Source organism: Sphingobacterium sp. lm-10, assembly GCF_023554555.1.
In the GTDB taxonomy this organism is placed as follows: Bacteria; Bacteroidota; Bacteroidia; order Sphingobacteriales; family Sphingobacteriaceae; genus Sphingobacterium.
Genome location: NZ_JAMJWC010000001.1, coordinates 1,095,760 through 1,211,102, shown reverse-complemented (window position 1 = coordinate 1,211,102; position 115,343 = coordinate 1,095,760). Strand labels below are relative to the sequence as shown.

General features: G+C 42.1%; 92 protein-coding genes, 2 tRNA genes and 1 pseudogene (2 of these 95 only partly in view). 43 read left to right on the top strand and 52 right to left on the bottom strand.

All coding sequences use genetic code 11. From position 1 onward, the window contains the following. The 4 genes from M8998_RS04755 to M8998_RS04740 all read left to right on the top strand — a co-directional run. On the top strand, positions 1-2,080 hold the 3' portion of the coding sequence (locus M8998_RS04755) for a SusC/RagA family TonB-linked outer membrane protein (RefSeq protein WP_249990980.1). The gene continues 1,124 nt to the left of window position 1, outside the view; only the last 2,080 of its 3,204 coding nucleotides appear in the window; its start codon lies beyond the left edge, outside the window; the stop codon is at positions 2,078-2,080. Positions 2,081-2,093: 13 nt separating this feature from the next. After that, on the top strand, positions 2,094-3,548 hold the full coding sequence (locus M8998_RS04750) for a RagB/SusD family nutrient uptake outer membrane protein (protein ID WP_249990979.1): 1,455 nt from the start codon (positions 2,094-2,096) through the stop codon (positions 3,546-3,548). 192 nt (positions 3,549-3,740) lie between these two features. Beyond that, on the top strand, positions 3,741-5,963 hold the full coding sequence (locus M8998_RS04745) for a redoxin domain-containing protein (protein WP_249990978.1): 2,223 nt from the start codon (positions 3,741-3,743) through the stop codon (positions 5,961-5,963). Between the two features lie 9 nt (positions 5,964-5,972). Next, positions 5,973-8,162 carry an alpha/beta hydrolase family protein gene (locus tag M8998_RS04740; RefSeq protein ID WP_249990977.1) on the top strand — a complete coding sequence of 730 codons (2,190 nt, stop codon included), beginning with the start codon at positions 5,973-5,975 and terminating at the stop codon, positions 8,160-8,162. Here the strand turns inward: M8998_RS04740 and bioB are convergent. Then, on the bottom strand, positions 8,159-9,157 hold the full coding sequence (bioB, locus tag M8998_RS04735) for a biotin synthase BioB (protein WP_249992424.1): 999 nt from the start codon (positions 9,155-9,157) through the stop codon (positions 8,159-8,161). The two genes, M8998_RS04740 and bioB, sit on opposite strands and share 4 nt — an antisense overlap. Before the next feature lie 153 nt (positions 9,158-9,310). Continuing rightward, positions 9,311-11,785 (bottom strand): AfsR/SARP family transcriptional regulator, encoded by a 2,475-nt coding sequence (locus M8998_RS04730; RefSeq protein ID WP_249990976.1) that lies wholly within the window; start codon positions 11,783-11,785, stop codon positions 9,311-9,313. Between the two features lie 366 nt (positions 11,786-12,151). Here M8998_RS04730 and M8998_RS04725 point away from each other — a divergent pair, with 366 nt between their 5' ends. From M8998_RS04725 to M8998_RS04705, 5 genes are all read left to right on the top strand, one after another. Continuing rightward, entirely contained in the window at positions 12,152-13,639 is a 1,488-nt protein-coding gene (locus M8998_RS04725) for a glycoside hydrolase family 76 protein (protein ID WP_249990975.1), read from the top strand. A 61-nt stretch (positions 13,640-13,700) separates the two neighbouring features. Then, entirely contained in the window at positions 13,701-16,877 is a 3,177-nt protein-coding gene (locus tag M8998_RS04720) for a SusC/RagA family TonB-linked outer membrane protein (RefSeq protein WP_249990974.1), read from the top strand. Positions 16,878-16,904: 27 nt separating this feature from the next. Continuing rightward, positions 16,905-18,971, top strand: a complete 2,067-nt coding sequence (locus M8998_RS04715) for a RagB/SusD family nutrient uptake outer membrane protein (RefSeq protein WP_249990973.1) — start codon at positions 16,905-16,907, stop codon at positions 18,969-18,971. Positions 18,972-18,975: 4 nt separating this feature from the next. Continuing rightward, on the top strand, positions 18,976-19,806 hold the full coding sequence (locus tag M8998_RS04710) for a DUF3823 domain-containing protein (protein ID WP_249990972.1): 831 nt from the start codon (positions 18,976-18,978) through the stop codon (positions 19,804-19,806). 11 nt (positions 19,807-19,817) lie between these two features. Next, a complete protein-coding gene (locus M8998_RS04705; protein ID WP_249990971.1) occupies positions 19,818-22,028 on the top strand; it encodes a hypothetical protein in 2,211 nt (736 codons plus the stop codon). Between the two features lie 73 nt (positions 22,029-22,101). On the opposite strand, the gene mgtA is transcribed toward M8998_RS04705, so the two are convergent. The 4 genes from mgtA to M8998_RS04685 all read right to left on the bottom strand — a co-directional run bounded on the left by mgtA (position 22,102) and on the right by M8998_RS04685 (position 27,873). Then, positions 22,102-24,804, bottom strand: a complete 2,703-nt coding sequence (mgtA, locus tag M8998_RS04700; RefSeq protein ID WP_249990970.1) for a magnesium-translocating P-type ATPase — start codon at positions 24,802-24,804, stop codon at positions 22,102-22,104. A gap of 55 nt (positions 24,805-24,859) precedes the next feature. Continuing rightward, positions 24,860-25,525 carry an MgtC/SapB family protein gene (locus M8998_RS04695; protein WP_249992423.1) on the bottom strand — a complete coding sequence of 222 codons (666 nt, stop codon included), beginning with the start codon at positions 25,523-25,525 and terminating at the stop codon, positions 24,860-24,862. A gap of 297 nt (positions 25,526-25,822) precedes the next feature. Next, complete coding sequence (locus M8998_RS04690; RefSeq protein WP_249990969.1) at positions 25,823-27,193, bottom strand: sensor histidine kinase; 1,371 nt, start codon at positions 27,191-27,193, stop codon at positions 25,823-25,825. Next, positions 27,193-27,873, bottom strand: a complete 681-nt coding sequence (locus M8998_RS04685) for a response regulator transcription factor (RefSeq protein ID WP_249990968.1) — start codon at positions 27,871-27,873, stop codon at positions 27,193-27,195. The genes M8998_RS04690 and M8998_RS04685 overlap by 1 nt, the downstream gene beginning before the upstream one ends. A gap of 205 nt (positions 27,874-28,078) precedes the next feature. Between M8998_RS04685 and M8998_RS04680 the strand changes: the two genes are divergently transcribed. Beyond that, entirely contained in the window at positions 28,079-29,119 is a 1,041-nt protein-coding gene (locus M8998_RS04680) for a S41 family peptidase (RefSeq protein ID WP_249990967.1), read from the top strand. A gap of 73 nt (positions 29,120-29,192) precedes the next feature. On the opposite strand, the gene M8998_RS04675 is transcribed toward M8998_RS04680, so the two are convergent. From M8998_RS04675 to M8998_RS04660, 4 genes are all read right to left on the bottom strand, one after another. Continuing rightward, on the bottom strand, positions 29,193-30,266 hold the full coding sequence (locus tag M8998_RS04675) for a phytase (protein ID WP_249990966.1): 1,074 nt from the start codon (positions 30,264-30,266) through the stop codon (positions 29,193-29,195). Positions 30,267-30,287: 21 nt separating this feature from the next. Beyond that, positions 30,288-31,379, bottom strand: coding sequence for a metallophosphoesterase (locus M8998_RS04670; RefSeq protein ID WP_249990965.1), 1,092 nt, complete (start codon positions 31,377-31,379; stop codon positions 30,288-30,290). 121 nt (positions 31,380-31,500) lie between these two features. Then, positions 31,501-34,302, bottom strand: coding sequence for a TonB-dependent receptor (locus M8998_RS04665; RefSeq protein ID WP_249990964.1), 2,802 nt, complete (start codon positions 34,300-34,302; stop codon positions 31,501-31,503). A 140-nt stretch (positions 34,303-34,442) separates the two neighbouring features. Next, positions 34,443-36,059, bottom strand: a complete 1,617-nt coding sequence (locus tag M8998_RS04660) for an AMP-binding protein (RefSeq protein WP_249990963.1) — start codon at positions 36,057-36,059, stop codon at positions 34,443-34,445. A gap of 391 nt (positions 36,060-36,450) precedes the next feature. On the opposite strand from M8998_RS04660, the gene M8998_RS04655 reads away from it, so the two are divergent. Both M8998_RS04655 and M8998_RS04650 read left to right on the top strand, forming a co-directional pair. Further along, positions 36,451-37,197 carry a dienelactone hydrolase family protein gene (locus M8998_RS04655; RefSeq protein WP_249990962.1) on the top strand — a complete coding sequence of 249 codons (747 nt, stop codon included), beginning with the start codon at positions 36,451-36,453 and terminating at the stop codon, positions 37,195-37,197. A gap of 1 nt (position 37,198) precedes the next feature. Then, positions 37,199-38,290, top strand: a complete 1,092-nt coding sequence (locus M8998_RS04650) for an L-dopachrome tautomerase-related protein (RefSeq protein ID WP_249990961.1) — start codon at positions 37,199-37,201, stop codon at positions 38,288-38,290. A 151-nt stretch (positions 38,291-38,441) separates the two neighbouring features. On the opposite strand, the gene M8998_RS04645 is transcribed toward M8998_RS04650, so the two are convergent. The 3 genes from M8998_RS04645 to M8998_RS04635 all read right to left on the bottom strand — a co-directional run bounded on the left by M8998_RS04645 (position 38,442) and on the right by M8998_RS04635 (position 39,460). Next, positions 38,442-38,526, bottom strand: a tRNA-Leu gene (locus tag M8998_RS04645). A gap of 8 nt (positions 38,527-38,534) precedes the next feature. Further along, positions 38,535-38,607, bottom strand: a tRNA-Gly gene (locus tag M8998_RS04640). A gap of 106 nt (positions 38,608-38,713) precedes the next feature. Beyond that, complete coding sequence (locus tag M8998_RS04635; RefSeq protein ID WP_249990960.1) at positions 38,714-39,460, bottom strand: DUF6733 family protein; 747 nt, start codon at positions 39,458-39,460, stop codon at positions 38,714-38,716. A gap of 375 nt (positions 39,461-39,835) precedes the next feature. Here M8998_RS04635 and M8998_RS04630 point away from each other — a divergent pair, with 375 nt between their 5' ends. Genes M8998_RS04630 through M8998_RS04620 form a run of 3 tightly spaced genes read left to right on the top strand, consistent with a single transcriptional unit; the run spans position 39,836 to position 43,478 of the window. Next, the gene (locus tag M8998_RS04630; protein ID WP_249990959.1) at positions 39,836-42,268 is read left to right on the top strand and encodes a bifunctional UDP-N-acetylmuramoyl-tripeptide:D-alanyl-D-alanine ligase/alanine racemase; all 2,433 of its coding nucleotides are present in this window, start codon (positions 39,836-39,838) and stop codon (positions 42,266-42,268) included. A 2-nt stretch (positions 42,269-42,270) separates the two neighbouring features. Then, complete coding sequence (locus M8998_RS04625; protein ID WP_249990958.1) at positions 42,271-42,864, top strand: DUF502 domain-containing protein; 594 nt, start codon at positions 42,271-42,273, stop codon at positions 42,862-42,864. 20 nt (positions 42,865-42,884) lie between these two features. Further along, a complete protein-coding gene (locus M8998_RS04620) occupies positions 42,885-43,478 on the top strand; it encodes a LytS family sensor histidine kinase (RefSeq protein WP_249990957.1) in 594 nt (197 codons plus the stop codon). Positions 43,479-43,484: 6 nt separating this feature from the next. Here M8998_RS04620 and M8998_RS04615 read toward each other — a convergent pair whose 3' ends face one another. Continuing rightward, positions 43,485-44,330 carry a universal stress protein gene (locus tag M8998_RS04615; RefSeq protein WP_249990956.1) on the bottom strand — a complete coding sequence of 282 codons (846 nt, stop codon included), beginning with the start codon at positions 44,328-44,330 and terminating at the stop codon, positions 43,485-43,487. 240 nt (positions 44,331-44,570) lie between these two features. Between M8998_RS04615 and M8998_RS04610 the strand changes: the two genes are divergently transcribed. Together M8998_RS04610 and M8998_RS04605 are read left to right on the top strand one after the other, a co-directional pair. Beyond that, positions 44,571-45,155: an RNA polymerase sigma factor gene (locus tag M8998_RS04610; RefSeq protein ID WP_249990955.1), complete on the top strand. Its 585-nt coding sequence runs from the start codon at positions 44,571-44,573 to the stop codon at positions 45,153-45,155. Positions 45,156-45,168: 13 nt separating this feature from the next. Next, entirely contained in the window at positions 45,169-46,491 is a 1,323-nt protein-coding gene (locus tag M8998_RS04605; protein ID WP_249990954.1) for a hypothetical protein, read from the top strand. A 31-nt stretch (positions 46,492-46,522) separates the two neighbouring features. Here the strand turns inward: M8998_RS04605 and M8998_RS04600 are convergent, their stop codons facing one another. Both M8998_RS04600 and M8998_RS04595 read right to left on the bottom strand, forming a co-directional pair. Continuing rightward, positions 46,523-47,128, bottom strand: a complete 606-nt coding sequence (locus M8998_RS04600) for an HAD family hydrolase (RefSeq protein ID WP_249990953.1) — start codon at positions 47,126-47,128, stop codon at positions 46,523-46,525. 10 nt (positions 47,129-47,138) lie between these two features. Then, positions 47,139-48,326 carry a proline dehydrogenase family protein gene (locus M8998_RS04595; protein ID WP_249990952.1) on the bottom strand — a complete coding sequence of 396 codons (1,188 nt, stop codon included), beginning with the start codon at positions 48,324-48,326 and terminating at the stop codon, positions 47,139-47,141. An 86-nt stretch (positions 48,327-48,412) separates the two neighbouring features. Here M8998_RS04595 and M8998_RS04590 point away from each other — a divergent pair, with 86 nt between their 5' ends. Both M8998_RS04590 and aroB read left to right on the top strand, forming a co-directional pair. Next, the gene (locus tag M8998_RS04590) at positions 48,413-48,619 is read left to right on the top strand and encodes an RNA-binding S4 domain-containing protein (protein WP_249990951.1); all 207 of its coding nucleotides are present in this window, start codon (positions 48,413-48,415) and stop codon (positions 48,617-48,619) included. A 23-nt stretch (positions 48,620-48,642) separates the two neighbouring features. Beyond that, on the top strand, positions 48,643-49,710 hold the full coding sequence (gene aroB, locus M8998_RS04585) for a 3-dehydroquinate synthase (protein ID WP_249990950.1): 1,068 nt from the start codon (positions 48,643-48,645) through the stop codon (positions 49,708-49,710). A 163-nt stretch (positions 49,711-49,873) separates the two neighbouring features. Here the strand turns inward: aroB and M8998_RS04580 are convergent, their stop codons facing one another. Further along, on the bottom strand, positions 49,874-50,464 hold the full coding sequence (locus M8998_RS04580) for a suppressor of fused domain protein (protein WP_249990949.1): 591 nt from the start codon (positions 50,462-50,464) through the stop codon (positions 49,874-49,876). A 213-nt stretch (positions 50,465-50,677) separates the two neighbouring features. Between M8998_RS04580 and htpG the strand changes: the two genes are divergently transcribed. Together htpG and M8998_RS04570 are read left to right on the top strand one after the other, a co-directional pair. Beyond that, positions 50,678-52,567, top strand: coding sequence for a molecular chaperone HtpG (htpG, locus tag M8998_RS04575; RefSeq protein ID WP_249990948.1), 1,890 nt, complete (start codon positions 50,678-50,680; stop codon positions 52,565-52,567). Between the two features lie 183 nt (positions 52,568-52,750). Continuing rightward, on the top strand, positions 52,751-53,506 hold the full coding sequence (locus M8998_RS04570; RefSeq protein ID WP_249990947.1) for an isocitrate lyase/PEP mutase family protein: 756 nt from the start codon (positions 52,751-52,753) through the stop codon (positions 53,504-53,506). Positions 53,507-53,688: 182 nt separating this feature from the next. On the opposite strand, the gene M8998_RS04565 is transcribed toward M8998_RS04570, so the two are convergent. The 4 genes from M8998_RS04565 to M8998_RS04550 all read right to left on the bottom strand — a co-directional run bounded on the left by M8998_RS04565 (position 53,689) and on the right by M8998_RS04550 (position 60,462). After that, on the bottom strand, positions 53,689-54,795 hold the full coding sequence (locus M8998_RS04565) for a mechanosensitive ion channel family protein (RefSeq protein WP_249990946.1): 1,107 nt from the start codon (positions 54,793-54,795) through the stop codon (positions 53,689-53,691). Positions 54,796-54,913: 118 nt separating this feature from the next. Further along, entirely contained in the window at positions 54,914-58,258 is a 3,345-nt protein-coding gene (locus M8998_RS04560) for a DEAD/DEAH box helicase (RefSeq protein ID WP_249990945.1), read from the bottom strand. Between the two features lie 15 nt (positions 58,259-58,273). Beyond that, the gene (locus M8998_RS04555) at positions 58,274-58,969 is read right to left on the bottom strand and encodes an ATP-binding cassette domain-containing protein (RefSeq protein ID WP_249990944.1); all 696 of its coding nucleotides are present in this window, start codon (positions 58,967-58,969) and stop codon (positions 58,274-58,276) included. A gap of 17 nt (positions 58,970-58,986) precedes the next feature. Next, on the bottom strand, positions 58,987-60,462 hold the full coding sequence (locus tag M8998_RS04550) for a DUF5687 family protein (protein WP_249990943.1): 1,476 nt from the start codon (positions 60,460-60,462) through the stop codon (positions 58,987-58,989). A gap of 188 nt (positions 60,463-60,650) precedes the next feature. Between M8998_RS04550 and M8998_RS04545 the strand changes: the two genes are divergently transcribed. Then, the gene (locus tag M8998_RS04545; protein WP_249990942.1) at positions 60,651-62,168 is read left to right on the top strand and encodes a GH3 family acyl-acid amido synthetase; all 1,518 of its coding nucleotides are present in this window, start codon (positions 60,651-60,653) and stop codon (positions 62,166-62,168) included. 21 nt (positions 62,169-62,189) lie between these two features. On the opposite strand, the gene M8998_RS04540 is transcribed toward M8998_RS04545, so the two are convergent. Beyond that, complete coding sequence (locus M8998_RS04540) at positions 62,190-62,825, bottom strand: hypothetical protein (protein ID WP_249990941.1); 636 nt, start codon at positions 62,823-62,825, stop codon at positions 62,190-62,192. 138 nt (positions 62,826-62,963) lie between these two features. Between M8998_RS04540 and M8998_RS04535 the strand changes: the two genes are divergently transcribed. Then, positions 62,964-63,194: a hypothetical protein gene (locus M8998_RS04535; RefSeq protein ID WP_249990940.1), complete on the top strand. Its 231-nt coding sequence runs from the start codon at positions 62,964-62,966 to the stop codon at positions 63,192-63,194. A 178-nt stretch (positions 63,195-63,372) separates the two neighbouring features. On the opposite strand, the gene M8998_RS04530 is transcribed toward M8998_RS04535, so the two are convergent. The 3 genes from M8998_RS04530 to ychF form a co-directional block, all read right to left on the bottom strand. Continuing rightward, positions 63,373-63,666 carry a hypothetical protein gene (locus M8998_RS04530; protein ID WP_249990939.1) on the bottom strand — a complete coding sequence of 98 codons (294 nt, stop codon included), beginning with the start codon at positions 63,664-63,666 and terminating at the stop codon, positions 63,373-63,375. Between the two features lie 50 nt (positions 63,667-63,716). Then, positions 63,717-64,670, bottom strand: coding sequence for an acetyl-CoA carboxylase carboxyltransferase subunit alpha (locus M8998_RS04525; RefSeq protein WP_249990938.1), 954 nt, complete (start codon positions 64,668-64,670; stop codon positions 63,717-63,719). Between the two features lie 65 nt (positions 64,671-64,735). Continuing rightward, entirely contained in the window at positions 64,736-65,836 is a 1,101-nt protein-coding gene (gene ychF / locus M8998_RS04520; RefSeq protein WP_249990937.1) for a redox-regulated ATPase YchF, read from the bottom strand. Positions 65,837-66,264: 428 nt separating this feature from the next. On the opposite strand from ychF, the gene M8998_RS04515 reads away from it, so the two are divergent. Next, positions 66,265-66,966, top strand: coding sequence for a polysaccharide deacetylase family protein (locus M8998_RS04515; protein WP_249990936.1), 702 nt, complete (start codon positions 66,265-66,267; stop codon positions 66,964-66,966). Between the two features lie 84 nt (positions 66,967-67,050). After that, positions 67,051-67,776, top strand: a complete 726-nt coding sequence (locus tag M8998_RS04510) for a DUF4625 domain-containing protein (protein ID WP_249990935.1) — start codon at positions 67,051-67,053, stop codon at positions 67,774-67,776. A 17-nt stretch (positions 67,777-67,793) separates the two neighbouring features. Here M8998_RS04510 and M8998_RS04505 read toward each other — a convergent pair whose 3' ends face one another. Then, positions 67,794-70,838 (bottom strand): AAA family ATPase, encoded by a 3,045-nt coding sequence (locus tag M8998_RS04505; protein ID WP_249990934.1) that lies wholly within the window; start codon positions 70,836-70,838, stop codon positions 67,794-67,796. Between the two features lie 20 nt (positions 70,839-70,858). Further along, the gene (locus tag M8998_RS04500; protein ID WP_249990933.1) at positions 70,859-72,094 is read right to left on the bottom strand and encodes a metallophosphoesterase family protein; all 1,236 of its coding nucleotides are present in this window, start codon (positions 72,092-72,094) and stop codon (positions 70,859-70,861) included. 105 nt (positions 72,095-72,199) lie between these two features. Here M8998_RS04500 and M8998_RS04495 point away from each other — a divergent pair, with 105 nt between their 5' ends. Beyond that, positions 72,200-72,880 (top strand): carboxylesterase family protein, encoded by a 681-nt coding sequence (locus M8998_RS04495; RefSeq protein ID WP_249990932.1) that lies wholly within the window; start codon positions 72,200-72,202, stop codon positions 72,878-72,880. Between the two features lie 9 nt (positions 72,881-72,889). Here the strand turns inward: M8998_RS04495 and M8998_RS04490 are convergent, their stop codons facing one another. Both M8998_RS04490 and M8998_RS04485 read right to left on the bottom strand, forming a co-directional pair. Then, complete coding sequence (locus M8998_RS04490; RefSeq protein WP_249990931.1) at positions 72,890-73,270, bottom strand: hypothetical protein; 381 nt, start codon at positions 73,268-73,270, stop codon at positions 72,890-72,892. A gap of 73 nt (positions 73,271-73,343) precedes the next feature. After that, positions 73,344-74,219, bottom strand: coding sequence for a PPK2 family polyphosphate kinase (locus tag M8998_RS04485; protein WP_249990930.1), 876 nt, complete (start codon positions 74,217-74,219; stop codon positions 73,344-73,346). 214 nt (positions 74,220-74,433) lie between these two features. On the opposite strand from M8998_RS04485, the gene M8998_RS04480 reads away from it, so the two are divergent. From M8998_RS04480 to M8998_RS04470, 3 genes are all read left to right on the top strand, one after another. Beyond that, positions 74,434-75,027 carry a SatD family protein gene (locus tag M8998_RS04480; RefSeq protein WP_249990929.1) on the top strand — a complete coding sequence of 198 codons (594 nt, stop codon included), beginning with the start codon at positions 74,434-74,436 and terminating at the stop codon, positions 75,025-75,027. After that, complete coding sequence (locus M8998_RS04475; protein WP_249990928.1) at positions 75,024-75,755, top strand: DUF3307 domain-containing protein; 732 nt, start codon at positions 75,024-75,026, stop codon at positions 75,753-75,755. The genes M8998_RS04480 and M8998_RS04475 overlap by 4 nt, the downstream gene beginning before the upstream one ends. 108 nt (positions 75,756-75,863) lie before the next feature. Beyond that, positions 75,864-76,361, top strand: coding sequence for a hypothetical protein (locus M8998_RS04470; RefSeq protein ID WP_249990927.1), 498 nt, complete (start codon positions 75,864-75,866; stop codon positions 76,359-76,361). Positions 76,362-76,379: 18 nt separating this feature from the next. Here M8998_RS04470 and M8998_RS04465 read toward each other — a convergent pair whose 3' ends face one another. Next, a complete protein-coding gene (locus tag M8998_RS04465) occupies positions 76,380-76,670 on the bottom strand; it encodes a carboxypeptidase-like regulatory domain-containing protein (RefSeq protein ID WP_249990926.1) in 291 nt (96 codons plus the stop codon). 158 nt (positions 76,671-76,828) lie between these two features. Between M8998_RS04465 and rplU the strand changes: the two genes are divergently transcribed. Continuing rightward, on the top strand, positions 76,829-77,140 hold the full coding sequence (rplU, locus tag M8998_RS04460) for a 50S ribosomal protein L21 (RefSeq protein WP_249990925.1): 312 nt from the start codon (positions 76,829-76,831) through the stop codon (positions 77,138-77,140). Between the two features lie 75 nt (positions 77,141-77,215). Beyond that, a complete protein-coding gene (rpmA, locus tag M8998_RS04455; protein WP_249990924.1) occupies positions 77,216-77,482 on the top strand; it encodes a 50S ribosomal protein L27 in 267 nt (88 codons plus the stop codon). A 71-nt stretch (positions 77,483-77,553) separates the two neighbouring features. Here the strand turns inward: rpmA and M8998_RS04450 are convergent, their stop codons facing one another. Both M8998_RS04450 and M8998_RS04445 read right to left on the bottom strand, forming a co-directional pair. Further along, positions 77,554-78,405, bottom strand: coding sequence for a prephenate dehydrogenase (locus M8998_RS04450; RefSeq protein ID WP_249990923.1), 852 nt, complete (start codon positions 78,403-78,405; stop codon positions 77,554-77,556). A 12-nt stretch (positions 78,406-78,417) separates the two neighbouring features. After that, positions 78,418-79,587, bottom strand: coding sequence for a pyridoxal phosphate-dependent aminotransferase (locus M8998_RS04445; protein WP_249990922.1), 1,170 nt, complete (start codon positions 79,585-79,587; stop codon positions 78,418-78,420). A 230-nt stretch (positions 79,588-79,817) separates the two neighbouring features. On the opposite strand from M8998_RS04445, the gene M8998_RS04440 reads away from it, so the two are divergent. The 3 genes from M8998_RS04440 to mqnE all read left to right on the top strand — a co-directional run bounded on the left by M8998_RS04440 (position 79,818) and on the right by mqnE (position 83,878). Next, positions 79,818-81,653, top strand: a complete 1,836-nt coding sequence (locus M8998_RS04440; RefSeq protein WP_249990921.1) for an ABC transporter ATP-binding protein — start codon at positions 79,818-79,820, stop codon at positions 81,651-81,653. Positions 81,654-81,661: 8 nt separating this feature from the next. Beyond that, positions 81,662-82,564 (top strand): transglutaminase-like domain-containing protein, encoded by a 903-nt coding sequence (locus M8998_RS04435; RefSeq protein ID WP_249990920.1) that lies wholly within the window; start codon positions 81,662-81,664, stop codon positions 82,562-82,564. A gap of 120 nt (positions 82,565-82,684) precedes the next feature. Further along, complete coding sequence (mqnE, locus tag M8998_RS04430) at positions 82,685-83,878, top strand: aminofutalosine synthase MqnE (RefSeq protein WP_249990919.1); 1,194 nt, start codon at positions 82,685-82,687, stop codon at positions 83,876-83,878. On the opposite strand, the gene M8998_RS04425 is transcribed toward mqnE, so the two are convergent. The 7 genes from M8998_RS04425 to M8998_RS04395 form a co-directional block, all read right to left on the bottom strand. Then, entirely contained in the window at positions 83,875-84,117 is a 243-nt protein-coding gene (locus tag M8998_RS04425) for a hypothetical protein (protein WP_249990918.1), read from the bottom strand. The genes mqnE and M8998_RS04425 overlap by 4 nt on opposite strands. A 63-nt stretch (positions 84,118-84,180) precedes the next feature. Beyond that, positions 84,181-86,382, bottom strand: a complete 2,202-nt coding sequence (locus M8998_RS04420; protein ID WP_249990917.1) for a peptidase domain-containing ABC transporter — start codon at positions 86,380-86,382, stop codon at positions 84,181-84,183. A 2-nt stretch (positions 86,383-86,384) separates the two neighbouring features. Continuing rightward, positions 86,385-87,623: a lanthionine synthetase LanC family protein gene (locus M8998_RS04415; protein WP_249990916.1), complete on the bottom strand. Its 1,239-nt coding sequence runs from the start codon at positions 87,621-87,623 to the stop codon at positions 86,385-86,387. Next, on the bottom strand, positions 87,607-90,699 hold the full coding sequence (locus tag M8998_RS04410; protein ID WP_249990915.1) for a lantibiotic dehydratase: 3,093 nt from the start codon (positions 90,697-90,699) through the stop codon (positions 87,607-87,609). The genes M8998_RS04415 and M8998_RS04410 overlap by 17 nt, the downstream gene beginning before the upstream one ends. 138 nt (positions 90,700-90,837) lie before the next feature. Next, the gene (locus M8998_RS04405; RefSeq protein WP_249990914.1) at positions 90,838-91,023 is read right to left on the bottom strand and encodes a class I lanthipeptide; all 186 of its coding nucleotides are present in this window, start codon (positions 91,021-91,023) and stop codon (positions 90,838-90,840) included. An 85-nt stretch (positions 91,024-91,108) separates the two neighbouring features. Beyond that, a complete protein-coding gene (locus M8998_RS04400; protein WP_249990913.1) occupies positions 91,109-93,487 on the bottom strand; it encodes an outer membrane beta-barrel family protein in 2,379 nt (792 codons plus the stop codon). Positions 93,488-94,623: 1,136 nt separating this feature from the next. Continuing rightward, positions 94,624-94,869 carry an ATP-binding protein gene (locus M8998_RS04395; protein WP_249990912.1) on the bottom strand — a complete coding sequence of 82 codons (246 nt, stop codon included), beginning with the start codon at positions 94,867-94,869 and terminating at the stop codon, positions 94,624-94,626. Between the two features lie 205 nt (positions 94,870-95,074). Here M8998_RS04395 and M8998_RS16340 point away from each other — a divergent pair. The 3 genes and pseudogenes from M8998_RS16340 to M8998_RS04385 form a co-directional block, all read left to right on the top strand. Further along, positions 95,075-95,344, top strand: a pseudogene (locus tag M8998_RS16340) (IS30 family transposase); the annotation flags it as partial. A 14-nt stretch (positions 95,345-95,358) separates the two neighbouring features. After that, on the top strand, positions 95,359-95,988 hold the full coding sequence (locus tag M8998_RS04390; RefSeq protein ID WP_249990911.1) for a histidine phosphatase family protein: 630 nt from the start codon (positions 95,359-95,361) through the stop codon (positions 95,986-95,988). Then, entirely contained in the window at positions 95,981-96,706 is a 726-nt protein-coding gene (locus tag M8998_RS04385; protein ID WP_249990910.1) for a menaquinone biosynthetic enzyme MqnA/MqnD family protein, read from the top strand. The genes M8998_RS04390 and M8998_RS04385 overlap by 8 nt, the downstream gene beginning before the upstream one ends. 16 nt (positions 96,707-96,722) lie before the next feature. Here the strand turns inward: M8998_RS04385 and M8998_RS04380 are convergent, their stop codons facing one another. The 6 genes from M8998_RS04380 to M8998_RS04355 form a co-directional block, all read right to left on the bottom strand. After that, positions 96,723-97,100: a DUF423 domain-containing protein gene (locus M8998_RS04380; protein WP_249990909.1), complete on the bottom strand. Its 378-nt coding sequence runs from the start codon at positions 97,098-97,100 to the stop codon at positions 96,723-96,725. A gap of 294 nt (positions 97,101-97,394) precedes the next feature. Next, the gene (locus M8998_RS04375; RefSeq protein WP_249990908.1) at positions 97,395-98,684 is read right to left on the bottom strand and encodes a TolC family protein; all 1,290 of its coding nucleotides are present in this window, start codon (positions 98,682-98,684) and stop codon (positions 97,395-97,397) included. A gap of 10 nt (positions 98,685-98,694) precedes the next feature. Next, positions 98,695-101,796, bottom strand: a complete 3,102-nt coding sequence (locus M8998_RS04370) for an efflux RND transporter permease subunit (protein ID WP_249990907.1) — start codon at positions 101,794-101,796, stop codon at positions 98,695-98,697. Positions 101,797-101,833: 37 nt separating this feature from the next. After that, the gene (locus M8998_RS04365; protein ID WP_249990906.1) at positions 101,834-103,021 is read right to left on the bottom strand and encodes an efflux RND transporter periplasmic adaptor subunit; all 1,188 of its coding nucleotides are present in this window, start codon (positions 103,019-103,021) and stop codon (positions 101,834-101,836) included. Positions 103,022-103,241: 220 nt separating this feature from the next. Further along, positions 103,242-104,495 carry a PQQ-dependent sugar dehydrogenase gene (locus tag M8998_RS04360; RefSeq protein ID WP_249990905.1) on the bottom strand — a complete coding sequence of 418 codons (1,254 nt, stop codon included), beginning with the start codon at positions 104,493-104,495 and terminating at the stop codon, positions 103,242-103,244. 24 nt (positions 104,496-104,519) lie between these two features. Next, the gene (locus M8998_RS04355) at positions 104,520-105,086 is read right to left on the bottom strand and encodes a YqgE/AlgH family protein (protein ID WP_249990904.1); all 567 of its coding nucleotides are present in this window, start codon (positions 105,084-105,086) and stop codon (positions 104,520-104,522) included. Positions 105,087-105,220: 134 nt separating this feature from the next. Here M8998_RS04355 and pdxH point away from each other — a divergent pair, with 134 nt between their 5' ends. From pdxH to M8998_RS04325, 6 genes are all read left to right on the top strand, one after another. Further along, complete coding sequence (gene pdxH / locus M8998_RS04350; RefSeq protein ID WP_249990903.1) at positions 105,221-105,874, top strand: pyridoxamine 5'-phosphate oxidase; 654 nt, start codon at positions 105,221-105,223, stop codon at positions 105,872-105,874. A 5-nt stretch (positions 105,875-105,879) separates the two neighbouring features. Continuing rightward, positions 105,880-106,383, top strand: coding sequence for an NADH-quinone oxidoreductase subunit C (locus tag M8998_RS04345; protein ID WP_249990902.1), 504 nt, complete (start codon positions 105,880-105,882; stop codon positions 106,381-106,383). Between the two features lie 2 nt (positions 106,384-106,385). Continuing rightward, positions 106,386-107,576, top strand: coding sequence for an NADH-quinone oxidoreductase subunit D (locus M8998_RS04340; RefSeq protein WP_249990901.1), 1,191 nt, complete (start codon positions 106,386-106,388; stop codon positions 107,574-107,576). A 25-nt stretch (positions 107,577-107,601) separates the two neighbouring features. Continuing rightward, positions 107,602-108,399 (top strand): 4-(cytidine 5'-diphospho)-2-C-methyl-D-erythritol kinase, encoded by a 798-nt coding sequence (gene ispE / locus M8998_RS04335; RefSeq protein WP_249990900.1) that lies wholly within the window; start codon positions 107,602-107,604, stop codon positions 108,397-108,399. 57 nt (positions 108,400-108,456) lie between these two features. Next, on the top strand, positions 108,457-108,753 hold the full coding sequence (locus M8998_RS04330) for a YgaP family membrane protein (protein WP_249990899.1): 297 nt from the start codon (positions 108,457-108,459) through the stop codon (positions 108,751-108,753). 78 nt (positions 108,754-108,831) lie between these two features. After that, positions 108,832-109,515 (top strand): SIR2 family NAD-dependent protein deacylase, encoded by a 684-nt coding sequence (locus M8998_RS04325; protein WP_249990898.1) that lies wholly within the window; start codon positions 108,832-108,834, stop codon positions 109,513-109,515. Between the two features lie 187 nt (positions 109,516-109,702). Here the strand turns inward: M8998_RS04325 and M8998_RS04320 are convergent, their stop codons facing one another. The 7 genes from M8998_RS04320 to M8998_RS04290 form a co-directional block, all read right to left on the bottom strand. Next, positions 109,703-109,948, bottom strand: a complete 246-nt coding sequence (locus tag M8998_RS04320; protein WP_249990897.1) for a hypothetical protein — start codon at positions 109,946-109,948, stop codon at positions 109,703-109,705. A 1-nt stretch (position 109,949) separates the two neighbouring features. Next, complete coding sequence (locus M8998_RS04315; protein ID WP_249990896.1) at positions 109,950-110,954, bottom strand: LLM class flavin-dependent oxidoreductase; 1,005 nt, start codon at positions 110,952-110,954, stop codon at positions 109,950-109,952. Between the two features lie 106 nt (positions 110,955-111,060). Continuing rightward, positions 111,061-111,723 carry a DUF1349 domain-containing protein gene (locus tag M8998_RS04310; protein WP_249990895.1) on the bottom strand — a complete coding sequence of 221 codons (663 nt, stop codon included), beginning with the start codon at positions 111,721-111,723 and terminating at the stop codon, positions 111,061-111,063. Positions 111,724-111,954: 231 nt separating this feature from the next. Continuing rightward, positions 111,955-113,136: a class I SAM-dependent methyltransferase gene (locus M8998_RS04305; protein ID WP_249990894.1), complete on the bottom strand. Its 1,182-nt coding sequence runs from the start codon at positions 113,134-113,136 to the stop codon at positions 111,955-111,957. Continuing rightward, a complete protein-coding gene (locus M8998_RS04300; protein WP_249990893.1) occupies positions 113,129-114,397 on the bottom strand; it encodes an aspartate kinase in 1,269 nt (422 codons plus the stop codon). Before M8998_RS04300 ends, M8998_RS04305 begins: the two co-directional genes overlap by 8 nt. Before the next feature lie 14 nt (positions 114,398-114,411). Beyond that, entirely contained in the window at positions 114,412-115,242 is an 831-nt protein-coding gene (locus M8998_RS04295) for an RsiV family protein (protein ID WP_249990892.1), read from the bottom strand. A gap of 2 nt (positions 115,243-115,244) precedes the next feature. Beyond that, a protein-coding gene (locus M8998_RS04290; protein WP_249990891.1) for a YggS family pyridoxal phosphate-dependent enzyme crosses the window boundary here: on the bottom strand, positions 115,245-115,343 show its end. Its footprint extends 591 nt past the window's final position; 99 of the gene's 690 nt are visible here — the last part of the coding sequence; its start codon lies beyond the right edge, outside the window — the gene reads right to left on this strand; it ends in the stop codon at positions 115,245-115,247.

Below are 115,343 nucleotides of genomic sequence, written 5' to 3'. Positions count from 1 at the left end.
GGGAATACGTTTCAATATTGAGCATAAGGTAAATGACTGGTTTAGCGTAGGGAGTAACTTGAATTATAACAAGACCTTTAACGATGCACAGAACTCCGGATCATTACCGGGTAGCCAGCTATTTTTGATCGGTGGCGCGAGGTTGGCTACGGCGCTTCCACCAAACGTGGCCGCCTACAACCCAGATGGGTCTTATAACCTGAGCGGTACGGGATTGCTAGGGCCTGGAGCCAACCGATTTACGAATACCTTGTATAATCCGGCCGCCTTATTTGACTATAGCAGTTACACGACAGGGAACGATCACATTCTAGGTAATATCCATGCGCAGTTGCAACTCGCTCCAGGTCTAAAATTTACCAGTACGTATGCAGTCGATAGAAACCTGACGACGACCAAGACTTATCTCAGTCCGAACTTGGGATCGTCAGGCTTTTCCAACGGTGGTGCAGTCACCAACCTGAGTGCCCTGCGCAACAACTGGAACTTTATCAATACCCTGAATTACGACCGCACCTTTGGCGAGAAACACGATATCGGCCTCTTGTTGGGCTATGATATACAGCAATATGATAACGATATCTGGAGTGCTTCGCAGAACAACGCTGCCGACCCATTTTTCGAGAACTTTCAAGGAAGCTGGGCGACCATTTCTGCAGCGGGGGGTACGCTGAACGAGCAGTTCTTCCGTTCGACCTTCTTTCGCGGATCCTATAATTATGATCGCCGCTATTTTCTGACAGCTAATTTCCGACGTGATGGTAACTCCGCATTAGGAGCAAATAATAAGTATGGCGACTTTGGAGGTGTTTCTGCCGGATGGTCTATCTTCGAGGAGGCATTTTACAGCGAAGGCCTATCCAACGCCTTAGGCGATTTGCGTGTACGCGCCAGCTGGGGTAAAGTGGGGAATGGAAATCTTTCCGCATTTCAGTCGCTGAACCTATACAGTTCCGCCTTGTACGGTGGCGTGTCTACCTGGAACCTCTCGCAGGCTGGTAACCCGAATCTGGGTTGGGAAACTTCCGAGCAAACCAACGTCGGGTTGACCTTCGGCCTGTTGCGCAACAAGCTCCATGTGGATGTCGACTATTTCCGGAATAATGTAAACGGATTGATCCTGAATGCACCACAATCTCCTTCCAAAGGAATCCCGGGCAATAGCATTGCCACTAATGTGGGTAGCATGTATAACCGTGGCTTGGAGGTGGCTATTCATGGCGACCTGATTCGTACGGAAAATTTCTCCTGGAATGCGGGGTTGAACATTACGCATGTAAAAAACCGGGTTACGGCATTAGCCGAAGGCAATAGCGATATTATTGGTTACACCCACACGACCACCGAAGCGAATAACATCACGCGGGTGGGCTATTCCGTAGGTAGTCTTTATGGCGCATTAACGGATGGGGTAAATCCAGAAAATGGACAGCGTATCTTCATCAACCGGGATGGGGAACGCGTTCAATATAGCGCGGTAGTGGCGTCCGGGCAGAGCAATTGGACGTACCTCGACGGTACCACCGCTGCACCGATCACGGTGGCTGATTATCAGGTCTTAGGCAATGCCTTGCCCACCTACTACGGCGGCTTTAACAATAACTTCCGTTACAAGGATTTTGACGCGACGGTGAACTTCACCTTTGCCGGAGGCAACAAAATCATGAACGGTACCCGAGGTACCTTATTGGATCAACGATTCTATAATAATGCAACCGAAGTGTTGAATAGATGGACCGCGCCGGGTCAGGAAACGGACATTCCACGTTTGGTATACAACGATGTGATTTCGAATGGGTCTGCTGGATTTTCTATTTCCGACAATGCCGAGAAGGCGGATTTTCTACGCCTGCAACAAGTAGTTTTAGGCTATACCTTCCGTCCGGCAGCATTTGCTCGGCTGGGGCTGTCCAGCATTCGGGTTTACGGACAGGCTTCCAATTTATTTCTGCTCACCGGTTATACCGGAGCGGACCCCGAATCGTCCTCCAATGGAAACTCTGCGACATCCATGGGTGTCGAGAAAAACTCCATCGGACTGGGACGCACCTGGAGTGCAGGCTTAAATGTTTCATTTTAATTTTTTGGAAAACATGCAAAATTATATCCATAAACACCTTAAAAAATACCTGGCATGGGGTCTGCTTCCCCTTACGCTATCACAGGCCTGCAAAAGCGAATCGGGATTGTATCCCGTGCCGGAAACCAGTATTTCCGACCAGAATGTCTTCGACACGCCCGCGCGGATAGAAGGCCTGGTGAATGGCATGTACCGTAGTCTTAAAGCTGCCAGCTTATATGGAGGGCGCTATCTCCTGTATCAGGACGTGCGCGGAGAAGACTTTATCAACTTGACGGCGAATAGCTATACCGCCTTTGAAAGCTGGAACAACTCTTACAGTTCAGGTTCTAACGATGTCAATAATTTGTGGTCCGCAGCCTATGCTACGATCAATAGTGCGAACATCGTCATTCAGGGACTGAATACTACTCAGGTTATTCCGGAAGCGGCCGCAGCGGCCTATATCGGCGAAGCGAAGTTTCTGCGGGCGCTATCGTATTTTAGCTTAATTACGGTTTTTGCGCAACCCTATAACCGTGATCAGGGCGCTTCTCCGGGTATTCTTTTGCGGCTGCAAGCGGAAACAGGAACCGCTAACAATGACCTGGCACGCAGTACGGTAGCAGAGGTTTACACGCAGATTATACAGGATTTGGAAGAAGCCGAACAAGTATTGCCCGAAACCTATACGACCGCACTGCTAAACACCACGCGTGCGCATAAAAACACGGCTATCGCTTTGAAAACACGGGTATATCTAACAATTCGTAATTACGCCAAGGTGCTCGAAGAATCGGCCAAGATCGTTCCTCAGACTACCGCGCCTTTTGCTGCTCAACGGGGTGTTGCGCATCAGCTTCAATCTGATATCCAAGTGGTATTCGGAGGCAACTACACCACGACGGAATCAATCCTGAGTATGCCAATGACACCGACCGATGCGCTTTCTGGACAATCTGCGCTGGGATACGTATATTTGGTTAACCGGGAGTATTATTTGAATCCTACGGGTATTTTAGGCAATACACAATGGACAGCCGGTGATCGTCGACGTGGGTTTCTGCAAGCAAATGGTGGGCGACAGTATTTGAGGAAATATGCGAAAGCTTCTCCTTATGTAGACTACATCCCTGTTATCCGCTATGCCGAAGTGTTGCTCAATTACGCCGAGGCTGCCGCTGAATCCGGACAATTGTCCTTGGCTGCTGCCTTACTGCAAGGGGTGCACCACCGTTCTGACGCGAGTTACAACTTTCCGGCCGAGACGATCGCCAATCCATCTGCTTTGCTTGATGCCATTGCGCAGGAACGGCGGATCGAGTTATTAGGAGAAGGCTTCGGAGGACATGACTTACTGCGCCGATTGCAGCCACTTCCCGCGAAAGGGGATGCGAATATCCAGACGCCGCGCGTAGAGACGAGCGCACAGAACTATATTTTTCCACCGCCAAATACAGAATTGGCGACGAATACATTATTTAGATAAAAAACACCGCATGAAATATTCATGTTCTCCCAACACAAACTCTATTGAAGGTAGAAGTGAGAAATTAAAAATTAAAAAAATATTTATTTAAAGCCTTTAAGGTCAGTTTTTTTGTGAAAAAACCATTCGTGGCTCACGCGACAAAAAACCTGGAATATTCCATATGGACTTTAAAAGACAAGCTATACACATATGAAGACAACGACATATTTAATTACTATAGGGCTGCTGTCCAGCCTGAGCATCACGCCCGGGAAAGCGCAGCAACAGACTACAAACCTTAGTTTGAAAGGTACAGTGGCCAATACTGATAGCGACCATGTATACTTGCACCGCTTTGAAAACAAAACATTTACCCTTATCGATTCGGCTAAGGTGGGCAAAAGAGGTTTTTCTTTTACTACGCGCTTACCTTTGCCGGAATTATACGGCGTATCCCTTACCAAGGAAGATGCCCCATCGTATGTCTTTTTAGATAAAGGGAAAAATACCATTCGATTGGATGGTGCTTCTTCGGATGGTCTGGAGGTAAAGGGATCTTCCGCGCATGCGCTGTTCGAAAATTACCGAAAAGCCAGGCATACCGATGTCGCGGATTTTATCCGTCAGCATCCCGATAATATCGTATCCAGTTATGTGCTATACAGAGATTGGTCGTATCGGCTTTCGCCAGAGGAATTGGAGCAAAATATTGCATTATTAACTCCGGCACAGCAGCAATCCCGTTACACGAAAGATCTGCGCAGCATTATTGACGTGGTACGGGAGGTAGCCGTTGGTAAGAAAGCACCGGCAATTGTGGCGGCTGATCCCGATGGAAAAGAAGTGGCTCTGTACGATAATCTGGGAAAATACACACTGATCGATTTTTGGGCTTCCTGGTGTCCGCCATGTCGCCGGGAAAACCCAAATATCGTGGCAAACTATCAAAAATACAGCGATCAGGGATTCCAGATTTATGCCGTTTCCTTGGATAAAACAAAGGACGCCTGGGTGAAAGGAATTGAAGATGATAAATTGACCTGGTTGCATGTCTCTGAACTGCAATATTGGAATAGTGACATTGCGGCAGCCTATGCGGTGCGCGCCATTCCGGCCAATTTTTTGGTCGATGACCAAGGCGTTATTGTCGCTAAAAATGTAAAAGGCGAACGTTTGGGCCAGGTATTAGACAGTTTGTTTAACGGTCATCAAGTCGCAAAAGGCGGTTCGAAAGTGGGTCTGGGTTGGGTAAATAACACGTTTAAAGGACAAGAGCCTATTGCTTATGAGTCGACGGAAGACCAACCTACAGAGAAGCAAGTCAAAAAAAGGTATAGCGCAGATAATCGGGTGTTTTTTAGCAACGAATCCGATGGCGCGCGGCTAAATGATCTCACTAAAACGCCTGAAGGCACGTATCAGGTATTCATTTCGCCGGAGAAGACACCCATTAATCAAAGTCCGTGGTATGGCTTTGAGGTATGGGCAGAAAAAGATACGACGATCACGATACAAATTACCTACGCCCCGGGCTTTTACCACCGTTATGATCCGAAAGTGAGTCGAGGAGATAATCATTGGGAAAAATTATCAGACGTAACCTATGGAATCGAAGGCGATCGAAAAAAATCCGCTGCCTTTAGCCTGCCGGTAGGACCGAATAAAGTCTGGGTCACTGCGCAGGAAAACATTCCTTCCAAAAAAGCATATGCTTGGTTGGAACAGTTAAGTGCAGACATTGAAAAAGTAGAAGTAGGTAAAACAGCGCTCCATGCGCCGCTTTACGTATACGGTGTGGGCAACCCAAAAAGTAAAAAACGCATCCTCGTAATGGGCCGTCAGCATCCGCCCGAGATTACCGGACATTATGCCTATGCAGGTTTTGTCGAATATTTGTTGGGCAATACGTCAGACGCCAAAGCTTTTCGCGACGAATACTATGTATACCTGATTCCGGTAGGCAATCCTGATGGCGTAGATGGTGGCCATTGGCGCGCGAATGCGCATGGGGTTGACCTGAACCGCGACTGGGATGCATTCCACCAGCCCGAGACCCGCGCTTTTCGCGATTATTTCCAGAAAGAGATCAAAGAGCAGGATCGCGAACTCATTTTCGCCATCGATTTTCACTCTACCGCACAGGATATCCATTACACCGTGGACCCTTCGTTACCCAGTCGCTTCCCCGGCTTTGTGCCAGATTGGATAGCGGGATTGAAAAAAGCGATACCAGGATACGATCCGCATATCAAACCTTTGTATTTTGAAGGCCCAACTTTCACCGCATATAGCTATTTTTATAAAAATTACGATGCAGAAGCCTTGGTGTACGAAATTGGAGACGATACCGAGCCTAGGTTTATTGACCAGAAAGCGCGCTTGTCTGCGCAACACCTGATCGAAAAGTTAATCGCCGTCGATACGGCTCAATAACCATAAAGTATGAAGATAAAAAGCATTTTTTTAGCCGTAACCGGTCTTATTATTCTCCACCCACTGCTTGCGCAGGAAAATAAAATTAAAGTCAGTGATCTGACGAAGATCAAGCAGATCACCGATCTAAAGGCACACCCGAATGGGTCTGAAGTAGCCTACGCAGTGAAAGCAGTCGTCGCAGATACCACGGTTACCGGTGGGTATACCTACAAAACCCAGTGGTTCACACATCAGGTGCCCGATAGTAGATCTATTCGCAAACATCGTGGCGCCGATCACACCGCCGCGTGGAGAGATACCGCCGGACTTGATGATCGGATTCAACAGATCTATTATGGTCCAGACGGTAGACGATGGACTTTGGTGAAAGGAAAGGGGAAGGAACAACAGTTACATGCCTATAATCAGGGTGTAGACAGTCTGCCATTTTATCCAGCTGTGCCTTATCCGGTACAGCAGGCACGCTTCAGTGCCGATGGACAGCAAGCCTTGCTGTCCGTGCGATTGACCTTATCCGACCTGGTAGAAAGTGCCGACTTTAATCCCCAAGGTCTCCTGCCGGAATGGCCGTATGAAAGTCCCGGGGATGCCCAAAATGCCTCTTTGAAAAAGTCTACGGCTACGCCTGATCCAGATGGCGATGCCGCGCAAATTGCGGCATACTTGCAACAGAATGAAGAGAAGACTTTGGCGAAGCGGACTAATAAATTGCAATTTCAAACAGAAAGTTCTACCACCGGTACGCTTTATTTCACACACTGGTATCGCGTTGATTTGAAGGAAGGTAGTAAAGCGACGCCGCTTACTTCCGGCTTCCGGTCGTATCCCCGTGCGGAGTTTTTGTCGGATCATCAGGTGATTACAGCGGTGGATCGGGATACATTGGCTCATCCCGACCGAATCAATACATCCGATATCGTGTTGATCGATGTTGACAAAGGCACGTCGCAGCGGATCATAGGCGATGGGCAGTATCGCTATCAGTTGGAGGCCGTTTCTTCATCCGGGAAAAAAGTCGCGATCAGCAGATCGTTGCCCCATACGCTCACTCAGGGAGATTTGTGGGTTTACGACACAAAGGATTGGATCAAAACGCCTATAAAGTACGATAGATCTGTAGGGCAGGTGCAATTTGGTACAGACGATGCTGATCTTTATTTTATTGCGCCAAGCAACGGCGGTAAAGTGCTCAACCACGTAGCATTATCCTCCGGGAAAGTGTCTTCACTTACCTCAGTAGATGAAGGTATAAACGACTACTGGGTGGGTAAAGGGAAAGCATTATTCTCCAAAACCACCTATGCCAATCCTTCGGAACTATTTGTCGCTGAAGCGGACTTTGACAAAGCACAGCCCCTTACGGCGATCAATACATCCTGGTTGGAAGGGAAAACCATCGCTAAACCTGAAAAATTCACCTTCACCAATGAGCTCGGTTTGGAAGTAGAGTACTGGTTGTTGAAACCAGCTTCTGCCAGTGCGAAACAGCAAAGCCCATTATTGGTGCAAATTCATGGTGGCCCTGCATCCATGTTTGGCCCGGGTGATGCCGGTATGTGGCACGAATATCAATACTTTCTGGCGAAAGGCTATGGCGTTTTATACGGTAACCCACGCGGTTCCAATGGGTATGGAGAAGCTTTTTTACAAGCCAACTACCGGGATTGGGGTAAAGGTCCTTCATCAGACGTGTTTGCCGCCGTGGATAAGGTCGTCGCTCAGGGTTGGGTAGATACGAAGAACTTGTATGTTACAGGAGGTTCATATGGCGCATTTCTCACGGCTTGGATCATTGCGCATGATGCGCGCTTCCGTGCAGCGTCGAGCCAGCGTGGGGTATACGATCTATACACCTTTTTTGGCAGTGGCAATGTATGGCCCATGTTAAAGCGTTACTTTGGTGGCTTCCCTTGGGAAGACGGCATCTTAGCCATCTTGCAAGAACAGTCGCCTATTACTTATGCGACGCAGATTCATACGCCTTTGTTGATTTTCCATGGGGAAAATGACAACCGCACTGGTCCGACGCAAAGCGACTACCTCTACAAGCAATTGAAATACCTGGGTAGAGACGTGGAATATGTGCGGCATCCAGATGCAGACCACGAGATCACCCGTTCGGGCAATGTCGGTCAACGCATTGATCAGATGCTACGCACGTATGAATTTTTCGAACGTTTTCGCTCGACTAATTAATTAGTAGCGCTTTCGTGAACCTTATTTTGTTTGACCATCGGTATCAATCCAAGGTTATCTAGCATACACATATCTTCGGTCACACCCGGGTTGGGTGTGACCAATAGCGTTTCCCTTTCGCCCGTGAAAATGGAATTTGCTCCCGCCATAAAGCACCAAGCCTGTTCTTCTTCCGACATCTCCATGCGCCCGGCACTGAGTCTTACCATAGCTGCCGGCATAATAATGCGTGCCGTAGCCACAGTGCGGACCATGTCCCAGATGGAAACTTTTGGTAGGTGTTCCAAGGGAGTTCCTTTTACACGGACTAATGCATTCACCGGCACAGAATCAGGGTGTTGGGGCAGTGTAGCAAGGGTAACCAACATCGCTATGCGGTCGGCAGGTGTTTCTCCCAAACCGACAATGCCGCCAGAGCACACCGTCATACCAGCCTTTCGCACATGATGGAGGGTATTTACGCGCTGATCAAACTGGCGAGTAGAAATAACCTGCTCATAATATGCCTCCGAGGTATCTAGGTTATGGTTGTAGGCATGTACCCCGGCCTCTTTGAGTCGTTCTGCTTGCCCTTCCGTGAGCATGCCTAAAGTGCAGCATACCTCTAGTCCTAAGGCATTTACGCCCTTGACCATGTCGATAACTCGATCAAAGTCTCGATTATCTCTAACTTCCCGCCAAGCCGCTGCCATACAAAACCGGGAGGATCCCACGTCTTTGGCTTTTTGAGCATGCGCTAAGACGACGTCTGTGGACAACAACGCCTGCACCTGAATGCCGGTCTGATACCGTGCCGCTTGTCCGCAGTAAGCACAATCTTCTGGGCAGCCCCCTGTTTTTACGGACAGCAGTGTGCACAATTGTATTTCTTGTGGTTTATGCCAGGTACGATGTACCGTAGCGGCTTGATAGATAAGTTCTAATAGAGGAAGTTGGTAGATGGCTTCTACTTCTTTCTTTGTCCAGTCATTTCGTAAAGCGGGGTTATTTTGCATACTCTTCATGTATTGATGGCTTAACTAACAGCGCTGCATATTGATGCTGATAAGGCAAGCTCCTTGTTTTATGCCATCAAAAGTAATCGGTTCTGCTGTCGGATAGGGAGGCCAGTTTTAAAATAAGGCATGGTCCGGCTGTTTTAGATGAAGCTATAGTGTAAGTACTTGTTGTAAGGTATGAGGATATTCTTCACCCAATAATTGTTGGTAATTAGCGGTGAAGCGAGCATAGAAACGATTAGTCTGTTGTATTAAATTGAGCATTTGCAATGCTTTCAGACCTTTTTTTAGTCCCATTTCGTGAACCGGATCTAAAGCAATGAGCAGGTCGGCAGCGGCAAAGAGTAAAGTCCAGTTTTGCTGCTTTTCCAGTTCTACGATGCTCTTGTGTAGATTGGAAATGAGTTCGTCCTCCAGCTTACTTTTGGCCTCGTCAAACAAAGGATCGTCTGAACCCAATAAGAAGGAACCACGTCGGATCAAAAGGTTGATGTCTTCTGCTATCAGATCTTTATTTTTTGCAAGCTGTGCGCGCAGAACGCTATAGTCGCAATAACAGGGTGAGGTGATCGCAACACGATAATGCCCGTTCTCATACACGATCTCTATGCCTTCTACGGTACTCAGTGCTTTGCGCAAGTTGTTGATCGTTACACCTCTGGAGGTTTTTACTTTATCTTTTGGTTTATCAGGCCAGATCAGATAACTTAACAAAGTAGAGCTGATCCCAGCCGCATCGCTATGGACGAGTATAAGACAGAAAACCTGCCGTAACCTCGTGCTGAATAGATGAGAAATATCATTGCCTCGACGGTCAAGAACCGTAAAATCACCAAATAAAAAAATACTATTTTTATCGGGATGTTTCCATCCGGTTGGCTTTAATAGACCTTCCTCGACAACTTCTGGCTTTGGAGCCTTTGGCTGAATTGTTCCTGTAATAAGTGTGGGTTGCTTTCCTATCTGTCGACGATAGACGACCACGGCTCCTGCAATAATGAATGCGGCGGAAAGACCAATCCACCAAGCACGATTTCCGTGACTTCCGTTGGGAAATGCGTGCAATTTTGTTTGGCTGATCGCTGGAAAATCGAGTTCATAAACCGATAGTTTCGATCGGATGTCATCGTCGGATTCCTGTACCAGCGCAATCAATTTTTGCAGGTTTTTATCGTGATAGAGCTTAGCACGGGTGCTTATTTTGTCAGAATAAATGGGGATCGAATCGCCCAGCTTTTCGTAGCTACCATCTTTTAGAGAAAATCGCCTTAGCTGGATCAAAGAACGGGAAACGTGCTCCGGGTATCCGAGCATATAAATCCAGTTATCATCTGGAATAACCAATCCTCTCGCGGGCACAAAATGAGGTTCCTGCCAATCCAGCTGCCACAACTTCTTCGTGCTGGCACTTGTAGGATCCATCTCGTAGAGGTCGTAAAAATACTTCCGACCAACAATATGTTGACCCGATTCATTTCCCATTCCACCAAAAAGATAGACCTTTTTAGTCGCTTTACCATAGCCCATGGAAGTAAAATACCGAGGTAGTATCTGATCGTTGGATATATTTTGCGGGGTAGTCCAGGTAGAATTGGCTATTTCATAGCGCATGAGGTTGTTGTTGTACAACATATTGCCAAATCCCCCGAAAACGAACAGTGTTCGTTGATTCGTTAGATAAAGTGCTCCATGATGATTTAATTCATTTCCTAAATATTGGCTACTCTCTACACGCCAGGTATAATCACTTAAGCCCAAGCTGGCTACAGTCGGGCCTTCGTACGGATGTTCGTAAAAAGTTTCATACACATACAAGCGATTTTCTGTCGAGTCAATAAAACTGTTGCCCAGCTTGATCAATACTGGGCAAGCATTAGCAAACCGAATTGCTTCTGTAAAGCCCTCTCGCAAGTGATGGATGTATAACGAATCACTATTAAAGTAATAAGCCAACTGTTTCTTTTCGTCATACTCTGATCCAGATTTGCGATTGGAGTATATGGCGTCGCTACGATGCCAATGATAGGCGTTGTTGAATAACCAAGTGACGTTAGATACTTTGCCACGAGGGATTCCAGATTCATCATGTATCACGATACCTGTACTTTCTTTCATCGGAAACACAAGTTTACGTTGCTCATCCGTGATCACCAATTCCCGTAAGGAAAAAGAGGGGACATCGATCAAATAATCACTTTTACCAAATATGACGACAGGCGAATAACTATCTAAACGAGGTGCCCTAACGCTTTGTGTGGCAAATTCTCCCAAAGACAGGGAGATGTTGCCTTCGCGCAAATCGTAGGTCATTTGGATGGCTAACCAGCGTTGCTTTTTCAATTTGTCCATTGAAATAGCCAGTCGAATTAGACCACTTTTACCCTCCTCATTAAACCGAAAAACGGCTTCGTTATCCTCTTTATCGAAATATAGATTGTATGTGGGATGTTGTGCGTTGTTTTTGAGGCGGATCAGGTAACCCGCTGTGCCGTCATCCCGGATATGTAGATCAAAGTTAATCTTTACTATCCCTCTAAAATTCGGATGGTTTTGCTCGAATAGCCGAACGGACGAACGCTGCTCGATCGGATGATTACTCCCGGTTAACTGAATTCCCTGTGCCATAAGATGAGATGAAAAGTAAAAAATGGAAAGGCAAAAAAACAGAAATACGAGTAGAGGTGGGTTAGTTGCTTTCATCATCGAGTTCATCAGGGACTTTTGGGTCCACATCATTGGCAGTCTTGTCATAACAAATGTAAAAAAAAATGTCAATAAACGATTTAGCAAAGATCAGCTCCCTAATGGATTCCCAAGCATAATAGGGTTGTTGATTTTGTAAATTTAAAAGGGTTAATACTTTCTTTAGGTATTAATAAGCCTATTTTAACCCATAAATTAACCCCTGTCGCTCTATATTGCCTTTGTTATGATCGGCGAGCTATAACCAAGCTAACCGGAACTAAAATTGTAAACCAAATTCAGAACATCATGCAATTAAACTGTATTGCTCAAGTCGCTTTCCGTGTCGCGCTTATGGGGGGAGCGATGACTACCAGTGGGATGTCCTCCTGCTCGCAAAATGCCATTCAACAAGTAGAACAAGTGGAGGAGACGGTCGATGATCAAGCCAAGGAGATGGCATTACGTAATCTCGAACGCTCCATCGCTTTAGTCGACATTACTATCGAAAAACAATTTGATCCTCAAACATTTGAGATGCGTCGATTCTACAATCCATTTACACAAGTAAAATCCGGCGAGCGTGCCTCGGTCTGGATGTACACCGCAGGTATTGAAGCGGTAAATGCGATTATTGGTGGATTGAAAAAGGCGCAACAGGCTGGCGACAATACACTCTACGAACAGCACTACACGCGTTATGTACAATTATTGAACAAGCTCTACGAGGAGGCCGATTACTACTTAGGGAGCTTCGAATTAGTATCCTACACCCAGACCAAATCCTGGTCGGTATATGCGGTGGATCGCGTTAATCAGAAAGGGCAGGCCAATGTATCCGGTATCCTCAACGTGTATGACGACCAGATGTGGCTGATTCGCGAATTGCTGGAATCGCACCATCTGACGGGAAATGCGGCTTATTTGGAGAAAGCCGAATACCTGACGGAATACGTATTGGATGGATGGGATACGACCCTAGACGATCAGGGAATCGAAAATGGCGGCATACCTTGGGGACCGGGTTATACTACGAAACACGCCTGTAGTAATGGACCTCTGATTACGCCCTTGGTTTGGTTGCATGAGTTGTACAAAGACAAATCTGACCAGGTCGAGCGGAGGTATATTGATGCCGCAGATCGAGAGACTCGGCGAACCGAAATGGTCAAAAAAGCCGATTACTACCTGGACTATGCGAAAAAAACCTATGGCTGGCAGAAAAGCCATCTGTTAAATAGCAATGGCGTATACAGCGATATGATGGGTGGCTGCGTGCCCAATTGCGACATCCAATACGAAACGATCGGCGGCGTGCGCTATCGGAGCAACACGCCACTTAGAGACGCAGTAGGCGAAGCGTTTACCTACAATAGCGGAACCATGATCTCTGGCGGAGCGGATTTATACCGCGCTACCGGCGAAGAAAGCTACGCCCGGGATGTGCGTGCATTGTCACAAGCGAGCTTCTCGCAGTTTGCGTCTCTGGGGAGGGATGTGCCTCAATACCATAGTTTTGGAACCGATGGTTTTAAGAACTGGTTTAACGGTATTCTGTTGCGTGGATATCAAGAATCTACGAATTTGAACGAACAAAATGCTGCTTATCTTCAAGCGTTTCAACGCAATCTGGATTATGGTTTCGAACGCTTTAATCAAAATGGGTACCTGCCGACCAACTTACTAACCGGTTGGGCGGGCGAACGCGACGGACAGGGTGTCGAGGGGATGTTTATGTTTACCTATGCGGCACAATATGCCCTCTTGGGACAGCATCATCTATCGGCTACCGACTAACTTACTATCTCGAAGTATTTCGATATATCAGGATACATAACCAATTATAAACCAATGAACAATGAAGGTAATCTTTAACAGGTGCACCGCTATCGTGGTGCCGATTTTTCTGCTCTTGGCGTTGCTTGCGCCGCGCGTATTGCTGGCGCAAAATGCCGTGCGTGGCCTGGTTTCCAACCCACAAGGTCAACCCTTATCCAGTGTTTCTGTAGTCGTCAAAGGATCGTCTCCTCAGGTAGCCACCAGCACGGACAATCAGGGCCGATATACGTTGAGTGTACCGCCAAACGCGGTGCTACAGTACAGCTTGATCGGATATACCACCAAGGAGCAGGCCGTAGGGAACGAAACAACGATTAACATCACACTGGAAGCGGAAGACCAAAGTGTGGAGGAGGTCGTCGTGGTAGGCTATGGAACGCAACGCAAGCAGACATTAACGGGAGCAGTATCTGGCGTTAAGGGTGCTGAAATGCGCCAGACCCGAAACGAAAACCCACAAAACATGCTGACCGGACGGATTGCCGGTGTACGCGTTTGGCAACAGAGTGCCGAGCCAGGCGCTTACCGCGCAAATTTTGATATCCGGGGTATGGGGGCGCCATTAGTGATTATCGATGGGGTACCGCGATCCATTCAGGATTTCCAACGGTTAAATCCCAACGATATTGAAGATGTTTCAGTGCTGAAAGATGCTTCGGCCTCTATTTACGGAGTTCGCTCCGCTAATGGCGTGATGTTGGTCACGACACGCAAAGGTAAAGAAGGCGCCGTATCTATCGGATACAATGGCTCATACACCTTTCAGCGGCCTTCTAACATGCCATTTCTGGCGACCGCTTTTGAAGCTATGACGCTGTACAATGAGCGTTCTATGAATAATATCAATGGGGGTAATCGGGTATATACCGACAAGGATTTTGAGGATTTCGCCAACGGGACCCGTCGGTCTTCTGATTGGACTTCCCTGATCTTCTCGGAAGTATCGCCGCAAACGGCCCACGACATCAGTGTCTCCGGTGGTAGTGCCAAGACGCAGTATTACGTCGGTGCAGGCTATAATTTTCAGGAAGGATTCTTTCGTAGCGGTGATTTAAACTACCATAAGTTCAACCTGCGCTCTAATCTAACGACAGAGATTACGAAAGGCCTCAAGCTGGAACTAAATCTGGCCGGGATGTCCGACGTGCAGAATAATCCGTACGCGAGTGCAGTAGATATTATCCGGAACTATTGGGGGCAGGGTATGCTATTTCCGGCATTTGCCGATCCAGAAGGCACGTTAATCAATTATGAGGGGATAGGGCTGGAGCAAAATACCGTTCCGATGATCTATTCAGACATTTCCGGTTACCGGAAATATAAAATGAAGACCTTTCAGTCTTCGGCCGCATTAAATTATGATTTCGGTACCCTATCCGAATCCTTACGCGGGTTGACCGCCAGGGGATTATTGTCGTACGATTACCGGGGCGATAACAACAGCATGTTCCGTCGGGAATACTACCAATATGCATTAGACCCCATTAGCGGCAGCTACAATCAGAAATTATTTGACCTCAGCAGTCCAAACCGGATGCGTCGGGAATTCTATGAGAAACAGCAAATCCTCAGTCAGTTTACCGTGAATTTTGAACGTTCCTTTGGGAATGGCCATACAATCAATTCACTATTAGGTTGGGAAACACAAAAGAATGATGGCGACAACTTTTTCGGGATGAAAAATCTGGCCTTTGGTTCGGATATTTTATTGACTGGCGTCGAAGATGGGCAGATGACGGGTATGTCGGGCGGCATCACCGATTACTATAACGAGGCGAAGCAAGCGGCCTTTGGCCGGTTAAATTACAGTTTTCGTGATCGGTATATTCTGGAAGGGCAATTTCGTTACGATGGTTCCTCCCGTTTTGCTAAAGAAAATCAGTGGGGATTCTTCCCATCGGGATCGGCCGCTTGGCGGATTTCGGAAGAACCGTTCTTTAAGGCAGCCGATGGCTTAAAGTTTATTGATCAGTTTAAAGTGCGTGCGAGTTATGGATTGTTGGGAGATGACTTAGCCGGAGACTGGGATTTTGGTTGGATTGCGGGTTATAATTATCCGGCAACGAGTGGCAATGCAGAAAATGGCTATTACAATCAGTACGCGCCAGGCTACCTATTCGGTGATCAGTACATTACAGGCGTTTCTCGTAAAGCGATTGCTAATCGCCAATTGACTTGGTATCAAGCTAGAACCTTCAATATCGGCGTGGATATGGACGCCTGGAATGGCAAATTCGGATTTACACTGGATTACTTTGATCGCCGAAGAAGTGGCTTATTTGAGCGTCGTACCGGTGATTTCCCGACCGTAATCGGGATGACGGCGCCATTGGAAAATGTCAATAGTGATCAACACTTTGGATTGGATTTGGAAATCCGCCATCGCAATCAATTGGGTGATTTTGGGTACAGTCTGAAGGCCATCGCCACTATTACGCGTAACAAATACTTGTTTGGGGCTCAAAATGGCCCGTACCGTAATTCGTATGACAAATGGCGGAGCGATAATTTGAACGAGCGTTTTCAAGGACAGCAGTTTGGTTACGTGGCCGATGGCCGATTTATGGATTGGAACGACATCCGCCGATATCCTATCTATACGGAACGCGATCAGCTTCCGGGAGACTACAAATACTTGGATTGGAATGGGGATGGCGAGATCAGTGGTCTGGACGAGCACCCTTTTGCCTTCGATCAAACGCCTTGGATGAACTTTAGCATGAATATGCAAGCCAGCTACAAGCATTTCGATTTAGCGATGCTTTTCCAAGGTTCGGCGCTTGGATCTATGCAATATCAGGAGCCCTTGTATGCCATTTGGGGCACCAATGGCGGCGGTACATTAACGCAGTTTTTGGATCGTTGGCATCCGGTAGATCCTACGGCAGATCCTTATGATCCATCCATTGAGTGGGTGCAGGGGCATTATGGTTATACGGGGCGGTATCCGCGACCAAATTCGGAATTCAATCGGGTGAGTACCGCGTATTTAAGACTCAAAAGTCTGGAGCTGGGCTATACCTTGCCGGCTTTCGCCCGCTATCCGAATATGCGTTTGCGTGTCTTCGCCAATACCTATAATGTGTTTACCATCACGGCCGTAAAATTTGTCGATCCAGAGCACCCGGATAGCGACTTAGGCAGGATGTATCCCTTAAACAAAACCTACACCATGGGTTTATCGCTTAATTTTTAACCTGACGCAGACCTAAGAACAACGAATATGAAACGAATTATTCCAATTATACTGACACTGGCCTGTACATTGAGTAGTATGCAGTCCTGTGTGAAACTGGACATTATCCCTAAAAATATCGTTACGGACAACGAGTTGTTTAATACACCGGCCAGTGCGGATATCTACATGGCCAGAATGTATTCTCAGATGCCGTTTGAAGACTTTAAATATATGGGGCAGTGGGGGTTTCGATACAATGGCTGGCTAAACTCTATTGGCATTGATGGAACGGGAGAGGCCGTAAACCGAGATGGGATCACCACCGCGTTTACCGGCGAGCAGACGACGTACTGGGGACAAGCCTTTGAGTTAATTCGCGATGCGAATCACCTTATCGAAACCTTGCCACAATATCAGGCCAATTTTAGTGAAGAATTATACAACCATTATCTGGGCGAAGCCTATTATATCCGTGCTACCGTGTTCTACACCATGGCCAAGCGCTTTGGCGGTATACCGCTGGTCACGAAAGTGATTCAGTATCCTGCCGCTGATGCGGAGATCGAAGTGGCGCGGTCTACAGAAGAAGAAACCTGGGATCAAGTATTGGCCGATTTTGATCAAGCTATCGAATTGCTGCAAGATAGAAGTCCGAAAGAAGGCTACTCCAGCAAATACATCGCTTTAGCTTTTAAAGCACAAGCGATGTTATACGCTGGGAGTGTGGCCAAGTATAACGAGACGGTGTCTGGACGTTTGACTGGTGTGGGACGTAAAACGCAAGTACGCGTGATCGGATTTGATGAATCTCGCTGGCAATCGGCTTCCAAACGCTACTTTGCGGAGTCGTACAAAGCGGCACGACGCGTGATGCAGGATGGCGGCTATTCCCTATACCGTCGGCGTTGGGCGGCGGGCGACAAACAAGCGCAGTACCAAAACATGGTCGACATGTTCTCCGACTTAAGCAGTCCGGAAAATATCTACGTGAAGCGTTACCTATTTCCAACGCTCACCCATGCTTTTGATGCCTATAACATGCCATTCTCGTTTCGCGCGCCACTTTCCGCGGGAACCTGTCCGACATTGGATTTCGTCGAGCTATTTGAAGGCTTCCCCCGTTATCCAGACGGCAAAATACGCGTCACGACAGGTACAAGCAATGCGTCGGGCGAGTATGTGCTGTATGATAACCCGATGCAGTTTTTTGAAAATGCGGAACCACGGTTGCGCGCTTACGTTATTTTTCCGTTTGATCAATTCCGTTCGCGTCAGATCGAAGTGCGCGCAGGGGTATATACCGGAGAGTCGCCTATACAGCCTTTCTTTACTAACTATGCGTATAACACGGCCGACGAGCGGTATCAAAACCTTTCCATTTTTAATGGCAACAACAAATCCCTATACCTCAGTCCACGCGAAGGCAACGGGCAGCAAGTGGTGCAATACCAAGGACGTAGTCTGACGGCTGCAGGACAGGATGGGCCTTTTTTCGATAACGGGGAAGCGACGCTTACTGGACTATACGTACGCAAATGGTTGCAAACCACCACCAATATCGAAACTGGGGAGGGAAAATCTGCTCAGCCTTTTATCCTGATGCGTTACGCCGAAATATTGCTGACAGCAGCAGAAGCGGCGATAGAGCTGGAAATGGCGGGAGAAGCATCGCCGGATGGTAGCAGCATGTTACAGGTCGCGACGGAAAGCATCAACCAAATCCGGGAACGTGCCGGTGCCAGTTTACTGGCGGTGAATCTGAGCGCGGATAATGCGAGTCGCGACATCGTGCGTAAAGAGCGCCGCAAAGAACTGGCTTTTGAGCACAAATCCAAATGGGACATCCGCCGCTGGCGCGTAAATCATTACGAAGGACGTGACGGTTTCTGGGGCGAAGTACGCGACAAGAACTTTTATAGCAATAACGAGAACTACCGCTTCCGTGGCTTGTATCCATTCTTTTCGACGGCCGAAGGCAAGTACTTTTTTGATACGCGTTTCCAATGGGTATCTTCCAAGACGTTTGGCTACCAGCCTATAGACTACTATTTTTCGATTCCGGGCGGCGAAGTCGCTAAAAGCCCTTTGATCGATCAACAACCTAACCGATAATCCGATGAAACAGCTAATCATAAAACCATTAATAGGACTTGCCCTACTAGTACTTGGGCTCAGCAATAGCGCTTGCAGCTTTTTCGAACTCGACAACTACGATGCACCCGATGTGACGATCACCGGGCAGGTGACAGATGTGTTGACAGGAAAGCCGGTGCTCACGGATCAAGGTTCGGAAGGCATCCGAGTGCGGCTAACGGAATTAAGTTGGGGCGATAATGTCGAGCATAATCCGGATTTCTATTGCATGCCCGGGGGAAACTTTCAGAACACCAAGGTATTCAAGGGAAATTACCACATCACCGTGGACGGGCCTTTTATTCCGCTACAACGTCGCGATCGGGATGGTAATATTCTGGCGGATGAGAGCATCGTGATGGATCTCGAAAATAGCCACGATGTGCCTTTTAAGGTACAGCCATTTCTGCATATAGAATGGGTGGGCGAGCCGACCGTGCAAAATGGGAAAATTACCGCCCAGGTACGGGTAACCAGGGGGGTTAGTTCTGCCGACTTCCGGGCCAAGGTGGAGCCCATGGGAAATTATAATGACAATCTATTAAACATGACGGATATCCAGCTTTTCGTGAGTTATTCTTCCAGCATTGGTTACCGTGCCCGGGATGAGCGCTGGTCTAGCCGTATGGATTATGCCGGTAGCTCTTTCGATCCCTTATTCGGCCAGACGATTACGTTGGTGTCCAATGGAGTGATTCCCGCCGGCAGAACTGTCTTCGTACGTGCAGCAGCGCGTATCAATTTTGATACGCCGGTAGGAAGTGGTGTACGCCGCTGGAACTACAATGCCGCTAAAGAGGTGCTAGTCAATTAAAAATTCAAGGAATGATGCATAGAAGACATACCCTAATGCGCTGGAAACCATTCTACCTCAGCTGTGGAATATATCTCGCGGCAACCTGTGCCTTATCGGCTCAACAGCAAAAGCCCGACAAAGTGAAAACCACCTTTCAGACGTCCAGTGAATGGCGCCCCACGATCGATAACCGCGCCGATGCGGTGATGATCTATGGTGTAAAAGGAAATCCGTCCGACAAGCGGAAGAAATGGCCTTTTCCAGATCGGGTAAAGTCTTGGAAGGATAGAGGCTATACCATTCACTTTATGACAGGCATTGCCTGGGGAGAGTATCAGGATTATTTTACGGGAGCCTGGGACGGACAGATGCATTTGGATGAAGGCCAGGTCACCGAAAAACAGGATACACTTTGGCATGGCCATATGGTGCCTTATCTTGTGCCTACGGATAACTTTATTAAATACTTGAATGAGGAGCATATCAAGCCGGTGATCGACGCCGGGATTGATGCGATCTTTCTGGAAGAACCCGAGTTCTGGGCAAGAGCGGGGTACAGCGATGCCTTTAAGCGGGAGTGGAAGAAATATTACGGCTTCGACTGGCGTCCGCAGCACGAGTCGCCCGAGAATACCTATCTCGCCAATAAGCTCAAATACTGGCTCTATTACAATGCCTTGGATAAGGTCTTTACCTATGCCAAAGCATACGGAAAGTCTAAGGGCATGGATGTAAAATGTTACGTACCGACGCATTCGCTCGTCAATTATTCGCAGTGGATGATTGTGTCGCCCGAAGCGGCGCTGGCGTCCCTGCCTGTCGTGGACGGATACATCGCCCAAGTGTGGACGGGTACCTCGCGCGAGCCGAACTTTTTTGAAGGAAAGGAGCGGGAGCGCGTGTTTGAAACCGCCTACCTGGAATACGGCTCGATGGAGTCCATGACAGCACCGACGGGGAGAAAGATGTTCTTCCTAACGGATCCGATTGAAGATCGGGCGAAAGATTGGGACGACTACAAGCGGAACTATCAGGCCACGTTTACCGCGCAATTGCTCTATCCTCAAATCGCCGATTACGAGATTATGCCTTGGCCGGAACGTATTTATGAAGGTTTATATCGTGTTTCTGCCAATAGCGAAGAAAAAGCAAAGATTCCAAGGCCATATGCTACACAAATGCAGGTGATGGTCAACTCGCTGAATGATATGCCGACGAGTGATAACACCTTATCGGGTAGTGCAGGGGTGTCGGTATTGATGGGCAACTCGCTGATGTTTCAGCGCTTTCCGGTACACGCCGGATATGACGATCCGCAGTTAGCCAATTTTTATGGACTCACGCTGCCTTTTGTGAAACGTGGCGTACCTATCAAAACGGTACATATCGAAAATTTAGGCTATCCAGCAGCTTTAGCAGACACCAAAGTATTGTTAATGACTTACGCCAATATGAAACCCCTGGATGCTGTAGCGCATGAGCAGCTGGCAGAATGGGTGAAAGCAGGTGGACAGTTGGTGTACAGTGGCCGGGATAATGATCCGTTTCAAACGGTGCAAGAATGGTGGAATACGGAAGGGAAGGACTACAAGGCGCCAGCGGATCACCTCTTCGAACAGATGGGCGTGTCCGCCGGAGCCGAAGAAGGTGCGTATGTCTATGGAAAAGGCACGCTTCACATCTTGCGTCACGATCCAAAGGAGTACGTGTTGTCGGCAGGACAAAGCCAGCCCCTTTTGGATGCGGTAGAGACACGCTATACGGAGGCGGCCAAGGATACCCTGCAGTATAAAAATCATTTTTACCTGCAACGCGGCGCCTATGAATTGGTCGCGGTAGTAGATGAGGGGCAAGGAGAGGAAGCTTACACGATTAAAGGACAATTAATAGACCTGTTTGATCCGACTCTTCCGGTGCATACATCTCGCGAGATTGCACCGGGCGAGCAAGGCTATTTCTTGAATGTCGATCAGGTAAAAGATAAAAAAAGACCACAGGTACTGGCGGGAGCGAGCCGCGTGAGCGACGAGCTAGTACTGGCTGGGCGATATAGCTATATCGCCAAAAGTCCGATAGATACCGATAATATCTCCCGGGTTTTGCTGCCCGCTAAGCCAAAAAGCGTGCTCGTGAACAAGCGAGAGGTTTTCGCAGCGGAGAATTGGGATGCTGGTTCGAGCACCTATTTATTAGGGTTTGAGAATAACCCCGATGGGGTAGAAGTGAATTTTTTGTGGTAGCATCGTTTGCTATAATTTGTGTTGGTAAGCCGGTCTTCGAGAGGAGATCGGCTTTTTTATCCAAAAATTTCATTTAGAGCCAAGTGTTGAATTTTTGAATAAACCAATTTTTAACCAGTTGGGTAAGCAGACAGTATCCAACCAATATGACAACTAACCAAGGGAAGTAAGCCAAGGGTAGAGATTGCATATGAAGTGATTCTGCAAAAGGAGAAAAAGGTAGTGCGACACCGATAAGCATAATTAGGGATGTGAGTGCCACCACTGGGGCTGCTGCCCAGCTTTGTACAAAGGGTATCTTGCGTGTACGAATCATATGAATGATAAGCGTTTGGGACAACAGCCCTTCAACAAACCAACCACTTTGAAAAAGACCTTGCTGCTCCGGACTGTTTGCCTTGAAAACAAAGTACAAAACTGCAAAGGTGATAAAGTCGAATATGGAGCTTATTGGGCCTATGTACAACATGAATTTAGCAACACCACCAGCATCCCATTTTTTTGGTTTTTCCAGAAATTCGCGATCCATGCTATCCCAAGGAATAGAGATTTGGGAAATATCATACAGCAGGTTTTGAATAAGTAGGTGTACAGGGAGCATGGGCAAGAAGGGTAAAAAAGCACTTGCTCCAAGCATACTAAACATATTTCCAAAATTGCTGCTAGCCGTCATTTTGATATATTTAATGATATTACCGAAAGTTCTCCGTCCATAGATAACGCCTTTTCGAAGTACCATTAAATCCTTTTCCAGCAGAATGATGTCGGCACTTTCCTTTGCTATATCTACAGCGGTATCCACGCTAATACCAACATCCGACTCTTTAAGGGCAGCGGCATCGTTAATTCCATCTCCCATAAAGCCAACCGTATGGCCTTTGCCACGCAACGCTTTCACCACACGTACCTTTTGTAATGGATTCAATTTTGCAAATACCGAAACTGTTTCGATCTGTTCTGCTAATGTTTGCTCAGACATGGATTCAAGTTCTGCTCCATTGATGATCTGATTGATGGGAATCCCCACATCAGCACATATTTTTTTGGTGACGATCTCATTATCTCCTGTTAATATTTTGATGCCAACACCAAGTTTTTGAAGTGCTTCAATAGCAGGTTGCGCTGACGGCTTGGCGGGGTCTAAGAAGCCGATAAAACCTGTTAACGTAAGATTATTCTCGTCATTTAAGCTATAGGTCAATGGATGCGACGCATCAAATTCACGAATGGCAACTAACAACACACGAAGTCCTTGCTCATTCATTTTCCGAGATGTTTTCATTACAATTTTTTTCATGGTTTCGTCCATCGAAACGGCATTGTCATTTTCGATATGAAGGCTTCGGTCTTCGCCTGGATCGAATGTGCTGTCACATAGTTCCAACATTTCCTCTACCGCACCCTTGCAGATTAGCAGGTGTTTACCATTGTTTTTTTTAAGGATAACAGACATTCGGCGGCGTTGAAAATCAAATGGAATCTCATCCACTTTGACGTATTGCTCATCTACGTTTAGGTAATCATGGAGCTCTACGTGTTCCAGTACTGCTTTATCCATAAGATTTTTAAGTCCTGTCTGATGAAAACTATTCAGGTATGCCCATTTCAGTACCTCATCGTCCTCTATTCCAAACACATTCAGATGCTTTTCCAAGACAATCTTATCCATAGTGAGTGTTCCTGTTTTATCACTACAAAGTATATCCATAGCGCCTATGTTCTGAATAGAATTTAACCTCTTCACAATGACCTTGCGCTTGCTCATATTGACAGCACCTTTTGCCAAATTAGCTGTAACAATCATTGGAAGCATTTCTGGCGTCAGCCCTACCGCCACCGCAATAGCAAATAGAAGCGCCTCCCACCAATCTCCTTTGATTACTCCATTTACAAGGAAAATGATAGGCACCATAACCAACATAAAGCGGATTAGCAAAAAACTGATTTTGTTTATCCCTTGATCGAAACTGGTTTCTGGTCGTTCGCCTGTGATAGATTTGCTGATGTTGCCAAAATAAGTGGAGCGGCCTGTGTTGACTACGACCACCGTGGCCGATCCGCTTACTACATTGGTTCCCATAAAACAGATATTGTAGAGTTCCAGTACTGTCTTTATATCAGCATCACGGATTGGTAGGTAATTCTTTTCTACAGGCAATGCCTCTCCAGTGAGCATGCTTTCACTGACAAAAAGATCCTTTCCTTGCAATATACGGCAGTCTGCAGGTACCATATCTCCGGCAGATAAAAATACGATGTCGCCAGGTACAAGATCAATGATTGATACCTCTTTTTTGGGTTCGAATTTTCGTTGTACGGTAGCGGTAGTAGTTACCATGCCTTTTAATTTTTCCGCTGCGGCATTACTCCTATATTCCTGGATAAATCGCAATAATCCACTGATAAGAATCATAAAACCTACTACGGCGACCGTCTTGAAGTCCTGATCTTCCTTAGCAGGCAGCCAAACGTCTACAATAAATGATACTCCCGCTATTACTAAAAGTATGTAGATAAACGGATTTGCAAAGGCTTTAACGAATTGCAGATACCACTTTGGGGCTTTCTGGTGCTGTATTTCGTTGGACCCAAATTTAGCTCTCCTGTCGTGGGCAGTGATCGCGGTGATCCCGTCCAGACTTGTTTCCAGCATAGCATATACATACTTATCGTCCTGCCGGGAGGCATTTTTAAGTTTTACGGTGCTGTCTGCATGCATCCCATTCGACATGTTAGCAGAAAAGGTGTTTCTGATTTTGGATTTTAGTTTTCCCATGTCTTTATTATTTTTATGTGTTAATTGATTTATACAAATGTTATCTATGAATTAATCATAACTCGGACTCAGTTCCGATGATCTGCCAGCTAACTTTGGATACTTTATCTTCTATTGTAAGCCGACTGGCGATCCGCTCCATGAAACTATCCTGTGGAGACAGTGCCTTTATCTCTGCCGCTATTAGCGTCTGTTTGCCTTCTTCTGCATCATCGCTACTTAAAGACCTGAGCAATACTTTTTCCTCATCACCCAACATTTGCATTAATAGTATGCGGATGGCATTTTCTACTTCAGGTCTACACTTTATGATAAAAAGATATTCAGTAGGTACATTAGGCGATTTGACAAATGATAATCTGTTGAGCCAAATACCAACAGGCCGTAGTACAATATGCGTTAGCATAATGACGATAGCGACTAAGGCGGCCTGCGAAAACTTTCCCATCCCGCTTAACGCTCCTACAGCTGCCGAACACCATATTGTCGCGGCAGTATTTAGCCCCGAAACATTAAGACCATCTTTCATGATGACACCGGCTCCAAGAAAGCCAATTCCACTGACGATGTAGGACGCAATTCTTCCAGTAGAATCGCCACCGATTTCAATAGATAATAGTATAAACGCAGTTGCACCTAATGACACAAGAGTGTTGGTTCGTAACCCCGCACTTTTTTGTCGCCAATGTCTCTCCATTCCAACAGCAGATCCAAGCAACATCCCTGTAATCAGGCGCAATGAAAAATCTGTAATAGTTAACGCTAACATCGCCCTTGTATTTATTATGCAATGCAAAGTTCCAAATTACAGTCAGCAACCATCGTTAGCATACCGACAGAAAAACATTAGAATTTTATTAGAGAGGTGAGGAGTTATTCATTCGTGAGGTGATCAATTCTACGGAAAAGTTGATCGTATTGGTATAGATAGGAATAGCATTATACCCCATCAGTGCACGATATCCAGGGAGTGTTGGCTCTTTTGTTGAAGTCTTTAAATAGGTCCGCAACAGCTCGTCTAGGCCATGCTTGACAACTCTATCACAAAAGTTGTTTCTTCATTTTTTACAGAGGTAACCGAAAGAATTCCTTTGTGTAAACTTACAATCTTTTGTGTGAGGGAAAGTCCGATGCCGTTGCCATCAGTAAATGTTCTGTTTTTCCCGCGATAAAATGGGCTGAAAATTTTATCCAGCTCATCGTCGGCAATGCCAATGCCCTTGTCCGAGAAACGTAGTATGATTTTTCCTTGACCAAAATAGATAGAAACAGTGCTTTGTTTGTCGGTTGAAAATTTACAGCCATTATCAAACAGATTGGCAAATGCCACTTTCAAAAGATACTCATTTCCGTTAACCAGAATATGATCATCATTTTCAAAGTCATTTTCGAAGTGAATATCAATTTTATAATTAGGGTTTATCTTCTGGATCTGCTGACGAGCATCCAGCAATACTTCATCTATACGCACCGGTTTAAAGGAAATTTCTGAGGGGTCATAGCTAGCCTTTGCCAAGTCTAGTAAACTGTTGGACAAGCGGGCGATTTTTTTTGCGTCGTCTAGGGCTTTAATCACTGCACTTTTATAGTCTGCTAAAGCGCGATCCTTATTAGTTGAAAGTTCCAACTCAGCTATAATGGCTGCCAGAGGTGTGCGTAATTCGTGGGAAATATTGGAAACAAAATGCTTTTGCGCATCAAATGATTTTTCCAATCGCTCCAACATTTCGTTGAATGTGCTTGCTAATTTTGATAGTTCGTCTTTATCACCATGAGTATCCAAACGTAAGTCCAAATTGGTAGCGGAAATATCGCTTGCCCTATCTGTCATCTGTTTTATGGGTTCAAAAGCTTTTCTTGAAAATAACCTACCCGCGAAGTAGAGCACTAACATCGAAATAATAAATACTGATATAATCGTCTTAAGTAGGTTGTCAAGCTTACTGTAACCATATTGATCATACGCAGCAGCCGTAATGATGTATTGTTGTCCTTCGTAAGTGTAAAGAAGGCCGACAACCTGCCAGTCATCCTGATAAAAACTAATTTCTCCTTTTGTACGGATGTTTGCTAACATATTCGCTGTTTCCTTAACGAAATCGATGTCAACAGCATCATGATAGATAAGGTTAAAATCGGTGTCGTATATGGCCACCTCTACCTCATTTAAGATCTTTCGGTTATTTCGATAGATTTCCTGTAAAGTTTCTCTATCAACTTTCGCTTTAAGAAAGACATTGGCTTTTGTGTATGCCTCTTTACTCAAGAGTGTATTGAATTCTTTTCTTCTACTTTCTTTCGCAGAATAATAAATAACAAAAGCAAATGCCAGTAGGATAGTGGCTGTGATAATAGTAAACAGTATGGTAAGCTTCGTTCTGATCTGCATTATTCGAGATTTAGCATGAATCCCATACCAGACTTGGTATGAATCAATTTTTGTTCAAATTCCCGATCTATCTTCTTTCTCAGATAGTTGATGTAAACATTCATGAAATTGGTTCCTGTATCAAAATGGGTATCCCAGACTTTTTCGGCAATCTCTACACGAGAAAGTACTCTTTCGGGATTGAGCATCATGTACTCCAGCAACTTGAATTCTTTGGGTGTCAAACTGATTTCCTGATTACCTCTTTTAACCCTTTTTGTATTCAGGTTCATTTCCAGATCTGCATAACGTATTACAAAACCCACTTGATTCACTACTCTTGAATTTCGTTTGAGTAATGCTCGTATCCGCACAAACAATTCCCTCATTTCAAATGGTTTGACTAAATAATCATCTGCACCCGCATCGAAACCTTCTATTTTGTCATCGGTCGTACCCAAGGCAGTAAGCATGATAATTGGTATATCTGGTTTTGTCTGGCGTATTTGTCTGCAAAGATCAATACCGTCTAATTTGGGTAGAATTATATCCGTAATGATCAAATCGTAATCGTTTTGGAGAGCAAGTTTTACGCCTGAGTGTCCATCATAAGCAATTGCCGGCACAAAGCTCTGCTCTGCGAGGCCTCGTTGTAGGAGCTCGGCCACACGAAGGTCATCTTCTATAATCAGGATATTCATATTGTAAATTTAAATATAAGAATCGCCAAATTATGCTAAAATAGAACTATGATGATGAATTTTTATGTTTTAAGAAAATTTCTGTTTTAGCATTCATGTGATCACAATAGGATAATAACGCGTATCCATGATGTACAAATACTATTACTAATATTTTCGTATTATTGTGACAAATTATTATTTCATCCTAAATAGATTTCTTTAAATGAACAAGAACTTTGTGTTCAAGCTAGCGGCGTTATTGCTCTTTACGTTTTCTACAGGTAACAGCTGTATGGCGCAGCAACGTGTTATGTTGGATTCCATTATTCATTTATTGGGGACTGAGTCCATTTATAAAGATAAGTTCGACAAAGAGCTTTACAAGCGACGTCGCGATTCCGTTAATATTAATGATTTTAAGGGTGCTATTGCGCCTTTGGTGCAACAGATGTTAACGGATATAGGAGATCATCATGGTATGCTTATGCGAGATCATCATATATTTTTGTCTGACAGACCAGACGATGCTGAGACAGATACCGTGCTCTTGAAGTTTGCTTACGATGAAGCATTTGCTTTTCGATCGACTCTAATCGCTAATCAATATGGGTACGTGTCTATTCCGTCTCCGCAAATTCCAATGGAAGCTTTTTCTGATCATACAAAGGCGGTAGACTTTATTTCTGGTATGGCCCAACAGATTCAAGATACCATCTGCGCCTTAGAATCGCATAACCTAAACGGATTAATTCTGGATTTACGACTGAGTATGGGAGGTAATATGCCGCTCTTGTTAAATAGCATAAGCGTCTTGATTGGTGATGGAAAGGTGTTTGATGTGGTTTGGGGAAATGGAACAGAATCTACCTACCAACTGATCGACGGCCAACTCTACGAGGGTGATACCTATCTCGGAAAAACGGCAAACCGGTGTAGTTTTAATAAGCAAAAAATTGCAGTGCTGATTGGCCCACTAAATGGTAGTGCCTCTTCTCAGACAGCAATGGCCTTAAAAGGGTTAGACAATGTCCGATTCTTTGGTGAAGAAACGAGTCGCTATTCGTCTAATATCACCAGATTGATTCGGTTTAGTAATGGCGCCTCATTAAACTTTGCCGCGGGGCTTGTTAAGGATAGGGAAGGGATAGTATATGAAGGCTCCGTTACGCCTGACGTATATATAAAAGGAGGAGATAATTTTGAATCTCTAGCGGAGGATGCCAAGGTAAAAGCCGCGATAGCCTGGTTCGAGGAGGGAGCTTAGTGTATTCGCTTATTAAGCTAAAAAATTAGAAGCGGCTCTTTTAAAAAGAGCCGCTTTCAGATCAGCGAATAGTTTACTTCTTGATTGGATGCTCATCAATCCATTGTTGGACGATACGCCAGTCGTAGTAATGGAATACCCGACCATTACTCATGGCGACCAGCATGCCTTCCGGAAATTTTGGTCCCAGATTCATGTTAACGGCATCTGCGCCATCGCACTCTATCGCAGAAACTGGAATTTCTGCCAATAGGGTATGCATATGAGGATTCCCATCGGTGCCCGCTCTGTCGTACACCAGGAAAGAATTATTCTGCTGATCAGATACCAGTATGTATCCCGCATCGCCTTCTTTTTTATAGATCGCAATCCCTTCGTGGTCGCGTAACGCATCTTCTTGACCAAAGAAAGCTAATTCTTCATTCCCCTGATTGGGGTTTGCATAGTATTTACGCACGCCTGCAGTCTCATCGGAGTAGTATACATAACCCAATTCATTATCTACGGCTATGGCTTCAATTTCTTTGTTACCGCTATAGGTGCCAAATTTCCGAACGACTTCCCCGTGAACGATGCCCTGTGCATCGGCCGATAATTTATACTGCCATAAGTAGCTACCGGATGGTCCGGTCTTGCGGCCAACGATAGCATAAATCGTGTTGCCGGCAGCACCTGCTTTCTCCGTGTATAACGCGATACCCATTCCGTCTCGCTCATCTTCACCCTGTTCTCCCTCAAAAATAGGAATGCCCCCATTATCAATAGGCTTCAGGTCCGGCAAAGAGAATATACGGATCGTATTCGCTTTACGTTCGGTGGTCACTGCAATATCCGTCTTGACGCCGTTGATTTCCAGACCATACGCCACGTCGACGTTATTAGGTCGCTGCATGTCGAGAAATTTGTTGATGATCTTTCCTTCGAGATCATAAACGTACAGCCCGCCGCCTACTTCTTTATCCGTTCCGATCACCAAGCTTTTGGTCGGATCTTCTGGGTGTATCCAAAATGCAGGATCGTCGGTATCGTGTGCCGTTTCTTCCGTGATGATAGTGGGCTTCAGTGCGTTTGGCGCTACGGTGGCGAGCCGATCGCCGCAGGCAGCGATCAAGGCGGCTGTTAAGCAAATAGCTATAAGTTGTTTCATGTGTTTCGTGGAGTTGCTCAATTAGTTTCTTTTCTTTTTCGTGGTTTTACGCACATTATTGGCCGGTTTAGGCTGTTCTACCATTTCCTTGACGGCCGGAGTGTTTACTTTTGATGCGTGATGTTGGTAAAGCACTTCACCACCCGTAGAATCTGCCTTCACCACATGTACCGTAAGCTGATCGTCGACAACAGAGAACGTCATAAAGCCAGGTTCGGTAGCAGCAAATAGGGTGCCTTCACGTTCGCCCGATTGACGCACTTCGCTACCCGCTCCAGAAAGATATTGTGTCGTATAACGACCTTCTGGTTTGATGATTTGCAAATCATGCTCGTGACCGCAGATATAGGCATCTACTTGGTACCTGTCAAATAAATCGGCAAATTGTGCTTCAAAATCTTTGGTATCTGTCGACACTTTACGTCCGCCACCGCTATACATTGGGTGATGCCCTACAACGACTTTCCACGCTATAGATGGGTCGGTGTTTGCGAGCTCTTTCTCCAACCACTGACGTTGGGCTGCAGTATCTTGTTCAGTGATTTCCAGGTATTTTTCTGGGTTTTTGTGATAACTTTTAATAAATGGATTCGTGTCTATCACGATCATTTGTAATTTTTTTCCATGTTTCAGCTCAAAAGTTTTGCTGTAGTATCGATCGGGCATATTCCATCTTCTGCTCACTTTTGAGTAGTCGATTTGTGCTTGTACACTGCCACGGTAATCGTGATTGCCCAATGCTACATACCAGCTTCTGTACAAGCTCGGATCTTTGTATATTTCTTCGAAAGAAGATATCCAATGATAATCTCGCGTACTTTCAACGCCGTCCGGGTAGAAGTTATCGCCGACGGAAAGAATAAAGTCCGCATCCAATACGACCGTAGCATGTCCCATCTCGCGAGCGACATCGCGTTGGTAATAATCCCCAACTCGTCCGAAATCGCCGACCACGACAAAATTAAAGCTGTCTTCCTGATAGACCATTCCTGGAATATTTTTACCCGAATAGCCCGTCTGTTTTTCGTATTCAAAAGGGGTGACACCGCCTTCCTGTGCATAGGCAAGCAGGGTAAAAGCCGTAAGCAAAATAGTAGATATCAATTTTCTCATTTGTTTTTGATGGTGTTATGTGTTTATTACCGCGAATGCAATGAAGCCGAAACTCCATTGCATCCTGATTTTTAGATTTTGTATGCTGATCTGCTAAGATCAGCGGTTTGTATTTATTTGACTACAGATCAAATTTTAGACCCAATGTATACCGCGCACGGTAATACTCTAATTGCATCATTAATTCGCGGCTCCCCTGATAATAGCGTAATGGCTGATTAGTTAGGTTATTGGCTTCACCGAAAACACGCAGTTTTGGCGTGATCTTGTAGGAGGCATTGGCATCCAGGAAAAATTGTTTGTCGTAGTACGAATCATTGAAAGCGGTCTCGCCGATCTCATCCAAATAGGCTGCTGCAAAATTGCTGGACAGACGTGCTGAGAAGCGGTTATTCTCCCAAGAGATGGAGGCGTTAAACATGTGAGGTGCTGTTCTTGGCAGTCCTAATCCCGTACGCTCTACACCTTCATCGGTGGTAATACCTTTTGCAATTGATTTAATAAAGGTATAATTACCATACACTCCAAACCCTTTTAGGAAGCGGCCAGGTAAAAAATCTAGCTGACGTTGGAAGGCGACTTCCAAGCCATAGACATCTACGTTGTCGCCATTACGTGCTTGCACGAACGTCCATTGGTCTGTCGCATCAATAGGAATTGGGTTAGATATATTGGGAAATGCAGTCGCAAACTTTTCATTCGTGAAATTTAAATCACTGTAATTATAGATAAAGTTTTTCATGCGTTTGTAGAATACGCCTCCAGAAACCAAACCGACATTCTGGAAGTAATTTTCTGCCATAAAGTCGAAGTTATGCGAGAACGTTGCCTTTAAATTCGGGTTTCCAGCCGTAATTTCTCGGTCTTCCGGAATACTATTTACATAGGGTGCTAATGCATAATAGTTAGGCCTAGCAAGACTGGTCGTATAGGCAGCACGCAAGATGAAATCATTGGTCACATCATATTTGAAGCTAACACTTGGTAGCCAATTGAAGTAATTATTTTTATTGTTGACTGCGCCCAGAAGTTCCTCTTCTCCTTCCACGTAGTTACCCGTATAGTTAATTCTGGTGTGCTCCATCCGCAATCCCGCGATAGCAGATAATTGATCCGTAATCTGCTGATCCCAGCGTAGATAACTCGCCATAATCAATTCCTTTGCCTGATAGTTTACAGCCAAAAACTCTGAAGCGTCGGCAGATTCTCTAAATAGTGCAGGATTGGTTAAGTCTAAGCTACCTAAGAAGCGTTTATCTACGAATGATCCCGGAGTATACTGACTTCCCGCTGCGTAATTCTCGCCACTCCAGTTCTCCAGTGGCAGGGTGCTCATCGCTCCGAAAGCATCTATTGGCGTGTAGTTATAGAAAATGTTATCCCTTGATTTGGATTTGGCACGTACTCTTACACCTGCGCGCAATCTTCCTTTTTGATCAGGAATAATGCTTAATGGCAAGCGAACATTGGCTTTGAAGCCGAACTCGTCCTCCGCCGTATAATTATGATTGGCAGTGAGCTGATGTAAGCTGAATCTGGAGTAGTCCTGATAAGGATCCACCACTAATGGACGATATGTATCGCTTAAGTCCTGATCCAATCGGATATTGTTTGGGGATTGGTATTGTATGTATCTTTCATTAGGGCGGTCTTCCAATGCTTTAGAATAGCTCGCTGCCCAATCAAAGTCTACTACCGGGCTTAACAAGTGTTCTCCTTTCAACGAGAAGTTCATCACCTTCTGGGTTTCCAATCGGGTATTGTCGTTCAAGCTATTGCCGATGCCTCCTTTCGTTTGCCGACGTACTCGTCCGGTATAGCTCTGAATATCTTCATTCCAAGTCAGGCCGGTATATCGCGTACGATAGCGATTCTCCCGGTCATCTCGCCAGTTGTAAATGGCATTCAACTCTATGCGGTTGCGGGAATCTATTTCGTAATCCGTGGCCAACGATACGCTTCGACGGATACGCTGTACATCGTACTTACGGATGTCCATTTCACTCATAGCGATACGACCATCTCTTTCTCGCCAAGTTGCTTCAATATTATCCGAACCAAAATTTTGCGCTTGTAATGTACCACTTACCACGACACCGAGCTTATTGTCCATGAATCGGTTTCCGTAAACGATAGCTCCGTTATACAGACCTTGTCCACGGATCGGTGCGTAGCCACCGCTTAAAGTCGCTGAGATGCGTTGTTTGTTGGGCACGGCACGCGTAACCAAATTCACTGATCCGCCGATCGCATCTGCGTCCATATCTGGCGTAAGCGTTTTGTTTACCTCAATGGTGGAGATCATATCCGCCGGAATTAAATCCATCTGCACGTTGCGGTTATCGCCTTCGGCGGATGGGATACGGTCGCCGTTAATGGTAACCGAGTTGAGCTCGGGCGAAAGGCCGCGAATAATAATGTTCCGCGCTTCGCCTTGATCATTTTGCATGGTAATCCCTGGTACACGTTTTAAAGCGTCTCCAATATTCTGATCTGGGAAGCGACCCACTTGATCGGAAGAAATAATGTTGGTGATGTTGCTGTTGTTCTTTTGTTGATTTAGCGCTTTGGCCTGTCCTTTGGCAATATCGCCGATGACGCTTATCTCGTCTAAAGAATGACTGAGTGGTTGTAGTAGGATACGAAGTGTTTCTTGCTTCCCATCCGTACTGATTTGCTGTCTGTACAGTTGGTAGCCCATGTAGTTTACGGTGAGTGTATACGTGCCAGCAGGGACGCCCAAGAATTCGAAATCTCCTGTGGCATCCGAAACGGTGTGCCGATTCGTTTCTTCTAAGCGAAGTGTTGCTCCTGGTAAAGAGAAGCTATCGCTGGCATCCAACACCTTTCCTTTAAGGATCGTGCTTTGGGCAAAAGAACTCGTGCAAAATAGTAGTAATGCAAACGTGTAGAATAATTTCATGTAGATAGTTTGAATTTTCCACAAAACTATTACCCTTACACTAAATACAAGTTAACGCTATGTTACGCTTAAGTTAATTTGTAGAATATTTACATCGCTTAATGAGCTTACGAATTCAGGATTTTATGCGTACAATCAAATCAGCTCTTTAAACCTAATTCTTTGATCGAAATTTCTCGCATTTCTACTTTTCGTACTTTACCTGAAACGGTCATCGGGAAATCTTCTACAAACTTCCAATAATATGGTATTTTGTATTTTGCGATTTTTCCATCGCAAAATTGCAAAAAGCTATCGGAATTTGGCATTACACCATTTTTCAATTTGACCCAAGCCATTACTGCCTCACCAAATTTCTCGTCTGGCACGCCAATTACCTGCACATCTTGTACGTCTGGATGCGTATAGAGATACTGTTCTACTTCTAATGGTGAGATGTTTTCGCCTCCGCGTATGATGATATCTTTAATACGCCCTGTAATTTTGATGTAGCCGTCTTCATCCATGATGGCTTCGTCTCCACTATGCATATAACCGTCTGTATCGATTACTTTCGCGGTGGCATCTTCATTTTCCCAATAGCGCAGCATGACGGAGTAACCTTTTGTACATAATTCTCCTGTCGTTCCAATTGGAACGACATCGCCCGTATGGGGATCGACAATTTTAATTTCCAAATGCTCGTGAATAGTGCCGACGGTACTTACTTGTTTTTCTAACGGTGCGCCGATCACCGTTTGGCAACTTACTGGCGAAGTTTCCGTCATGCCATAGCAAACCGTTACCTCTTTCATATTCATTTTCTTTTGCACATTTTTCATAATCTCAATAGGGCAGGGAGATCCTGCCATGACGCCTGTTCTTAGCAATGATAAATTGTACAGAGAGAAATTCGGTAACTGCATTTCTGTGATAAACATTGTTGGAACACCATATAGCGAAGTGCACTTTTCTTGTTCTACGGTTTGTAGCGTAGCCGTGGGATCAAAACTTTCTGCTGGAATCACGATCGTGGAGCCGTGCGCAGTACAGGCCAGCGCTCCGATCACCATGCCGAAACAATGGAAAAATGGAACAGGGATACAGACGCGGTCTTTCTCAGAATACTTCAAACGAAGACCAATAAAATATCCGTTATTTAAAATATTGCTATGTGAGAGTGTTACTCCCTTTGGAAAGCCGGTTGTTCCTGAGGTGTATTGAATATTGATGGCATCGTCAAAATGCAAATTCCTTTCTGCCGCCCCCAATGCTGCCTCGGAAATACCATGGCCTGACTGTATAAATTCGTCCCAATCTTTATCGAAGAAAATTGCTTTTATAACTTGTGTATTTGGCAGCACTTCCTTTGCAATAAAATCATAATTACTGGTTTTGAAGGTGCTTGCCGATAGCAGCATAGAAGCGCCGGATTGATTTAATACGTATTCTAATTCCGAGCTTCGGTAAGCGGGATTTACGTTGACCAATATCACACCGATACGAGCTGTGGCATATTGTACCAGTGTCCATTCGTAACGGTTCATTGCCCAGATGGCCAATCTATCACCCTTCTTCAAGCCAGCGGCTAAGATGGCTTTCGCGACTTGGGCAGTTTGTTGCCAGAGTTCGCGATACGTTATTCTGTAATTTTGTCGGACCGAAACCAATGCTTCATTGTCAGGAAACGTTGCCACCATGTTTTTTAAATTGGCGCCAATAGTTTCTTGTAATAACGGAATGTCTGTCGTTCCTTTTATATAAGAATATTTTTTCATCGTGTTTAATTTAAGTCTGGTGTGCGTATATACCGGTTTTTAGATGTATTTTGAATGCAGAGATTCGACCATTTCCTAATCCCCGCTGTAGCTGGTATAAAGATTGCTTTCGATAGGGTTGATTCAGCATCCTTAGCGCATTTTATAGTGTAAAAGATCCTATCCGTTATCCATAAATAAAGGTCGCCATCTTCGAAATGCGAAGGAGATATCCCTTATGAATAATAGGAGCGGATAAGTAGTTAGGTTTATACGTGTACACACGAGGCTTTTCCGCGAAGAAGCAAAATAATCTATCCACGTACAACTCGTATGTTTGTTGTGTAATTTTGTTTCTTTTGGTTAAATTTAATAATAAAAATATAAACGATCTATATCAAATCATGTTGTTATGAAAAAATACCTTTCGATTTTGTTATTCCCAATCATCTGTCAATTAACTGCGAGGGCGCAAGAACTTAAACCCATTGAATACCATGATGGCGATCAGAAACTCCTTGGTCTAGTGACAGCTAATGCAGATCAAGCGCTTCCTGGAGTACTCATATTGCCTGCTTGGAAAGGAATTGATGAGGAGTCGAAGACCGCTGCATTGGAATTGGAAAAGCTGGGTTACATTGCTTTTATAGCTGATATTTATGGCCAGGGAAATGTGCCAAATGATAATAAAGAAGCGAGTAAGATCGCTGGCCATTACAAGGAAGATTATAAAGCCTACCAGCATCGTATTGCATTAGCCTTAGCTCAGTTAGAGCGAGCGGGAGCGGTAGCGGATAAGATTGCGGTAATCGGTTACTGTTTTGGGGGTACCGGAGCTTTGGAGGTTGCACGTGCTAATATGGAAGTCAAAGGAGTGGTGTGTATTCACGGTGGTTATGCGAAAGCCTCTGACAGAAAAAATGAAGGCATTCATCCAAAAGTATTGGTTGAACATGCTGCCGAGGATAAATCCATCAGCAAAGCAGACTATGATAACCTGATTACCGAGTTGAACGAAGGGAATGCCGATTGGCAAATTATTACGTATGCAAATAGTGCGCATACATTTACCGATCCTAAATCCGCGGATTATAATCCGGTGATGGCCAAGCGGGCATGGGATCATACCCAGTTATTTTTGAAGGAAATATTAAAATAGTATGAAGACTAATTTTTTAATGATCCTGATCGCAATGAGCGCGGTGAGTTGCGACAATTCTAGGAATGAAAATCAGTTGGTTGAGGTCGCTCAATTCGAACATAGCATGGCGATCGGGTTAAGTGTAAATAGGGAAAACAGGGTTTTTACCTCATTTCCCAATTACGATGGTGATGGCAACCTCGCTGTAGCGGAGATAAAAGATGGAATTTTACATCCCTATCCTGATGCGGAATGGAACACCAAAGGAGATTATAATAGCCATTTTTTAAGAATACAGGATTTGTATGTCGATGCCGAGGATTTTTTGTGGGTGTTAGACTCGAAACCAGGTTCTTCGGGAAATATTTTTGCTGACGGACAAGGGGAAAAGGATGGATTTTTCAAGTTGATAAAGATTAATACGAAGACCAATTTGGTGGAAGATATATTCTTATTTGAAGATCTTGACAAATCCAAATCCGCATTGAATGACGTGCGGGTAGATACCGAAAAGAAACTGGCTTATCTCTCCGACCCAGGCCTGGCGTCTATTGTGGTCTTAGATTTACAAACTAAAAAGTCCCGCAGTGTGTTGGCGGAAACTCCATTTACGGTGGCAGACGATATTACGCTTGAATATGATGGCGTAAAAATGGAGGATAAAGATGGTAAGCCATTCTCATCCAACATCAATAGCATTGCTTTAACACATGATTTTCAATATTTCTATTTTAAACCTATCAATACCCCAAATCTTTATCGAATCGAAACCCAATATCTTGCAGAAAAAGAATTGGCCGATGGTGATCTGGCATCGAAAGTACAAGATATGGGGAAAGTAGGCATTACTCATGGAATGATTGCTGATGCAAAAGGCAATGTTTATTTTGCTTCATCAGAAGACTATAAATTGGTTTACATCACACCGGACGGTGTTTTGAAAACGTTGATCGCAGATCCAAACCTGATTTGGCCAGACTCTTTTGGTATCGGTAAAGACGGATACCTCTACTTTACCTGCGCACAGATACAGCGCTTACCACAATGGAACAAGGGAGAAGATAAGACAGAATATCCTTACCGAGCCTTTAAAGTGAAGTTGCCCGACTAAGCGGAATTAGCTATTTAAGACGAATTAGTAGGTAAATATAAGCTGAGGGAATCGAAAAAAAGATTTTTCTAAATTGGGTCTTGCAGGATAGTAATTTGCTGCCTATATAAACGACAAAACACTTTATATCTTATTGATATAAAGTGTTTTGTACCTAGGGCGGGAATCGAACCCGCACTCCCTTAACGGGAACAGGATTTTAAGTCCTGCGTGTCTACCAGTTTCACCACCTAGGCAAGTAGAGAGCGAAAGACGAGATTCGAACTCGCGACCCCGACCTTGGCAAGGTCGTGCTCTACCAACTGAGCTACTTTCGCTTTTGGTGTTGCAAATATATAGGAATATTGCGGCTACGCAAAGGAAAAAATAAAAAAGTACCGCCAATGCAGTACTTTGTTGATGTTTGTGTTGGGCAATAGTGACTTAGAAAGAAAATCCTGTCGATAACTTGTAAAATGATTCTGAGTTTTCGGCAATCTCACCTGTTCTCACGAAATCTGCACCCGCAGACAACCGAACAAAGCTTGCGAATTTAGGAACATTGAATTGTACATACGGTCCAAGCCATTGATAGTAATCCAAGGTGCCTCCAATATCATCTTTGGTTCTCCGCAAGTGTTCGAAATGTGCACCAAAGGAGAAGGATGGGCTAACTTTGTATCCGGCATTGGCCCAATAATGTAGATAGGCAAGTGTGGATCCACCTACTGGAGCTCTGTCTGTCAATGGCGCGTAGTATCCAGCATAGATTTCGGATTCGAATTTTGGAATATCCACGTTGAAAAATAAATTTGGTACAATACCATCACCTGCAATGCCACCTAACTGTCCGTCTGCTGCACCTTTAGATAGTAAATTTCCAAATGTAAAGCCCAGGTTTGGATTTAAAGTAATTCCTTCACTTAAATAAAGGTTTACTCCACCACCAAATTCAGTCCAGTTGCCCCATGCGGCACCCGTGCCTGCTCCCCAAAAAATTCCGTAGGTAGACACGCCAATTTTATCGCTGAGTTTGTATTCTAGCGTAAAATTGGGTGCAAATCCAAAAAATTGATCACTTGTTAAGCCAAAAGTGGCCGTTGCATCGTTTGTCTGCGCATGCACTTGGGTTAGGTTTGTAAATGCAGTAATTATTACCGCAAGTGTTGTTAGTTTTCCTAATAAATTCATATAATTTATGATAAAATGATTAATTAATAACCAAATATATTCGAAAATATCAATTTAAAGAATTGTTTTGTCTATTATTTTCACTAAAAAATGATAAATAACAAATAAATATTACGAAAAAACATTTTAAATGCTGATTAAATTGATTTTCATCTGTTTTAAGTTTATAATATATCCTGATGTGTGTAATTTTTCGTTAATGAAGTTGTTTAATGTTCTATTTATGTCAAGTGTCATGCTTTTTTTTATTGATTAATCGTTTTTATGCGATGATTCTAAAGCTTATTGCAGTGTTGTAAATAGTAATTATTATAATGCTGGATTTTTTTAGATTGTTCAAAAAAATGGTGAACTTCGTTTCTCAATTTAGGTTCTATGTATTTGGTTTCCGAGATAGCCCGTATTATTTCCGCACAGAAGACTATACTTCCTGTTGCGGACCTAATTATTACGGAGCTTGTGTATGATAGTCGCCAGGTTTACCATAGTGAAAAGTCTTTGTTTTTTGCTATTCGGGCGGTGCGTGATGGCCATCGATACATTGCAGCAGCATATGAAAGAGGTGTACGCAGTTTTGTGGTATCCAATACTGATTTGGAAGTCTCCTTATTTCCAGACGCTAATTTTCTTTGGGTAGAAGATGTCATTAAAGCCTTGCAGGCATTAGCAACGCATCAGAGAAACAGATTCCATTATCCGATCATCGGTATTACAGGGAGTAATGGCAAGACGATCGTTAAAGAGTGGCTGTATCAGCTATTATCTCCAGAAAAAAAAGTCTATCAGAGTCCGAAAAGCTATAATTCTCAATTGGGTGTGTCGCTCTCTTTGTGGGAGTTGAGCGATCAGTATGATATCGCGCTCATTGAAGCTGGCATCAGTCTGGAAGGGGAGATGCAACGATTGGCAGACATGATTCAGCCTGATATTGGGGTGCTCACCAATATTGGGGTGGCACATGCCGATGGTTTCCCTAGTAAGCAAGCCAAGTTAGCGCAAAAGCTAAAGCTGTTTCAAAAAAGTAAGGTATTGATTTACCCTGCCAAATATGTTCTAGATAAGCAAGGTATTTCGGTCGCTCAACCACTATCTTGGGGTTCGGAGGAGCAAAATCATTGGCAGATCATATCCTTGGATATTGGCAATACCTCGTGTGAAGTCGTGTTGCGCGAGCAACAAGCCGACTTTCACCTCACCATACCCTTTATAGACCAGGCCTCTATTGAAAATTGCCTGACCTGCGTTTTTGTCATGCGGCATTTGGCTTATGAATGGTCTACTATTTTGCTCCGAATCCGTAATCTGGAAGCGGTGGAGATGCGTTTACAATTAAAATCTGGCATTAATAATTGTTCCGTCATAGATGATTCTTATTCAAATGATCTCGGCGCATTGAAGATTGCATTAGATTTTTTGGAGCGACAACATCAGCATTCAAAGCGGACGTTGATCCTATCAGAAATCATGGGTTTGCCAGAGGCACCTAAATACATTGATAAGCTGCGTGTATTGCTTTCTGCGTATAGATTAAACCGCCTCATTTGGGTAGGGACTGCTGTAGATGCGTTAGAAAGCCTAAACTGCGAGGTACTTACGTTTTCCGATACGGAAGATCTAGACAGGAACTGGCCTACATTGGTTTTTTCTGACGAAACGATTTTGGTGAAAGGAGGGCGAACTTTTCATTTCGAAACTATTGTGAAGCGCCTTACGGCCAAATCTCATGGTACTGTACTGGAGATCAACCTTAATGCGATAGAACACAATTTAAAACAATATCGTTCGCTGTTGCCCACAGATGTAAAACTCATGGCGATGGTGAAGGCATTTTCCTATGGTAGCGGAAGTTTCGAAGTGGCCAATATGTTGCAGTATAATGCAGTGGATTATCTAACGGTTGCTTTTGTAGATGAAGGTGTGGAGCTGCGGCAGGGCGGTATATCTTTACCCATTATGGTATTAAGTCCAGACGAATCTACTTTCGATCGATTGGTCATCCATCACCTCGAGCCAGAGATTTATAGTTTTCGCATTTTGCATGCCTTTATAGACTACTTAAATGGAAAACAGATTATTGACTATCCGATACATATTAAGCTAGATACAGGGATGCATCGGCTCGGGTTTTTAAGTGCCGAATTGCCCCAATTAATTACCGCGCTGAAAGCTACTAATGCAATTAAAGTGATTTCCATATTTTCACATTTGGTAGCCGCAGGCAGCCGAACAGAAAGTGTCTTCACGGAGCAACAAATCGAAGAGTATGGCGTCAGCGTAGCGAAATTGGAGGAGGCTCTAGGCTATCAGGTCATTAAGCATTTGTGTAATACGTCTGGTATTGTGCGTTGGCCTTCTGCTTATTTTGACATGGTACGATTAGGTATTGGTTTATATGGCGTAGATTTGAACGCCAGTGGATTGGATATTTGGCCAACCAGTCAGTTAAAAACAACCATTACGCAGATCAAAACCTTGAAAAAAGGAGATACGGTAGGGTATGACCGCCGTGGTGTACTCGAAAGGGATGGCAAGATTGCTACGGTAAAAATCGGCTACGCCGACGGCTACGATAGAAGGTTTGGTAATGGAGTTGGTACTATGCTAATTCGCGGTCAATCCGTACCTACCATTGGCAATATCTGTATGGATATGTGTATGCTCGATATTACGGATCAGGATGCGGCAGAAGGAGACGAGGTGATCGTGTTTCCAGATATCAAAACGATGGCGCGCAAGATCAGCGTGATCCCTTATGAATTATTAGTCAATATCTCGGCGCGTGTAAAGCGGGTCTATTATTATCAATAAACATGTTTAGAAAATTCTTTCAACGGTTTTTGTACTACCTAATCAAAGGTACTTTAGTGGTAATTCCTGTTGCGGGAGCGGTATTTTTGATCATCTGGTTGGTCGCTACTTTGGATAATGCGTTGAATCTGACACACCTGATCGAAGACGAACGAGGCGCTCCAAGGTATATTCCAGGTATGGGGATTGTAACGGTGATTGTGGTGCTGGTGTTGGTTGGTTTTGTCTTTACGACTTTGGTTACGGTGCCTATTCAACAATGGATGGCACGTATGGTCAATCGGATTCCTATCTTTAATACTTTATATTCTTCTATTAAAGATTTTACAGAAGCGTTTGTCGGAGATGCCAAAAAATTTAATGAACCCGTATTGGTGGAAGTAAATGAAACTGGTTTGAAGAAGATCGGTTTTCTGACGCAACGTAATTTGAAGGCTATTCATCTGGAAGGCGAAGTGTTAGTGTATTTTCCTTACTCTTATTCTTTTGCTGGCCAAGTCGTGGTGGTGAAGGCAGAACGGGTTACTAAATTGCATATGTCGGCTACAGAAGCTATGAAATTGGTTGTTTCTGGTGGTGTAAGCAGTCTGGATTAATACCACAACGGAGCAGAATAATGAGCAAATTTATAGAACGGATTTTCGGGAATAAGACGGAAGTAGACCTCGTAAGAATGGAGCTACAGGCTCGTTTGAGCTTTCAGTACAGCCAGACAGATGCTTCCTTATTATTAAAATATGCACAGGCAGATCGCCTGGCCGAATTAGCCGGCTTTCAGAAAGACATGCTCTCCGCTACCATGGGCAACCCTTGGCCAGTCGCATTAGAGCTTCAACTACTTCAGCGTTATGTGGATCACATTCAAGCTATTGAAGGGGAAGATTTTTACCTGCAGTTTAATACAAAGGGATCTGATAACGTAGATGCTATCGAACCGCTGATTCTATTTCCATTAATACAAAACGCCGTGAAGAACGGCTATGCTTCCATGGCCAAGTTCCCTATTAAAATTCGACTAAGTGCCTCTGAAGGTGGGATTCTGTTGGAGGTGAGCAACCGAGTAAACCACTATGTCGAGAATCAGGGAGAAGATGAGCTGATCACATTTTACCGCGATCGATTGCAATTGACTAGCCCAGATAGGCACGAGCTTTTCGTGAATAGCAATTCACAAACCTTCAAAGCCACGCTCTTCTTAAAATACGGATAATTTCCTTTACTCTTCGTGGTACACAATAATAGGTACTTTCGTATGAAAAGTGAGGTTGTGTGTGGTACTATCGTTAAATAAGCGATCAAAGAATCCACGATTTCTTTTGACCACAGCAAGCATATCCACGTTATTATCCAATATGTAGTTGGTAATGGTGTGCTCTACGCTTTCCACTTTATCCAACAGTTTAAACTGTACTGCGTATCTTGTATGATCCTTGCTCCATTGATCCATTTGTCTACCTACGTTCGTCAGGTCAGATTGCATCACGACGTGAATGCACGTTGTTTCAGCACCTACTTCCCGTGCCATAATCAGTGCTTCCCGTAGCGCTATCTTGTCCGATTCACGGAATAAGGTAGTAAATACCACCCGCTTAATACCTGAAAAACGCGCATGAGGAGGCACGGCAATTACTGGAGTTTTTACAGAATTAATAACGGAAACGGTATTCGATCCTATAATGCGATCCAAAAATCCGGATTGACCATGAGTACCCATCACGATGAGGTGAAATTTCTGCTTTTTGCTCAGGTTGCGCACCACGGTAGACACCGGTCCTTCCTCAAAAAGAAAGGAAAGGCGTTCTTCCGGAAATCCATAATCTATGGCCATCTGCCTGAGACGTGGCGTACTCTGTTTAAACTTTTCATGCTCGGTGTTTTCCAAATTTGCATACATTTCCCCCAACATCTCCGGTTGCCCAGGGTGTATAGAAGCAAATACGGGCGACATATAACTGTGTAACACTTTTAAATTAGCATCAACACTTTTTGCCAGATGGATAGCATATACAAATGCATTTTCTGCCAGTTCCGAAAAATCAGTAGGGAATAATATGGTTCTCATGCGAATAGGTGTTATAAATGTTATTTTAAATTTACATTATTTTTCTGTTTTAAGTATATCTGTTGCAAAGACTTTATTAATTACTTATGCTTGTAGCATCATCGACCTGATAATCGTTATGCTCTATAGATGGAATATGCAGCCAACAGAATCTGTACAAGCGCAGTGAATTAGATCGAAAAATAGGCGTAACTTGAAGATATTGATTTAGCCCGCTTGGAAATTATACGGAAATATGTCATGCGTAAGCATCCGCCGACATTGCGTGTCGCGTTGGAAGGCTGTGTTGTGTCCGATTCGGAGCGCAGCAAGGCATATATCTACAAAAAATATTATGGCTATGTGAAGGCCGTGGTCGTGCGGTATGTAAAGCTGGATATAGAATCTGAGGAGATTATCAATGAGAGTTTTGTCAAGGTATTTCGAAAGTTGAGCAGCTTCGAGCAGCATACAGATGATGAAGTGTTGGAGAAAACTTTTCGTTCCTGGATGGCGCGTATCGCGGTTAATACGGCTATAGATATGTTGCGTGTAAAAAAGCAAATGCAGTTTATTGATGATGAAGATGGTGTAGAAATCGGAAATCTTTCCGTAAATATGACATCTAGTTTGGAGGCAAATGATATTTTGAAATTACTAGATGGTCTGCCACCCATCCAAAAAGCGATCTTTAATTTATATGAAATAGAAGGCTATTCACATGAGGAGATTAGTAAAATGCTTGACGTACCAGAAAGCACATCAAGAACTTACCTCACCAGAGCAAAACAGAAACTCCGTATGTTGTACGGCAAGTATATGGATCGAGAAAACATAAAATCCTAGTTTTAAATTAGGCATGAAAGAAAATAATAACAGTCGGGAAAGAGACATTGTTGACCGTATCGTCGATCAGCTCAAATCGTCTGAAGAACTGCCATATGAAGATGGTGCTTGGGAACGCTTCCGAAAAGATCACTTACCTAAAACAACGGCTAAGCGGATACTGCCATTATGGATTAGTACGGCTGCTGCCTGCGCTGTACTAATGATGCTGGGCTTATGGTATTTTAATTCAGATATACCTGATTTAGATCAGCCTGCTTTAAGTTCTCGCGCTACCAAGCAGGTACAGGCTCCTGTAATTGAAACTCCAGAAACACCATCAGTTTTTAACGAACCTATAATTCCACAGAATACCCATGTTGGTGAGTCTGTAAGTCTGTTGCCAAAAGATAGTCGGCTGCATACCGTAGAGGTTGTTGAATCCTGGATCTTCCCGATGCAAAAACAAACTATATTGGCTGCTTCTCCTGTTGATATAAATAATGATATAAAACTGTCAGACAGCAAATTATATTTTCATCCTGATCAAGAGGAAGCCGTGTTGACAGAGAGCGGACTTTTACCTTCCGTATTTGCGGATAGTAAAGGAGTACAAACGAATGCAAGGAAAGAAGTGATGGGTGAAAGCAAGCATTTCCGCTTTACGGATCGGTTTAATCTCGGTGTGGTGGTAGCGCCATCGTCCACTGATCAAAAGGTGAATTTTGGCGGGGGGTTAATGTTATCCTATAATGTCACCAAGAACTTAAGTGTGCGTACTGGAGCTACGTTTCATCAGTACGAGGTTGGATCATTACGCGATCCGATACAGTCTGCAACAATGGAAGTAGCGGCTACAGCACCGGAACGCCCATTGCCAACCGATATGCCGGTATTTTCTAATGCCATGATGGCGCGTATGCCACTTATTCCTAATGTCAACTCGGTAACCGGTATGGTACGCACACTAGATATTCCTGTCGAAGCCAAATATTCTTTTTATAAAGGTATATATGCTGGTGTCGGTGTTTCTTACGCGGCGGTATTGGATCAGCAACGTTTTGCGCACTATATTGAAAATGTAAATGCCAATCCATATGCTAACGGCTTGCCAAGCAATGAAAGTGAACTTCGAGCTGCAGTTCAGCCGGTAGTCCGCACGTTAGAGTCAGCGAATACCAATGTAAATTCGGCTGGTTTCGGAGGCTTTGTGAATATGTCATTGGGTAAGGAATTGAAGATAAGACGCGGGCCATCTGTATCTTTAGAGCCTTATGTGAAGTTGCCAGTTGGGAATTTTAGACGCGCTGATATGAACTATACCAACGGAGGAATTCGAGTGATTACCAATTTCTAATCACACATGTGAAGCAGGATCAAAGATATAATTACAGTTGATCAATGCGCACCCAACCCATTCCAGCAGCTATTGCGCCTTGAACCCCAGGCTCACCGTCTTCAAATACTAAACAGCGCTCTGGTGCGACATCCAACTGCGCTGCCGCTAAAAGAAAAGGTTCTGGCGAGGGCTTTCCATTAGGCGTATCGCCAGCGCAGACCAGCACTTCGTACAATCCGGTCACACCAATCACATCCAATGTAATTTCTAAGGTTTTTCGGGTTCCTCCAGAAACAAGACCAATCTTCTTTTTGCCCACTTCTTGGCGAAGATGCTGCAGCACATGTGCTACCGGTTTCGTGTGCTGTATGTATTCCGTGCGAAAAATGGTGGACTTCCGGAGTGCAAACTCGTCAAAGTCAAATGATTTTCCATACCGCTGCGCAATGACTTCCGCTACGGCTACTGTAGGCCATCCGGCGGTTTCATCGATAAGTGCGGTATCCAATTGGATACCGTACTCCAAGGCTGCCGCGGCGTACGCGGCTTTGTGTGCCGACATATTGTCTGCTAACGTACCGTCTACATCGTATAATAATGCATCATACGAATCAGAAATTTCCGAGAGCTTCTGTGTTTTGTCCGCTATAGTCATTAACCTTTTTTTACTTTTTACGTCTTTCTTTTTCGGCGATAATCAATCCTAATTCCCGACTCGTCTGTCCACCTACCGAAGTGTTTTCCTGTGCACGGCGAAATAGGTAAGGCATAACGGATTTTACCGGCCCATACGGCATGTATTTGGCTACGTTGTAACCAGCAGCAGCCAGATTAAAAGACAGATTATCGGACATACCCAGCAATTGGGCGAACCAGATATTAGGATGGTTGTGTGGAATGTCGCGTTTATGCATTTCTTCTGCCAGTAGCCGGGAGCTTTCTTCGTTGTGCGTACCCGCCATTAGGCCCATATTATCAATATGTTCCAAACAGAAGAGCAGGCCTTCATTATAATCTCTGTCGCTGCTCTCTTTATCGGCTTGTATCGGCGAAGGATAGCCATCAGATTTCGCACGGTCGCGCTCGATTTCCATGTAAGCACCTCGAACCAGCTTAGCACCCAAATGAAAGTTGCGTACGGTAGCATAAGCGAAATCGGCTTTTAGGGAGGCTAATTTATCATGGCGGTAAAGCTGGTACGTATTGTATACAATCGGCTTTTCTTGATTGTATTTCTCCATCATATCACGCGCGATGTCATCGATCGTATCTTGTATCCACGAATGTTCGCCATCGATAAGCACCGGGATACCTGCATCATGACAGGCAGCGCAGATGCGCTCACAACGTTCTAATACCCGAGTGAATTCAATTTTCTCCAGATCATTAAGCGCTTGCTTCGCATCGCGTTTGGCAAAAAGATCAAATCGACCTAAGCCTGTCGGCTTAAATACACAGAAAGAAATAAGTTTTTGCTTTGCTGCGAAAGCCACGGTACGAACGATCTCCTCACAAGTATGCTCAAAGCTTGTTTCGGATTCTTCTCCTTCCACAGAATAGTCCAAAATAGTCGTCACCTTTCCTTCTCCTAACTCCAGAATGGAACGGTTGCAATCTTCGATGCTTTCGCCACCGCAAAATTGCTTGTAAATTGTGTTTCTGATAATACCTTGGATCGGTAAACCAATCTTTAATGAGAAATTGGTTATAGGAGTTCCAACCTTAATCAAAGCATTGCTCGATACCATCTTAAATAGCCAATAAGCTTTATTCAGATCCGAATCACTTTTCGTCCTGAAAGCTGTCGCCGTGTCGTTAAAATCTAACTGAACAGGCGCTCCTAAGGTTTCCATCAATGTCGTGTTGTGTTTAGTAATACAAAACTAAGTAATTGTTGAATTAAAAGCTGAATATGCACGTAATTTATTTAATTTTGGCTATGCAAAAATTTGTATTGAATGGCGAGTTTATTCATCTCATCCAGCTCCTCAAAGCGATGAATTGGGTGGAGCATGGCGCTATGGCGCAGCATGTTGTCGAAGAAGGAATGGTACAGTACAATGGAAACGTAGATTATCGTAAAAGATTGAAGGTAAAACGCGGCGACCAAGTAGAATTCGAAGGACAGATCGTGGAGATTGTCTAAGCAATGATGATTGATTTTTAGTTATGCAACAGATAGAAAGTTTGGGATATAAGGTGTTTTTCGAGGATGACCTCGCAAGTTTACAACCCTTTATAACCGAGGGAGGGTACTCCAATGTATTGATCCTAGTAGATCTTAATACCAACGACCATTGCTTGCCAATTTTACAGGCCGCCATTTCAGACATCGCCGATTATGATATTATCGAAGTCGACCCAGGGGAGGAGAACAAAAATATTGACTTTTGTATTGGCATCTGGAAAACTATGTTGGATTTTGGTGCCGACCGTAAGGCGTTGATGATTAATCTTGGTGGTGGTGTCGTGACAGATATGGGCGGTTTTGCAGCATCAACCTATAAAAGAGGCATCGACTTTATCCAGATCCCGACGACGTTACTCGCGCAGGTTGATGCATCTGTAGGGGGCAAGACGGGCATAGATCTAGATAATTTCAAAAATATCATTGGAACATTCACGCAGCCTAAAGCGGTTTTTATCAGTAGTAAATTTCTGGAATCTTTAGATACGCGCCAGCTTTGGTCAGGCTTCGCCGAAATTATTAAACATGGTTTGATTCAGGATAAAGATCTTTTCCTGCGCTGCCAGCAAATCAATATTGAAGAGATTGACGCCCAAATCGTGTATGATTCCGTGATGATCAAGAATAACATTATTCTGGAAGATCCAACAGAAAATAATATTCGTAAGATTCTTAATTTTGGACATACCATCGGTCACGCCGTAGAAGGTTATTCCTTATCACACGACCAAAATCCATTACTCCATGGAGAAGCCGTAGCGATTGGTATGTTATGCGAAGCGTATCTATCCACACAATCCGGTACCCTGGCAGACGCAGAATTGCGAGAAATAGAACAGTACCTGTTGCGTGTGTATCCTTACTATACCATCTCTCCATCCATCGATGAGGAGTTATTTCGCTTGATGCGAAATGATAAGAAGAACGAATCGAACCAGATTGGTTTTGCTTTGCTAAATGCCATTGGTGATTGCACGTATAATAAATACGTGGATGAGGAGAGAATCAAAGCAGCGTTAGACTATTATCGTAGCTTGGAAGGCAAATAGTAGAAAACAATTTACTTTGCGTCGCGTTCTCTTAAGCAACTATAGAAAGACAGCAGATGAATAAATTGTTTAAAACTTTGATCGCAGGGTGGGGCGCACGTAAATTGGGCTTTGGTTGTTTCGGAACAATCATAGCTTTCATTATTATCTATTACCTCTTGGGCTATTTATAGGCACCAATAGGCTTTCGGTTCACCTCATGTTTAGTGGGGTGTAGCCGATGAAAAAAGTTAGACCATCCCATTTTATCGATTACCATCAGCTCATCGCCATAAATCGGACTAAGCTGCACTAGCTCTAAACTGTAGCGATTACTTAGATTAAAGGTGGTTGACGTTCCAAGTTCCTTGTCTACGTCATGAACGATAAAATGTTCCATCTGGGAATCTGCCGCAATAGGCTGTCCGAATCGTATAATCTGACCCGGATCAAACGGGCAGTCGCCGCGAAGATGATTAATTAAAAATCCGAGAACGTGTCCCCAATTTTTCACTTCACTTTTTATCTGTAGTACAAGCTCACGGCCGTGCATTTGCTTAGAAATTCCATTCGCTGCGGATAACCCATAGCTATAGGCAGTAAGATATCCAGGGCTTGGAAAATTTTTGAAAATTAAGACAAATACGGTTGGAAGCTTTCTACTGCTAGATGGATGGCGGTATACTTCACATGCATCACCAATTTCCTTTTCCAGCAAGTCTCTGAAACGCTCCACGCCGGAACGCATAAAATACGGTTTTCTAAACAATGACATGACGATTTGTAAGAGCTACAGGGGCAAAAATACACATTGACTGTTATTTTTTCAGTGCCATGCTGTCATATTGGCTACATTTTTTGAATGGAATATTCCTTGCTATGCTATAACCGATATAAAGTAGTATTGCAATTTATAGCGTTGATCAGCAACTCAATTAAAGCGCAGTATACGAAAAGGATTTATAAACACACATTTGAAACGATAGATATGGCAGAAAAAGGTACGATTTCGATCCACACGGAAAACATCTTTCCGGTGATCAAGAAGTTTTTGTATTCTGATAATGAGATTTTTTTAAGAGAATTGGTATCCAATGCAGTAGATGCTTCTCAAAAGATTAAAAGACTATCTTCACTAGGTCAGTTTGCTGGCGAAGTGGGCGATTTGACAGTAGATGTACGTTTTGATGAAACGGCAAAGACCATTACTATTTCCGATAATGGTTTAGGGATGACGGCTGATGAGATCAAAAAATACATTAACCAGATTGCATTCTCGGGAGCTACCGAGTTCATGGAGAAATTCAAAGAGGCCAATGATGCGAATGAGATCATTGGCCGTTTTGGTTTGGGTTTCTACTCTGCTTTCATGGTGGCCGACCGGGTAGAGATCCAATCTTTATCCTACCAGGAGGGAGCAGAACCAGCTCATTGGACTTGTGATGGTAGCACCTCTTACGAGATTGCGGAAGGTACACGTACACATCGTGGTACCGATGTTATCCTGCATATCAATGCAGATTCGGAAGAGTTTTTGAATAAAAGCCGTTTAGAAGAAATTCTGAATAAGTATGCTAAATTCCTACCGGTTCCTGTTCGGTTTGGTACTAAATCTACCAGCGAGCCGGATGGTGAAGACGAAGAAGGCAAGCCTAAATACAAAACCGTAGAGGTAGATAATGTCATTAATAACACCAATCCGGCATGGACCAAATCTCCATCGGAGTTAACGGATGAGGATTATCTAGCATTCTACCGTGAATTGTATCCGTATGCGATGGATGAACCTTTATTCTGGATTCACCTAAACGTAGATTACCCTTTCAACCTAACGGGTATTCTATACTTCCCGAAAATCAAAAACGATCTAGAAGTACAACGGAACAAAATTAAATTATATTCTCGTCAAGTATTTATTACCGACGAAGTAAAAGACATTGTACCAGAATTTTTGATGTTGTTACATGGTGTGATTGACTCACCAGATATTCCATTAAACGTGTCTCGCTCGTTCTTGCAAGCCGACGGAAATGTGAAGAAAATCAATACCTACATCACGAAGAAAGTAGCAGATAAACTGCAGGAGATCTACAAATCCGACCGTAAAGGATTCGAGGAAAAATGGAATGACATTGGTCTTTTCATTAAATATGGTATGCTGAGCGATGATAAATTCGCGGAGAAAGCCAATGAGTTTTGTTTGTTGAAAAATACGGATGGTGAGCATTACACCATCAAAGAATACTATGAGAAAGTTAAAGACATTCAAGTAGATAAAGACGGCAATATCATATACCTATACACCCACGATACGGCTCAGCAAGATGGGTTTATCAGCGGTGCAAAAGCAAAAGGTTATGATGTATTGGTGTTAGATGGTCCTTTAGATACGCATATTACTTCTTACTTGGAGCAAAAAGGTGGTGAGAAAATCCAGTTGAAACGTGTTGATGCAGATGTTGCGGAGAAATTGATTCAGAAGGATGAGAAGATCGAAGCCGTTTTAACGGAAGAAGAAAGTAAGAAGGCAACGGAGCTTTTTGAGAAAGCGATCACCCGTAGCGATATGAAGGTCGAAGTGGATGCATTGACAGCAGGAGACTTACCAGTTGCGGTGACCATCGATGAGTTTATGCGTCGTATGAAAGATATGGCGAAGACTGGTGGTGGCGGAATGGGCTTCTACGGTGAATTGCCAGATCAATACAAAGTAACGGTGAATGGAAATCACCCTTTGGTGAAGCGTATTTTGGAAAGTTCCGAAGAAGATGGTGCGCGCTTAGCGAAACAGGCTTTCGACTTAGCGTTACTATCCAGAGGTTTGTTGACTGGCGCGGAACTTACTTCCTTTGTAAAGCGAAGTGTGGAGTTGATTTAGTCATCTATTCGTAAGGTTTATAAAAAGGTGTTCTTCGGAGCACCTTTTTTCGTTTTCAGGTAATCTCCAGCAAAAACATTTTGCGATCTGTCCTGTTTTTTCCAAGAGTACGTATTTCGGTTCGTGGGCATCGATGTCTGCTAAATATGGAAATCAGATCTTAAACAGTTATAAACAATCACTATGTCAGTAGAAAAATTTAAAGCGCTGCACGAGCAGGACAAACCATTCGTACTAGGAAATGTATGGGATGCACATACGGCAAAAGCAGCCGAAGAATTGGGTTTTCAAGGTTTAGGAAGTTCCAGTCATGCCATTGCAAATATCTTGGGATATGAAGATGGACAAAATATTAGTGTGGATGAAATACTATTTGTAGTAGAGCGCATCGTTAAAGCGGTGAACATACCCGTATCTGTCGATTTTGAAGCAGGTTATTCTTCCGATCCAGAAGAAGTAGCAGCCCATGTAAAGCAGCTCGTAGAAGTAGGAGTAGTAGGAATCAATTTAGAAGATGGTGTGGTTAAAGATGGCAAACGCGGCATGGAAGATCCACAGGTGCTGGCACGTAAAATAAAAGCGATCAAAGCAGTGACCAATATATTCATCAATGCACGTGCAGATACCTACACAACAAAGCATCCTGATGCGTTGGAAGAATCTATTAAACGTGCGCAAATCTATACTGAAGCTGGCGCGGATGGCATTTTCCTTCCAGCAATTGAGAAGGAAGAGGACATCAAAAAGGTGATTCAGGAAATCAAATTGCCGTTGAACGTGTTTGCTACGCCAAACATTTCAGACTATAAAACCTTAACAACCCTTGGCGTAAAACGGATAAGTCACGGTGCGAAGCTCTATGAGAAAATCTTTAAAACTACGAAAGAGTTATTAGGAGACATTCAGAAGGAGCAGGCCTTTGGGAAATTGTATCAATAGGAAATAATTGCACCATTCCACTATTAAAAACGGTTTGCAGAATTTTCTGCAAACCGTTTTTTGTGATTATTTGGCTAACTTCCGTCGAATGGACCTTACGTAATTGTTGAAACTTTGTATCAACCCTATCAACTCAAAATATAGATCGCTTTGTCGTACCTCCGCGCGATGACGATATAATCTTAAATAATCTCTGAAACGCTATTATTGTCTCCTGGACTGATGGGTGGGGCCATGGATATCCTTGTTTGGCTTAGCGCTGATGGGAAATGTTCATTGATGTAAGCGATCATGTGCTCGCGAACGTAACAGCGTAGTTCGAAAGCCTGGCCGGAATTACGGCAACTCATCAAACACCGTAACTCCATGGTCTTTTCTTTAAAATCCGTCACCTGTAGTACATTAACTTTTCCATCCCAAAGTACATTGGCTTCCAGTAATTCCGTCAATTTTTCACGTAACTTCTCCACTGGAATAGTAAAATCGACGTATAAAAACACCGTACCTAATATCTCCGCTGTTGTTCGCGTCCAGTTTTGAAAGGGTTTCTCAATAAAGTAGTTGATGGGTAGCACGAGGCGTCTTTTATCCCAAATATTGACCACCACATAGGTAAGGTTGATTTCTTCTACCTTTCCCCATTCACCTTCCACAATTAAAACATCATCCATTCGGATGGGTTGGGTAAAGGCAATCTGCAAACCAGCTAGTAAGTTTCCCAGTGATTTTTGCGCAGCGAAACCAATGATAATACCGCCTACGCCAACGCCAGTAAGTAGTCCAGCACCGATTTTGCGCATGTTTTCGAAGCTAAGTAAAACAATGGCTACGGTGACAATCACAATAAGTGTAATGAGCAGCTTTCGGATGAAAACAATCTGAGTTCGTATCTTTCGCTCACGTAAATTATTTTCCTTATTAATGTCGAACCGATGGTAAAGATAATCCTCGAATATGCGGATGAAACGCATCACGACGATAGCGAAGGATAAGGTAATCAGGATTTCAGTTACCTTTTCTACAGCAATATGCGTTTGGGCATTGAAACGCGTAAAGGGAAGAAGGGAATTGAATACCAATAGAGGAATAAATACGGCCAGAATTTTATTGAGATGGCGGATGATCGATCGGATGGCCGAATAGGATGTACCATTTTTTGCCTGATGACGTACAATCGGTACTAGAATCGTGTGTATTAAAAAGCCGAGTATGATGGAGAAGATAATCACCAGTACATTCCATATCCATGCCGGCATAGTGAGCGCAAGTTCAGCTAGGTTGATTGTCATGTTTTTTTATTTTACAATTACACCCCTATAACAGTCCTATTCCTTGGTGGTTTTCATTATTTATACGACACGCTTTGCTTCCCTTGAGAATTGTGAAAAATGCAACACAAATACATCTTTAGCTCAACAGGTTCAATAAATCCTGTTTGTCCATTTTAGCGCCTTTCGAAGTATTGGATGAGATTAACACGCCAGCAAGGTCACGTTTTTTCTGCTGTAGCTTCATCATTTTTTGTTCTACGGTATCCAACGCAATAAAACGGACCGCCATCACATGTTTGTCTTGTCCTATGCGATAACTGCGGTCAATCGCCTGATTTTCTACCGCCGGATTCCACCAGGGATCTATCAAAAAGACATAATCTGCTGCCGTTAAATTTAATCCCACACCACCCGCTTTGAGACTAACCAGAAATACACGTCTATCGGTATTATTTTGAAACTGATCCACTTCGGTTGCACGATCAACCGTCTGCCCGGTGAGATAAGAATACGCCAATCCGCGACTTTCTAATCGACTTCGAATTAAATTTAACATCGTCACAAACTGAGAAAAAATGATTACCTTATGTTGAGAAACGATACCATCCAATTGTTCCAGCATGGCATCGATCTTGGCAGAAACACCGGCATCATAACCTTCCTGGAGCAAGGCTGGCGCATTAGCTATCTGTCGCAAGCGCGTAAGACCAGCCAGCACATTCATACTGTTTTTTTCGAGATCATCATCGTCTTGTTGCGTGACGTAATCACGTAATTCCGCTTCGTAAGTATCGTAAATAGCCCGTTGCTTTTCGCCTAATTCGCAATAGATGATCATCTCGGTTTTCTCCGGTAATTCAGTAGCTACTTGTTTCTTCGTACGCCGTAAGATAAAGGGTGCTGTGTATCGTTGCAGCTCTTCTGCACGGGCGGTATCATCAAACCGATCGATCGGTGTGGAGTAGGTATATCTGAAATACGTGGTATTGCCGAGCAGACCCGGGCAGGCGAATGAAAGCTGTCCATACAAATCATAGGTGCTATTTTCAATAGGCGTACCCGTCAATACAAAGCGATTTCTGCTTTTTAACTGCATGGCCGATTTATAGCGAAGGGAGGTCGGATTTTTGATCGTCTGCGATTCGTCCAGAATGATCGTGTCAAAAGAGAATTGCTTAAGTTTCGAAAGATCCGAAACCATTACGCCGTAACTGGTAATCAAGATATCAAATTTTGTCCAATCTTCTGCTGGCAGATTTCGTCCTTTCCCGTATAACGCATGTGTGTAAAGGGAGGGAGCATACGCTTCAATTTCCTTCTCCCAGTTGAAGAGTAGAGAGGTAGGTACTACGATTAAGGCCGTGCGTTGCACCTGTTGCTGGCGTTGTGCGAGTAATAGGGCCAGAATTTGCACCGTTTTGCCTAACCCCATATCATCCGCCAGGCAACCACCAAAATTTAAATTATCCAGTGCAGTCAGCCAGGCCAAGCCCTGAATCTGGTAGGCACGAAGTTCAGTTTGTAGCGTTTCAGGTACTTCTATCGCTGGTAAAGTTTCACGATGATGAAGCTGCTGTACGAACTGATTGATTTCCAGTTTGATGTCATACGATAATGCCAGATCCTCCATCTGGGTCAGTTCTGCAAAACGCATTTTAGGGATCTCCAATTGTGTTTCACTTATCGTGCCGAGTGCAAAGAAAGTAGTTAACTTATCTATCCACTCCTGGGGCAAGATACCACGCGTTCCGTCGTCCAAGGTCACATAACGATGTTTATTGCGTATAGCACGATGCAATTGTTTGACAGACGCTTGTTGCTGACCATAAGTTGCGGTAATTTTTGCATTGAACCAATCCGTGCCGCTGAGTATTTTGATGTCAATCTTTGCGGTGTGGATATTGAGCTTGTCCATTTTTAGATTTTGCACGCCCAGAATGGTAATTCCCTCTTGCCGCATACGCTCGAACACTGGTAGAAACCAATCATCGGCGACAAATACTTCGTGATGCAGGTAAAAATAGTCACGTTCGTACCATTGCTCACTGAAATTTGGATGTTGAGCAGCGAGCAATGATTTGAATTTGTCTTCCATTTCCTCATCGCGCTCCACCAAATAAGGATTTCCATTGGCATCCAATCCTTTAATTTGCTTTTTGGTAACCAATGGGATTTCTGTTGCTCCGTAGCGTACTACGGGTGTGAGGTATACAAAGTTGCCGCGTTGTGCCAGATATACGATTTTTTCTGTATCTACCTCTATATCTTGCCGCTCCTCCTTCGTGGCGGGTCGGATCGTAGCGTATTGGATCTCGATGGTGTCTTCCAAAGGCTCCAAAACATTTTTTTCAAAAGTATCGTACTTAGATTGGTGGATCAATAATATCTCTGGCCGCTTTTTAAAATATTCCAGCAAGCGTAGCATATGTACGTTGTCGATCAGTGAAAAGACATTGCCTTTCTGCAAAAAATAGCGATGCCGGATAGGGAGTGTTTTGACTGGAAATTCCTGGTCGTGCCAACGCAGTGTGGCTCTGAGTTCATAAAATGGATTTCGCTTGAATACACGCAGCACTACAGTCGCTTGCAACAGCTCTAACGTAATCAACCGGATCGATTTTGCCGTAATATTGTCTGAGATTTCCCGATCATGAAAATAAGCAGGTAGGGAAAGCGGGTTCCGTTGTATGGCGACCAACGCATCCAGATCTTGCTCATCTTCCTTCTCCGCATAAGCGTTCTCAAAGGTTCCTAAAGCGGCGTAGAATTTGACTGCGGCGGCAGTATGTCCTTTCCACAGGAGACTTGGTGCATGGGCAATGCGAAAGGGTGCTTTTGGTTTGCCGGATTGTGTTGTGTTAGTACTTACTAAATCAAATCGAAGTTGCGGATAAAATTTATGCAAACCCATCACCAAAATATTTTGCTGCGTTTGGTCGGGCGCTATTTCAGTATGGTTCGGAGCTGGCAGAGGGATTCCTCCGACTTGGTCTTCTTGTAAGTCTGCACGTAGGATGGCTTCATTGGTGGGCAGCACCTGGATAGATCCCTTATCGTATGATAGCCCAAAATAACTATCCAAGTTCAGTTCTGATTCCAGACCGTAAGGCTTAGCATAAGGGATGAGCATCTCTCGGCGCGCAGCAATATGAAAAAACACACGATAGGATGGAATATGCGATACCGCATACAGTCCGAGGAATTCGTATTTGGTCAAACTGCTCTGATCGAAAACTTCTGGGGAAGTACGCACGCTAATTCCTGCTGCACTTTGCGATACGTGAATCGTAAGATCTTGTCCCAGATCCTGAGCAGCCAATAATTCAATATAGTTCAATCTGATCTCCGACACGCGTAACTGATACGTGGCCGTTTTTGCGAATTCAGTATCTGGCACATGGTAGTGCGAGAGCAGACGCAATTCACTCAATGCGTCGAACGAAGTTGCCATAAGCTGATACGTGCCGTCAGGTAATCTCACTGCTTGAAAGGATTATTAAACCATAAAAAACTGTTCGAGTTCTGGGAGTGTGTCTGCAGAGGTGGCCACATCTTTCACGATTATTCCGCGATCTAATGCAATAATCCTACTGGATACATCTACCGTGTGCGATAGGTCATGACTGGAAATCACTAGCGTTTTTTCTCCACTAGCGGTCAAATCTTTGATCATATTCTTAAGACGGATTTGTGTGCTTGGATCTAGGTTAGCAAAAGGTTCATCCCAGATGATGACGGCTGGATCGCCAATTAAAGTGGAAATGATGCCCACCTTCTTTTGGTTGCCTTTCGATAAGTCTCGGATGTAGGTACCACGATGCAACACTTCACCTTGAAAAAAATCTTGGTACTTTTCTAAGAGCAAATCTACTTTATGGCGGTCCACTTGTCGAACTTCGGCTATGAAATACAGAAACTCTTCTGGCGTGAGGTAACCAATCAAAAAGCTTTCATCCAAAAAAGCGGTGGTCCAGGCTTTCCAGTCATCTGTTTCCGACGCGGGCAGCCCTTGATGTTGCACCATACCAGTAGATGCGGGTATGAGATCAAGCAAGATGCTAAAGAGCGTCGTTTTTCCTGCACCATTGTTGCCAACTAGACCGATGCAATCCCCTCGGTAAATGTGAAGCGCCGGGATATGCAAAACCGTCTGACCATTGTATTCCTTGCTTATATCTTTGATATCAATCATGCTTTGTGTCATAGTATTTATTCGCTAACCTGTTTAAAACCTTCTAACATGGTGTACTTACGAGCTTGATAGCGCTTTGCAATACCTTGGACAAATAGGTTTCTACCACATAAACCGATGATTCCGATCAACGCAAACACGATGCAAGTGACTTCAAAGTTAGCAAAAACACGGATGATGGACCACAGGATTACCGGAATGATTAGTGCCGGAAGCATTACGATCCACTGGGCAGCGCCCATACCTTGATAATTAAAAAATTGAGACTGCCCTAAGTCTATGCGTTTCTTGTTGAAAGATCCAAAATAAAGGATAATGGGTACATTTATTCCCATATTATAAAACCCCGCAACTATATTGATCATAAAAATCTCCCTACCAAAATAAATGTAAGGAACAACTAAGATCATGGAAAGTAGTATGGCGCCATATAATAGTATAGACTTAGCAACAAGATAATCTTTGATGAGAATACGTTGTGTATTGACTAATGGATAATAAGCGCTATCCCACGCAGGAACAAACTGCCCGAAGTTAAAGGTGAATAAACCGGTCATAAATATACCGACAAATAAAAACATCGTTTGACTACCAGTGCTTGGGTTGGGATAAAATATCAATCCATATAAAAGACCAAACACGCCAGTCATCAACAGCGATTTACTTCTTTTATTTCTCCATAAAAGTTTCAGATCCAAACGGATTAATGGTGCATAACGTCCCAATTGATCTATCCAGTACCAATTTTTGGTTTCCATTGATCTTTTGGAACGATGTGTCGTATTCTCCAAATAGAGCCGCTGCCTTAGAGAGCGGTGAAGCAAAGTATACCCGATAAAAACCAGTAGTAGCGGCGCCAAAGATAAAACGGGGTGTAACAGTACCGCTTCAAAAAACATCGTAATCTGTCTGGAAACAGGGAGTATATTGAAGTAATCCAATATAACGAATAAGGCTAATACGGCAATCACAACGCTAGCTAGTCTCGAATGAGAAGATAAGGAACGTTGGAGCAAGAAATTAAAAAAATGAATGGCTTGGGAAGTAGCTAAAACTGCGATGATCCATCCGATAATTTGCAAACCAGAATAATCTCCGGCAGACCAGCAAGCCATGCCGAATGGGATAAATAATAAAGGAGCTAATAGATTATAGAAACTAAAAATACTTTTTCCCAGAAGGTAATGTGTTAAGCTACTCCGCGAAATGCGTTGAATGAGAAAGGGCTTTACATTCATCATGGGTAATTGCTGCATAAAGAAGCGCAAGCCTAATTCCCAGATGAACCACAGGACCAGGAAACGATTTACTTGCTGCATAGGGAAGAGGCTGTCAGAGCTTTCGTCTAGCAAATCATACATACTATGCCCTACAGATAGTAAACCTATCGCCATAAACAGTCCGAACAGGCTGAGTATTATTTTTATGGAGATGCTATGTCCGGCATGTGCAGAGCGAAAGAGGCTCTTCCACTCTAGAATCAAAAATTTCATGAACATACTGTTTTTTTGATATGCCGCGAGGGCGATTTCTTTCTGTTCGAAGATATGTAAAATACCTAATTGTTGCGATAGATGACTCAACAATAGTGGTGATTTGGCGTTATATATGAGAAGAACAGCGAGGGAAGAGTTCCAAAGCAAATAACATTTATCTACGCGACATAAACAAGGCTATACACATGGCAATTATTGGAGAGATCATAAAGAGAGCAATAAAAGTTAACGGTTTAATAACATCACATACTAGTCCAGAAGCCGCACAATTGGAGGTTTTACAAAACCTGCTATCACGAGCACAGCAAACGGCCTTTGGGCGGCATTTTGGATTTGCAGAAATACTAAAATCCAAAGACCCTATTCGGGTGTTTCAAGAGCAGGTTCCCATTTTTGATTATGATAAATTACATGCCGAATGGTGGCATTTTCTGGAGGAAGGGCACGAGAATGTCACCTGGCCAGGCGGACAGCGTTTTTTTGCGTTAAGCAGCGGCACCACCAGTAATAGTAAAGCGATTCCGATCACAGACGACATGGTGGATGCCATCCGAAGATCTGGCATTCAGCAAGTGCTTAGCATGAAAAATTTTGACATGCCTGCAGAGGTGTTCGAGAAAGATATCATGATGCTAGGTAGCAGTACTAATCTAAAAGATTATCATGGCTTCTTAGCGGGAGAAATTAGTGGTATCACAGCAGCAAACCTGCCGATGTGGTTTCGTAAGTTCTATAAGCCAGGTAAAAAAATAGCCGCTAGCGATAGCTGGGAACAACGCGTAAAGCGTATTGCCAAAGCGGCTCCCAAATGGGATGTCGGTACCATTAGCGGAATACCATCTTGGGCAGAATTGATGCTTAAAGAGATCATTCGCTACAACAAATTGGAAACCATTCATGATATCTGGCCCAATCTACGAGTATATACCACGGGCGGTGTAGCATTTGGCCCTTACCGTAAAAGTTTTGAAAAATTGTTTTCTAAGCCTGTTACCTACATTGATACCTATTTAGCCTCCGAAGGATATTTAGCAACACAAAAACGACCGGATACCGATGCCATGTCTTTGATCGTGGATAATGGCGTGTTTTTCGAATTTGTGCCGTTCAGACCAGAAAATATGGATGATGAAGGTCGTGTGCGGCAGGATGCGGAAGTGTTGGCGTTGAGAGATGTGCAGGAAGGGGAAGAATATGTGTTGCTCATTTCCACGGTATCGGGAACTTGGCGCTATATGATTGGTGATACGGTGATCATCAAGAACAAAGAGCTTGGTGAGGTTCGGATCAGCGGTCGCACAAAGCATTTTTTAAATGTTGTTGGAGAGCAATTGTCGGTCAATCAGATGAATATGGCGATACAGCGTGTGCAGGAAAAATTTGATCTGCCCATTCACGAATTTACTGTAGCAACCGTGTCTGATCAAGGAAAGTATGTGTCAAAATGGTATTTGGGTGCAGATCAACATTTCACTTCTAACGATTTAAATAGTTTTTTGGATGCGGAACTGAGTAATAATAATAAGAACTATAAGGTAGCACGCGGTCAGTCTCTATCCGATGTGCAGGTAAAGGTAGTGCCTGTTGCGCATTTTCACGATTGGAGTGCCAATTTTAAAAAGTTGGGTGGACAAACAAAAATTCCACGAGTGATGAAGGAAGAAGAGTTGAGGGATTTCGAAGCTTATATCGCAAAGCTGTAAACGTACAATAAGGAGCCGGTATCATCGGCTCTTTATTGTTTCTTCCTGTATATTTTCGGAGATGGTAGTTTCCTCTTCCAAAATATGATCTTTTTCGCGGTGACTACTTTCCTGCAAATCATCTACCAATTCGACGATATCATCGGGCGATAGGTATAGGCTTATAATCTTGTCTTTATAGGCCTGAGATAATCCGCTATGACCTAATATAAATTCTTTAGTGGCTAATATATAAGAAGCCATGCCGCGATGCACGGCAAATGTATCCGCTACGCGCTCGGCTTTTCGTACATACGTTTTAGAAAGCCAATACAATAGGCCAAATCGTGCAATTCCTAAAGTGCTGCGCTGTTCATAATCCATGATATGCCCTAATTCATGTCCAATCCAACCAATGATCACATTTGAATTTACCTGATGTAGCGGTTCTATGCTATGCTTCAACTTAAATACCGGACTGATCAATATATCATAAGCTCTATTCTTCTTACTTCCTAAAAGTGTGCTCACTTGTGGCCTTGCTGCCATTATAGATCCATTCAATGCTCTCGTGAATTTGAATCGAATGCGGGTATTGATCAATTCAGGGTAGTGAGAAAGTGCTGTTAGCACTTCTTCCCGAATTATATTCGGAATTTCTTTGTTATTATTCTCCATACTTGTTTTGCCATACTCTGTGTATGCGTGTTGGATCTTATAAAGGCAAATTCCACTCCAAAGTAGGCTTGTGCGACTAAAACTTTTTCAATGATGACCTGTTCTTATTATATAGAAAGACATAAAAACAGAATAATCATGGACGACAAAAATAAAAAGCCAAAGAACGCAACAGAGCGTGGAGAAGCGGAGAATGAGGATGCCAACTACACAAACTTTCCGCCGGAAAAGGATGATAAAGAAGGTACACAAAAGGAGTACGATCCGGATATTGAAGAAACACAAGATGAAGAAGAATTGGACGGACCTCAAGGGCCATTAGCAGGTAATGCGGATGGCAATGTAGACCCGGAGAAAACTAGTGATTAGGTTCTAGTTTCAAAGAAGTAACTATAAAAGGCTATTTGTATCGTATTGCAAATAGCCTTTTATAATTATCCCTGGTTACGCGCAAGAAAAAGTCTATATCAATACCGGTAAACATGGTAAATGAAAAAAGCCTAATAGCACGTATGCTGTTAGGCTTTTCATCTACAAGAAATTCGAATTATTTAATGTTATTAATTTCTTGCTGTTCTCTTAGTTTTGCAATGTTGTTTTTATCCCCAAATTCCTCCGTTTTTTGTTGGAATGAATCAAGGATTGCCTGAATAGCCTCAGAGTTGTGTGCTGTACGCTCGTAAATTTCAGGAATTTTAGCTTCGATTGTTTTGTCGCCGAGTTCGATGTTATCGACTTCAATCTTTCCAATTTTCTCCAATACCGCTTGTTGGCTGTGTCTTACATCTTCAAGCTCTCTGGAAATCTTTTCCATCAAATCAAACTTTTTCAACTTGTCCATAATATATACTGTTGTTTCTTTTTATGGAACAAATAGAAGTTAAAAATGTTTTATTCTACGACAACACCCATATTGCTAAACTTACCGATTCGTTCGTTGACCAAGGTGTCAACGTCTTTTGCTTTAAGGATAGCCAAATCACTCAAGATTTTTGATTTTACTTGTTCTGCAGCAGCTAAAGGATCTTGGTGTGCTCCGCCAACAGGCTCTTCAATGATGCCATCGATCAGCCCGTTTTGCAGCATATCTTCTGCTCTTAGCTTGAGTACTTCTGCGGCTCTTTCTTTGTGATCCCAGCTTCTCCACAAAATAGAGGAGCAAGATTCTGGTGAGATTACGGAATACCAAGTATTCTGCATCATGTATACGCGATCACCAATACCAATACCTAATGCACCGCCAGAAGCACCTTCTCCAATAACAATACAGATCACAGGAACTTGGAGTACAGACATCTCCAACAAGTTACGTGCAATAGCTTCTCCTTGTCCGCGTTCTTCTGCTTCCAGGCCCGGATAAGCACCCATCGTGTCGATCAGGGTAACAATAGGTTTGCCGAATTTCTCCGCCATCTTCATCAGGCGCAATGCCTTACGGTAACCTTCCGGATTGGCCATTCCGAAGTTGTGAAACTGACGTTCTTTGGTGTTTTTGCCTTTTTGGTGGCCGATAATCATTACCGATTCACCATTGATCTTTGCGAATCCGCCAACGATGGCTTTATCATCGCGTACCGTACGGTCTCCGTGGAGTTCTACAAAATCGGTACTGATCATCTCTATATAATCAAACGTCTGTGGACGACCTGGATGACGAGACATTTGTACCTTTTGCCATCCGGTCATGTTTTGATAGACCTCAATTTTTGTTTGTGCCAACTTCTCTTCCAGTTCGCGAACGGTGGCGCTCATGTCCACTTTCGTTTTTTCCGCAACTTGATTTACTTTCTCAATTTGAGTCTGCAAATCTGCTATTGGCTTTTCAAAATCAAATGTTGTCTCCATAATATTTCTTTACTATTCTTGCCGAAGAGCTAAGATAGTGATTTTAGATTTGTAAAAAATGAGGATTATACGTTGAAACGGAAGTGCATGACATCGCCATCCTGTACTACATATGTTTTACCTTCTACGGAAAGCTTTCCGGCTTCTTTCACCGCTGCCTCAGAGCCATAATGCACAAAATCATCGTACTTAATGACCTCGGCACGAATGAAACCTTTTTCAAAGTCGGTATGAATAACGCCTGCGGCCTGTGGTGCTGTATAACCTTTTTCGATCGTCCAAGCACGTACTTCCTGTACACCAGCCGTGAAGTAAGTCGCCAAGTCTAAAAGGTCGTAGGCCGCACGAATCAGTTTGTTGACGCCTGATTCAGTCAGACCCAGATCGTCCAGGAAAAGTTGACGCTCTTCGTAATCTTCCAATTGTGCAATTTCCGATTCGATTTGTGCAGAGATAACCAATACGCTTGCGTTCTCATCTTTTACCGCCTCTTTTACCCGCTCTACATATGCGTTTCCGCTATTCACAGAAGCTTCATCGACATTACACACGTACAATACCGGTTTACTGGTAAGTAGGGAAAGATCCGTGATAAACTCTAAGTCTTCTTCCTGCACTGGTGCGGTACGAGAAGATTTACCAGACTCCAAATGGGCTTTGATTACGGAAAGGATTTCAAACGTTTTCTTGGCGTCTTTATCGCCACCGGTCTTAGCCATTTTCTCTACTTTTTGGATGCGTTTTATAACCGTATCCAAATCTTTCAGCTGCAACTCGGTGTCAATAATTTCTTTATCCCGTATGGGATCAACAGATCCATCTACGTGGATCACATTGCCATCGTCAAAACAACGAAGAACATGGATAATGGCATTCGTCGTACGAATATTTCCTAAAAATTGGTTGCCTAATCCTTCACCTTTCGAAGCGCCCTTCACCAAGCCTGCTATGTCGACAATCTCAATAGTATTTGGTACAATTCGCTGCGGATTTACTAATTCCGTCAGTGTTTTTAAGCGATCATCCGGAACGGTGATCACGCCAACATTGGGTTCTATCGTACAAAATGGGAAATTGGCAGCTTGTGCCTTCGCATTTGATAAGCAGTTAAATAAGGTAGATTTACCGACGTTAGGTAAACCAACGATTCCACATTGTAATGCCATAAAAGTCCTAAAAATTTGTGCAAAGATAATAATTTGAAATAGATTGTTTGGTGATGACGGTTTTTAACATATAAATAGCAGTCTGTCATTCGTATTTGCACATGCTTTTTCGTAATTTCGCTGTTGAAATTATCACACGATTGGCTCTGTGCCCTTGATTTATTTTTTTTGTTGGTGTTATGATTATGCGCAGTAGGTATTTTGTTTTTGGTGTCGCAATATGGAGCAGTCTGCTTCTAATAAATTCATGTAATTCTACATCCAGTAAAGCACTCACATCGGTTGCTTATGATACAATAGGCAATGATCAGGCTGGATTGGCCCCGCCAAACTTGTTAATGAATAAGCTGGATTCTCTTAAGAAGGGTTTGTTGCATTTTCCTCCTGTTGACTCACTAAATAAAATCGATCCAAAAACAGCTCGGAATATGTTAAAGGATTCGATTTATCGCGAGCTTAAGAAAAAACCTAAACATATTTATCTGACCTTCGACGACGGGCCGCTGTTAGGCAGTCAAGCGATCGATTCTATCCTTACCACAAAAGGCGTGAAAGGTAGTGTGTTTCTGATCGGTAGACATGCCAAAATGAGCAAAAAATTGACCGGATATCTTAATAGATATTTGGATAACCCGTTAGTGGAATGCTACAATCACAGTTACACGCATGCCAACGGCAAGTACCAAACATTCTATAGTGATCCAAGCGTTGCTTTTACGGATTTCGTAAAAGCGCAAGAAGAAATGGGACTTAAGCTTAAAGTCGCACGTTTGCCGGGAAGAAATATTTGGATGTTTGATGATGTCAAACGCTTGGATGGTCGCAACGGAGGTACTACCGCCGGAATGTTACATGAAGATGGCTTCAAGGTTTTTGGATGGGATACAGAATGGCGCTTAAATGGTAAAACCGGTGAATCAGATCAGTCGGTAGAACAGACTTACAAGGCTATAAAAAACCTTCTGGACAAAAATATTGGTTTGTATCCTAATAATGTTGTTTTGCTCATGCATGATGATATGTTTCAGCTTCCAAAAGCACAAAGGAAACTCGGAGCACTTATTGACAGTTTGCAACGGCATCCCGATTACAATTTTGAATTTATGACGGATTATCCTAAGAAATATTAATGTTTAATTAGTTGTTTATTACGATACAATGTTGCGTTTGATTTTAATTATTATGTATATTTGGGGATATCTTATATCCAAAATATGATGATAAAAACATGCAACAACTTCGTTAAGTATAGCGTTTTTGGAATTTTTCCTGTTATGCTTCTGTTTGTGACGGCTTCTTGTGGCCAAAACACCGGTGATTCTCCCATATCAAATCTTCGAATTAATCAAAATAAAGAAGCTGAAATTGGGATAGGACAGACTGCAATGGTACAGGCGGATATAGCGCTTGAACATGGTATCGCTGACGTAGCATTCGAGCTTAAAAACAGTGCTGGCGTACCGATTGATACGATATGGTCATCTCTTGATGATGCTGATGGTCAAACAAAATACGCAGTATCCCAAGAAATTCAAATTCCCGTTACGTTGCGTCCCGGTAAATATTGGTTAATACTGTCTGTAGAAGATACTCATTCAGATATAAAACGAGATTCGATCTCGTTGAACTTGGTGTTGGACAATACCATTCCGATCGTCGGTGATCTGGATGTCGGAATTAATAAAAACGGAAGCGATTTACATCTGGAAGCGGAGCTGACGGCGGTGAAAAAGATCGATCGGGTAGAAGTGCTTATCAAAGGTGCCAATTGGTCTAAAGATATTAGTTTTGATAAAGCGTCTATTAAGGATCAGTTATCTACTACTTTTCACGAACACGTGCACGTCAGCGATGCACCTTCAGGTGCGTACACCGTATTTCTGACACTGTATGATCAGCAGGGTCGCATGGCCAAGGTAGAAGGTTCTTTCCGTAAATAGCGCTTCTTATCGTTTATTTACTGAAAGCTGTGGTGCACCACACTGCCCCGCTCAAAATCTTTAGTGACGGTTACCGATCTTGGCATGCGCTCTTTAAGCTCTTCGACGTGAGAAATAATACCCACCACACGATTTTCCTGATGCAGGTATTGTAGTGTGTCAAATACGGTATTGATGCTCTCATGATCTTGCGTGCCAAACCCCTCATCAATAAAAAAGAAATTCTTGTCCGACTTGTTCAACGACTGAATATTTTCTGCTAAGGCGAGTGCCAGGCAGAGCGATGCTTGAAAGCTTTGTCCGCCAGACAATGTTTTCACCGATCGCCGATGTCCGTTATTTAGATTATCAATCACTTCAAAGTCGTTACTGTCGCTGACGCTGAGGCTGAGTTGGTTTTTAGTCAACCGATGGAACCGCTGGTTAGCAATCTCACACAAGCGCTGCATGTGTATTGTAGAGATGTAATTTACAAATCCATTACCTCGAAACAGATTATCCATTACTTTGAGGTGATCAGCACGTTTGCTTAATTTCTCCAATTGCTCATTTAACTTTTCTTTTTTCGCGAATTCCACCGTGAGGTGCCCTAATTCCTTTTCAAACCCTCCAAATGCAGATAATTCTTCTTCATAGGCCGCATGACTTGTCGTATAGCGATCGCGTATTGCTATGAATTTTTCCGGCGTATAGTCATCATCTTGCGTACGTATCGTCAGGTTTTCCACTTGGCGCTGTAAAACTTGCTGCTGTATATCGAACTCCTGAATCTCGCTACGTAACTGAGGTACTGGCAAATCCTTGTCTAAAATTTGCTGTACCTGCACTAAATCTTCGTATTGGTTGCTGGAAAGCAATTGTGCGATCTCTGATCGACTGGCAGCAAGCGTTTCTCTTAGCACGCCAAACTGTTCTTTTGATAACTGGTATTGGCCGGCAACATCAGCAAGGGCAGTTTGCTTTTGATGTAAGCGTTGGGTTAATACCTGGTGATCTTCGATTGTACGTGCGATATTGAGTTCGTTTTGTTGTTTGAGATGGATCAGTTCAGATTCGCTATGACTTTTGTACAACACTTCATCTAGGGTATGAAGCTGATTCGTATATTGTTCAATCAGGCCTTTAGCCACCCCGATTTGCTCGATAATGCTTTGCAATCTTTTTTCAAAACGAGCGACCTCATCTGTTTTCTGAATGGATAAGGAGCGGAGTTGCTTTACTTCAGACTCTAGGTTTTGGATGGTCTCTTCTGTTTTTTTATTTTTTTGCTTTTGCTCCCCGAATAAGGATTTATCTTCCGGAGAATAGAGTGGCCACTTAAAGCTGTTCCTATGGGCTGCCATTTGTCCCTGCAATGCCGCTAGGTCCTTGTTAATCTTTGCTTGTATTTCTTGCTTATTCTGCGCTGTATTGGCTAATCTTGCCAACTCATTAGCGACTTGTTGTAGGTGGGTTTGCTGCTGTTTGAGCACCCGTTTTTGTTCCAATACCTGTGCTAAGTCTGATGTCGCCTGCTCGCTAGACATCGGTTCTGGGTGCTCTAATGCGCCACATAATGGGCAGGGTTCCCCGTTCTGCAAACGATGTGCAAAATCTCCTAAGCGCACTTGTACTTGCAATTGTGTTTCGTGCTCCAATAAATTCAGCACATCTTCCTGTATTTTATCCTCTAGGTTTTTAACTTCTTGCTCCCAAGTTTCAGGACTGTACTTCTTCTCCTCGAACTGCTGTGTGATAGCTGCTAATTCGCTTTGTAAGTGTGTTATCTGTTCTTTAGTAGCGTCGATCTGCGCTTCCAGATTATCCTTCCCTACATACCAGGCCTCTATTTCCATTAGCTCTGATGCTTCAAATCTGTTCGATTTGAGATCATCCAATTTTTGTTCTGTGTTGGTTAAGGATTGTTGGCTGTCTTCCAGCTCTTTTTTCGCTTTTTCTACGAAAGGTTCCCCTTTTTTTAGATTCGCCTGCTCTTGCTGTAAAATCGTTTCATTTTTGCGGATATGAATTAGATTTTGAAGATCGATTTGTTCCTGGCGCATTCGATCGATCTGTTTATAGTTCAGTTCTACTACTCGAAGATTTTCCTGCAGGACGTCGATTTCCTCCGAGAGCACTTTTCGTTGTCCGTGAAGCTGCTCTACTCGCAGGCCAACAGCATCCTTTTCTCTTTCCATACGTTGCCTTGAAGCAATAGGATCACGAAATAATTGCACCGTTTGCTCATAGATAGCCAGCTCTTTTCGTAACTGATCTATTTTATCCTTTTGTTGCAACAAAGTCTGTAGATCACGGCTTTTGTCTGCAAGCTCTTGATGGCGCTCTGCGGCTTCTTTTAGAATCTGTCTTTGCGTCTGTAGTAAGTCTAGTTCTGTTTTGGACCGAGTAAGCTGTTCCTTTTTCGTGATTAAGTGCTGTTCTTTTTCCTTCAACACTTCCGATGATATGCCTTCATAACCTGATAAGGCTCCTTTTAAATTTTCCAGCTTCTGGTTGTTGGCTGCTTGTAAAGTTGAAACTTTAGGGCCGAGATCATACCGGTTAAGCTGAAAAATCTCTTTGAGCATCTCAGAACGTTCCTTACCCTTTAGTTCTAAGAATTCTTTAAACTGACCTTGCGGAATGATAATCGTGCGTCTAAAATTGGCATAGGAGAGGTTGGTGACTAAAAAACCTTCGGCCGACTCTAGGGGAATCCAACGATCTTGTTCGTATACATACGCACTTCGCTCAATGGTACTGGTATCTTCAAATTTAGTTGGCTTGCGTCGCCATTGGGCTGTAAATCTAAATTTTTTACCCTCAAAATTCAGAAAGTCAAACACAATTTTGGCCTGTGCAGACTTGAGGTTTAGCATGTTGTAACCGCGTTTGTCGGTTTTGTTCAGCCGTTCGGTATCGCCATACAAGGCAAGACTAATTGCTTCCAAAATAGAAGATTTTCCAGAACCAACCGATCCGAAAATGCCAAATAAACCTCCTTCGGTAAGCGCCGTGAAATCAATTTCTTGCTTTTCCTGGTAGGAGTAAAATCCTTCAACACTTAAATATATAGGTAACATGTAAACAATTTTGGGTATTATTATTCTGTACGCTGTGTGTCCGATTCGCCATTTATTTCCTGGAATAATGACAGTAATTCCTCATTAGGTTGCTGACCGTAGCGGCTTTGGAAATAATCGACAAAAAGCGATTTTACGTCTTTTTCCAGATCGGCAACGGGTTTGTCTATAGCCAGTGTGGTCGTGTGATTTTGCACAACAGGGATGATATGGATAATGCCATCGTGTGCTTCCTGCAAACTTTTTAACGCGGCGGAAGTCATGAAGGTATCGCTTACCATTGTTAACTCCACTAACGTATTGGGGTTGTTTTGTAACCAATCTACCGCGACATCAATATCCTCAAAACGTTTCCGTACCAGTGACCTGCCGCCGTGCAGCTTGTGAGTAGTGTACTGGGCGGCAATATCGGGCGCCAGATCAACTAGCATAATTTTCTTTTCTTGCCCAGCTTCTGAAAATGAGTAGGCGAGAGGACTGCCCGAATAAACGATCGGCGATGCGGTTGTGCCGAGTTGGTGATGGCGATGCAAGTGTCCTAGCGCAGTATATTGTATCTGTGGTGGTATCGCATCGGTATAGATTAATGCGGCATTCCCGATTTTAAGTGGCTTTTCACCTTCTGGCTCTTCCAGTATTTCACCACCGCGTTTCATCATGTATAAATGTGTCACCAACAGATTAACGCCGTGAGGGTCACAATAGGTTTCGGCAAGATGGTGCCAATGAGCCGACAGTGTTTCGTGTAATTTTATATCTCGGTCATCCTCCTCGCCCAGGTATTGTTTTAACCGCAACTCATTAGCGTATGGTGTGGCGATAATGCGCAATGGATAATTGAAACGGGGAAGCATCAATTCCATAAAGCCTTTGTCGGTATGCGTGATGCTAAACCCTGCGGAGGTGGCCGATGCATTCAATTGTGCATTGGCATAGCCTACAAACAGAATCCCACAAGCGCGTGCGAGAGGATCTGGTGCGTCGATTCGATCAGCAGAGTCATGGTTGCCAGCAATCGCAATCACCGGTCTTTTGCCATGGTTTGTCAGGCGTTTTAGCGTCACGTATAGTAGTTCTATGGCGTCTACCGGCGGGCTGAATGTGTCAAATAAATCACCCGCGACTATAACAGCATCTACATCCTCGCGATCTGCTATTTCACAGATTTCATTTAAAATATCCTGCTGCTCTTGTATCCGGGAAAAGAAATCTAATCGTTTGCCCAAATGCCAATCTGCTGTGTGTAATATGCGCATTATTAAAGTTCCTTTCCGTGTGAGGTGTTAAAATTAATGATTTTATTTTTGTCGGGCTATTTTTGCTATCTTCGAATCGTTATTATTCCTTAACGGTCACTATTTATGCGTTTTATCTATTTTTTGGTGTTGTACATCGCCACCATATCCATGGCACATGCTCAGCTGCAAGCTGTGCGTAAAAAAAGTAGTTACTCTTATTGGGTAAACACACCTTCTTCAAGCGACGTTAAGCCCGATAAACTACCGATTTTAGTGTTTTTACATGGCAGGAGTTTGTCAGGTTCTGATATTAATCGGGTTAAACGTTATGGTGTGTTGCGAGCGATGGAAAAGGGGCGCTCGATCGATGCCATCGTCGTAGCACCACAAACATCCAATGGATGGGATGCCGACAAAGTGATGCACTTGGTCGATGAAGTACTGGAGAACTATGGTGGAGATCGCAATCGGGTGTACGTTTGCGGTATGAGTATGGGTGCTTATGGCACGATGGATGTAGCGGGTAAATATCCAGACAGGATAGCTGCCGCGGTAGCTATCTGCGGTGGAGGCACACCCGGTCTTGCCTGCGGACTTACCCAAGTACCGTTGTGGATTCAGCATGGTAATAGCGATCGTATCGTACCACTTTCTGAATCTCAAAAAATTTATAACGCCATTAAGAAATGTAATCCAGAAGCGGATGCTACGCTTACGGTGGTACCCGGAGGTACGCATGGCAGCGTGGAAAATCTTTTCCACCAAGATGCTATCTATGACTGGATGTTTGGCTACAGCTTGTAAGCCATTTGTCTAAGCCGTTTCCGGGTTTTCCAAAAGATCGGTTACACAACCCAGCACTTCATGCTCGCTTGCCCCATTTTCCAACATGCTGAACGCGATATATGCGGCATAAATTTCACTATTGAAGACCTCATGTTTATCTTCTAGTACTTTATCCAATGCGTCCTCACGGACTTTCACGCCGATATGCTCCAGCTCGTTGTGCAAGTTGGTAGATATGCTAATGTGATCTTCTCCACAAGCAAAGCCTAATATAATATGTAGCACCAATTTATCATAGACCTCTGGATCTATGCCGCTCAATTTATTGACATACAAAGTGTTGTCAAATCTCTTCTTAGCGCTGCATACAATCTTGTCCCAGATGAGGAACTCTGTTCTTGTCTGCATAATGATAGGTTTATGTTACTGTAAAATTAGTAAAATATTCCAGATCAGCACTATAAAGACCTACTTTTTGTCGCTATTCGTTTTCTAGCTCTTTCTTGTAGGACTTGATGTTGTCTGCTATCTTTTCTGGCAATTCTGGGTATTTTATGTCCTTGCGTTTTGCTAGTACTTCTAGTAAAATCTTAGCAACTACATAACGGGCCACCCATTTGCTATCTGCCGGAACAATATACCAAGGTGCACTAGTCTTACTCGTATTACGTATTGCTTCTTCATAATAATGCATGTATTCGTCCCATTTCTTGCGCTCGGAAAGGTCGCTCGGAGAAAACTTCCAATTTTTGTCTTCATTGTTCAAGCGTCTCAAGATGCGACTCTTCTGCTCATCTTTGCTGATATGGAGGAAGTATTTGAGAATGATGGTGCCATTTTGAACCAGATGCTGTTCGAAGTTATTAATCTGTTCGAAACGCTTCTCCCAAAAGTCGTTTGGTAAGTTGTCGGTATCTGCAATATCGGGCAGGTGCTCCTCTTCCAAATTGTGTGGATGTACCCGAGATACTAATACATTCTCGTAATGTGTGCGGTTAAATACGCTGAATTTTCCGCGTGCTGGCAGTGCTATGTAGTGCCTCCACAAATAATCGTGCTGGTATTCTTTGGAGGTGGGCACTTTGAAACTATGAACGACTACGCCACGCGCATTAAATTTCTCGAAAACTCTTCTTATCAAAGAATCTTTGCCAGATGTGTCCATTCCTTGGATACAGATCAAAACACTGTATTTGTCATGTGCATACATCACATCCTGTAAATGAGCCAGTTCTTTTCTAATTTTCTTTAAGCGAGACTTTGCTTCTTTCTTTTTGATTTTTGGTTCTATTTTGGTAGGAAACTCGGAGACCAAAAAATCACTTCCTGCTTGAAATTTGTTATAGTATAAACTCATATATTTTCGAATAAGGCTTTTTATAATAATAATTAACAGCGCGGTTCAGTAAAGGTTTGATCCTATTGTAATCTCAATTTATCAACTTAATTATCATTGATTCTAATGATAAATTTAATTATCACTAATATTGATGATAAATTTAATTATCACTGATATTGATGATATTTTTGTTACGATAATTCGTTATATTTGATTTCAATACAACATGGATATGAAATATGCAGTACTTACTGGAGATATTGTAAACTCGAGAATGGCGGATGCGCAATTATGGGGTGAACAACTTCGAGTAGTATTATCTGCTTATGCAGATAACTACGATATATATCGTGGGGATAGTTTTCAGGCGATATTGCCTCTTGAGAAGGCTTTTATATGCACCATCGTATTGATGGCAAGGTTGCAAACTATACCTGGTATACGGGTGCGTATCGGGTTGGGGATTGGTGAGGTAGATCAGCCATCGAATACCGTAAAAGAGTCAACAGGTAAGGCCTATATTTATTCGGGAGAAGCGTTTGACGATTTGAGAAAAGATCTTTTTAAAATCAAAACTCCTTGGCAGGAAACCGATCGCCTCATTAATCTTGTCATGGGTTTGTGTACGGAAATTATGGGCAGATGGACGGTCAATATGGCGGAATCCTTTGCGGCAGCGATGGAAAATCCAGAAAAAAATCAAGTACAGCTCGCCAAGTTGTTAAAACGTAAACATCAAAGTCAGCTCAGTACCGAGCTCACGAAAGCAGGCTTCGTCAAGATTCAGGAGAGCGTAATATATTGTACACAACAACTTATAAAATGATGTTGACCGTATTACTTCAATTTTTAATAGCGCATGTATTGGGTGACTTTGTATTGCAACCGAAATCTTTAGTAGAGAAGAGGAAGTTGCACATCAAATACTTATTGCTACACGTGGCCGTTCACGCTCTCATGCTCCTGGTGATTTTTTCGCAGAGTCTTAATGCATATTGGCATGGTATCGTATTCATACTGGCTACACACCTAGGGATTGATAGTTTAAAGATTTGGTACGAGCACAAGTGGCCTACAAAACCATTCAGAGCATTTGTCGTTGATCAACTGTTACATTTATTGATGATAGGATTAGTCACAATTTACTACTATCCAGATTATTTTCAGCAGTTAGTACTCTGGTCGCCAGTAAATCTATTGTACATACTAACATTTCTTGTATTAGTTTTTGTAACACCAATCATCATGCGTGTTTTCTTTAGCAAATGGGATCAAGAACAGGCGTTTACTGGGAAGAAGACAGATACGTTGCTGGATGCTGGATTGGTAATCGGAATATTGGAACGTCTGATGGTTGTACTTTTTATTCAATTAAACTTTTTGCCGGGAATCGGATTTCTAATTGCTGCAAAGTCCATTTTCCGCTTCGGAGATTTAACAAATGCGAAAAATACCAAGTTTACAGAGTACATCTTAGTAGGTACATTTTTGAGTTTTACCATCGCATTAGTACTTGGTGTATTGTTGAAGCTTGCTACAGCGAAATTATTGTAACAAGCTATATGTTAAATAAGCATTATTTCTCCTACTAAGCGCTTGCATATAAAATAGTTGGTCTGTTTTTTGTATCTTTCATCATGTAAGTGTCAAAATATACTAATTATGCGCATATCCATCTTATGTTTTCTGTTGCTTCAAGTATGTCTGTGCCATGCACAGAAGGTCGATTTGAATGGTGTAAGGAAGAATTTCAACCAAGGCGTGAAGAACAAAGAACTTTGTGAGAGATACCACGACCAGTTGCAGGAAGGTGCACGTACTCCGATTGAGAAAGGCTATAAGGCTGCCTTTCATATGTTCATGGCCAAACATACATCAAATCCTATCAAGAAGATGAGCTACTTCAAGAACGCGAAAAACATGTTGGAAGACGTGATCGAAGCTAATCCGCAGGAAGTAGAATTACGGTTCATTAGGCTATGCATACAATATTACTCTCCAAAATACCTGGGCTATCATAGCGATGTGGAAAAGGACAAAACCTTTGTCATGAATAATTTGCATAAAATGTCGGATAAGCAAGCTAAGCAATTGATCTTTAATTACCTGGATGGTGCCAACATGTATACAGACAGTGAATTGGCCTTGCTAGGTCGCTAAGAAGTTGTTGTTACAGTATTAAAAATTTAGAAACTTCATCCCAAGCACCCATCCATTCTGACGTTGTGCTCCCTGCATGGCGCGTACATAATCTATTCTGAATAGCCGAAACTTTCCCCATCCCACGTTATCCAATCCTATCGTAAATTCTTTTCCAGATTTCGGAAGTTTGATCTCATAGTTTCCTTCCTCGTTGGATGAGGTGCCGGTGTAGGTGTTTTCGATACTGATCGTGGCGCCGATAACAGGAGCTCCAAATTCATCAACCACTTTTCCTTGTATTTGCGCCGCTAATAGGGAAGGGAGCATGGTGATCAGTAAAAAAGATATTTCATTATTATGGTAATCAGGTCTCTTTAGATGATTAAAGTTAGTGAATATTCGTTCGATAATTTGTTTGTATTTATTGAACGTAATTTTTATCTTTGCCGATCAATAAATACAATTAACAAATTAATTAAATAACAATGTACGCAATAGTAAATATAGCAGGACAGCAATTCAAGGTTGCAAAAGACCAATATCTTTTCGTGCACCGTTTGCAGGGAGATGAAGGCGCTAGTATTGAATTTGACAACATATTGTTAGCAGAAAACGGTGGTAAATTCACTGTAGGTACACCTAGTATTTCAGGTGCTAAAGTTTCAGCTACGATTTTGTCTCATTTGAAAGGTGATAAAGTAATCGTTTTCAAGAAAAAACGTCGTAAAGGCTACAAAAAGAAAAACGGTCACCGTCAAAGTTTCACTAAAATCCAGATCACTGGAATTAGTTTGTAAGAAGAGAAGTCGAACAGGCTTTGATAATAAATTGAATTTTTAATCTGACTTAACGTCATAAATTAAGATAAGAAAATGGCACACAAAAAAGGTGCGGGTAGTTCCAAGAACGGCCGTGAGTCACATAGCAAGAGACTAGGTATTAAAATTTTTGGTGGTCAACAAGCAATTGCTGGTAACATCATCGTACGTCAGCGTGGTACAAAACACAATCCTGATGCTAACGTTGGTATCGGTAAAGACCATACATTGTACGCTTTGACTGCTGGAACAGTTGTTTTCCGTAAAAAAGCGAACGACAAATCATACGTTTCTGTCGTTCCTGCTGCTGAGCAGAACTAAGTATACCTTATTTCATAAAAAAGCCTTTGAACAAAATGTTCAAAGGCTTTTTTTATGAAATATTTAAAAGTCTAGCGGATAATGCGCTTGATCTTATTGGAGCGTTTGATCAGCTTATGTAGCGAATCGTAATCTTCATTCTCTAAATTATGGTAGATCTTTTGCAGCTGTTTAATGTGCTCTTCTAGTACCTCCAGCACATTTTCTCTATTTTGTTTTAAAATAGGAGTCCACATGTCTGGTGAGGATTTGGCTAAACGCACAGTAGATTCAAAACCTGAACCAGCTAATTCAAAGATTCTACCTTGTGATTTCTCTTTTTGCAGCACCGTGAGTGCTAACGCAAAGGAGGTGATATGAGAGATGTGGGAAACATATGCCGTGTGCATATCGTGCTCTTCTGCATTCATAAACACGGATCGCATCTCTAGTTGTTCGCTTATGCTCTCTGCGATATCAAACGCATCCTCATCTGTTTTAAATGCCTCCACATATACCATCACTTTATCTTTAAAGAGATCGGGGATGGCTGCTTCCGGCCCGGAATACTCCGTACCGGCCATAGGATGTGCGGCAATATAGCGGCCGCGATTGGGATGTTCCTCAATGTGTTGTAGGATATTGATCTTGGTAGAACCCATGTCAATCACGACCTGCTGATCCACTTTATCAAGGATAAAAGGTGCCAATTGCATGATCGCATCGACCGGCACAGTTAATACCAATACTTTACATTTGGCAATCGCAGTTTCCAAATCAACCATTTCGTCGACCAGTCCCAGTTGTAGTGCTTTTTTCTGGTTGATTTCACTTTTATCAACGCCATAAATACGGGTCGCAAAATGAGTTTCCCGAAGTCTCATTGCCATCGATCCACCAATTAATCCGACCCCGACTATAGCAATATTCATCGTATTCTCCATGTGGGTGATTGGTTAACTATTTGTCGTTAATGTTTGAATTCTTCCGATGGCCTGGTCAAAGGTTTCGACTGTGGCACACAAGCTGATTCGAATATATTGAGATCCTGCTTCACCAAATATACCTCCTGGAGTAATAAATACGTTAGCATCGTATAATACCTTATCTGTTAAGGCATAAGCATCTTTAATTTCATCTGGAACTTTAGCCCAGACAAAGAGCCCTACCTGATCTTTCTGATAGCTACAGCCTAGCAAATCCATGATGGAAAATACCTTTTCTCTACGTTCTCGGTAGGTAGTGTTCAGTTCGTCATACCAAGATTGATCCAACGATAATGCCACGGCTGCCGCTGCTTGCAACGGGAAAAACATGCCTGAATCCATATTAGATTTAAAGCGTAATATCTCATCTATCCGATCAGGATGTGCCACGAGCATACCCAGACGCCACCCGGCCATGTTAGCCGATTTGCTCAGTGAATTGAGCTCGATCGCTACGTCCTTGGCGCCCTCCACAGCCATTATGCTCATCGGTTCTTCGTTGAGGATGAAGCTATAGGGGTTATCGTGGCAGATCAGAATATGGTGTTTTTTGCCAAAGGCAATAATGGCTTCAAAAAAAGCTTTGGTGGCTCTTGCTCCAGTGGGCATGTGCGGATAATTGATCCACATCATCTTCACATCTTGCAAACCATTTTTTTCCAATGCCTGCAAATCAGGTAGCCAGTTGTTGGACTCCGATAGTGTATACGGTATGGCAGTCGCTTCGCTCAGACGCACTGCTGAGGCATAGGTAGGATATCCAGGATTAGGAATTAATACCTTGTCTCCAGCTTGTAAGTAGGTCATGCAGATATGCATAATACCCTCTTTAGAACCCATTAAAGGTAGTACCTCGGTAGCAGCATCTACATTTACTTGATAATAGCGTTGATACCAATCGGCAATAGCTTGCCGCAAAAGCACACTGCCTTTATAACTTTGATAACCATGCGTCGTATCAAGAGCCGCTTGTTTTACCAATTCTTCTACGACACTTGGATGAGGCGGCAGGTCTGGACTTCCTATGGCTAGGTTAATGATTTTTTTGCCCGCCTTATTCAACGATTCTATTTCCCGGAGTTTTTTCGAAAAGTAGTATTCTTCCGTCTGTTCTAGGCGTTTTGCTACGGCTATCTGCATTTGTATATGGTGATAATGTCCTTTAAAATTTAGCTTGAAGCACGAATGTATTAATTTTTTACGTCAATCTAATGGTCACTTTGGAATTGCCTATGTAGAAGATTTAGTGCTTGTTTGACTATTTATCTAAATTGGTTAAATATCAAAATAATGACACAATATTGATGCTATTGGTACAATCCCAATGCAGTAGGTCAAATTTTGCTACATTTGTACAATTAAAATACTGGATGAAGACATATTTTAGACTTTTATCATTTGCTAACCCCATTGCAAAATATGCTATACCGTACATAATCTGTACTCTAGTTACGGTAATATTTGGCACCTTAAATTTAGCATTATTAGCGCCACTGCTGCAGGTACTATTCAAAGGTACTGGCGACGAAGGAATGACAGCATCTGGTGTGATAGATCGACCATCAGAATTAAGCGATATTGGCGGTTGGTTTACTTATTATGCTGATCGGTTATATTATGATATTGGGCCGTATGAAGCATTGAAATACGTCTGTATTGTGATTGTTATATCGGTTTTGATTAGTAATATTTTCCGTTATTTCTCACAGCGTATTATGGAGAATCTACGTATCCATACCTTATTGAATCTTCGTCGTGCTGTATTTGATAATGTGATGGGCTTGCACTTAGGCTATTTTACCAATCAACGTAAAGGAGATGTTATTTCTAAGATTGCTTCGGATGTACAAGTGGTTCAGTTTTCGGTAACGGGCACATTGCAGGTTGCTTTTAAAGAGCCATTGCAACTCATTGCGTATATGATTATGCTATTTGTGTTTTCGGTGAAGCTGACTTTGTTTTCCCTGTTGGTGATTCCGGTATCCGCATTTTTTATTTCCCGAATTGTGAAGACTTTGAAATCGCAGGCTACAGAGGCACAGCAATCGTACGCTAATATGATTACTTATTTGGATGAAGCGCTATCTGGGGTGAAGATTATTAAATCCTTCAATGCGAATTTCTTTGTAAAAGACCGTTTTAACAAAGAGAACCATCGTTATGCAAATATTATGCGTAGAATGGTGCGCCGTCAGCAGATGGGATCTCCAGTATCAGAATTGCTTGGCGTGGTCATGGTAGCCGTGATTCTGGTATATGGCGGCCACCTGGTATTAAGTGGCACAGGAGAATTGGGAGCGTCCGAATTCATCGCCTATATTGCTATATTTTCTCAAGTCATGCGGCCAGCCAAAGCGCTTACCGATGCATTTAGTAATGTACACAATGGTATTGCTGCCGGCGAACGTGTTTTGGCGCTGATCGATGAGAAAAATGAAGTGAAAGACGCCACTAATGCAAAATCTGTAACAGACTTTACACAGGGGATTTCTTTCGAGCATGTTCATTTTGCGTATGGCGAACATGAAGTGTTGCGCGATATTAATTTGGATATTCCTAAAGGTGGAACTATTGCCTTAGTAGGGCCATCTGGTGGCGGAAAATCGACCTTAGTAGATCTTATTCCTAGATTTATGGACGTAACTAGTGGCTCCATTCGCTTTGACGGCATAGATTTACGTGACTTGAAGCAGGAAGACCTACGGTCCATGATTGGGGTAGTTAATCAGGAATCTGTATTATTTAATGATACGATCTATAATAACATTGCCTTTGCTAATACGAATGCGACTCCTGAACAAGTTGAGGCAGCTGCACGCATTGCGAACGCACACGAATTTATCTTGAAAACCGAAGACGGATACCATACCAATATCGGAGATCGAGGTGCTAAATTGTCTGGAGGCCAGCGTCAGCGTATCTGCATTGCTAGAGCAGTACTGAAGAATCCGCCGATTATGTTGCTGGATGAAGCTACCTCAGCTTTAGATACCGAATCTGAAAAATTAGTACAAGACGCCCTGTATGCCCTGATGAAGAACCGTACAACCGTTGTTATTGCGCATAGACTCAGTACCATACACAATGCGGATAAAATCATTGTGTTGGAAGGGGGCAGTATTCGTGAAGTAGGAACACATCAGGAGCTAATTGCGCACAATGGATTGTATAATCGCTTGATTGAAATGCAGCAGTTTTCGAGCTAATTGCTGATATGAAGAAGATCTGGAACATTGGATGGAAAGTAGTACTGGGTATTTTTTTCCTGTTGATATTATTTATCTTTTGGATGTCGCCACGCCTGGGTGGTTTGATTGCGATGGGAAAAGATCAAGTAGATACCACGATCTATCCGCTTAGATTTGACTATGATAAGTCAGCAAACATCAAGCTTGCTTATCGTGATTTATCCCAGGAAGCAGATTATGTTTATCTCCGCGAGACCTATAAGTTGGATAGTATTGTTCAGCATTGTCACACCGAATTTGAACAGATTGCAGCCATTCAAAGTTGGGTGCAAAGCCGATGGGTGCACGATGGCGAAAATGTACCGGAATACCAGGATGCTGTTTATATCCTACGGGAGGCAGAAAAAGGTCGTCGATTTCGTTGCGTAGAATATGCAACGGTAGCGCAACAGTGCTTAGCTTCACTAGGGTTCCGCACGCGTCAACTTAGCCTCATGATCCGTGATATTGCCGAGGTGAAATGGGGCGGTGGCCATGTCGTCAACGAGGTGTATATGACTGATCTGCAAAAATGGGTTTTTATTGACCCGCAGTATGATGCTATCATCATACACAAAGGGGTACCCATGAATGCCATTGAGCTACAAGCCTGTCTGGTTAATGGAGATGATTTTGAATTACTTAATCCTAATAGCCTAATTAGCAAAGAAGACTATAAAAGCTGGATCGCTCCCTATTTGTATTATTTCACCGTATCGCTTCAGAAAGGACCTACGACAGTATGGGATAGGATAGTAGGCAATAAGCGACAATTAACATTGTATCCAATCGATGCTGAGCAACCCGCTTATTTTCAAAAAATGATACGTCTGAATACGGCGATTTACACGCACGCTATTCAAGAATTCTATCCTCGCGTAAAACAATAAGCTAAAAAACCACCTTAGGTAGATTATGACGCAGTTGTTGCATGGCTAATAAGCTGTTGGCACAACTATTTTAGGGGATTTTTGATACATTTGTATCTGTTAGATATTTAGGAGAGTGGCATGGATGCACAGCAGAAACTAGATTTTTTGATCAATAACCCGAGCTTAGATACGCAGCTCAAAACGATTGCCATAAAGGTACGTGATGGAGAGCGTATCAGCTTTGACGAAGGGGTGTACTTGTATGAACATGCCGAGCTGTCTTACTTAGGTGTATTGGCCAATCATATTCGTGAAGAACGACATGGTGATACCACCTATTTTAATAGAAACTTTCACATAGAGCCCACCAACGTATGCGTGTACGACTGTAAGTTTTGTTCGTATTCCCGAATGATTAAGCAGCGCGAAGAAGGATGGGAGATGGATGTGGATGGCATGCTAGAGGTGGTGAAACGTTACGACGGCGAGCCTGTAACTGAAGTTCATATCACCGGAGGCGTGGTGCCGAAGCAGAATCTGGCATTTTATGCCGAGTTCTTTCAGCGTTGCAAAGCACATCGCCCGGAATTACACATCAAGGCGCTTACACCGGTCGAATACTATTATATTTTCAAAAAGGCAAAGCTATCGCATTATGATGGCATGAAATATTTGAAAGAAGCAGGTTTAGACTCGATGCCCGGCGGAGGTGCAGAGATTTTCCATCCAGAGATTCGGGAGCAGATTGCGCATGATAAATGTACTGCAGAGCAGTGGCTAGACATTCATGAGCAAGCGCATAAGTTGGGCATGCACACTAATGCAACGATGCTTTACGGGCATATCGAAAAATACTGGCATCGTGTGGATCACATGGAGCGTTTACGTCAGTTGCAGGATCGTACGCAAGGCTTCCAAACCTTTATACCACTCAAATTTCGGAATAAGGACAATCAGATGGAAGATGTTCCAGAGGTATCGGTGATCGAAGATTTACGTAACTATGCGATTTCCAGAATCTATCTGGATAATTTTGCACACATCAAGGCCTACTGGGCTATGATATCCAGAGATACCGCGCAAATGTCTCTTAGCTTTGGTGTGGATGATATTGATGGCACATTGGATGATACGACCAAAATCTATAGTATGGCTGGTGCAGAAGAGCAAACACCAGCGATGTCTACGCAAGAATTGGTAGAACTTATTCGTCATGTTGGTCGCCACCCTATAGAGCGTGATACCGTATACAATGTGGTTACAGACTATAAAGACGTCACGTTTGACCAAGAGCCTAAGAAAAACTATTACGCATTACCTGTAGTAAATTAAGTAATAAAAATTTTCATTGTAGAATAAAAAAATATATTTAAAGATTTATCGCTGGCAGATTTGATTTGACGCTCCATACACTGATGTCTTTTTTCGGTATTGTAAAATTCGACTAACCTATCAACTATCTTCATGATGGATTGATTCAACAAGGATTGCATAGTACTGACTTCTTTAAAGGCTTCTAAGACTACTTTGGTCTTGAAAACCGGACTGAATTTTCTATGCTCTTTTTTCATTTTCAACTGTTAAATTATTGAATTTAATCAGCTGTCGAATATTTCGGGAATATTATAAAGGATCTAGCTACCTAATTCCAATTGATTCCTTACTAAGTTGTAGTATTCATTTTTCAATGCTACCAATTCCTGATGGTTGCCTTGCTCCACAATTTCACCGTGTTTCAGTACAATGATCTTGTTTGCGTTTTTCACCGTAGAAAGACGGTGAGCAATAATTAAAACAGTTTTGCCCTTAAAGAAAGACTGAAGATTATCGTGAATTATTTTTTCATTTTCGGCATCCAAGGCAGAGGTAGCTTCATCAAAGAATATGTAATGTGGATTCTTGTAAACCGAACGTGCAATTAGGATACGCTGTTTCTGACCTCCCGATATGCCGTTTCCAGCAGCTCCAATCTTTGTATTGTACCCTAATGGCAGGCTTTCTATAAAAGATTCTATGTTCGCCACTTTAACGGCATGATCTAATCTCTTTCTGTCGATATTTTCGTCACCAGTAGCGATGTTCCGCTCTATTGTATCAGAGAAGATATAACCGTCCTGCATAACCACACCGCAGTTTTCGCGAATGCTTTTTGGTGATAAGTAAAGTACATTATCTCCATTATAATATATTGACCCATTTGTAGGATCATAGAATCTTAAAAGAAGTTTCATCAGGGTAGTTTTACCGCTGCCACTTGCTCCTACAACGGCGGTGACTTTACCTTCAGGAATGGAAATCTTTAAATCGTTTAGAACAAAAGGAGATTTTGGTCCTTCATACTGAAAAGAAACACTCTCTAACGTAATGCCTTTCATCGTTCCATTTGAAAGATGATTAGATTTAATATTTAAAAGCTTTAATTCTCCATGTTCTTCTTTTTTATGATTTTCTACTTCATTTAACCTTGATAGGCTAAGTTTGGCATCTTGTAATGATTTTAAAAATGATACTAATTGATTGACCGGGCTATTCATTTGCCCGATGATATAAGAAATACTTAACAAACTCCCTAAAGACATGTAATCAGTTACTACAAAATAAGCAGCAAGGAAGGTCACTAATATGTTTTTCGTTTGATTAATGAAATCAAAACCCGTTAATTGGATTTGGTTTATCCTTAAAACTCTTATGTTGGTTTTAAAGAGTTTTTGTTGAATTTCTTCCCATTCTTTTCTCTTCAATTCTTCATATTGGTTTAACTTCATTTCTGTTACTCCATTTATTATCTCATAAATGGCTTCTTTATCCTGGCTACGTTGGTGAAATCTAAAATAGTCTATAATCTCTCTTTTCTTTAGCCAATACATAGACCATATTATGGATAGCGTCGTTAATATTGAATACACTAATAGAATTCTATAATCATAATACCAAAGAACTCCAAAGAATACTGAAAATGAAATAAATGACAGAAGAGTTAATATACTTTGGGATGTTAAAAACTGTTCAATTCTTTCATGATCTTGAATACGTTGATTAAAATCTCCCATCATTTTCGTATCAAAGAATTTAATTGGAAGTTTTAATAGCTTGTTTAAAAAGTCTGAAATTATTTTTATATTGATTTTAGTGCCTATTTTAAGAACGATCCAATTTCTAAAGATATCAAAGATTATAGTTCCGGTAAAAAATAAAAGTTGGGCTAGTAAAATTAGACCTATTAGGTTTACGTCTTTTTTATTGACGCCATCATCAATAAGCTTTTGAGTTAAAAGTGGAAATACAAGGGTCGTTGCCGCACCTAATAACAAAAAGAAGAAAAGTTTTAATAGTTCTTTTTTATAAGGAATTATATGAGAAGTCATCGATTTGAGCGAAATCTTATCTTCTGCTATGAATGTGGAATCGAAGAATTTCTCTTTAGGATCTAATAGTAAAGCAACACCTTCATTATTATTGGATAACCAAGATTGTTTGAATTTCTCTTCATCAACTGAAAGAAATCCATAACTCGGATCAGCAATTTTAAAGATTTTATTTTTCGAAATGAATCTTGTGCCTACAGAACGCAATACAACAAAATGGTTCTGATTCCAATGTAGAATACAAGGCAACTGAATATCTTCGATATCTTCAATACCTAATTGAACTCCTGTTGTTTCAAATCCTAATTCGTTAGAAGCTTCATACAAACCAAGTAAAGAAACTCCATCTCTAGTCAGGAAGGCTTTATCTCTTATAAATTGTAAATCAATGTGTTTGCCGTAGTGGGAAGCAATCATTGACAGGCAGGCTGGACCACAATCCATTTGGTCATGCTGAGGAATAAACTTCATATTCAATTTTTGATTCCGATTAAAGTTATTTCATTCAAATTTGGAAGAGATTCATCATTTTCTAGCATAAGAGTTATTCCAATTCCTCCAATACCCCAAAAAAATGAGTATTTCGCTGAAGAATGAATCTTTTTGTCTTCCTCATAATCAAATATAAATCCGGCTAATTTTAATTTTTCCTTATTTCTATATTGTAATATCTGTTTATACCAATAATGGGAAGCATTATCAAAAATAGAATCTCCTGAAGCTTCAAATAAATCCTTAAATATTTGGTTTAAGCCAGCTGCACCATATAATATACTTGCGTCCTGCGTTTGGTTCTTATTTATTTTTCGCGATGAGCATGTATGCAACATCGTGTTCACCTCTTCACTCAAATCAACTAAATCAAAAGCCCGGGTAGCGTTATATATCCCTAAAAGGATACCCAGATCACCATAGCACATCGAAAATTGTGTTTCCGCAAACGGCTCAATAGCAGGAAATTTATAAGGGAAATATCCATTTGTTAAATTTCTTTTCCTATTCATCAGAAAACGTATTGATTTTCTTACAACAGATTCTATTTCCTCTGATTTCTCATTATGGATTTTAAAAAGGAAGATTTTCGTTAAGAAATTAATGATCATTGCTGAACCATGGGATAATCCTAAATAAACTTGATTGCAATAAGTAGGAGATCTCCAGTATATTTCCACTTTATTATGATGAATTGCACTATTCAATATTGAATCTACAATTTCCTTTAAAATTTGTATTGAGTGCTGATCGTTGTTATTGTAGTAATATTGATTTAAAAAATAGAAACCAGAAGACAAGCACCCGCTGAAATAGTCATAATCAGTTCTATTTATTGCTTGTCTAGTGGATTCATAAAGTACTTCATTGAGCATAGAATAATATTCAGAAAAATCGTATTCCAATTCAAATCTGTTTTGAATAAATAAAAGTCCTTTCCCAAAACTGGATAACGATTGTGATACAGAATCCCCTTTATACTTCGGTATATATTCATTTTTCTTTGAAGTTTCTGATAGTATTGTTATAGACTCTTCAATCAACAATTCTCCTCTTTTAACGAATGACTGATTATTGTAATATTTCTGGCAATAGAAATAGTAAAGTGCAGCTCCCATCTTACCATACTCAATTGAAGCATCATTAAAAACACTGTTATTTCTTTCAATTTCTAATCTTATATCGTCAACAATAATGTCAATTTCAGCTTTCTTTATCATTTCTTTTCAATATTGAGTTATATGTTTTTGAAAGCAAATAATATATAACGAATTCGTGCATTCTTGCTTTTGTCAGGAATATTCTATTCATATTCATATGTACATAATCGTGCAAAAGTTTTATGTACTCGTTTTCAGAATGAATATTGCTTTTTATAGTATTAGCTATATTTTTAATTCGCTCTGATCTCTTCGCAAAGGGAGGTACATACTCCTCGATATCAGTATAATCATTTCGAAATAGTATTTTTTCTACGAAATCTTTATTTTCTCTATATTTTTTATCTATTGATTTTTTAAACTTTTGGACATATTCATGATTGGATTGGTCAACATGCTCAGCCATAAAATTCTGATAGAGATCATTAAAAAGATTTACTCTTATATCTGTGGGAACTTCAAAATCCCGCATAAAGAAGTGAATGGAAAGAATAGCCACCTTCCATCTTGTATTCTCATCAGTATCTCTTATTTTCAAAAATTCCATAATAGCAATACTATCATGATGGAATAATTCTTCAGAATGCTCTATGTTCTTCCATCCATATCTTTCAATTTCCCTTTTGTAAGTATCAATTTGAACAACAAAGCTTAACTCATCTCCACTAAAATCTTTAAGAAGCCTATTCAGGTTATCAAAATCTAAATCCCTCAATTTTTCCTTTATCCGAAATCTGATATGATATTCAGGATCTTGATATCTTATAAAGAACCAAGGTGCTTCGGTATCGTTTGTTGAAATGCTTTTAACAAATTCGCCAATAACATCTTTGACGATAGTATCGCCAAATTTATGACTACAATAGATTTTGTAGAAGCTCCAATCATCACCAGGAAAGAATATTCGCTTAACAGATGAGTCACATTCTTCTAAATTATTATTTACTTCAATATTTTCGATGTCACTTGTATACGGAAAGATAAATTCAGAAGAGAAAAATTCATTCTTCGAATTCTGCAATTGCAATGTTTCAAAGAATTCATAAATGAAAATATTTTCTTTTTTTATTTGCTTCAATAGTATGTTTAGACATATTTCATTACTGATATCTAGTAGAAGGACATTATCTCGCTCTTTAATTGTACATAAACGGGGTATGCATAAATCTTTTAAGAGCTTTAATAATTTATTGATATTTAAGCTTTTATCCTGGTCAATTCTCCAGCGAGCTTCTGATAAAATTAGTTCTTTATATTCCACGCGTGGCAAATAGGCGTTTTTTTCGAGGATACCCCAATCCCATTTAAATCCTAAGTCAACGCCATAAAATTGAAAATCTCCTAAGAATTTCACCACAGGAAGTTGATTCTCACTATAATTATATGCGTTTGTAAATCTTGGCTTAATTTCCTTATTTAATTTCTTTGATCTTAAAATTAGTTTTCCATTTTCTATTCTAACCCATAAATCATTGATATGAATAATGTTAGAATCACTTCCTTTACTTTCAGAGGCGTATGGTAATTCGAAATTGTAGAAATTAGGTCTTAATAATACGTTCCCTAATCTATCTTCTCTATGATGTATCAATTCAACATATATAAGATCTTCTTTATCTCCTTCTGTGATTTTTTTTACATTTTTATTTAGTTCATCATCATGATAGGCAAATCTTGATAATACAATATTTGCAAATGGGGTTGATATAGGAGAATTTGCATAAAATTTAAAATTTCCAGAATCAAGATCATTTAGTGAATCACAAATAAATGATCCAAATATGTGATGATTATATCCAAATGATAGTTCATCGGGGTTACTGTCAGTTATTTTCTTTACATCATTTTCTGTGATAGTTATCGCTTTAAAATCAGTGTAAGAAAAACAATTAATATACTTATCAAGCACTAATTGAAGTAAAGGAGAAATATTACTTGTATTCTCTCTGTTTTTGAATGTAAAATATATACCATCAAGAAGAGGGGTTTCTTCAAGGTTTCCACTAACTTGAAAATCATAACCTACTCCAAAATCAGGGTCGAGAGCCTTGACGAGAGGTATTTCCATATTTTCAAATTTGGAATAAAATTTATTTGTGAAGTTGTCGAGCCTGTAATTAGTTGTTCTTTTTACTAAAGGAATTAGTTCTTCTGCTCGTTTTGAAAGCAGGGATGTTACTTTATTACTTATCGTAGACTCATCTAAAAAAATCTGTGAATCGATTTGTAACATTTGATTTTTTAAATCAATAATTGTGGATAATTTTTTGGTTAAATTATCAATATTTGTGACCGTCTCTTCCAAAAAAAAGGAAGTTCTATTAATTTTATATTTAACCGATGTCACTTCATCGAGTATATTAGTAGGTATGGTATATTTTTCCAAATACTTTTTTAATTCTTCTATCGGATCCATAGTACTCGTCATAAAGGGAGGCAATTTATCTACTAAAATATTGACATCGATTAGAGAAACTATGTAATCTTCTATTTCATCAACTTCTGATGATAGTATGTGATCGGTTAGAAATTTCCTGATATCATCTAAGAGAACACCGTTCTTAGATAAATCTAATATGGACTCCAAGAAGAAGTCCTTATCTATCTCAGAAATTTCGTAATTATAGCTACTATCCCAACAGATATACCTGATATAATCACCAAAATCGTAGATGGTATTATTTGAATAATATGGTATATTATTCAACTGTTCTTTATTAATTATATAATCTTTTATTTTCTTAAGGAAAAATACATCTGCTCTTACTTTCGGATTAATGTGAAAATTATTTAATGACAGGTTAGATTCTTTGTTGTGAATTGTACCAGTTCCAAATCCTGCAAACAAACCATAAGGGGTGCATCTCGCAGTCATGCGTGAATAATATTTATATAAACTGATTAGGATTTTGTCAGATGCATCATAGTCTTTGTCTTCTTTTAGCCATCGAAGTGTAATGTGATAGAACTCATTAGAAGCAAAGAACAAGGCATTTAAAAATTTTCTATCTGAAAAGAGATATTTTACTGACTTCAAATCATTGTTGATCATAGCATCATTCAAAGAATCTAGATTCTTAAATGGCAAAGCGGGTATCCGAGTAATAAAAAAATCTGTAGGGTTGAAGTGCTTCATTTTATAACAATGTGAGACTTTTGAGGATGTCTAACTTTCGAAAGAGGATTTAACCAGTTCGTTAGCCTTCCATTTTTTTAAAACCTTCCCAATCAAAATATAAATTGGGAAGGTCGTTCATTTCTGGATATTTAAAAATTATCCGTTAGTAGCGCCAGTAGTCGCTGTAGTTGTGCAATTGTTTGTTGTGGCTGTAAATCCACAATCTCCATCCTCAACTAAATTTAAGGATTTGTTACCACCTTTTACAGTACTTAACTGTGCTTCGTTTAATTTTGCAATCGATCTCTTATTTAATTGCAATTTGCTGAATTTTTTGTCCATGACATTAAAAAATTAAAAGATTATCTCTACTCTATTAAGGATTTTCGAGTTCCTCCTATACGCGCGTAATATTTTCTATTTGATGTTAGTTTGCTCTGGACTTCTCATCAAATTTCACATTCTTGTTTACTCCTTTTACTCTATTATTTCCAAAAATATACGACATGCTAAAGGTGAACCTTCTTTGATCCATATAATTATAAAATTCAGATCGATACCCTGCGTTATAAGAGTAGCCTTCACTTTTTAAAGTTTTGAAAGCATCACTTAAGACAGCACTAACATTCACCTTTTTATCAAGAAATGATGCTTTTATTCCAGGAGAAAAATTTAATTGTTCTTGGATTATTACATTAGCATACACATATGGTAGGTCATGAGTTAAATTCAGTAAAAGAAACCATGTCTTATTTTGATTCAAGGAAATAGTATTGTAAACCGAGTATGCCATTGAGTAAACCTCTAAACCTTCTGCCTCAGGTATTGTAGGAGTTGTCTTCGTGAAAGTTCCATTAGTATTCAATGATAAATCCCATATCTTAAAGAAAGTTTCATAATAGTTCAGTCTCAGCCCGATGGTATTTTCATTAAAACTATTTTCCATGACATTGCTATATATGCCGTCTTCAAGTCTTGCTATATTTGATATACCGTCACGATTATATTGATTGTATAATCCTGCCGTTAGTTTTCCTAAGAAAGTGTATGATAATTCTACATTATCATTAAAGGAAGGCATCAATACTGGATTACCCGCATAATACATATATGGATTAATATACCACCTGAAAGGGTTGAGGGATTGAAAGTCGGGTCGGTTGATACGCTTGGAGTAATTTAACGAGAAAGCATGATTGTCATTGGGTTTAAAACTGACATATGCAGAAGGAAATAATTTTCCATAGTTATCAATGACAATACTTTCATCATTTCCTGGAGTTTGCCCATCCAAAGAAGTATATTCATATCTTAATCCAGCTTTTGCAGACCAGATTCCATTAAAGTCTTTATGCATACTAATATAGGCAGCATAATTATGTTCTTCGTAATTGAACACATTGCTGTTCTGAGGATTTATGACATAACCAGATCCAACAAAGTTGTAATACTCCAAATCAGAATTATTGTCAAATAAAGTATATTTTACTCCAGTTTCAATATTTAACCAATTGTAGGGCAACATAAAATCCGCTTGTCCAGAATAAATATTATAGGTCATATCGCTGGTATTTCGCGCTATATCCTCATTTGAGGTGATATCATTAATAGAACTGAAATCGTTTACTCTATAGGGTGTGTTATTTAAGTAGTTTCCTATAAAGCTTACTTTTTTACCTAAAGTATCAAGCTTTAAATCATAATAAGCGTTTAGTGTATGTCTTGGGGTCTTCCAAAACTGCTTTTGATAGGTATTAAGTGTAGAATCTACCACTTGATTACTTTCATAAATACTTGCACCATCAGCATTGGAATTATAGTTTGAATGCCCATAATCATAGATGAAACCAATATTTTGCCTCTCGCTGAGTGTAAAATCCAGAGTGTAATTTACACCTATAGCCTTTGATTGGTCTTTCCTTATTTCATTGGTGTAAATGCCATTGTCGGTTCCCACGAGATTTCTAATCACTTCTGGTCTGATTGAGAAATCGTGTTGACGTAAGCGCAAAGTTGAGCTAATTTTATTTGATTGATAATTTACGGTTGCATTACCTCCCAAGCCGTAAAAAGAGGTTTTTTGATAAGCACCATTAATGTTACCACTCCAACCTAGATTAGGATTTTTTTTCAAAATAATATTGATAATACCACTGTTTCCCTGAGCCTCATATTTTGAAGGCGGAGTAGTAATGATCTCAATTCTGGTTATATCTTCTGATCGCAATGATTGAAGATAGTTGGATAATTCGCTCCCTGAAAGATTAAGCATCCTGTCATTTACCATTATAGCAACACCCCCTTTACCTACTATTGATACATTGTCATTCTGTAAACGAATCAAAGGAGTATTTCTTAATGCGTCCAATCCACTCATTCCTTGTGAAGCAATGGAATTTTCTACATTAAATACCATTCTGTCCACTTTTTGCTCTATCAGCTTTTTCCTTACAGTTATTGTTACACCTTCAAGCATTACAGATTCGTCAATTTCAATTTCTCCCATATCTACATCCTGACTAAGTTCCAGATGCTGGTTAAAATATTCGCCACCGAATTGTTCCAAGATCAACTTGTAGTTACCTTTTTCCGCTTTAAACAAGAAAGTACCCAAACTATCTGTAACCATCCCCTCAACAAAAACTGTGTCATTTTTCAACAAAAAAGCATGAACAAATTCTACAGGCAACTTGTTTTTATTTAACACTTTCCCCTTAAGAGTTCGCTGCTGTGCAGAAGTAATATCTATACCGAGAAATGAGACAACGAGATAAAAAAGTAATACGGATGTCTTTCGGTTAATCATAATCATTTTTTTTTCGTAAAAAAATACTTCAACTCATTGTGCATTAGAAAATATAGAGAATAAAAATTTTTTTATTCTGCTGATAATAGATTTGTTTTTTTATAAAGGAACTATCTAGAATAAATAATCTAAAGCAAGTTAATAAATATTATTGTTAATTTAAATGATAATTTTTTATATAATCGGCAGTTGACCATTTAGCGTAGGCGTCCTGCAATAAGCGATCTGAAAGTAATCAACTTAAGTCTGACGGCTGAATTCATGGGTTTGGACAGCAAGAATAATCTTTTCTAAAATCGCCTTTGCGCTTACTTAAAATCCAAAATTGAACGAACTGTATTTAACCGCAGGAAGCGTAGATTGATCTTCTATCAGAAGCAGCTTCGGATGAAGCTTGCCGAGTATTTCAACGAATTCGAAGATGTGTTTATCGTGGCCAGCATGCATGCCACTGGAAGTCTGCAAAATTACCCCTAGTACTCGCTCGAAGATCTGTAAGGAAGATATACATAGTCTATCGACTAAAGGATGCTGTGCCGCACAAAAGACCTATTATCAAGGTTACAAACTTCATACAGTATGCTCGTTAGAAGTTGGCTTTCAGTCGTTGGATATTAGTTCGGCGAACGTATATGACCTTCATTGCCTTAGAGATTTCATGTAGCAATTGTTCGATTGTACTTTGCTTGGCGACAAGGGATACCCGTCTTGGGGTACACAGTTGAATCTCTTTGAGTCAGCAAATATTCTTTTAAGGGCATATTGTGGGAAATTAAACTTTGACATATGGAATATAAGTATTTTAAACATTTCGTTTAGTGAAAAATAGATCGTTAGTTTTCTTTTTTCAGTTTTTGTCATATACTCTATTAATTTGCAAGTTTCCGAGTCACTTTTTTGGAGCGTTTTTCGTTTTTTATATTGTGAAAAAGTTGTTGATTATTCCTTTTCTAAGTGATTCGCCCTTGAGGCCGATCTTCTGCGATGAGTTGACGATCCTTTCAAATATAGCATCTGCAATGGTACCTTCTCCCTATGATGATATCGTGCCATAAGCATACGGGTACATATGAAGAGATTATAGTGAATCTTTTGCCGTGCCGATCATCGATAATATCCGTAAGCGTTTCTCTATCCTAACCATCAAAAGCCTGTAGGCCAAAGTCGTGAAGGATCAGCGGTTCTATGATGGTGAGCTTTTCGATTTCCTTGATGTAGGTTCCGTCAACTTTGCTGAGCTTAAGTCTTTTGAGGAGCCGTGCCGTGACAGCATAGAAGGTCTTCATCCCTGCCATGCAGACCTGATGTCCCAGAGCCTGTGAGAGGCGGCTTTTACCTGTTCCAGATGCCTCGAAGATGACCACGTTTTTCTTTCGCTGCATGAAGTTCTTTACGGGCAATTAGATAGAAATATTTTTGTTTAGATTTCGATCTGCCTTGTAGCCGTCTCGCACGAATTCATCTATCAATACATCTGGTCGGATAAAAAGCGATTGCGTGCCTAGAAACAAAAGCCATCGATCTTTTGGAGCAATGGAAGCCGTTGTTACATACGATCACCTTTGGTAACAAAAAAAGGAATTTGCTAACCATCGACTCGCAGAAAAGCTCGGAATTGACTACTACTTTGCCAAACCCTACCACAGCTGGGAGCGTGGAGCGAACGAAAATCTAAATGGATTAGTGAGGCAATATTTCACAAAAAAGAGTAACTTTGAGTCAATAATCCAAGCAGAAATTGACAGTGTTATAAATACTTTAAATAACAGGCCTCGAAAAAGATTTGATTTTAGATCGCCCAACGAAGTTTTCGCTCAAAAACTAAACGAAAACATTAGTGTTGCATTTTTGGCTTGAATCCATCAGTAATATTGAAGAAGACATTTTATTTCATACGACACGGGCAGACCGATCTCAATTTGCGTGGTATAGTGCAAGGAAGGGGTGTAGACTCGCCGCTGAATGCCACCGGACGTAAGCAAGCTGAAGCTTTCTTTCAAGCCTATAAAGAAGTTCCCTTCGACAAGGTGTATACTTCTACTTTACTGCGTACCCATGAGACTGTTGCTTCTTTTACTGCAAATGGAATCCCGACTGAACAGTTAGCTGGTCTTGACGAGATTAGCTGGGGAATCTATGAAGGCAAGGAGCAAGACGAATCCATTATGGCAGGTTTTAAAGACTTGGTGGATCAGTGGCGTAATAATCTATTGGACGTGTCCGTTGAAAATGGCGAATCACCGAATGCTTTGGTAAAGCGTCAACAGGAAGCGATCCAGCATATGCTTGATCAAAAAGAAGAGGATTTGGTATTGGTTTGTCTTCACGGGCGTGCCTTAAGAATTTTACTTTGCCATCTTACCCAATTAGCCGTTTGCCAGATGGATGATTTTCCGCATACCAATACTGCGCTGTATATTGTAGAATACCATGAAGGCAAATTCACGATTGTGGATCATTACAATACCCAACATTTAGACGAATTAGACATAGATGCCTGATCATATAAGGATTGCGGTCGCAACCTACACGAATACATTACCTTTTCTAAAAGGATTACAAGCATCCTCGGACATAAGCAGTACCGCGGAATTACTGATGGATTATCCAAGTGCCTGTGCGGAAAAGGTAATCCGTGATGAGGCAGATTTAGGTATTATCCCAATTCAAGCTTTGCTCGACATTCCGAACTATCATATTATCGGTGATTATTGTATAGGAAGCGATGGTGCGGTAGATTCCGTTTTTATTTTTTCGAAAGTGCCCATTGCCGAGGTAAATGTTTTACGCCTTGATCCGCAATCAAAAACGTCCAATGGCCTAGCTCGAATACTGTTTAAGTATTTTTGGCGAAAAGATATAGACGTGGTACTGGCCGGACAGGCAGATGCTGAAGTACTTATTGGCGACCGCACTTTTGGCCAGAAAGAAGCTCATGCATACGCCTATGATTTAGGTGCCTGTTGGAAAGAGTTTACCGGATTACCATTCGCCTTTGCCGTTTGGGCAGCCAATAAGCCATTGCCAGATACATTTGAAAAGGTTTTTAATGAAGCATTAGCCAGTGGTATTGAACACATGGATCAAGTCATTGCAACGCTACCGAATCTTCCAAACTTTGATTTTGCCGATTACCTTTTAAAGAAGCTAGATTTTAATCTTACGGACGAAAAACGCCAGGCTATCGCCCGTTACCTCGAACTCTACCAGACTTTATAAGGTAACGCTCCGTATTTTATAAGATACTTAATAAGATACAAGCCCAGCCTACCAATAGCAATAGTCCGCCAAGTGGGGTGATCGGGCCGAGAAATTTTAGGCCATCAGCTTTTAAATATTCTTTAAAAGAAAGCAGGTAAATACTGCCCGAGAAGACTAGCGTTCCGTAAAATATTCCAAAGAATGCCCAACGTGCCACGCGCAAATCAAAGTCTAATCCAAAACCAATTACCAGTAGGGTAATAGCACTGTACATCTGATAACGCACACCAACTTCAAAAGAGGCTACTTTCTCTTCCGACAAAATTTTCTTCAATGCATGTGCGCCGAAGGCGCCAAAAACAATGGCTAAGAAACCAAAAACAGCACCAGTTATTAATACGACTTTTTGCATACTTTTGATGTATATATAATAGTCCGAATTTAGAAAATAATCAACATTCCAATGAAATTATTCGTAAATAGTTTGAAAAACTTATAAAGAGTAGATTTATTTAGCGATCTGCTAAGGTTGCTGATATTTAATCACATTTTTATATTGTAAAGGTATATCTGATAATCAGATTACTTGAAGATCGTAACGAATCATCTCGTGGATAATGGTTGTATTCTTTCTCATATCGTACAGCGCGACAGAAAATAGGTAGTCAGGCTTATTAAATAATTAATATCATTTTTATCAGCTTTTTTAGAAGTTAATGTCCCATATACCTGATGCTCTTTCCAATTCGACTAAGGCTTCTGCATAATTGTATAATGTCTGATAATACGTCTGTTGTATTTCATTATAGGTTCTTTGCGCATTCAAAACTTCCAGTAAAGAAGTTTCTCCTCTTTGGTAGCTATAAACTTTTCCATCAAGTATAGCTTTAGCTTCCGTCAACAGACCTTTGTCAAATTGTCGGATCTGCTTCTCAACAGATTGATAAGCATAATACGCCTGTGTTAACTCCGTCTTTATTTCCAATTCGATTTGGCGATATATGTATTCTGACTGCATGTTAGCATAACGTGTTGCGCGTAATTCACCATGTCTGTTATTGGAAAATTTAAGAGGAACTGCTATGCTAGCCATTACAGTGGTGAATGAAGGAGTAGGAGCAATAATGTTCCGAGCATCCGAAGCATAGTTAACTCCTAGTTTAAGGCCAAGATCTATGGCTCTATTGGCTTTTGCAAGTTTTATTGCACTGGCCGACACCTGCTTATCTTGTAGCGCTGCTTTTAGATCGGCCCGACTATTAATCGCTGTAACCAAAAGATCCTGTAGGCTAAAAGTACGATCGAAGCTAGAAAAATTTGCCGTCGGGTAAATTAATGTGTCCTTTTTTTTATCTCCTAATAACAGTGATAATCCCACAAGGGATGTTTTATAGGCAGCCTCTGCATTATATATTTCATTCAGCATTGAGCCTGCTTCGAGCTTACTCTGTCGAGCATCTACTTGAGAAATAGCTCCTAAATTGTATCGTATACTATCTGAAACTGCTAACTGATTTAGCTGCTGATATGAGTTACGTTGCACCTCTAGCAGCATTCTGTTTTGTACGGCCAGAAGATAGGAGAGTGTTGCATCGGCTCTTAAGTTTCTAAAATAATCTTCTAGCTGATACTGTGTGAGTTGTGTCTGATTTCTGGCGAGATCTATTCGAGCTTTTCGTTTTCCACCCAATTCCAGTATCCATGTTAGCTCAGAAGTAAAGCCATAGCCCATCCTCATTCTGCGTTCTCCATTATCAAACCATCCAAATTCCAATTCCGGATCGGGAAATATTTTTGCCGTTTCAATTTCTGCTTGTGCAATATTTATATTGAAACGTTCTGCTGTGTAAGCAATGTTTTCTTTTCCTACTATACCAAGAAAAGTTAAATAATCCATCGGTTCTTTTACATATAGCGAATCTAATTCCTGTCCTGCTGCTGTATGTCCGAAACGTAGTGTCATGAACACCAGCAACAATTTGATATATCTGTTCATATCGAGTATTTTAATCTTCAGCAACATTCTTATTGAAATCTTTGCCCCATTTACGTTCCGATAAATAGTATAGTGCAGGTAAGGCGAATAACGTGATGATAGTGGAGAACAGTAAACCGTATACAATGACTGTAGCCAACGGTCTTTGTACATCCGAACCGATGCCAGTGGCTAATGATGCAGGAAACAAACCGAGCACTGCTACTGTGGCTGTCATCAATATTGGGCGAAATCGATGCCCTGCACCTTCAATTACCGCGTTGCGGAGATAGTAGCCCTTCTTTCTTAACTCATTTATATGGGAGATCATAATTACACCATTCTGAATGGCAACACCGAATAGTGCGATAAAGCCGACAGAAGACGAAACATTGAGCGACATACCTCGAACGTGAAGTGCAAGCATACCTCCAAATAATGCCAATGGAACAATGCTCATCAAAAGCCCCGCTTGTCTAAATGATCCAAATGCGCCATAAAGCAACACAAACATGATGGCCAATGCTAATGGGACAATAAACGAAAGCCTTGCATACGCTCTGTTTTGATTTTCAAACTGACCGCCCCATTTGATGTGATAGTTCTCGTGGTCGTATTTCACGCTATTTTCGATAGCTGTCTGCGCATCAGATAGCAAGGATTGTAAATCTCTGTTGCGCACATTTAGCTTGACGGTAAGGTGGCGCATGTTCATTTCACGTGTGATGGTACTTTCTCCTGTACTTAATCGTACTTTTGCCACCTGCGAAAGAGGGATTTTTGCTCCTGTTTTCGAGGTAAGCATCAGATTGGAAATTTTTTCCGGCGTATTGCGAGATTCTTCGTTGTAGCGACAGATAATATCATACACCTTGTGTCCAATGAAAAGTTGTGATACCGCTTTTCCTCCAATCGCAACTTCAATCAGTTCTGCAACATCGGCTACATTTAGTCCATATTGTGCAATTTTATCACGGTCGGCATGTATCTGAAGTTGAGGTAAAGGTGGCTCTTGATCTATTGCCAGATCTACAGCTCCTGGTACACTTTTTAATGTACCCATTACTTCTTCCGCAATACGCCGAGTCTCTTTAAAGTCGTCTCCATAAACCTTTACAACGAGCTCGCTATGAGCACCCGATATTTTATCCATAACACCATCGATCATTGGTTGAGAGAATCCAACGGTAAATCCGGGCAGACCTTCATATTCCTTTGCTAATTCTTGTATCAGCATGTTTTTCGTTTTTCCCTTTGGCCAACCTTTGTAAGGCTTTATTCCTATAGAGACTTCAAAATGCGAAGCAGTCCAAGGATCGGTACCGTCGTCATTTCGCCCGGCTTGTACCATGATATAAGTGACTTCACTATATTTCATAGTTCTGGCTCTAAGTGTGTCACTTAGCTCCTTAGATTTCTCTACGGAGATTCCCGGAGGAAGCTGTACCTGTAACCACAACGAACCCTCATCCAGCGGAGGTAGAAAGTCTTTGCCTACTTTGAGTGTGAGGAGAGCTGATGTTCCTAAAATGATTATAAGAGGAATAAAAACAACTCCAGGACGGTTCATAATCTTACTACATCTCGTATAATATGCGTTAGTAAGCTTCTCCAACCATTTATTGTGATAGATCTTTTGTGGCTTGCGGTAGATGACATAGGCTAAACCGGGAATAACCAGTAACGCTACGGCCAATGCACCGAATAAAGCATACCCAACTGTGAAGGCCATCGGTGTAAACAGCTTATTCTCTACGCGTTCAAAAGCAAATAGTGGCAGATAGGCAGTGATGATAATAATTGTCGCGAAAAATATAGGTTTTGCGACCTCGACGGCTTTTTTAGCTATGGATTTTTCTTTCAGTTCTTTTTGGGGATGATCCTCTCTTTTCTTTAGAATTGTTTCCATCATCACGATTGCCCCATCTACAATAATCCCAAAATCAATTGCACCCAAAGAAAGCAGATTGGCCGGAATATCGGTAAAGTACATTAGGATAAAAGCAATTAGTAGTGAAAGTGGAATGGTTACAGCTACAAGCAACGCGCCTCGCCAGCTACCTAGAAACACAATGAGAACAATGATCACTAATCCCATACCTTCCAGCAAGGTGTGGGATACGGTGTTTAGTGTGGTATCTACCAGATCAGTCCTATCCATAAATGTGTGGATCCTAACTCCGGCAGGCAGCTCACCATTATTCAGTTCATCGACGGCTATATGAATTCCCCTTAATACGGTCGACGGATTTTGTCCTTTCAGCAGCAGAACAATTCCTTCAAGACTCTCCGAGTAATTACGTGTGCGGTCGGTATATCCTAAGATACCCTTACGCTCCAAAGTACCATATTTTAGTTCGCCGATATCATGTAAGAAAATAGGAATGCCTCTTTCAGATTTGACGACGATATTGCCCAGATCATCTAGATTTTTAACCAACCCTATCCCGCGTATCACATAGCCCAATTCTCCTCGTGGCATTACACTTCCGCCTGCATTGATGTTGTTGCTTTCTATGGTCTCCACTATTTCACTTAATGGCAGGTCATACTGCGCTAGTTTTCTCGGGTCTATTTCAATCTGGAATTGCGTCGTTATGCCGCCAAAGTTTGTAACATCGGCTACGCCCGAAACCTGTTTTATGCGAGGGATAATGGTGAAATTTTGAAGATCGGTAAGTTCACGCAAGTCCTGATCACCATCCGTTTCGATGATATATCTATAAATCTCTCCAATTGGAGAAGTGAGGGGATCGAGACCAGGAGTAGCATTATAGGGAAGCTCTATCTCATTTAGTCTTTCTTGAATACGCATTCTCGCCCAATAATCATCCACATCATCTTGGAAAACGATCGTTATGATGGATAGGCCGAATGTGCTCTTACTACGCATCACGTGCATACCCGGAAGACCATTTAGGGCACGCTCCACAGGTATAGTAATTTGTTGCTCTACTTCCTCGGCGGCAAGTCCTGGAATCTGTGTAACAACCTGAGAGGTTACGTCGGCAATATCTGGATAGGCTTCTATAGATAATTGTTGCCAAGAATAATACCCAAAGAAAGCCATTAGTGTAAACAACGCCACCATTACCCAGCGCTTTTGTACACTGATATGTATTAGTTTATTCATTTCGTGTCAATATATTTTAGATGTGATAATGGTGATGCTACTGTTCTTTAATCAGATAAATTCCGCCGTCATTCACGATGATCTCGCCATTTTCGAGTCCGGATAATATGACGACATTACTATCTGTCGTATCTGCGGTCTCCACCTTACGTTTCTGGTATTTGTTCTTTTCGATTTGAACGAATACATATTGGTTTTCTTCTTGCTGAAATATGGCTTTTGAAGGAATAATTATGCTCTGTATAGGTACATCTTTATAGTGTACGGTAGCGTACATTCCTGGTTTGAGTGTGCGATCGGTGTTATCACATTCAATCAAAATTTCGACGCTTCGGGTGTCTTCATCCACCATTTCATTGATGTGAAATATTTTTCCAGAGATGGATTTGCCGGGTATACCGGAAACTTGCACCTCTACCTGATCCATCGCACGGATGTGGTAGATATCCTTTTCCTTTACCTGACTTACAATCCAAATTTTTGATAATCCTGCTACGATGGCTATAGGTTCGGCATCTTCTTTTAGATATTGTCCAATCACAATTTGGTTGCTTATGATCTCACCTTTAATAGGCGATTGTATTACAAGAGGCTTGCCTAATTTTATTTTAGAGAGATCTATATTGAAAATGTTCAATGATGCGGAGGCGTTTGCCAATGCGGTTTTTTTAATTTCGAACTCGGTTTCAGCTTCCTCCAGTTCGCGTTGAACACCAACTCCGTTTTTTAATAGATCTTGTTGTCGTCTTAGACTTAACTCGACCTGTCTAAATTCCTGCTCAGTATCAAAATAATTCTTTTGTGCAGAAAAGAAATCGGGTGCGTTAATCTCGAAAAGAGGTGATCCGGGATTAACCTTTTGTCCCAATTTTACATAAGAACGGATAACTCTTCCAGCAAATGGTGGTGCGATTGCTGCGTAACTATTCGGAATAGCTCTAACAACTCCTGCCGTGTTCCATTCTGCTTTATATTCTTGTGTAGATACAGTATGTAGGACTATTCTAGATAGAATATTAGAATTTTCTGTTAAGGTGATCGTATCTCCTCGGATATAATAGTCCTCGTGCTGAGATTCATTGTCTACTTCTGTATTGCTACAGGATGTAAATGCAATAATGACAATGAATATGCATAGAATAGAAACTGTATAAAATACGGGAAGTACTTTTACATAAATTCTGTTGGTTAATTCTCTTTTTGTAAATGTTGTTAGCCGTTTCATGTGCATAGGATTAATCTATGTTTTAGTACGGCAAAGATCTTTTAGAATTCTATTGTTTATCGTTAGAGATTTGACAGAAAAATGTTAGAATTTTATTAGAGAAGGCAAAAGGGAGGAACAAAGTATTCAGCTTGATGTAAAAAAAGAATCCCCGGAATGATGAGGCTGGTAAGCCCATCTTTCCGGGGATTCTATAACTGTATAATAGTATATCAGACGTCTATTTTTTGTCTATCTTATACAAGCGGCCACTATCTGTTACAGCATATAGCGCACCGTCTTTAGCCTGCGTGATATCACGAAAACGTTGGCCTTCGCTTCCTAAAAGTCGTTCTTCGCCGACCACCTTATTATCCTTGATTACCAGGCGAGCAATGTGTGTAGAGCTCAATCCACCAATAAACAGGTTGTTTTTCCATTCTGGCACGTTGCTTCCGGTGTAGAAAACCATTCCGCTAGGAGACAAGACTGGATCCCAATAATAGACAGGTTGCTCCATACCTTCTTTTTGTTGAATCGGCGGCGTGCCAATTTCATCACCACTGTATTCCAAACCATAGGTGATCACGGGCCATCCGTAGTTAGCGCCTGCTTTAATGCGGTTAATTTCATCACCACCTCTAGGACCAAATTCACTATTCCAGAGTTCACCCGTCTCCGGATGAAATGCTAAACCCTGTGGGTTGCGGTGTCCGTAAGAATAAATTTCGGGCAAAGCATCGGCACGTCCTTCAAATGGATTTCCAGCTACTGGTTTCCCATCGGTAGTAATATGCAAGATCTTACCTAAAGCAGATTTCAAATCTTGTGATTGCGGGCGTGTCTCTTTGTCGGAGCGTTCTCCAGTACTTACAAATAGATTTCCTTCTTTATCAAATACCACGCGACCACCGTAATGCAATTTACCATCGTACGTGGGCAATGCACGGTAGATCACCTGTGCACTTTCAATCTTGGTTTCATCCGCAGAAAGTTTTCCTTTAGCCACAGCAGTATGGTTTCCATTAGCCGCAGGCTCAGAGAAAACCCAGTACACCATTCTGTTGGATTCGAAAGAAGGATCGAGGGTTAAACCAAGTAGACCACCCTGCCCGTTGTCGTCCACTTTAGGCAATCCGGTGATTGGCTCACTAATATTGGCATTCGCAGGATCTACGATGCGCATATTACCCGCATTTTCCGCAATAAGCAATCTTCCATCTGGCAAGCCTACTATGCCCCAAGGCGAAGTCAATGCATCTGTAATCATTTTCCCTTCAAAGGCGGTTGTAGTTTTAGTGCCAACCACACGGGTTTGTCCTTCAAATGCGGGCTTATAGTCGGTGTTGGCTTTATTGTTTTCAACGGGAGGGTACGAAGTAGTATCGCTACCGCTGTCGGGGTTCTCAGATGCTGAATTGGTGCCACTGCATGATGCAGAGGTCATTAATGCCACCGCTAAAGTGGTAGGAATCATAAATTTGATGTTTTTCATAATAAGCTATCGTAATATATGCAATTAATTGTACTCGGGTCTTTTAGGGAAATTGGCCACATGAGCATATTTTGGCCCTAAACTAATGAGTGTATGTTTCCACAAATCTTCTCCATCTATGATAAAAGCCAAATCAGTAACGTACGTGTTGTGTACTGCCCAACAGTTCTGCTGTATCTCTTTTTCCAACTGTTCGGGGCTCCAACCCGAATAACCAAGAAATAATTTGACTTCTTCTGGTGTTATTTCATTTCGGTTGATCAGCTCTATTAACAGCTCAAAGTCGCCGCCCCAGAAGAGATTGTCCACCACGTGGATGCCACTCTTCAAACGATCGTACGCCTCATGAACAAAATAAAGCGTATTTTGTTCAACGGGGCCTCCTAAGTACACAGGGAAAGTGGGATTCTCCACACCATCCACAATATCTGATAATACCATGAAAGAGCGATGATTTAAGATCAGCCCTACGGTACCGTCTTCGGCATCATGCTCACATAGTAAAATAACAGAGCGCTCAAAGTTCTGGTCGAGCATGAAAGGCTCTGAAACTAGTAAGCTTCCTTTTTTTGGTTCGAATTCGCTAAACATACATGATCCTCCTTTCCTAGACCAAATTTATCGATTGTGACTAGTAATCCCTAGTTTTTGACAATAAATTTAACATCCATATGGGTAAAACAAGGTCCTTTTGATTAAGTTTGTGCATACCAACACATGTTTTGATGGCGATTGTACGACAAGAATTAGCAGATCTCCGAGAAGATTATGTCAAAGGATCATTCGACTACGAAGATGCAGTTGCAGATCCTATTCAGCAACTTGCTGTTTGGCTGGATGATGCTTTGCGTGCCGAAGTAATGGAGCCTACAGCTATGGTATTATCAACGGTAGATGATCGCCGTATGCCACAATCACGTGTCGTTTTGCTGAAAGACATTAAGCCGGATGGATTGAGCTTCTATACCAATTACGATAGTGCAAAAGGAAATCAGGTTGCTCAGCACCCTTATGTTTCGCTTCTTTTTTTCTGGTCTGAGTTACAACGACAGGTACGTGTGGTGGGCACGATTGAAAAACTTCCGCCAGCGGAGTCTGATCAATATTTTCAATCCAGACCGCGCGGAAGTCAGATCGGAGCCGTGGCATCACCGCAGAGCCAAGTTATTCCAGATCGATCATTTTTAGAGCAACGAGTCGCAGAGATAGACTCAAAATATACAGGAGATATACCCATTCCAAGACCAGCACATTGGGGAGGTTACCTCGTGCGCCCGGTAGAGATGGAATTTTGGCAGGGAAGAGCGAGCCGATTGCATGATCGTATTGCCTATGTACAGGAAGCTTCCATTTGGAAAAAACAACGTTTAGCCCCATAAAATAGATGAGCGAACAAATAGAACATTTGCGCACTGTGCTGATGGAGCGAATCCACGCAGATGCCGTGCAAAATGTACAATTACAAGGTTTGCAGCCTGCGCTATATATTCATCCGGATCATTTAGTAGCTGTATGCCTATTTCTACGTAACGATCCGGCGTTCTACATGGATTTTCTGTCAGATATAGCTGCTGTAGATTACTTTCCAGAATCCTATTTTGAGATAGTGTATCAATTGGCATCCATTCCGCACCAAACTCAACTTACCTTGAAGGTGCGTTGCGATCATGATCGTGCTACCTCAATGCTGCCCGAACTACCATCGGTATCCTCGGTATGGCATACAGCAGAGTGGCATGAGCGAGAGGCATATGATCTTATGGGTATCTTTTTTACAGATCATCCCGATCTACGACGTATTCTGATGCCGGATGATTGGGAAGGATTTCCGCTTCGGAAAGATTATCAGGATCCAGAAATCTATCACGGTATACCGGTAAAAGATTAATCATGAATCGTTACAACGAAGGTTTAGCACGTTATCAGGAAAAGATAGCTTCCATAAAATCTCAGGAAATGGTGATTAACATGGGGCCGCAGCATCCGTCTACACACGGTGTTCTGCGGTTAGAGTTGATTACGGACGGAGAGATCGTTAAAGAGGTAATACCACACCTTGGTTATCTGCACCGCTGCTTTGATAAGCACGCCGAATCCATGAATTTTGGTAAAAGTATTCCTTTTACAGACCGGCTGGATTATCTGTCGTCCATGAACAACAGCCATGCTTTTGTGATGGGAGTAGAGCGCATGCTCGGGATGGAACAATCTATTCCAAAGCGCGTAGAATACATCCGCGTGCTCGTATGCGAACTAAATCGTATCGCATCCCATTTGATCGCTATCGGAACATATGGGATAGATATTGGGGCATTTACACCATTTATGTGGTGCTTTCGTGACCGCGAGCATATTATGGCGATGCTAGAATGGGCTTCTGGTTCACGCATGCTCTACAACTATATCTGGATAGGAGGCTTGTTTTATGACCTGCCAGTAGGTTTTGAGGAGCGCTGTCGCGAGTTTGTCGACTATTTTAAACCCAAGTTGGATGAGTTGGATGAAATTCTAACAAACAATCAAATTTTCATTGCGCGGACAGCGAATATTGGTGTATTGCCCGCCGACGTTGCGATTAATTATGGTTGTAGTGGGCCGATGTTGCGTGGTTCGGGAATCAAATGGGATTTGAGAAGGGTAGATGGTTACTCCGTTTATCCGGAGTTGGAGTTTGAAATTCCAGTGGGTGAAGGTAAGATGGGGCAGAAGGGCGATTGCTGGGACCGGTACAAGGTGCGTGTCGATGAAGTTCGGGAATCTGTTCGTATCATGGAACAATGCTTAGATCGACTCACATCCGACTTCAAGCGGACGCCAGCGTTTGATCCGCGTGCACTCGTGCCCAAGAAAGTCAATTTAAAAGCACAGGATTACTATGTGCGTGCCGAAAATCCCAAAGGAGAACTCGGTTTTTATTTTGTTACGCAAGAGCGAAGTGATATTCCGCGGCGTGTAAAAGCACGGGGGCCAAGCTTCAACAACTTATCTGTATTGCCGGCATTGGGCAAAGACGTGTTGATCGCAGACTTGATTGCCATTCTCGGTTCTATTGATATAGTGCTAGGGGAAGTAGATCGCTAGTTGCTCATTTATCCAAGAAGTCATTATGCTACAGTTCGCTAACGCAAAAATAAATATAGGTCTACACATTACGGGTAAAAGACCGGACGGATACCATGATCTCGAATCAATCTTTTATCCTGTTAAACTATATGATGGTGTTGAAATTTTGCCTTCCGGCACCTTGTCGATGCGAGTCTATAATTATGCCTTCCCCTTAAATGAAGACAACCTGTGTACGAAGGCCTACCAATTATTAGCGGCCGACTATGACCTTCCAACGGTACAAATTCATTTGTTGAAAGGAATTCCAGTTGGTGCTGGTTTGGGAGGTGGATCTGCCGACGCCAGCCGAGTGTTGATGATGTTAAATGAGCAGTATAAGCTTGATCTCACGCAGCAACAACTGGAAAGCTATGCTAGTCAATTGGGTGCAGATTGTCCCTTCTTCATTCGCAATACGCCGATCTATGCGACGGGAATCGGGACTACTTTTGAAGAAATAGCACTTGATCTTTCGCCGTACCATATCGTCGTCGTGAAACCACCCGTTCATATCTCTACTGCCGAAGCGTACCAAAGTGTTTCGATTCGTACCGCTCAAGTAGATCTGCGCGAAGCCATGCAATTGCCACTACAAGAATGGAAATACCACATTAAAAATGATTTTGAGGAAGGACTTTTTCGGTCTCATCCACAGATTCAGGTGCTGAAAGCTGCGCTGTACGATTCGGGTGCTATTTATGCGTCTATGTCTGGATCCGGTTCGGCCGTGTATGCGCTATTTAATGAGGCGCCAGACCTACAGTTATTTCAATCCTTCGGTACGGTATTTTCGGGCTAAAAAAATCAAACTTTTTGCAGCTATGGCTGTTTATCTATTGAGTTAAAATTAAGAGCTATGAGTATTTTAAATAAAACATTTGAGATCTTGAAAGATAGATTGGATAGTAAATGTACCAATGGTAATGTCGGGGGCACCGAACGGGTGTTATCGGTTGTAGCTGGAGGATTTATTTTAGGGGTAGGCGTGAAAAATTTGTTTCGCAGCCCATTAACCTCATTTTCTGGTATTGCTTTGGGTGGTTCACTGATTTATCGTGGCGTTACCGGACAGTGTAAGTTGACCAGCGCACTAAACAGTGAGGAAGAAAAGCCAGAGACTACGGTGATCGAACATCGTTACTTCGTAAAATAGTAATAAAAAAACCTTACTTCTATTTATAGTCCTATCCACCATATGGTGTTGATAGGATTTTTATTTTAAACCCATTTTATGAGGAAGATCGTCGTATTTACTGGAGCTGGTATTTCTGCGGAGAGTGGCTTGCAAACCTTTCGTGGAACGGATGGACTATGGGAAGGATATCGTATAGAAGAAGTGGCTACGCCGGAAGCATGGCAACGGGATCCGGCACGCGTGCAGCATTTCTATAATTTGAGACGCAAGGCATGTATTGCGGCGCAGCCAAATGCGGCACACTGTTACCTGGCCGACTTGGCAAAATTAGAAGATGTGCAGATCATTACACAAAACATCGATGATCTGCATGAACGCGCTGGCAGTGATCGGGTACTGCATCTCCATGGGCAAATCAGAATGTCGCAATCTTCATTGGATTCAAAAGCGATATATTCGATAGCGGGGGATACGCTGCTTATGACCGACTGCTGCGAGCGCGGTGCACCACTAAGGCCGCATGTAGTTTGGTTCGGCGAAGCCGTGCCGGCAATGGATGTCGCGATTGCTATGGCAGAAGGAGCAGATGTATTTATTGTGATCGGCACGTCACTTCAAGTGTATCCAGCAGCCAATCTTTTGCATTACTTAAAAAGTGATTGCACACTTATATTTGTAGACCCGAATGCATCTAATTATAGCGTTCCGGCGAAAACTGTTCTTGTAGAGCAAACTGCCATCAAAAGTATCCCATATCTACAAAATTTGCTTGCCAAATAATATTTTGTATTATAATATAAATATTTAAATATCAATATTTTATATTGTTTATATGTACTTATTGTTTGTCTATAAAATAGTAACATATGGATGCTATACGGAAGATGCCAAATATAATTCTGAAAAGAAAAACCCTGTTAAATAAGTATTTATTTAACAGGGTTTTATATTAACAGATATGAATTGATTATTCATATCTGTTATACGCTTCTACAAAACTGCCGCGCATCTGTTGAAAGGTGTCTTCGACTGTTTTTAGAAAGGCTTCATCTAGTAATTCAAAGACGCCATTCACTCCTCCGATGATATCCGTCTCTGCGATTTTGTAGGACTGTTCCAATGTTCCTTGTTCAAACTTGATGATGAATTTTTGGTTCATACCAAACAGACTAATCTTGAAAGACGGATGGGGTAACTCTGCTAATACACGCATGCTATTGATGGTTGATTTGTTTAAATATATCGGCCGTTAGTCGGAATGCGTCTAGCCGCTTCTGATTGTCGAATATATAATTTGTAGTCATGATTTCATCGGGTTGATGTTGGTCGATGAATTTCTGAAGATCTCTTACCAATGTCGGCGTATCTCCCATAAACGTACAGCTGATCATGGATTGCACTGCCTGTTCGATTTCTGGGATTCCAGCATAAATTGGTTCTGACGTAGGCGGGGAGAGCGGCGCTCTGCGATTGGTAATAATACCGCAAAACATATTGAATAAGCTGGTGGATAAAAGCTGTGCTTCTTCATTGGTTTCTGCAGGTACAATGTTAGCACATATCAATACATACGGCTTTTCTAACTGCTCACTCGGCTTGAAGTTGGCTCTATAGATCTCAATCGCTTGTGATAGCATAGCGGGTGCAAAATGCGCGGCGAAGGCATAGGGTAATCCCAATTCGGCTGCTAAGTAAGCACTATCTGTGCTCGAACCCAGTATCCATAAAGGTATTTCCAATCCTTCCCCCGGAAAGGCCCTCACTTTGGCGGTTTGGTTTCCTGAACTTAAATATTGCTGCAATGCCTGTACATCATCTTTGAAATAAAAGGATGTGTTCAGGTTATTCCGGCGAAGCGCCATAGCAGTTTGCTGATCGGTGCCCGGTGCCCGGCCCAAACCAATCTCTACCCGGCCGGGAAATAGGGTCTCCAACGTTCCGAACTGCTCTGCAATGACTAAGGGAGCATGATTCGGCAACATGATACCTCCTGATCCTACGCGAATACGTTCTGTATTGCTTGCAATATGCTGAATAAGTAAGGAAGTGGCGGAGCTCGCGATGTACTCCATATTATGATGTTCCGCAAGCCAGATGCGTTCGAATCCGTATTTTTCGGATGCTTGCGCGCTTTGCACCGTACGAGCCATGGCGCCGGCGAGATTATCGCCTTTTACCACAGTCGCCAATTCCAGCGTCGAAAATTTTACGTTTGTCATAATTCAAAGATACACGCATCGGTAGCCATCTATCGTCGCGATATCGTCACAATTGCCTGGTGCCATCGTCAGGACAATGTAAATACCGTTATGTTTCTACCCGATCTTAATTTCCTGCGTTTCTTTCTAACCACTCTGTGCGGCGCTGATCTGCCAGCGGAGTGATTTTAAATTGCTCGAATTTTACGTCGAATCCATTACCGTCTGGGCATGCTGCCATCACACCAACTTTGACCGGATGGTTGTCCTGTAGCCAGGCATTGCGCATCATAGTATAGGTTTTATCATCAAAAGAATAGAAAACTTCTACCGCATCTAATCTACGGATTGCTTTTATCCATACAAATGGGATAGCGTTTTCGATCGGCACAATGCTCCAATCACTGGTTTTATGCGTTACGACGGCACTTAAATTGTACTTCCCGTCCACAAACTCAATCCCTGCTTTGATGTAGTTTTCATGATCAATCCTCAGCATCAGTCCGGCTTGATCAAACCTGTTTTTATAGTCCGCTGTAATTTTCACCTTCACCTCAAACTCGCCGCCTCGTTCTGTATAATAAAAAGGAGCATCATCTACCGTGAAACCATAGTGAGAAATTCGCCAGTAGTCACTTTTAGGGGTCACAAACATGTTCAGGGCGTCATCTTTTATTTCCCAATCGTTGGGCTCATTAAACCAGATTAGCTTGTCTAATTTTTGAGCAGCGACCTCAAAAGATAGGGATGTTAGTGCGATTAAGATGAGTACACGTACAATACTTGTCATTTTGTTCATGATTTTATAGGTAGTTTAATATATCTACGATGATATCAAAATTTAGACAGTAAAACAAATAGCGTTACTCCGACAAAACAAACATCTATTACGAATGAAAAACACATCTTTCAAACGCCTTACTTCGATTTAAAGATTGCCGCATTTTCGTGCCTCAGGTTCGCAATGATGAAATTTTTTAAAAAACTACTTAGGTTGATAAGATGCCATAAGTAGCTCTCTTTACTGTCTTTCGCAGACTACTACGATGAGTGTATCTTCCAGATCGGTAGTGAAGAACAAGTGTAGTTGGCCACCGTCTTGAATCTTATATTTCTTCCGGATTTCTTCCACTTTCAGCGGGAAGTTACGGGTGGTGATATTGGCTTTGGAGAACGTTTTCTTACGCTTCAAATCTCCAAAAGGAAATATTTCTTTGATTTCAAAGACCTTGCCCGGAAAATCAGAAACAAGCTCATCTGAAGTATACAGGTGGGAGTGAAGGTGTAGCTTGCCGAGCTGGTACTCTTTTGCTATGCTTTTAAAAGCACCTGCTTTGATGATGCTCCCATCAGGCTCGTATAAATAAGTTTGGGGCGTGCGGTATTCACTACGTAGTGCCTTCTCTTCGGCTACAGTGAACGAAAACTCCTGAATCTTATCCTTAAATAAGCGGATAGCGGATAGCAATGGCTCACCCTCATAACCTCTTTTTTGAATAAAGAGTAGCTCCTTGCAGTCATTGTCCAAACTAACCACGTATACATTGCTGACATGCTTGAGTGAACGCAATGCTTGCGTAATATCTAACAGCGGAGATACTTTGGTGATGATGCGTTCCGATTTGGAGAAAAACAACGCTTGCAGCTGCACGATATTTGGTTCGCAATCTTCTAACAAAAATACTTTGCTGTTGCTCACGCGCCGCGAAGGATCGATATAGATATAGTCCAAGCTATCGTCCGCTTGTTGCTGCAGATAGGCGATGCCATCACCTGTGATACAACTTAAGTTATGTACTCCCAGAACGCTGGCATTATGTGCCACGATAGCGGACAATGCTTCATTCCATTCACAATGGATCACTGACGCTGCATGCTGTGCCATATAACAGCTATCCACACCAAAACCGCCAGTAAGATCGATTACCTTCGCACCTTTTCGGATAATCTGCTGTTTGATTAAGGCAGTATGTTCTGATGAACATTGTTCGAGGTTGATTTTTTGGGGATAATAAATATGCTCGCTAAATGCCCAGGTCGGTAACTTCGATACGCAGCGTTGCCAACCATCTACCTGAGCCGCCAGTTCGCCGGGAGCAACGGTAGGGAAAGGACTCTTCCTCAAAGCAATGGTCGCTGGTTGCTCCTGGCGGTGGGCTAAGAGGTAGCTTTGTACGTCAGAATCCAGCAGTCGTTTATTCATCTCTTTTCTTTACCAGCATCTGGCAGGTATAACTATCTTTTAATTCCCGAACTATTTCTTTACCCACCAGCACGCGATCTATAGTTTCCTGATTATAGTAGCGAATAGTAATCAATTCCAATCCGGCAGATACGCTAACCTTATAACGTTTCTGCAAATCTTCCATCAACTTCCATACATTCTCACCAGTATCATCAATACTTACGCAAAAGCTGATTGCACTGTTGTGCATCATGTTTACCTTGATACGGTTCTCGTGAAAGGTGTTGAAAATATGTCCGAGGTTGTCTTCCACAATAAAGGAAAAGTCCAAGGGTTGAATATTGACCAGTACTTGATTGACCTTAAAGATGAAGGATGGCACTGGAAGCGTTTGATGCGTGGCGCGAATCTGTGTGCCCGGTTGTGTGGGGTCCAGAAAAGAACGCACATAAAGTGGAATCTGCGTATTTTGAAGCGGTTTAATGGTTTTTGGGTGAATAACGGTAGCTCCATAATACGTTAACTCGATCGCATCGGTGTACGACAGCTCCGGTATCAACTCGGTTTCATTAAACCATTTTGGATCGGCATTAAGTACGCCTGGTACGTCTTTCCAGATGGTAAGGTCTTTTGCGCGAAGGCAGGATGCGAAGATGGCAGCGCTGTAATCGGATCCTTCGCGACCCAGTGTGGTCGTGAAGTTCTCTGAAGTGGAGCCAATGAATCCTTGTGTAATGATAATCTCTTTCTCCAGTAGGACAGGGATTTCTCTTCTGATTTTTTCCTCGGTCTTATTCCAATCCACTGTGCCTTCCATATATCGGTTATCGGTGAATATATAATCCCGGGCGTCCAACCAGCGAACAGCAAATCCAACGTGCTGACAATAGGCTGCGATAATCTTAGTGGATAAGATCTCACCGAGAGAGACAATCTGATCGTATAGGTAATCGTAAGCATCCTGTGGATCTTCCTCTAAAATCCATTCCGCCTCTACGAGCGTATTGATCACCTCATCGAAAATGGGGTGACTTTTATCACTGAACAAATCATTTAATATGGTTAGGTGCTCAGCGCGCACCTGCTCCAATGCTTCAAATGGATCTCCTTCTCGGTGGAAGTAGCGATCTACCACTTCAGAGAGTTTATTGGTGGTTTTGCCGATGGCAGAAACCACGACCAATAAGCCATTTACCTTATATGTATCAATGATGGTCGCTACATTTCGGATGTTTTCTGCACTCTTAACGGAAGCCCCACCAAATTTAAATACCTGCATGTATGTTGTTGTGGTTATCGATACGTGTTTTCTATTTCTGCCACGATTTTGCGGCCTTGATCTGTGAGTAAATCCTTCAATTCTTTATACGGTATTTCAATACGTGTAACACCCTCCGACCAAGCCTTTATCTCATAAGGGTTATATTGGAAAACCAAACCTGTTTTACTGAATGCAAAATTATCGGCGAGCGTGAAAATACCTTCATCGAAGAAATACCGACCGGATAATGGGTCATTTGGCGCTAAGCCTTCTGTTGTTCTAAAGTGTGATTCGCCTAAATTGATAAGCTCCTGTTGGCGTTCGGCAGCAACGATCTCATTTAGAGATATAATTTTACTAGCTTTAATATCGTAATTGTTAAAGAGTTCTGCGAAGTTGCCGTGTGCACCACCTGCATATTCCTTTAATGTTTTGCTCACAACCAGTAGGTTCGGCGTGTACAATAACACGCGCGTGCTGATATCCTGAAACCAGGCATTTACTAGCTCGGGTTGTGTCGCTTCCTCCACATAACTATCGTAGTCCGCCAGAAATGACTCGCCCATTTGTTCGAGATCTGCTCGGTCTTTAACCGCTAAAGATTGCAGAATTAGAGCATTGAACTGCGAATCTTTTGACTGCGGATAAGAAACTCTAAAATAGCTGGTATCGTATTGATCTCCACGCTGATGAAAATACGGGCTACTTTGATAGTACTCCGTTATCTTATATGGAATGGTGTCGATCTTGTTCTGGGAATCTTTACCTGCCGCCGATCCATCGCCAGTAGGCGATCCGCAGCTTGAACTTCCTAAAAGGAGCAATAATAATAAGCTGGGAATTATATGGTTTCTTATGATCATGTCTATTGAGATTTAAAATGTTTTGTCACTCGTTTTCCAAAGATAGTACTTCCTAGACGAATCATATTGCTACCTTCTTCTATCGCAATAGGGTAGTCAGA

What these genes read in the sequence shown, in the direction of transcription:
- ispE (WP_249990900.1), top strand. Translation starts at nt 107,602, where the DNA reads ATGCTACAGTTCGCTAACGCAAAAATAAATATAGGTCTACACATTACG.
- M8998_RS04325 (WP_249990898.1), top strand. Translation starts at nt 108,832, where the DNA reads ATGAGGAAGATCGTCGTATTTACTGGAGCTGGTATTTCTGCGGAGAGT.
- bioB (WP_249992424.1), bottom strand. Translation starts at nt 9,157, where the DNA reads ATGCAAAATAACCCCGCTTTACGAAATGACTGGACAAAGAAAGAAGTA.
- M8998_RS04570 (WP_249990947.1), top strand. Translation starts at nt 52,751, where the DNA reads ATGTCAGTAGAAAAATTTAAAGCGCTGCACGAGCAGGACAAACCATTC.
- M8998_RS04695 (WP_249992423.1), bottom strand. Translation starts at nt 25,525, where the DNA reads ATGTTGCTTGGATCTGCTGTTGGAATGGAGAGACATTGGCGACAAAAA.
- ychF (WP_249990937.1), bottom strand. Translation starts at nt 65,836, where the DNA reads ATGGCATTACAATGTGGAATCGTTGGTTTACCTAACGTCGGTAAATCT.
- M8998_RS04445 (WP_249990922.1), bottom strand. Translation starts at nt 79,587, where the DNA reads ATGCAGATAGCCGTAGCAAAACGCCTAGAACAGACGGAAGAATACTAC.
- rpmA (WP_249990924.1), top strand. Translation starts at nt 77,216, where the DNA reads ATGGCACACAAAAAAGGTGCGGGTAGTTCCAAGAACGGCCGTGAGTCA.
- mqnE (WP_249990919.1), top strand. Translation starts at nt 82,685, where the DNA reads ATGGATGCACAGCAGAAACTAGATTTTTTGATCAATAACCCGAGCTTA.
- M8998_RS04395 (WP_249990912.1), bottom strand. Translation starts at nt 94,869, where the DNA reads ATGCAGCGAAAGAAAAACGTGGTCATCTTCGAGGCATCTGGAACAGGT.
- M8998_RS04535 (WP_249990940.1), top strand. Translation starts at nt 62,964, where the DNA reads ATGGACGACAAAAATAAAAAGCCAAAGAACGCAACAGAGCGTGGAGAA.
- M8998_RS04625 (WP_249990958.1), top strand. Translation starts at nt 42,271, where the DNA reads ATGTTTAGAAAATTCTTTCAACGGTTTTTGTACTACCTAATCAAAGGT.
- M8998_RS04495 (WP_249990932.1), top strand. Translation starts at nt 72,200, where the DNA reads ATGCGTTTTATCTATTTTTTGGTGTTGTACATCGCCACCATATCCATG.
- M8998_RS04715 (WP_249990973.1), top strand. Translation starts at nt 16,905, where the DNA reads ATGAAACGAATTATTCCAATTATACTGACACTGGCCTGTACATTGAGT.
- M8998_RS04505 (WP_249990934.1), bottom strand. Translation starts at nt 70,838, where the DNA reads ATGTTACCTATATATTTAAGTGTTGAAGGATTTTACTCCTACCAGGAA.
- M8998_RS04510 (WP_249990935.1), top strand. Translation starts at nt 67,051, where the DNA reads ATGATGATAAAAACATGCAACAACTTCGTTAAGTATAGCGTTTTTGGA.
- M8998_RS04650 (WP_249990961.1), top strand. Translation starts at nt 37,199, where the DNA reads ATGAAGACTAATTTTTTAATGATCCTGATCGCAATGAGCGCGGTGAGT.
- M8998_RS04710 (WP_249990972.1), top strand. Translation starts at nt 18,976, where the DNA reads ATGAAACAGCTAATCATAAAACCATTAATAGGACTTGCCCTACTAGTA.
- rplU (WP_249990925.1), top strand. Translation starts at nt 76,829, where the DNA reads ATGTACGCAATAGTAAATATAGCAGGACAGCAATTCAAGGTTGCAAAA.
- M8998_RS04525 (WP_249990938.1), bottom strand. Translation starts at nt 64,670, where the DNA reads ATGGAGACAACATTTGATTTTGAAAAGCCAATAGCAGATTTGCAGACT.
- M8998_RS04660 (WP_249990963.1), bottom strand. Translation starts at nt 36,059, where the DNA reads ATGAAAAAATATTCTTATATAAAAGGAACGACAGACATTCCGTTATTA.
- M8998_RS04675 (WP_249990966.1), bottom strand. Translation starts at nt 30,266, where the DNA reads ATGAAACAACTTATAGCTATTTGCTTAACAGCCGCCTTGATCGCTGCC.
- M8998_RS04490 (WP_249990931.1), bottom strand. Translation starts at nt 73,270, where the DNA reads ATGCAGACAAGAACAGAGTTCCTCATCTGGGACAAGATTGTATGCAGC.
- aroB (WP_249990950.1), top strand. Translation starts at nt 48,643, where the DNA reads ATGCAACAGATAGAAAGTTTGGGATATAAGGTGTTTTTCGAGGATGAC.
- M8998_RS04485 (WP_249990930.1), bottom strand. Translation starts at nt 74,219, where the DNA reads ATGAGTTTATACTATAACAAATTTCAAGCAGGAAGTGATTTTTTGGTC.
- M8998_RS04450 (WP_249990923.1), bottom strand. Translation starts at nt 78,405, where the DNA reads ATGGAGAATACGATGAATATTGCTATAGTCGGGGTCGGATTAATTGGT.
- M8998_RS04670 (WP_249990965.1), bottom strand. Translation starts at nt 31,379, where the DNA reads ATGAGAAAATTGATATCTACTATTTTGCTTACGGCTTTTACCCTGCTT.
- M8998_RS04480 (WP_249990929.1), top strand. Translation starts at nt 74,434, where the DNA reads ATGAAATATGCAGTACTTACTGGAGATATTGTAAACTCGAGAATGGCG.
- M8998_RS04550 (WP_249990943.1), bottom strand. Translation starts at nt 60,462, where the DNA reads ATGAAATTTTTGATTCTAGAGTGGAAGAGCCTCTTTCGCTCTGCACAT.
- M8998_RS04300 (WP_249990893.1), bottom strand. Translation starts at nt 114,397, where the DNA reads ATGCAGGTATTTAAATTTGGTGGGGCTTCCGTTAAGAGTGCAGAAAAC.
- M8998_RS04425 (WP_249990918.1), bottom strand. Translation starts at nt 84,117, where the DNA reads ATGAAAAAAGAGCATAGAAAATTCAGTCCGGTTTTCAAGACCAAAGTA.
- M8998_RS04685 (WP_249990968.1), bottom strand. Translation starts at nt 27,873, where the DNA reads ATGAATATCCTGATTATAGAAGATGACCTTCGTGTGGCCGAGCTCCTA.
- M8998_RS04655 (WP_249990962.1), top strand. Translation starts at nt 36,451, where the DNA reads ATGAAAAAATACCTTTCGATTTTGTTATTCCCAATCATCTGTCAATTA.
- M8998_RS04595 (WP_249990952.1), bottom strand. Translation starts at nt 48,326, where the DNA reads ATGGAAACCTTAGGAGCGCCTGTTCAGTTAGATTTTAACGACACGGCG.
- M8998_RS04295 (WP_249990892.1), bottom strand. Translation starts at nt 115,242, where the DNA reads ATGATCATAAGAAACCATATAATTCCCAGCTTATTATTATTGCTCCTT.
- M8998_RS04380 (WP_249990909.1), bottom strand. Translation starts at nt 97,100, where the DNA reads ATGCAAAAAGTCGTATTAATAACTGGTGCTGTTTTTGGTTTCTTAGCC.
- M8998_RS04605 (WP_249990954.1), top strand. Translation starts at nt 45,169, where the DNA reads ATGAAAGAAAATAATAACAGTCGGGAAAGAGACATTGTTGACCGTATC.
- M8998_RS04590 (WP_249990951.1), top strand. Translation starts at nt 48,413, where the DNA reads ATGCAAAAATTTGTATTGAATGGCGAGTTTATTCATCTCATCCAGCTC.
- pdxH (WP_249990903.1), top strand. Translation starts at nt 105,221, where the DNA reads ATGGCGATTGTACGACAAGAATTAGCAGATCTCCGAGAAGATTATGTC.
- M8998_RS04310 (WP_249990895.1), bottom strand. Translation starts at nt 111,723, where the DNA reads ATGACAAGTATTGTACGTGTACTCATCTTAATCGCACTAACATCCCTA.
- M8998_RS04635 (WP_249990960.1), bottom strand. Translation starts at nt 39,460, where the DNA reads ATGAATTTATTAGGAAAACTAACAACACTTGCGGTAATAATTACTGCA.
- M8998_RS04470 (WP_249990927.1), top strand. Translation starts at nt 75,864, where the DNA reads ATGCGCATATCCATCTTATGTTTTCTGTTGCTTCAAGTATGTCTGTGC.
- M8998_RS04720 (WP_249990974.1), top strand. Translation starts at nt 13,701, where the DNA reads ATGAAGGTAATCTTTAACAGGTGCACCGCTATCGTGGTGCCGATTTTT.
- M8998_RS04745 (WP_249990978.1), top strand. Translation starts at nt 3,741, where the DNA reads ATGAAGACAACGACATATTTAATTACTATAGGGCTGCTGTCCAGCCTG.
- M8998_RS04620 (WP_249990957.1), top strand. Translation starts at nt 42,885, where the DNA reads ATGAGCAAATTTATAGAACGGATTTTCGGGAATAAGACGGAAGTAGAC.
- M8998_RS04540 (WP_249990941.1), bottom strand. Translation starts at nt 62,825, where the DNA reads ATGGAGAATAATAACAAAGAAATTCCGAATATAATTCGGGAAGAAGTG.
- M8998_RS04365 (WP_249990906.1), bottom strand. Translation starts at nt 103,021, where the DNA reads ATGAAACGGCTAACAACATTTACAAAAAGAGAATTAACCAACAGAATT.
- M8998_RS04665 (WP_249990964.1), bottom strand. Translation starts at nt 34,302, where the DNA reads ATGAAATTATTCTACACGTTTGCATTACTACTATTTTGCACGAGTTCT.
- M8998_RS04555 (WP_249990944.1), bottom strand. Translation starts at nt 58,969, where the DNA reads ATGATTGATATCAAAGATATAAGCAAGGAATACAATGGTCAGACGGTT.
- M8998_RS04630 (WP_249990959.1), top strand. Translation starts at nt 39,836, where the DNA reads ATGTATTTGGTTTCCGAGATAGCCCGTATTATTTCCGCACAGAAGACT.
- M8998_RS04545 (WP_249990942.1), top strand. Translation starts at nt 60,651, where the DNA reads ATGGCAATTATTGGAGAGATCATAAAGAGAGCAATAAAAGTTAACGGT.
- M8998_RS04680 (WP_249990967.1), top strand. Translation starts at nt 28,079, where the DNA reads ATGAACAAGAACTTTGTGTTCAAGCTAGCGGCGTTATTGCTCTTTACG.
- M8998_RS04360 (WP_249990905.1), bottom strand. Translation starts at nt 104,495, where the DNA reads ATGAAAAACATCAAATTTATGATTCCTACCACTTTAGCGGTGGCATTA.
- M8998_RS04475 (WP_249990928.1), top strand. Translation starts at nt 75,024, where the DNA reads ATGATGTTGACCGTATTACTTCAATTTTTAATAGCGCATGTATTGGGT.
- M8998_RS04405 (WP_249990914.1), bottom strand. Translation starts at nt 91,023, where the DNA reads ATGGACAAAAAATTCAGCAAATTGCAATTAAATAAGAGATCGATTGCA.
- mgtA (WP_249990970.1), bottom strand. Translation starts at nt 24,804, where the DNA reads ATGGGAAAACTAAAATCCAAAATCAGAAACACCTTTTCTGCTAACATG.
- M8998_RS04515 (WP_249990936.1), top strand. Translation starts at nt 66,265, where the DNA reads ATGTTAAAGGATTCGATTTATCGCGAGCTTAAGAAAAAACCTAAACAT.
- M8998_RS04740 (WP_249990977.1), top strand. Translation starts at nt 5,973, where the DNA reads ATGAAGATAAAAAGCATTTTTTTAGCCGTAACCGGTCTTATTATTCTC.
- htpG (WP_249990948.1), top strand. Translation starts at nt 50,678, where the DNA reads ATGGCAGAAAAAGGTACGATTTCGATCCACACGGAAAACATCTTTCCG.
- M8998_RS04615 (WP_249990956.1), bottom strand. Translation starts at nt 44,330, where the DNA reads ATGAGAACCATATTATTCCCTACTGATTTTTCGGAACTGGCAGAAAAT.
- M8998_RS04730 (WP_249990976.1), bottom strand. Translation starts at nt 11,785, where the DNA reads ATGGCACAGGGAATTCAGTTAACCGGGAGTAATCATCCGATCGAGCAG.
- M8998_RS04355 (WP_249990904.1), bottom strand. Translation starts at nt 105,086, where the DNA reads ATGTTTAGCGAATTCGAACCAAAAAAAGGAAGCTTACTAGTTTCAGAG.
- M8998_RS04690 (WP_249990969.1), bottom strand. Translation starts at nt 27,193, where the DNA reads ATGCAGATCAGAACGAAGCTTACCATACTGTTTACTATTATCACAGCC.
- M8998_RS04465 (WP_249990926.1), bottom strand. Translation starts at nt 76,670, where the DNA reads ATGCTCCCTTCCCTATTAGCGGCGCAAATACAAGGAAAAGTGGTTGAT.
- M8998_RS04705 (WP_249990971.1), top strand. Translation starts at nt 19,818, where the DNA reads ATGATGCATAGAAGACATACCCTAATGCGCTGGAAACCATTCTACCTC.
- M8998_RS04565 (WP_249990946.1), bottom strand. Translation starts at nt 54,795, where the DNA reads ATGACAATCAACCTAGCTGAACTTGCGCTCACTATGCCGGCATGGATA.
- M8998_RS04610 (WP_249990955.1), top strand. Translation starts at nt 44,571, where the DNA reads ATGCGTAAGCATCCGCCGACATTGCGTGTCGCGTTGGAAGGCTGTGTT.
- M8998_RS04440 (WP_249990921.1), top strand. Translation starts at nt 79,818, where the DNA reads ATGAAGACATATTTTAGACTTTTATCATTTGCTAACCCCATTGCAAAA.
- M8998_RS04370 (WP_249990907.1), bottom strand. Translation starts at nt 101,796, where the DNA reads ATGAATAAACTAATACATATCAGTGTACAAAAGCGCTGGGTAATGGTG.
- M8998_RS04500 (WP_249990933.1), bottom strand. Translation starts at nt 72,094, where the DNA reads ATGCGCATATTACACACAGCAGATTGGCATTTGGGCAAACGATTAGAT.
- M8998_RS04330 (WP_249990899.1), top strand. Translation starts at nt 108,457, where the DNA reads ATGAGTATTTTAAATAAAACATTTGAGATCTTGAAAGATAGATTGGAT.
- M8998_RS04375 (WP_249990908.1), bottom strand. Translation starts at nt 98,684, where the DNA reads ATGAACAGATATATCAAATTGTTGCTGGTGTTCATGACACTACGTTTC.
- M8998_RS04420 (WP_249990917.1), bottom strand. Translation starts at nt 86,382, where the DNA reads ATGAAGTTTATTCCTCAGCATGACCAAATGGATTGTGGTCCAGCCTGC.
- M8998_RS04400 (WP_249990913.1), bottom strand. Translation starts at nt 93,487, where the DNA reads ATGATTAACCGAAAGACATCCGTATTACTTTTTTATCTCGTTGTCTCA.
- M8998_RS04305 (WP_249990894.1), bottom strand. Translation starts at nt 113,136, where the DNA reads ATGAATAAACGACTGCTGGATTCTGACGTACAAAGCTACCTCTTAGCC.
- M8998_RS04435 (WP_249990920.1), top strand. Translation starts at nt 81,662, where the DNA reads ATGAAGAAGATCTGGAACATTGGATGGAAAGTAGTACTGGGTATTTTT.
- M8998_RS04385 (WP_249990910.1), top strand. Translation starts at nt 95,981, where the DNA reads ATGCCTGATCATATAAGGATTGCGGTCGCAACCTACACGAATACATTA.
- M8998_RS04340 (WP_249990901.1), top strand. Translation starts at nt 106,386, where the DNA reads ATGAATCGTTACAACGAAGGTTTAGCACGTTATCAGGAAAAGATAGCT.
- M8998_RS04750 (WP_249990979.1), top strand. Translation starts at nt 2,094, where the DNA reads ATGCAAAATTATATCCATAAACACCTTAAAAAATACCTGGCATGGGGT.
- M8998_RS04580 (WP_249990949.1), bottom strand. Translation starts at nt 50,464, where the DNA reads ATGTCATTGTTTAGAAAACCGTATTTTATGCGTTCCGGCGTGGAGCGT.
- M8998_RS04530 (WP_249990939.1), bottom strand. Translation starts at nt 63,666, where the DNA reads ATGGACAAGTTGAAAAAGTTTGATTTGATGGAAAAGATTTCCAGAGAG.
- M8998_RS04410 (WP_249990915.1), bottom strand. Translation starts at nt 90,699, where the DNA reads ATGAAGCACTTCAACCCTACAGATTTTTTTATTACTCGGATACCCGCT.
- M8998_RS04320 (WP_249990897.1), bottom strand. Translation starts at nt 109,948, where the DNA reads ATGCGTGTATTAGCAGAGTTACCCCATCCGTCTTTCAAGATTAGTCTG.
- M8998_RS04415 (WP_249990916.1), bottom strand. Translation starts at nt 87,623, where the DNA reads ATGATAAAGAAAGCTGAAATTGACATTATTGTTGACGATATAAGATTA.
- M8998_RS04345 (WP_249990902.1), top strand. Translation starts at nt 105,880, where the DNA reads ATGAGCGAACAAATAGAACATTTGCGCACTGTGCTGATGGAGCGAATC.
- M8998_RS04725 (WP_249990975.1), top strand. Translation starts at nt 12,152, where the DNA reads ATGCAATTAAACTGTATTGCTCAAGTCGCTTTCCGTGTCGCGCTTATG.
- M8998_RS04315 (WP_249990896.1), bottom strand. Translation starts at nt 110,954, where the DNA reads ATGACAAACGTAAAATTTTCGACGCTGGAATTGGCGACTGTGGTAAAA.
- M8998_RS04600 (WP_249990953.1), bottom strand. Translation starts at nt 47,128, where the DNA reads ATGACTATAGCGGACAAAACACAGAAGCTCTCGGAAATTTCTGATTCG.